This is a genomic window from Herminiimonas glaciei (genome assembly GCF_042664955.1).
Lineage (GTDB): Bacteria > Pseudomonadota > Gammaproteobacteria > Burkholderiales > Burkholderiaceae_D > Oxalicibacterium > Oxalicibacterium glaciei.
Window position 1 is genome coordinate 1,742,710 of sequence record NZ_JBHTBU010000001.1, and the last position, 115,343, is coordinate 1,858,052.

A 115,343-nucleotide genomic window follows, 5' to 3' on the forward strand; every position below is an offset into this window, starting at 1 on the left:
TTCACACTCGTTTATAGCGCGTAGCTTCATACACGGCTTGCACGCTCCCAAGCAAAAGCAAGCCGCCACGACTCCCTCACCCACCGGCAGACACCAGCCACTACCTGGCAATAACATCCCAAGTATCGCCTCGCTTGACAGCTTACCTACTAGTATGTAGAGTGCTTGAAATGAAAACAAACAACACATCCGAAGAAATCATTAGTTGCGCCCGGTCGCTGATCGTTGCCGGGGGCTATAACGGCTTTAGCTATGCCGATATTTCCAAGGTAGTTGGGGTACGCAACGCGACCATACATCACCACTTCTCGACCAAATCCAATCTGGTGCGGACACTCATCGTTAATTACCGATGGGAAGTTCAGCTGGGCATGGCGGAATTGGAGCGTAACGTACCGGAGCCGGTTGAACAGTTGCGCGCCTACATTCAGTATTGGGAATCCTGTATCACCGACGGCACGGCCCCATTTTGCATATGCGCATTGCTCGCGACCCAATTGCCGGCCCTCCCCGAAGAAGTAGCGCTTGAAGTAAGTGCCCATTTCCGCACCCTCTCGGATTGGTTGACCCTGGTACTGGAACGTGGCGTGGCAAATGGCAGCATACGGCTGGCAGAACCAGCCAAGGACGAAGCGGAAGGCTTCATGGCCGCCGTACACGGCGCCATGCTCTCGGCGCGTGCTTACAAGGATGCGAAGGTCTTCGGAGTAATCACCCAAGCTTTGTTGCAGCGCTTACTGGAAGTCTGAAGCCCGGCAGTAGTTTGCCGGGTTAAATTTTAACCCCTTACCCTACCTACTAGTAGAGAGTTTATTTAAGTGAGTTAGTTTTTTAAACAGTTGCATCATTTGCTCAACATACGAAAGGAATCATCATGTTTGGAATATCACCGCTAGGCTGGTTACACACATTAGGCAGCCTGCCTGCCATACCGTTAGCCCTGTATATGTTTGTACGCTATGGCCGGATTACACCGCGTAATGGTGCGGGCATCGCCTACTTTATTTCGATGTTCATAGGCGCGACCACTGTCTTCCTCGTTGCACACCAGCCCGTGAGCTATGGCATTGCGCTTGCGACGCTCCTGTTTTTGCTGACCGGTTATGGCATAGCACGCGTCACTTCTATCGGCAAAGCCGCCATTTACATCGAAACGATTTGCCTTAGCCTTACTGCTTTCTTGCTGATGGTTCCTACCGTAAGCGAAACCTTGCGCCGCGTACCGGACGGACATCCATTCGTAACCGATCCACAGTCACCGATTCTGCTCGGCGCCCTCGGCGGCATCTTCGTCATTCTGATAGTCGGTGTGACTGCGCAAATAATATCGCTACGCAAAAAGGACAAGGCGGCTACAGCTGGATGATTCCTTTGGGTTTAAAAAGTACCGTGACCGCTGACGGCAAAAATCGATCACTTCATTGCGTGGCCCTGTTTTCGGTTCGCCAGTCGGAAGGCGTACGTGTTTCCCATAGCCGGAAGGCGCGGAAAAATGAGTTTTGATCTTCGTAACCCAACATATAGGCCACCTCGATGATAGAAAGATTCGTATCGGACAGGTATTCCAATGCCAACTGGTGCCGGGTACGACTGAGCAAGCCCTGGAAACTGACTCCCTCACTCGTCAAGCGTCGCTGCAAGGAACGCTCGCTCATCGCCAATTCACTGGCGACGGAACGAATGTCAGGACGGCCGGCGGTCAGTCGCCGGCGCAAAATCCATTGGATTTGCTCGCTCAGCGAGGCTTTGCTGGCGTGTTGTTCCAGCCTGGATGTGAGGGCCTGGTCCAGGATCTGCAGCAATTCAGTGTTGTAGTTGAGGAAGGGCATTTCAAGGTCGGACTTGCGTATCGTCATGCCATTGTGCGCAGCGTTGAATCGTACGTCGCATTCAAAATAGCGCTCGTACACCCGTTCGTCCTGCGGCTCGCGTGAGAACGAAACAGCCAGTGGCCTTATGTGCCCTCCGGTCCCATGCCTGCCCAGTTCCAGCAAGGAAGCCAGCGAAGCATCAACCAAGGAGTGTGGTAATTCCGTACTCTTGGCATGGTTCCAATGCAGCTGAATCTCACCACTATCCTTGCCCTCTTGAAAGAGGATTTCTTCCGGCGCGCACAAACGCTTGAAGCGGGCAACTCGCTGCAAAGCATCGCGATAGTCCCGCGCATGATAGGCAACCATAAAGGAAGGTGGCATCTGCCCCACCCTCAGCTCTGTCGCTATCCATAAACCGACGGTGGGGTCCGGACTGAGTTCCTCCATCGCATGCCACAAGGCAAAGAACTGTTTGGTCGATACCGGCGTATCTTCTTGCAACGTACGTAGTGGCAACTGCGCACGAGCGATCACCTCGTTGCGTGCGAGACCAACACGTTTCATACCGTCCCAAAGGGTTGGGGAAATTTTGAGGTGATCCATACCAGTCTCTTCTTTCTGCAATTTACTTGGCTTGGAAGCCGCCGTCGACATTCAGGATGTGACCGGTTACATAGCTGGACTCGGGTGATAACAGCCAGTAAATCGCATCTGCAATCTCTTCCGGCTTACCCAGACGATTCATCGGATGCATGGCGGCGATACTCTCCTCATTATAGTTTTCGTCGCTACCGTCCAGATGCCCGGCAATAATGTCGGTTCTTGTACCGCCGGGCGCTACGCCGTTGATGCGTATGCCTTGCGTCGCATGGTCGAGTGCGGACGACTTGGTCAGTCCCACCACTGCATGTTTGGTCGCTGCGTAAGTTCCAGTCCATGGCATGCCATTGAGCCCAGCGATGGAAGTGATATTCACAATCGCACCGTTACCTTGGGCGAGCATCTGCGTGACCTCGTATTTCATGCACAAATATACGCCCAAAACATTGGTATCCAGCACCGCACGGAAATTCCTGGTATCGGACTGGTCTATGGTGCAACTCTCATTGAAAATACCTGCATTGTTGACCGCCATATCCAGTCGGCCGAACTCGGCGACGATTTGCAGAATCATGGCTTTAACGGCTGTTTCATCCGCTACATCGTTTTGAATAAAACGGACTTTGGCACCGGCCTTTGCGCCAGCGGCGATTTCTTTGACGGCTGCCTGGCCGACGTCGAGGCGACGTCCGCTAATGACGACATGGATACCATGTGCGGCAAGTTTCAATGCAGTGGCTTTGCCGATGCCGGTGGCACCGCCGGTAATAAGGGCTACTTGTTGGGACATTTCAAACTCCTGGTAGATATTGGGTTCACTCCATGCAAAGACAGAAGAGCTATGCATGGAGGAACTTTAGGAGTTTTGAATTAGCCGTGATATGCGCATTCCGCCTACTTGTATGCGGAATACGCCAAGCGGTAAGCTTGAGCTGGAAAACCAGACCGGTGTTTCCTTATTTCCAGAACCCCTCATGCGCCTTGGCAGCCTCGTCCTCCAGCAAGGGTCCCACTACTTCGACCTGACGCTGGCCGCGTATGAATATTTCACGACACGGCAGTGAAAAAGTCGGGTTTTCCGGATGATCGCCGGTCAGGCCCAGCAAAGCATGTTCAGACAAGGCGTAAACCACGCGACCGATACCGGTCCAGTAGATCGCACCGGAACACATGCAGCACGGCTCGGCACTGGTGTAAAGCGTGCTTTTGGCAAGCTGCTCCGGACTTAGCTTCTGCGCGGCGCGTGCCGCAGCAACCAGCTCGGCATGCTGGGTCGGATCACCTTCCGGTGGCATCGAGTTATTGCCGGCGGTAACAATGACATTGCCATGTTCATCTGCCACCAGCGCCGCAAACGGATGACGGCCGCGTTGCTTCGACTCCTCAGATAAAGCAATCGATTGCCGCAATAGTTCCAGATCGCGGGTAGACAGATTGAAGGTTTCGGTTCTGCTGCCACTATTCATTATGTAGCCCTGATTAAAAATAGTTGATCCAGGTAGTGTTGTGTGGAGATTTTTCGACCTCAAACGCGGCTGACCCGATCAAGCTCATTGACGGAAACCCCGGCCTGCTCCAGCCAGCTCTTGCGGCGGGCAAACAAATCGGGCGCAGCATCGTTGACTTCGGTGATAAACGCGCCCAGGTCCGCATGTTTAAGCTTCCCGTTTTCGACCAGAATGCGACCTGCCACCATGGTCATGTCCACATCACCACCTTGTACTGCGTGCACCAGGTTGTGATGAAGATTGGCCAGCGAGCCACGCGTAATGAGAGGTGTCATCCGCGGCGTGTTGGTGCGTACAGCGATCATGTCGGCGGCCTTGCCGACTTCCAGCGAGCCGATCTGCCGCTCCATGCCCAGTGCACGCGCGCCGTCTATCGTCGCCATGCGGCATATCGACCAGGCATCCAGTGCGGCTGCATTCAGGTTGGCGAATTTGGCCAGCAGAGAGGAGACCTTCATCTCCTCGAACATATCCAGGTTGTTATTCTCTTTTTCACCATCGGTACCCAGGCCAACTGCGACGCCTGCTGCTAATAATTTTTCGACCGGAGCGGCACCGGATGCCAGTTTCATATTGCTGATCGGATTGTGTGCCACACCAATATTGCGTCTTGCCATCAGCGCGATCTCGTCATCGTCAACCCACACGCAATGGGCCAGAAGAACCTTGCTGACATCGAGCAAACCGAATTTTTCCAACGCCTGTACCGGGCGCATTCCATAACGCCGGAGGGTTTCTTCCACGTCAAAGCGACTTTCGTTACTGTGCGTATGGAAGCCGACTTGATTAGCTTTGCAGATATCCACAATACGTTTGTAGGCCTGCGGCACGGCATAGAACATATGCTCCAGCCCCACCCACACACTGATGCGGCCATGCGCCCCGCCATGCCAGCGCTCGATCAGGGCTTCGTTGCTGTCCAGCGTCTCGAAGTAATCATGGTCAGGGTGTTCGGCGACGTAGGGCACCAACACTGCGCGTATGCCCAGCTCATCGGCGGCCTCTGCACTACCGTGCATGTAGCGCCACATATCCACTACCGTAGTGGTGCCGGACAGCAGTGCTTCGCTGTAGCAAAGCATCGAAGACAAGCGTGCCTCGGCGGGTAGCAGTACCCGATGCATGGGGTCTATGTACTGCTGCAACCAATCCCATACCGGCAAGCCCTCTGCCGTGCCCCGGAGTATCCCGGAGTGGCAGTGGGTATTGACCAGTCCCGGCATCAACAAGCGCTCGGCAAAGTGGCGCACCGCAATCTGGGGATGGCGCGCCAGCAATTCCGACGCAGGGCCGACATCGGCAATCACACCGTCCTTTACCAATACTGCGCCATCTTCGATCACGGTGTTATGGGCGTCCATGGTGAGGACGAGATCGGCCCTGATGAGTTCACTAGTCATTTTATTCAATCCTTTTGTTGGTTATTTTTTCTTGTTCACTTATTCAGCTATCGCTCAGGGCCGCTGTGCGGGCGGCTACCACTTCGGCCTCGTCGGCCTTGCCGAGCCCGTTGAACAGAATGTTGAGTATGAGTGCGCTGCAAACACTCAGGACGATCCCGCTTTCGGTAAAGACCCGGCTCCAGTCAGGCAAATGATGAAAGTAACGCGGCGCAACCATGGGGATCATCCCTATGCCCACACTGGTGGCGACAATCAAAAGGTTGTAGCGTGAACGTTCGAAATCGACGGTAGACAGGATGCGTACGCCCATCAACATGACCATGCCGAACATGACCATGCCGGCGGCACCAAGTACATACTGCGGGGTGGAAGCGACGATGTAGGCCATCTTGGGGAAAAGTCCCAGGCCGATCAGGATCAACGCCCCGACCATGCACACATAGCGACTCTTGACACCGGTCATGGTCACCAGGCCGATGTTTTGCGAGAAAGATGTATAGGGAAAAGCATTGAAGACGCCGCCGAGCACCGCACCCAGGCCATCCGAACGCAGCCCGCGCACCAAACTTTCACGCGTGGTCGGACGATCTACCATCTTGCCCAATGCGAGGAACATCCCGGTCGATTCGACCATGGTGACCAGCATCACCAGGCACATGGAAACTATCGCGACGACATCGAATTTCGGCATGCCAAACGCGAACGGCGTAATCATCGAAAACCACGGCGTCTCGTGTATGCCATCAAGTACGATATCGCCACGAAAGTAGGCAATGAAAAAGCCAACCAGCACTCCCAGCAGCACCGCAATATTGGCAATGAATCCTTTTGCGTAGCGATTGATGCCCAGGATCAGGATCAGCTGTAAAAGGGAAATCACCAGGTAAACCGGATTGCCATAATCCGGATTGGGACTGCCATCGGCAAGCATCGGCTGGCCTCCGGCTGACCAGTCGATGCCGACACGCATCAGGCTGATACCGATAACCAAAAGCACGGTACCGGTCACCAGCGGCGGAAAAAAACGCAGCAAGCGCCCCATCACCGGGGCGAACAGAATACCGAACAGGCCGGAGACGATGATGGCACCGTACACGCCCTGCAAGCCCAGGTTCGGATTCACGCCTATGGCGATCATCGGCGTAACCGAAGCGAAGGTCACGCCCATCATGATAGGCAGTCGTATACCAAAGAAGCGATTCCCTACGCACTGCACGAGTGTCGCCAAACCTGCGGCGAACAGGTCGGCATTGATGATCAGGGTTAACTGGTCTTTGGGTAGCTGCAGTGCAGCACCTAGTATCAACGGTACGATGATGCAGGCTGAATACATCACCAGTACATGTTGCAAACCATAGGTGCCCAGCTGACCGAACGGCAGTACCTCATCCACAACATGAACGTCCTTGTCTTTGTTCATTTGCATCTCCTTTTTTCTTATAGATACGGCGCCCGGGCGGCAGCGATTGCCGATTCCGGTAGCGCCTGGCTATTTGCTCCTTCTGGCGGGAACAATTAGCAGCTCGGCCCCGGTGATCTGTTGTCAATATCCGGGGGCACGCCATCATCTATCGAAATGAATCGATAATAAAATCAGTTACTATCGCTTTGATCGATGAGTAAATCAGGGGAGACCATGCGATTTTCTTTAGAACAGCTTGAGACGTTTTTACTCGTAGCAGAAACCGGTTCCTTCTCCGCTACCGCGAGGAAACTGGGCAAAACACAGTCGACCGTGAGTGCGGCCATTGCGAATATCGAAATAGATATGAACCTGTCCCTGTTCGATCGCACCACGCGCAAACCCACGCTCACGGCCGCCGGACAAAAATTGCTGATTGAAGCGGAAGCGGTCATGGAGCGCTGTATCGCACTGGAGGCGCATGCAGACAGCCTGAGTGACAGCAATCCGGCTGAACTCACATTGGCAATCGAAATTCCGTACAACACGGTCATGCCGGTGCTCAGTGCGTTTGAATCCAGGTTCCCATTTATCGACCTGACTATCCGCAACCCGGTGTATGGCGACGTCAGTGAACTGGTAATCAAGGGAGAGGCGGAACTCGGCATTGCTTTTGCCCAACCGGGCTACCCTAGCGAACTGAACTTCACACAGTTGGGCAGGCTCGTCATGGTGCACATCACGCATCCGGACCACCCTCTGGCAAAAATGGAAAAGGTCAGCTTCAGCGACCTGCACACACACCGTCATCTCGCCTTCAGCGCGCATGCCAACAAACTCCCGACCACCGAATACCTGAGGGCCACGAAAGTGTGGCAAGCGGAAAGCTATCTGGCGCTGATCGAAATGGTACGTGCCTGCCTGGGCTGGGCGACACTACCGCGACAATTGATCCACCGGGAGCTGGAACAAGGTGAGCTGGTGGAGTTGCAACTGGAAGCCTATCCATTTACGGACTGGCTGGTCGGTGTAGATCTGCTCTGGCAAAAACGCCGGAACCCGTCCGAAGCAGAAAGATGGTTGCGAGGACAATTCCAGCAAAACAAGGTATTTGAATTCGACAACTTCGGACAAACCACCGCACGCTAGATGGCGGCACTACATCAATTTACTATCCGGTTTGATACAGCCAAAAACTTCCAAGAGCATTCCTTCCATCAATATAAAAAGCAAAGGCAAGCTTCATGAAAACTCATAAGATCGCAGTCATCGCCGGTGACGGCATCGGCAACGAAGTAATGCCGGAAGGTTTGCGCGTGCTGGAGGCCGCTGCGCGCAAATTCAATCTCGCCCTCGAATTCACGACCATGGAATGGGCCAACTGCGAGTACTACCTCAAGCATGGACAAATGATGCCGGATGACTGGCGTCAACGGCTGGAAGGTTTCGAGGCTATTTACTTCGGTGCGGCCGGTATGCCTGCTCTGGTTCCCGATCACATTTCGCTGTGGGGCTCCCTCATCAAGTTCCGGCGCGACTTCGACCAGTACGTCAACCTGCGCCCGGTGCGCCTGATGCCGGGCGTATCCTGTCCGCTCGCCAACCGCAAACCCGGCGATATTGATTTTTACGTGGTGCGCGAAAACACCGAAGGCGAATACTCGGCAGTGGGCGGCAAGAGTTTTGAAGGAACGGAATATGAATTCGTTTCACAAAATGCGATTTTTTCGCGGCATGGTACTGACCGTATCCTGAAGTATGCATTCGAACTGGCACAAAGCCGGCCAAAGAAACACCTGACATCCGCCACCAAATCAAATGGCATTTCAATCAGCATGCCGTACTGGGACAGTCGTGTCGAAGCGATGGCACCATCGTATGCGGATGTGCATTGGGACAAATATCACATCGATATCCTGTGCGCCCGTTTCGTACTGTCGCCGGAGCGCTTCGATGTGGTGGTCGCATCCAATCTGTTCGGCGACATCCTGTCCGACCTCGGCCCGGCCTGTACCGGCACCATCGGCATTGCGCCATCGGCCAACCTGAATCCGGAACGGAAATTTCCATCGCTGTTCGAACCGGTACACGGTTCGGCTCCCGATATCTTCGGTAAAAACATTGCCAACCCTATCGGCATGATCTGGTCAGGCGCGATGATGCTCGACTTCCTTGGTAATGGCGATGCAAATTACAAGGCGGCGCATGATGCCGTCATGCAGGCGATTGAAACAGTGCTGGTGCAAGGACCAAACACACCTGACCTCGGTGGCAATGGCAATACGACGGATGTCGGCAAGGCGATCACCGCAGCGATCTGATTGGCAATAACGGATTTAAAACGGACAGGCGCTGACGCCATGGAAGCGTGCACCGCTGAGCGGATGGTCGAATTCCAATGTAGTCGCATGCAAAAGCAAGCGCTCCGCCCCCTGCTCGCTCTCGGCTGTGCCATAGAGGTCGCAACCAAGGATGGGATGCCCGATGCCGGCACTGTGGATACGCAATTGATGCGTACGTCCTGTGTGCGGCGTGAACAGCACACGCGTGGTATCTGCATCCGCCTGCCTGTCCAGTACTTCGTAATGACTGCTGGCAGCCTTGCCGCTGGCAAGGCAGATCTTTAACTTCGGAAAACTGAGCGGGTCTTTGGCAATCGGCAATGTAATCTCGCCATGATCGGCAGCCAGCTGTCCGGCCAATACCGCCTGATACGTTTTAGCTACGGTACGCAACTGGAACTGCCGATTGATATTCGCTGCCACTGCCTTGTTCAAGGCCACCACCAGCAAACCCGAAGTGCCAAGATCCAGCCTGTGTATCATCAATGCCTGCGGGAATTGCCGTACCAACCGGTGATGCACCGAATCCAGGTTGAGTGGATTCTTGCCTGACAGCGTCAACAAGCCGCTGGGCTTATTGACCAGCAATATAGCTTCATCCTGGTAGATGATTTCTATTTCATCTACACAGGGTGGTGCCACAAAGGTATCGATACGGGTGCTCATGATTACCAGGCGTTCCTTGATCCGACAAAAGGCCGGCACCAGCCGACCAGAGTCACATCTTACAGAAAAGATCCGCCACCACTGCGATCCGCGCAGAAAAGTATCCATCCATACTGCAAATTTCCCGCAACAATCAGAAATCTACCGAAGCTGACAGCAATAAGGTACGTGGTGCACCGAGGGTAATGAAGCCGCGCGAAACCGAGTTCCAATAATTTTTATCAGTCACATTGATCACATTGCCACGAAAGGTAACTGCCTTGCCTGCCAGCTGCGTGACGTAGCGTGCACCTAGATCCAGCGTCTGCCAGCCGGGAATGCTTTGCGTATTGGCTGCATTCGCCTGTGCCCCGCTGAATGCATTGATGCGACCGGTGAGCGTGAAACCCTGTAGCGCTTCAATATCGTATTCACCATTCAACACCACGTTTACTTTGGGCACACCAATCGCGTCTTTGCCGTTATTGGTGCCATTTGCCGTTTTGGTTTGCACCGCATCGATCAACGTAATACCGCCGAGCAAACGAACGCCACGCAAGGGCTGGCCGAAAGTCGAAAGTTCCAGGCCACGGTTGCGTTGCTCGCCATCTGCGACGAAGAAACCGCTCGAGTTAGTGAAGGTATTCGGTTGCGATATCTGGAACACTGCTGCGGTAACACCAAATGTTCCGGCGTTGTACTTGACACCGCCTTCCACCTGCTTGGTGACAGCCGGCGGCAACAGCGCATTGGGGTTGCCGGTGACAGTTGCAGGTGCAGTTGCGCCTTGCGCCAGGCCTTCGCTGTAATTGGTATACAGCGAATAGTTACCGAGCTTCACCAGCAATGCAGCTGCAGGTGTGACTTTGCTTTCGTCATACGCCCTGGTTTTGACGCCAGAGGTAAAAATACCGCTGTACAAGTCTTGCTTGCGCAAGCCCAGGGTCAACAATACATTGTCGTTCATGAAGCCGAAGGTATTGACCAGGCCGATGCTGCTTAACTGCAAATCGCCATTCTGTGGAATAACCCCATAGTTCACGACTGGTGGCAAGCGATTGGGAACGTTATAAACATTGCCGGTATATTGGGCAGTCGCATTTACGGTAGCCCCATACGCCCTGCGGCTAAAGTCACTATAAGAAAGCGCATAGCTATTGGATACCTCGCCCAGCATAAATTTTCCGCGCAAACCGACGTCATAGGTATCCACTTCGTATGAACCACGATAGCCACCTGCACGCGCAGTGAAGTCACCGGCACTATTGATGAACTTGCGGCCTTGCGAGCCGGCATAGTAATACTCTTCATTGCCTTCGGATTTGCCGTAGTTGGCATACGCCGTGACAGCTGGACTGAATTCATATTCAGCATGCGCCATCCAGTACTTGGCCTTGGTTTTAATGTATTCCCAATTGTCTACATAGTTTTTATCAACCTGCGGTGGTTTGGGCAAAGCAAAACCAGAATCGTAAGTGATGTTCGCGGAGTAGCCATTCGTCAGGCGATCCTGATTTGCCACATCCAGGCTGGCTTTCAGCTTTTCGCCACGATAGTCCAGCGCCAGCGCGCCGTTTTTCATATGGTCATCCTGCCGATCGATAGGCGTATCACCATCCCGCTTCAGCACGTTCACCCGCACGCCCCAGGCATTGTCTTCCCCGAAGCGACGCCCCAGGTCCAGGTGCAAGCCAAACTGGCTGTCCGAGATATAGCTGCCGGTGACACGTGTCAAAGGTTTGTCGTCTGCACGTTTGCTGGTCAGGTTGATATTGCCACCGACCACACCAAACGGGCTGATGCCGTTCAGCATCGCAGCAGGTCCTTTCAGTACATCAATGCGCTCATAAAACTCCGGCGTAATGCGTCGGCTCTCGGTCATCCCATACAAGCCATTCACACCAACCTGGTTCACGAATACCGGAAAGCCGCGAATGAGATAAGTTTCGCTATCACCATACTCGGCCATCGCACTGCGTACTGAAGGATCAACTGAAATAATGTCGGCAACGCGGCGTGATTGCTGGTCCTGCACAAATTCCTCGGTATAACTTTGCGTGCTGAATGGCGTATCGAAGATATCCACATTCCCCAAGATGCCGACGCGGCTCCCCTTCGCCACTTGTCCACCGGCGAATGGTTTCGGCAACTCACCGGGCAGGACCACATCGCTGGTGACTGTCACCGCCGGCAGCGTCGAATCGGCAATCGGTGCCACGCGTAGTACATAGCTGCCGTTCGTTTGCATCAAGGCTTCCAGTCCGCTGCCGGCCAGCAGCCGCGTAATTGCTTCGGGTACCGATAAATTACCCTGCACACCCTGGCTATTCTTGCCATCGGTCAGCGCGCCATTGACAGAGACATAAGTCCCCGACTGTGCGGAGAAACGTGCAATCGCACTGCTCAACGGACCGGCCGGGACATTGAAGTTATACGTCGCGACTTTGGCTGCAGGCGGCTCGGCCGCAAATGAACTGGTCGGCAACACACTCAGGATCATTACGCCTGCAAACAAGGCATGCATAGCCAGCGCCACCGGCGTCATTTTAAATTCGGTGCGGGACGCGGCAATGCGGCGAGGGACATCATGTTTCATTATCTGATCTTTCGGAAAAAGTAAGGACAGGCAGCAGGCCTACACTCTGCTTTCCGTACGAGATCAGAAAAGGGGAACTGATTTTTTGAAATTATTTAAATATGGCTTATTCGCCGGCACGCACCGTGACCCACCACGGCAAGGTTTGATGCACCTTGACCGGCAAAGACGCTTCCAGCATCGCGAGTGCCTGATCCGGCTGATTGAGCGGGAAACCACCGACCACGCGCAAATCGGCGACTGCCGGATCGCAGGCAAGATAACCGGAGCGGTAACGCGCCAGCTCTTCAATGAAATTGCCCAAGGGCATATTGTCCGCCACCAGCAAACCCTGGCTCCACGCTTGCTGTGCCGGATCAGCAACGACCACTGCCATCACTGCGCTGCGATTGAAATCAACTTGCTGGCCGCTCTCTATAATTTTGCGTGTTTCAGGTGCATCCACCGGCGCGACTTCTACCCGGCCCTCAAATACGCTGAGCCGGGTTTTACCATCCAGCTGACGCACATTGAAGCGCGTCCCCAATGCACGCAAACTTCCTTCGGCGCTATAGACGATGAAGGGCCGCGCCGGTGACTGGCTATCAGGATGGGTGGCAATCAAAACCTCACCCTTGCGCAGGGTTACACGACGAATCCGCGCGTCATAATCCTGGTCCAGCGAACTATTGGTATTGAGCCAGATCTCGCTGCCATCGGCTAAAGTCAGAGTGCGTATTTCTCCCACCGCACTGCGGTAATCCGCATTCAAATCGGCCACGGCGGTCTGCACGGCTTTGTTGCTGCTGATGCCCCACCCGACCAGGCCGGTTACGGCAAACAGGGACAGCATCTTCAAGCTACGGCGACGCTGCAATATGGCCGCGCTCAATGCCGCAGTGGCGGCTTCCGGTGCCGCTTTGGGCAGTGCCAATCCATTGCTGATCGCTTCTACCCTTTGCCAGGCCAGGCGGTGCTCTGCCCGCAGGTCCAGCCAGGCATGCCACTGTTCCCGCTCTGCGTCACTGACCGCACCGGAACGCAGTACCGCAAACCACTCGGCGGCTTGTTCCAGTGTGGCAAATTCAAATTCTTGCGTAATGGATGACGGGGATACCGGCATCGCTGCGGTGCTCATGGCCATACTTAAACCATCGCTTCTTTAAATGCTGCGCCATTGAGCAGGCAATGCAGCATTGCTTGCGCCATATATTTTTTGACCATGCGTTCCGATACGTCCAAAGCCTTGGCGATTTCGGCATACGTCATGTCGTGCAAGTGTGCCAGCAATAATGCGCGCCGCGGCTTTTCCGGCAATTGCGCGAGCAGGCGATCGACTTCAACCAGGGTTTCGATAATGATGGCTTGATGTTCGGCCGACGGCACGACGGATTCAGGATGCGCTGCCAGTGTTGCCAGCCACGCGCGTTCGATTTCCTGGTGACGCCATAAATCGACGACCAAACCTTGCGCGATCCTGGTCAGGTAAGCGCGCGGATCGTAAGCACTATCGAGTTGCCGCGGTCTTACAATCAGGCGCAAGAAAGTGTCATGCGCCAAATCTTCTGCCTGGAATGCGCAACCGAGCTTCTTGCGTAACCAGCCATGCAACCAACCATGGTGGTTGCTATAAAGCGTATGCATTTGCTGCTGCAAAGCCGGTTCGAGGGAAGACATGGGGAAATTGAGTACGGACTGATGTTAATGAGAACTATTCTCATATTAACCCAAGCTCCTCGCCCTCTGCAATTCCTATTGCTGCGCTGTTGTTTTACAAGCCGGCTTCGTACTTCGTGCTACTTGATCTCCAGCGCCTGCTTCAGCTTCAATGCAATGCGCCTGGCATCTTTCTCGTCAACCACGTTGGCAAAACCCAGCAACAAACCCTGCTGTGGCTTCGCATTGACGTACCAGCGCGATAAGGGATGCAACGCCAAACCGGCTTCACGCGCCCGGTCCGCCAGCAAGACATCGTTCTCATGCTCGCCCAGCTTGGCTAACATGTGCAAACCGCCTGGACGCAGATCTATGCGCAGGCGCTCGCCCAATACGTCCTGGAAAACCTGCTGCGTCACCAAGCGACGCTCGGCGTATAAGGAACGCATTTTTTTCAAATGACGGGAGAAATGACCTTCTGCAATGAAATCGGCGACACTCGCCTGGAACAGGTAGGGGCAACCGGCATTGAGGTTATAAGAAACCGACTGGAAACGTGGCACGACGCTGACGGGTGCAACCACATAAGCCAGTCGCAGCCCGGGGAACATCACCTTACTGAAAGTACCGCTATAAATAACACGATCATTGCGGTCCAGGCTCTTCAATGCGGGCAGCGGCCGTCCCTGATAGCGGAATTCGCTATCGTAATCATCTTCGATAATCCAGCTCCCTGCCTCACTCGCCCACTCGAGCAAAGCCATGCGGCGCTCCAATGAAAGCGTCACGCCCAGCGGACTCTGGTGTGACGGCGTCACCATCGCAAACTTCGCATACGGACTGAGGCGCTTGCCTTCTTCGACGATCAGGCCATTGCCATCGACCGGTACCGGCACTACCTTCACTGCGGCATTCTGCAGGAAGGGACGCGCGAGGATGTAACCCGGATCTTCAAACCAGAATTCATCACCCGCGGTAGAAAGGCTGCTTAAGGTCAACTCCAGCGTATTGCGCAAACCAGTCGTAATAAAAACCTGTTCCGGCAAGCATGCGACGCCGCGCGATACGCCCAAATAGGTCGCAATCCGTTCACGTAAACGAGCGTAACCAGCCGGATCGGGATACCCCAGTCGCGCCGGCTCACTGCCGCGCAATCTGTGACCGACCAGGCGATTCCACACTTTGCGCGGAAAGGCGTCCAGCGCCGGCAAACCGAGTTGCAATGGCTTCGGCGCCTTGCCGTCATGATCAAGGAAGGCGGACACGGTCTGCCCGGGGATAGGCGCCAAAGGCTTGCTCGCTGCAGGTTGCGGCAAGGCAGGCGAAACAATCGTGCCGGCCGCGCCCCGCACCTGCAAATAGCCTTCATCAGTCAGGATGCGATAGGCCATTTCCACCGTGCCGCGCGCCAGGTTCATCTCTGTCGCCAGCGCCCGTACCGCCGGGACGCGATCACCGGCGTGCAAGTGTCCCTGCTCTATTGCGATCTTGAAACGCTGGCAAATCTGCAGGTACATGGGTAGTTCCAGCGTGCGGTCAACGCTGAGGTCCAGCACGGGTTTCGGTTTTTTCATGGACTAGTCCTTTTTGCATTTCTTGGCCCTTCTAACACGGCCATGATATTCGCATACTACACATCAAGGAAACGCCATTTTTTAACCGACTTACCCAAACAAGGAGCTGCACATGCAAACCCGCCTCGACTTCCTCGCTACCGATAAAGATGCCCTCCGCGCCATGATGGGTGTGGAAAACCACATCGCCAAAGGCACACTGGACATCCTGCTCAAGGAACTGGTACGCCTGCGTGCCTCACAAATCAACGGCTGTGCATTCTGCCTCGACATGCACTCGACCGACGCCCGTAAAGCCGGTGAAACCGAGCGCCGCCTGGCAACCGTGGCGGCATGGCGCGAAGCCCCTTTCTTTAGTGAAAAGGAGCGTGCCGCCCTCGAATGGACTGAATCGCTGACCCTGGTTGCCCAAACACATGTACCGGATGCAGTATGGGGAATCGTCCGCCCACACTTTACTGATGCGGAATTGGTGGAACTGACACTGTTGATTACATCCATCAATAGCTGGAATCGCTTCTCCATCGCTTTTCGCAAAATGCCAAGCTAATCGTCAGAACAACTGGCTAACAACTGAATACAAAGGTTTATATGAAAATCCTGGTAATCGGCGGCAGCGGCCTGATCGGCTCCAAAGTCGTCGCCAATTTGCGCCAGCTCGGCTATGAAGTCCTGGTCGGCTCGCCCAGCAATGGCATCAACACCATCACCGGTGCAGGCTTGAGCGAAGCGGTCAAAGGGGCGCAAGTTGTAATCGACCTGAGCAACTCCCCGTCCTTCGAAGACCAGGCCGTGCTCGACTTCTTTGAAACTTCCGGTCGCAATCTGTTGGCGGCGGAAGCGGCGGCAGGCGTCAAGCACCATATCGCCTTGTCGGTCGTCGGCACCGACCGCATGCTGGAAAGTGGCTACTTCCGCGCCAAGATGGCACAGGAGCAGCTGATCAAGCAATCCGGTGTGCCTTACACCATCGTGCGCGCCACCCAGTTCTTTGAATTCCTCGCCGGCATCGCGCAATTCGGCACAGTCGGCAACGAGATCCGCCTGTCGCCGGCCCATGTGCAACCTATCTCATCCGATGACATTGCAGCCATCGTGACGGATACGGCGCTGGAACAGCCGATCAATGGCAGCTTCGATGCCGCCGGCCCGGAAAAGCTTGGCCTCGCGGAATTGATGAAACGCTACCTGGATGCGCTCGGAGACCAACGTGTTGTCGTCGCCGATCCGCAAGCCTCCTATTACGGCGCACAAATCAACGATCAATCGCTGACACCGACAGGTGAAGCACGCATCGCCACCACCGGCTTTGCCGCATGGTTGAGCAAGTCGCAGGCGGTACAATAATTCTGGAGAAGTATATGCAAGCCGAGACAGAGATCAGGCATATTGAAACGGATGTCGAGCTGGCCGCATCGTTTCCGGTCATGCAGGAACTGCGGCCACATTTGACGGATAGCACCGCCTATGTAGAACAAATCAAACGCCAGCATGCGCAAGGCTATCGCTTGCTGGCGGCATGGCGTGATGACAGCATCGTCGGGCTCGCCGGTTACCGCGAAGTGGAAAGCACGATATACGGCCGTTTCGTATACGTTGATGATCTGGTGGTGACCGGTCAATTGCAACGCTCGGGCATAGGTGAATTGTTATTGCAATCAGCACGCCAACAAGCTGCACGACTGGACTGCAAAAATTTTGTGCTGGATACCGGCTTGCATATGCCGCTGGCACAACGCTTTTATTTTCGCCAGGGACTATTGGCTCGCGGCATGCACTTTGTCGAAACGCTTTAACAGGGATGACATGAATCGTATTTTGTTATTGAACTGCGGCCCGCACAGCGATGCCAGCCACGGCTATCGTCTCGCCAGGGAAACGCTGGCCGCGGCCGGCATCACGGATGCACACATAACCGAACGTGACCTGGTGCAGGCTCCGCTGCCACCGATAGGCCGCGACTACGCGTTGGCGATCACATCGAATACCGCACACGATGCCGACGGACTACAACAGTCGGAACAATTGATCGTCGAACTGGAACAGCACGATGTACTCTTCATCGTCACACCCATGCACAACTTTACGATTCCAGCCGCGCTGAAGCTCTGGCTCGATCATGTGATCCGCATCCATCGCAGCTTCGCCGCCACACCCCAAGGCAAGGTCGGCTTGATGAAAGATCGTCCTACCTTTGTGCTGGTCAGCTCGGGGGGCTTCTTTGCCGGCGAACGTGCGAAACAGCAGGACTTCCTGACGCCTTACCTGCGCTATGCACTCGCGTCGATAGGCATCAGCGACATCCACTTCTTCCCGCTGCAAGGTTTGGTGTTTGGTCCGGAAGCAGTGGCACAGGCAATTTCTGAAGTACGTTTGCCGATGTCTGAAAAATTATCGCGAGCACTTGCAATAAGCTAAGATAAGTAAGCATTTACGGCAATATCAATGATTCAGATAGCCAGGCAAGAGAACCTCGGCATCAATTAGCAGCCGTAAATCGAAGAAAAAGATGTCCTACATTATTTAAACTAATGTGAAAGGCACCAATGGCACTCGATGCAATTGCGGAAGTCGTTGTACGCGCCGTCGGCTGGCTGATAGTCGACGTTATATTGACGAATATATTTTATTGGCCGGGATGGCTGTTCTTAAAGGTTTTGACTTTGGGACGTTACCCACCATCCAGTTCCACCCCACATAAGCGTGAGTTCGTTGCCATATTCGGTTTTGCGGTGATCTTGGTCACAGTGTTAGTGCGGGTCCAGTGGTATTGAAGAACATCGTACACTGAGCTAACTCAGCGGGTGGCAGCAGCCTTCTCAGTTGCTTGCGTGTCTGCTTTCTGGGCACGCTCTGTACGCAGCCGTTCTTCGCGTCTGAACTGTGCAATCTCAAAATCCTGCTTTGACTGTATCGCTCTTTGTTCCTGCAACTTTTGCTGTTCCAGTCGCGCCTGTTCGGCCAATGCCAGTTGTTCAGCGCGCTCGGCTTCCGCCTCGGCTTTTTTTGCTTCCAATGCAGCGAGCTCTGCTTCTGCTTTATCCGCCTGCACTTGGTAGACGTAAAGGCACCCGACCACCAGCAACAGTGCCGCGACTATCTTCATCCATGGAAATGGCGAACTTTCGACGATAAGCTCCGCCACCCTGGTCTTATTTCTTAATTTCTCATCGTAAGCAGAACGGCGATTCGGGGACGAGAGGATGGCGTAGGCCTCGCGGACTACTTTCTCCCGGATATCCCGCTCTTCAGGGTTGAGCGTCGTAGCTCCGTTAGCCAGCGCTGCAAGGCCGGTTTTATATGCTTGCTCGATTTCAGGCGAACTCGCCTGTCCGCTTACTCCCAGCACCTGATACAGCGTTTTCATCCGTCAAATTTCTCGTGATTTTTGGTTCGTCACTTATAAGAGATTTGTTGCGATAAAACCATCCCATATATATGGCGTACCATCTGGGTCCCAGATATCACAAGAAAAAAGGTCTACGTATAACGCAAACCTTTTTCATTGAGTGGCAGCCGGTTCAATACCAGCCACTCCCATGCTTTAGAAGCGATAACCCACACCTACGCCCACCAGCCAGGGATCAACCTTCACAGCACTCAATTGACCAGCCGCAGTATTCACATCACTACGAATCTGTACTTTCTTCACGTCTAGGTTAATCGACCAGTTTTTATCGATTTTGAAATCAACACCAGCTTGCAAGGCCAGACCGAAGCTGCTTTTTTCCAAGGTCGCTGCGCCATTGAGCAAATCAACGCTGGAAATGCGAGTGTAGTTGATACCGGCACCGACATAAGGGCTGATGGTTTTTTCCGGTGTGAAGTGGTATTGCAGCGTCAAGGTAGGCGGCAAATGTTTGAAGGTACCGATCTGGGTACCGTCCAGCGATACTTTTTGTTTTTGCGGATAGGTCAGCACCAGCTCTGTCGCCCAGTTAGGCGTGAAGAAGTAGCTGATGTCGAGTTCCGGGATGACTTTGGAATTGATGGTGAGGCGATCTGATGCGCCAACGCCGCCTATCGGGTCGGACTTGTTCGCCGGGTCGAGGTTGACTGCGCGGACGCGAACCAGCCATGAACCTTCTTGTGTTTGCTGCGCAAATGCTTGCGAACTGAGGGCTGCCAAAGAGCACAGGGCGATAGCCAATACCGATTTTTTCATGATTACCTTCTTGGTTTAATGGGAACGTGTCTACGTTACCGCTACGCCATTTCGGGCATTTGATATCGATCAAGTATTGTGCGGATTATCGAAAAATGGCCGTCCCCCTTACCCTTTTTGCAAGGGGGCGGCCTGATGATGACTATCTGCTGCGCGCTTCCGCCGGTATGCCACTGGTCTTTTCCGCCTTGATGTCTTCCCAGGTTTGCCTGAACCATTCGGCAATCGCGACATTATGTTCCAGCAGCGAATACTTGCAGCCACCGCCATAGTCCGGCATGTCTATCATGTCGGTAGTGATCCAGCGCAGCGGACTATTGGGCTGGTCGCGGTGCTGCCGCAAAACACGGCGCACCACTTCCTTGCATGGCTCGACCCGATAGGCATGCCATGGCGAATGCCATTCACCCGGCCTGGGTTTAAAGAATGGATACTGGCAGGCGCGACCATAGGTGTCGCTGGGGTTCAGCTGCCATTGATTCCGCGGCCCATTCGGAGAGACCGGGCGGATTTGCAGCCATACGGTCATGTTTTGCGCAATCCAGTCGTCCAGCACATTACCCGGCTCATACGGATCGATGATGCAAAGGCCTTTTTCCACGTCTGCACGAATCCCGCTGACGTCCTGCTCTTCCAGGTTATCGACTTTCAACAGCACGTGACTGTGGTCGAGCACGAAGTTGAAAGGCACGCCGTGTGAGCGCACCATGTCGGCAACGCGTGTTACGCGGCGGAAATCTTCGGTCCACATATAGATGTGCACTTCGAAGCCAATCACGATGCCGATTTTTTCACCCAGGGCATAAGCATGCAGATAGAAATCGACCACTTCCTGATCTGTCACCACATGCCCTTGCGCATGCCGGGTGTAGAGCATGATGTTGTGGCACTCTGCGCCGGCCTCTTTACACAGGCGCAAATTCTTTTCGAGTACCGCTTCATCGCGGCCAGCGGTATATGACCATAAACCGGTGCGGATAGGCAGATCGTATTTATTCGCCGCATCTATGTATTCCCGTTCCAGCCCCGGTTGCGGCATGCGATCGAAGTGATCGAAAACACCGGTGCTTTTTATCAATCTGAATTGTTCATCCACGCTGACGACCTTGCCCGGGATGTGTTGTGCGCCGCGACCATTGCAGCCGATAGAAAATTCCATATCCTTGCCTCCGTTTTAATAATGTTGTTGGACGTGCTGACTACAACCTATCCTGCGACTTGCAGCTCTGCTCGCGTGATGGGTACATTGCTTTCTGCTGCAAGCTGTTCGGCAGCGATGCGCTTATCCACCATCTTGCGTATGCGTGCCGGCGCATTGTCAATTCCCAGACGTACGTACTCCCGCACGCCGGTTTCTTCCTGTGCCTGCTGCACGGCGGCGAGTATCGCCATGTCTTCTTCAAAGGTCAGCGTCATGAGTTTTGTAACGTCGGCATCGATATCCGGCTTACCGGTCTGGTAGTTACGCACATGCAGCCAGAAGTAATGGGTGGTGTTTTCTGTTTCGGGTGTCAGGAAGTTATAGGAGAAGGAACGCAGGCCACGATTTTTATTCTCTTCGTTGCGTTCGACCCCGGCATCCACCGTGCCGAAATCCACATATGAAATCGATGGCATGAGCAGGTAGTAGTACTGCCAGCGATCAGTCAGGCCTTTGAAGTCGCCCATTTTTTTTGCCAGCGGTATCGGCTCGGCATTTTCTATCCAGCGATATGCGAGCACATGCTGCTCGCCCTGCTCCACCTTGACTGTGACATTTTCGCCGGCGGCATTGCCTATGGTGTTTTTATGCACATAAGTGGTGTGTGCGGGATCGACAAGATTGTCTGTGATGTTCAGATAATTACTCTTGAAGTGCAGGTACTGACCGTCGATCAAGTCCCAGCCCGGCATCCGGTAACGCTCAACCTCGACTATATCGTCCGGGTTCGCCAACGCCTCTTCCCCCATCCAGATCCAGACTGCGTTGTAACGCTCTACCAGAGGGAAACTTTTGACCTGCGCTGCCGGTGGGATCTGCGGCTGGCCGGGTACGCGCACACAGGTGCCGCTGCAATCAAACTGCAAGCCGTGATAACCGCATTCAACGATATCGCCTTTGAGTTCGCCCAGTGACAGCGGTGCCAGCTTGTGCGGGCAGCGATCCAGCAGCGCGACCGGCGAGCCATCTTCCTTCCGATACATCAGTACCGGTTCGCCCAGGATGCGGCGCGTCAAATACTGACGCCCGACCTCCTTGCTCCACGCTGCCACATACCAGGCATTACGTATGAAAGTACCCATGCTTATGTCTCCTTGCTGGTTATAGGGAATATGGTGATTTGTCGACAGGCCGCTACTCAGAGGTCCAGTACCAGCCGTGGGGATTTGGCGCGCGATACGCAGATGCACATGACCTTGCCGCCAGCGCGTTCGTCGTCCGGCAGGTTGTAGTCGCGGTGCTCCGGAATACCTTCCAGTACCGCAGTGGCACACATCCCGCATTCGCCGCGCTTGCAGTCGTACATCAAGTCACAACCAGCTGCCAGGATGACGTCCAGGATCGACTTGTCGGCGGGTACCTGCAGTGTCTTGCCGGAAGCCCGCAATTCCACTTCGAATGCCGTATCGCCGCCCTGCACCGCAGGAGAATTGAATAATTCGAAATGCACATGATCATCAGCCCAGCCATGGTGTTTAGCCGTCGCGATCACCGCATCGATCAAGCCACGAGGACCACAGACATACACATGTTTGCCATCGGCAGGATGCGCCAACAAGCTTTCCAGTTGCAGGCCGCGCCGCGGATCGCCGCCGTCGAAGTACAGTACGACATTGCGGAATGTTTCCACCGCGTCGCGGAATGCCATCAAGTCGGGACTGCGCGTGCCGTAGTGAAATTCAAAAGAACGACCGCTCGCCTGCAACGCATAAGCCATAGCCAGGATGGGCGTAATGCCGATGCCACCAGCGATAAGTACACTGTGCGTGGCAGTTTCATCCAAAGGGAAATCATTTTGGGGGGGGCGTATGTTTAACTGTGAACCGACCTTCAAGCCATGCATAAAGGGCGAGCCACCTTTGCCATTGGCCTCCAGTTGCACCGCGATCCGGTAATGGCTCCTGCATTCACTGCCTACACTGTCGTCAATCAATGAGTAAGAACGCTCATCTGCATCTCCGCCCGGCAGAATGACTTGCACGCGTATGTGCGCACCGGCGGTATAAGCAGGTAGTGCTGCACCATCCGTGCTGTGCAGCACAAAGGCCTTGATCGTCGGCGTCAAAGTGCGGATCTCGCTGACCACGACATTAATCGGGATGCGCTGTTTTGCTGGGGGTGAATCCACCTGGCTACTCCTTCAGTTGAAGCTGACAGGCGCACATGCGCCTTTGCCTGGGAGTAGCTTCTCAGCCAGCCATTTATATGTAAATATAGATATACATATAAATTGATGAGGTAATCTCATGAATATAACGCTGCGGCAACTACGTGCTTTCGTCACCGTTGCTGAAACCGGCAAGTTCACGCTGGCTGCTGAATTGCTCGGCGTATCGCAGTCTTCACTCAGCCTGTTGGTACGCGACCTCGAAACCTTGCTGGGCCTGCGTTTGTTTGATCGTCACACGCGCCGCCTGGAACTCACCGATGCGGGGCATGACTTGCTGCCGGTCGCGCAAAAAACATTGATGGATTTGCTGTCGGTGGTGGAAAACTCGCGCGACCTGCTGGCGCTGAAGAAAGGACGCGTCACTATCGCTGCGGGTTCCCTGCATGCGGCGACTGTCATCCCGGATCTTTTGAAAAGCTTTAATCGTCGCTATCCGGGTATACGCGTGATCGTCGAGGACGTGGCCGAACGCCAGGTGCGCGAACTCATCGTCGCCGGTACCGTGGATATCGGCATCGGCATGACGCTGGAAGGAGATAGCAGCATGCTGGCGCAGGTCATCGGGCACGATAAGTATGCAGTGCTGATGCACAAGGAACATCCGCTGATGCGCAAGAAAACCATCACCTGGCAAGACATCGCAGCAACCCAGCCGATATTGCTGAAACCACCGAGCCTGATCCGTACCTATCTGGACCGGCACCTGGCACGTGTGGGCATCACATTGACACCGGCGTATGAAGTGGCCCTGCCCTGGACCATGACCGGCATGGTGCGCGCTGGTGTCGGCGTAGCCATCGTTACAACCGGCGTGTTGCCGGTAGCGGAACGTATGGGCCTGGAATTACGGACAGTCAGCGCGCCGGTGATAGAGCGTGAACTTGCGGTACTTACCCGCGCCGGATATCCGTTGTCACCGGCAGCGCAAAGCCTGCGTATGCATTTGATTGAGGAACTGCCCAAGGCGGTAGCCAGCTACCGCTAATCGTCAGAGCAAAGAAAAGCCGCATCCCGTAACAGGATGCGGCTTTTGTCGTTCAGGCCTGGCCCTAGGAAGCGGCGTAGATATCGCCGCGCGTCAATGGCACTGCAGGTTCCGCACCACCCGGCTTGGACGCCAGGATTTGATAGATGCCGGTGCCGCCGTACTCGAATTCAAGCGCGCATGCCGCCATATACAAACGCCAAACGCGATAGGCTGATTCACCGACGTATTGCAATGCCTCTTCGCGGTGATCCTCGAGCCGGCTGACCCATTGCCTGAGCGTCAGTGCGTAATGCGGACGCAAGGCTTCGACGTCGTGGATTTCAAAACCGGTCTGCTCCATGCGGCGCTGGATATTGCTGACAGTATCCAGCTCACCATCCGGGAACACATAACGGTTGATGAACTCGGTATCTATCGTGCGTTGCCAGCCTTCTTCATCATGTGTAATGCCGTGATTGAGGAAGAGCCCGCCCGGGCGCAGCACGCGTTTGATGGTGGCATTGTAGACCGGCAAATTCGCCAGCCCTACGTGTTCAAACATGCCTATGCTGGAAATCTTGTCGTAGACCGATTCACCTTCGAGGTCACGGTAATCGCGCAACTCGACTGTTACCAGATGGCTTAATCCTTCGGCCTGGATACGTGCCTGCGCATACTCATATTGTTTCTCGCTCAGCGTAATGCCATGTGCTTTCACGCCATAGTGACTTGCGGCCCAACACACCATCGCGCCCCAGCCGCAACCCACGTCAAGAAAACGTTCCCCCGGTTTGAGGCGCAATTTGCGGCAGATATGATCGAGCTTGTTTTTCTGCGCCTGTTCCAGCGTGTCTTCGAGGGAGTGGAAGTAAGCACAGGAATACACCATTTCCTTATCCAGCCATAATTTATAGAAGGAATTGGAGACATCGTAATGGAAGGAAATCGCCGCCTGGTCGCTGGTCTTCGAGTGCTTGTGTGCAAACTCGCCGGAACCGAAAGGTGTAGTCGGCAGGTTCTTGGGTTTCGACGGCAGACGCCAGGCATCACGCAATAATGCCCACCGCGTCGCCAGCGAGAAATCGAAGGATGCGAAATACTGTTTGAGGCCCAAAGCCGCATACAGGTCACCATCGATATCGATCAAGCCATTGATATAGGCGTCGGCCAGCGGCAAGGGGCTGCGCCCGAATACGAGTTTGCGCAACACGGCCGGATCACGCAGCAGCAGCGTGAACTTGGGTGTGGCAATTTCGATCTGGTCGAGCTTGTCGCCCAGGACGCGGAATGCGGTCGCACCGGGGAAGTTATGCAAGAGATGCTTCAGGATGCGCAGTGCCGCTTCTATCTGCGTACTACTGAAAGATTCAGCCATTAAAGTAGCTGGCGTGGTGAGATGGTTGTTTCGATCGTTCATCGCTTAAGCCCTATCTGAAAAATTCCTGACGGGACCGCACACGCTCGTGCGGCGGCAATAAGTATGGTGTAGACAAGAAACGTGGCCCGATGTTCATTGAGCCGGTGCAGAATAGCTGCGGGTATTTCGCAGGCTATGGTCGCCCTCCCGTCTGCGCAGGCAGAACGAGGCGGACTTAATCCAGGTAAGTGAACAGATTCCATGTAACGCTCCCCCTTAAGAACGCATTTCACGTATTTCTGTGAGACGCATTCGAATAAAAAGAAAAAACGATTACTTCGACCTAGTGCGGCACTCGGATGCGGTGCCTTTACATACAGATTAAATTGGAAACCTCACCACCATGCCGTGGAGATGGCAAGGTGGTAACCAGAGGCGATTATACGATCATGTTTGCAAGTGTGCATTGCGCAGCACTATGCCCACGATGCGGGTGTGGATATCAGGCGGAAAGGGACCGACTATTTACTACGGGCATCAATATCAGCCAGGCACTCCCGGCCTTTTTCCGTGATTTCGTACCCACCGTCTTTCGCTGCGATGTGGCCTTTTTTGCCGAGGAAAGTCTGCACATCGGATTTCAATACTGTTGCAGGATCGTTCGCAATGGCACGCAAGCCATTGATGCAACCCTTGATAAACAAGGTTTGCTTGCCTTTCTCGCTTAGGGCGAGCTGGCCGTTTTTCGCATATTCGATATATTTGAGGCCGAGCAGGCGCTTGGTATTTCTTGCTACGCAGGCGGATGGTCGTTCTCCGGCTTTGATACCGGCCACTATCTGCGCCAGCGCGTCGAACTCATCCGTCGTTAAATCACCACCCATTACTGCTTCCAATCTCAAATATATAAATCACCGGCGCCGGTTGGCGACAGTTCAAAATCGCGGCAAATCTGCCAATGTACGGCCCGGGACATCGTGGTCTATCGTATCGATGTCTTCGATACCGTGTTGATGTATCACGATGTGGACGCGCGGGCCCAGCACCATTTCATTACCTACCCGGAAGGCCGTCGCCACTTCGTCACCGAAGTGCAGTGCATCAACCACCAGACTGACGTCATGCTCTGTCGTCACTGCTTCCCAACCTGGAGAACCGTCACCTTTGCGGTGGCCGCGCCCCCATCTCACCATTTCCACCCTGTCGCCTGCATCGTTAAAACGTACTGCTTCAATCAAGTGAACTGACATTGATGTCTCCGTAAAAAATGTCATTGTTGTATGGCTTCATGGTACGCGTCCCATAGCCTGACAGCAAGACACAGATGCATGCAAATCATTGCGCACAAGATAAATATCCGCCCACATCGCACTACAACTTACAACTTGATGACCAACATAAGCGATCCCTCTTCAAAGCAGGCTTTTTCATTTCCTGCATGCTGTTCAACAGCGCAAAATCAATCCGGCTGCGGTTCAGCGGCCCGCAGCAGGCCTCATTTTCAGTAGTCTAAATGTCAATTGCGATACTAATTTATCAAGACTCATCGCGATTTCCCCCATGAAATTGTTAAATTTAAAATTAAAAGTATGTTTGATACCACAGGCCAAAAAGCCGCATTTTTCAGTTTTCCCTATGGGCAACATCCTGCCGAAAAGAAGAATGGTTTGCATTTGTTAATTAAGGTGTCAGGGCCACTTTTTCTCCCATATCTATGGGATAACAGCAATATTTCCGAATGACTACACTAGGTCGCTTTCCGGCACGATCCACTGAAAGCCGGCGTCGGAAAAGAATAAAAAAAGCAGAGATAAACCGCCACGGCACACATCAATGCCGGTACCAACCTTATGCAAAGAAGCTGACAGATATTTGAATATTTTTAGACCAGACCGTTAACCAGAAACGCAAGAAACGTTCTTCGACCTCCCGGACTGCCATTCGTCAGTCCCAAGAGCAAGCGTAGATCCGCATTCTTTCGCTATCGCTCGCTTACCTCGTCTCGTTTCCATCACAGAACATAACCTATGCTCGGTTGATTATTCTTATGCATGCGAAAAACCAAGGTGATTACCCGCGCGATAGTTCACCGAAAATCAGCTTTATCCAAAGGCATCTGCGCCTGGTGATTCTGTGGCCGCTCTCGGCCCTGCTGCTGATCGCCCTGTTGTGGGGTGTGGTTTATTCCAAGCTCGAAAACGATAAGAAAATCCTGCAGGAAAATGCAGCCAAACAAGCGGTCTCCATCTCCAAGGCCTATGCGCAATACCTGACCAGGAGCATAGAACAGCTCGACCAGTTGGCACAGCAAATCAAATACGGTTGGGAGCAATCGAAAGGTTATCTCGGCTTTGAAGAGATGATAGGTAAAGGCTTGTTGAACGTGCCGCAGTTTTCCTCGGTTGCGATTTACGATGTCGACGGACGCCCGCTCACTACCAGCGTGCCGGTGACGCAAATGTTCACCGTATCTGATCGCGAATATTTCAAATTCCATGCACACAATATGTCGACGGAATTACGCATCAGCACGCCAACCATAGGCCGTCTCAGCAAGGAACGCATTGTCCAGGTGACACGCCGCCTCGAGAATGAAGACGGCACTTTTGCCGGCGTACTGGTATTGGGCCTGGCGCCGGAATTTTTCACGCTGTTTGCCGACGATCCTATCCTCGGGCATGACGGCGTGCTGGCCTTCATCGGCAATGATGGTGTCGAACGCGTCGCGCAAATGCGGGGCCGTAAAAATGATGCACTCTCGCTGGTATCATTTCCACTCCGGCCCGAGCATAGCGCGAGCAATATCGTAAGCAATACCCGCCAATATGCGGATACCGATACCCACTTCATCGCGACCCAAAAACTGAAGGGCTATCCCTTCTTTGTCATGGTCGGCCTGAGCAAGGAAGACATCCTGCTGCCGTATGAAAACAATCTGGCCCTGTATCGCAAGATTGCCCTGTTCGGCAGCGCGCTCCTGCTATTGTTTGCCACTGCCGCGATGTGGATGTCGGTACGCTTGGCATGGCGCAAGCAGCAAGCAGATGCGATCCGCGAAACCTACCGCATCGCGACCGAAGGCGGCAATGAAGGCTTCTATATCCTGCTGCCGATGCGGGATCGCAATGAATTCATCACCGATTTCCAGGTCGTCGACTGCAATGAAAAAGGCGCATCCTTCTATAACATGAGCAAGGACAAGTTCACCGGCGTCAAGGTATCCGACTTTTATTCCGGCGAATACTTTGACAAGGTGATGCAAGCCTATCGCATCGCGATGGAAACCGGTTTCTTCGAAGATGACTATCAGGTGCCGGCCGACAGCCCTATCGATGCGGAATGGCTGAAGCGGAAATTCGTCCGCTCTGACAACGGCCTCGCCATCACCTTGCGCGATATCAGCGAACCCAAACGCCACGAACGTGAAATGTCACGCCTGGCGACTGAAGATGGCTTGACGGCGCTGCCGAACCGCCACTGGTTCATGAGCTATTTGCCCAAGGCTTTGGAAAACGCCAAGGCGAATGCAACGATGCTGGCGATACTCTTCATCGACCTTGATGACTTCAAGAACGTCAACGATACGCTTGGGCACTCCGCCGGTGACCAGTTGCTGTGCACGGTCGCCAAACGCCTGCGTTCGGTACTGCGACCGAGCGACAAAGTCATACGCATAGGCGGTGATGAATTCACAGTAATCCTGGAAGCAATCCATAGCGAAGAAGAAGCGGCGCATATTGCACATGCGATCAACCAGGTCTTGCGCGAACCTTTCGAAATCCCGCGCGACACGACATCGCAAAAGAACCGCATCGGCTGTTCTATCGGTATCAGCATCTTCCCGCGCGACGGGCAGGACGTGGAAACCCTCATCAAAAACGCCGACATCGCGATGTATGCGGCAAAAACCGGCAGCAAGGGGCAGTTCCGCTTCTACGACCATACGCTGTATGAAGACATCAAGATGCGGCTCAATACCGAGCAGGAATTGCAACAGGCGATCAAGGAAGACCAGTTCCTCATTTATTACCAGCCGCGCGTGCAAACCCAGACCGGTAAACTACTCGGTATAGAAGCATTGATACGCTGGCAGCATCCGACACGTGGCCTGGTCTTGCCGAATGACTTCATCAGCCTGGCCGAAGAAAGCGGCCTGATCAACCCGATTGGTGAACTGGTGGTCGACAAGGTCTGCGCACAGCTGGCGAGCTGGCGCAAACAAGGTGTGGAAGTGGTGCCGGTATCGGTCAATGTGTCGCCGCATCAATTCAATGAAGGCAAGGTCAAGAAATCAATCGCGGCCAGTCTTGCCAAGCATGGCATCCCCGCGTCTCTGCTGGAAATCGAACTGACGGAATCCGCCATGATGCGCAATATCGGCGACATCTTTGATGAACTGACCGCGATCAATGAAATGGGTATCAAGGTCCATGTCGATGATTTCGGTACCGGCTATTCATCATTGTCGCTGCTGCAAAGGCTGGACATGGACATCCTCAAGATCGACCAGGCCTTCACCTCACAACTCGGGCGCGGCAAGGATGGCGAAATCTTCTTTACCGCCATTGTCTCGATGGCCAAGGCCCTCGGCATGCGCGTCGTGGCCGAGGGCGTCGAGACGCTGGAACAGTTGCATATCCTGCAAACCCTGTCCTGCGACGAAGTCCAGGGCTATTACGTCGCGTGGCCGCTGCCGGCGGACAATATTGCAGACATCATCCGCAAGCAAAACCTTTTTCCCTGAGCCCCCCCACCCAGACCCGGAAACCAAGCCCGGATCAAGGTTCCAACTCCCGGTCACGGCTATAATGGCGGACGCAACGCGTCGTCTGGCGAGCTAGTTCCGTTCAATACTTGCGCCAACCATTTTTTCTCAGGCCGACTTCCAAAGAAGCCGCCATGTTTAAAGAGTCAATCAGCACAATGAATACTTCCAGTTCCCGCCCTGTCGTCCTCTGTCTTTCCGGCCACGATCCCAGCGGTGGTGCCGGCCTGCAAGCCGATATCGAAGCACTGATGGCACAGGGCTGCCACGCTGCTCCTACCGTCACCGCACTGACTGTACAAAACTCGGTTGATGTCTCCGATTTCCGCGTACTGGATTCGGCCTGGGTCCTCGCACAGGCCGAAGCCGTGATCACCGACTTGCCTATCGCCGGCGTCAAGCTCGGCATGCTGGGCTCGGTTGAAATGGTGGATACCGTGGCCAGCATCCTGCAGCGCCTGCCGAACGTGCCGGTAGTGTGCGATCCGGTCTTGCGTGCCGGCGGCGGTGGCGCACTGGGTAAAGATGAAGTCGGTTACGCGATGCGGGAACGCCTGTTGCCATTGGCAACCGTGGTCACCCCCAACTTGCCGGAAGCACGCATCCTGGCGGAATTGCCAAATGGCACCGCAGATGAATGCGCAGCCAAGTTACTGCCCTTCTGCCAACACTTGTTGATCACCGGCGGGCACGGTGACGAGCAGGAAGTACACAACCGCTTGTATTCACGTGATGGCAGCTCGCATACCTTTACCTGCGATCGTCTGCCGGGCAGCTATCATGGCTCCGGCTGCACATTGGCCAGTACGCTCGCCGGTCGCCTCGCTTTGGGTGAGGCCACGGTAGAAGCGGTAGAGAATGCCTTGGCATACACCTGGCGCACACTGCGTGACGCAGATCGATCCGGTAAAGGACAACATTTCCCGCGTCGCTTGCCGCTGGATTTTTGTGATTAAGTAGAAACTGCTCGCCCCAAACAAAAAAGCCTGACGAGAAATCATCAGGCTTTTTTATTACCCACAAACTTCACGCAAAAGCGCTTACCAGCGATAGGTCGCAGTGCTGATCACCTTACGCGGCTCTCCATAGAAACAACCAGTGGTACAGCTGCCGATATAAGTTTTATCGGTCAGGTTATTGATATTCAACGCGAACCTCCATGGCCCCGCGGTGTAGCTGACCATCGCATCAAATAGCGTAAAGGATGGCACCTCAAAAGTGCCAACGTTAGGCTTGGTCTCATCCTGATAACGCATACCACCGCCTACTTTCAGTGTCGGCAATCCGAAGTTGCCAAAGCTGTAGTCAGCCCAGATAGAGAACTGGTTATACGGAATACCCGGTGAGCGCTGCCCCACCTGCGACGGTTGCAAGGGGCTGGCTTTGGTAGTGCGTGCATCGGTGTATCCGTATGCGGCAATAAGATTGGTGTTACGGCCTATACGCGTACGCGCCTCCAATTCAAAGCCGCGCGAACGTATTTCACCGATCTGCGCCTCATAGGTCGGATTAACCGGATCAGCGACCGAAACATTTTGTTTGGTCAATTCGTATATCGCAGCCGAGATCAGGGTATCGCTATCCTTCGGTTGATACCTCAAGCCTATTTCGTATTGTTTACCGGTGCTTGGATCGAAACGCTTACCCAAACGATCGCGGCCGGTAGTCGGTTCAAACGATTCACTGAAACTGATGAATGGAGCCAGCCCATTGTCGGCAAGGTAAACCAAACCCGCACGACCGGTGAATGCGTGATTCTTTTCCTTATCTATATCCTTGGCTCCAGTGAACAGATTGCTCTGGTCATAACTGACCTGATCGTAACGACCGCCCAACAAAACTACCCACTTGTCCACTATCTTGATTTGATCTTGCGCATACACGCCGAGCTGCCTGCTGTCCGAGTTATATGACCACCAGTTGTCCGGCGTCGGTGTACCGAGTGCGCCGCCATAGACAGGATTGTAGTAATCAAGGCTGCCGGCCGTCCTGTCATAGCGCTTGGATTGATTTTTTTGCCGCGTATAGTCCATACCAAGCAACAAGGTCTGCTTCACATTGCCATGATTCAGCTGATACTCCAAAGACGTATCAGAAACAACGGACGATGAACGTTCCCAACGCAAGGTACCGCCACGGAATGCCGTCGTACGCTGATCTGCAGCCAGGCCGGATACCCACACTTGCGGGAAGTCACTCGTCGAGTGGAAATAACGCAAGCTGTTCCTGAGCTTGAGTTGATCATTGAAAGCATGCTCGAACAGGTATCCGATCGAATAGCGGCTAGCGTCGAATTTGCTATAACCGGGTTCGCCGGTAAAACGATTGCGTGGAATCGGGCCAAAGACATTGGGTAGTACCGTGCCTTGCGCAGGCAACCAGTAAACATAATTGGTCTTGTCCTTCTGATAGTCGGTCAGCAAGGTCAAGGACGTGGCGGCATTCGGTTGCCACTTGATCGCAGGCGCGATGAAGGTACGATCATCGGCGACGTAATCAATAAAGGTATCGCTCCTGCGCTCCAGGAAGGTCAGTCGGTACGACCATACACCGTCATCATCCAACGCACCGCCAAAATCACCTGAAATCTGTTTGCGATTGAAACTTCCCAGCTCCACATTCAATTCTCGCAAAGGCGTAGTCGTCGGCCGCTTACTCACCATATTAATGATGCCACCCGGCCCGGCTGAACCATACAGGACCGAAGCCGCACCTTTCAACAACTCGATACGCTCCATGCCATAGATTTCCTGTTTGCCGTTGAAGGCATTGACGGTGTACTTGCTACCGTCGCGATAAATGCTGCCGGTACTGGCTTGCGCCTGGAAACCGCGCAGGTATATCGTATCCTGCACGCGCGACAAAGCCTCGAAGCGACTCACGCCCGCCGCGTAACCGAGCGCATCTTGTATGCTCTGCGACTTCAATGTTTCTATCTCTTCCGCACCGATCACCGTGATCGATTGCGGTGTCTCTATGATAGGCGTGTCGGTCTTGGTGCCGGATGCCGTGCGCTTGGCGACATATCCTTTTACCGGCCCCCAGGCATCTTCCTTGTCCGCCGAACCGGACACATGCACCAGCGGCAAGGTCACTTCACCGGATGACGGCAATTTACGCAAGACGTAACTACCGTTAGATTGCACCACCGCTTCCAGTCCGGTGCCGGCCAATATCTTGTTAAGAGCCTGTTGTACGGTAAGCGTGCCCTGTACGCCGGCACTGCGTTCACCACTTGTGAGGCTGCCATCGGCCGATAGAAAAATCCCCGACTCGCCGGCAAATCGATTCAACACCCCGGCCAGCGGACCGGCCGGAATGCTGTAGCTTCTGGTCACGCTGCTGGCCGCGGGTTCTGCTGCTTGCGCATACGGTGTCACGACAACCGGGGCAAGCAACAAGACTGCACTGGCAACCGCAATCACCAGCGGCCGTAATGTACCGACAGGGCTGCTGAGCTTGGCGGACGGAAATGAAGTGGATGCCAACATGTTTTTACCTTCTTGAAATGTGGATGACAGAGAGTGATGTCCTGTCTGCCGAACCAGATTCAAAAAGGGGAACTGAAACCTGAAAATATTTTTATACGCGCGCTTGTATGCTGACCCACCACAGGAAAGTGGTCTTGACCGTTACAGGCAATGCGGTCTCCAGCATCGCGAAGGTTTTATTCATATCGTGTAGCGGATAAGCCCCGACCACTCGCAAATCGGCGACCTCAGGCGCACATGCCAGATAGCCTTTGTGATAACGGGATAGCTCGGCGACAAAGTCAGCCAGCGTCAGTTGATCGGCGAATAGCACACCTTTAGCCCATGCCTGATTGGCCGGATCGACCACAGCAGGCGTCTCTATCTGCTCCGCGCTAAACAGGGCTTGTTGACCCGCAGCGATAATCTGCGGCGGCGCCGATGAATTGACAGGCGTGATCTCTACCGCGCCGGCATAGACACTCAGCCTGGTCATACCATCCAGCTGACGCACGGTGAACCGTGTACCCAAAGCACGCATGCGTCCTTGTGCACTGTCAACCACAAACGGTCGCGCTGGCCGTTCCGGGTCTTGTGCAGTCTCTATCAATATCTCGCCACCCAGCAAAACCAGACGACGCAAGTCTGGCTGGAAGCGGGCATTCAATGCAGACGCCGTGTTCAGCCACACTTGTGTACCGTCAGCCAGCAGCACGTCCTTGGTCTCTCCCACTGCAGTGGAGTAGTCGGAAGAAAACGCCAGCCAGGTCCGTTGTACCGGATCCAGCCGGGCTGCCATCCAGCCGACACCACCTGCGGAACACAACAAGGTAAGCATCTTCAATGCGCGGCGACGTTGTTTGCGCAAACGACTCGAAGCATCCAGAGCATTAACCGCAGCGCTCTGTTCCGGTTCCGGTGTAAACGTTTCAAATTGCTGGCTGACCGCTTCCACCCTGGCCCAGGCACGGCGATGTTCAGCATTCGCGCCCAGCCATTTTTGCCAGCCGATGCGATCACTGTCGCTGATGCTGTCCGAACGCAACAGGGCAAACCATTCGGCCGCCTGTTGCAGCGTACCGAAAGCAATCGCATCCGCGTCCAGCCGATTAGTCATGCGCGATATCCAGGGCAATGCAGGCCAGCATGGCTTGCGCCATATATTTTTTTACCATGCGCTCGGATACCTGGAGTTCGGTCGCAATTTGCTGATAGGTATAGCCATGGATTTGCGCCAACAGGAAAGCACGCCTGGTTTTATCCGACAGGTTTTCCAGCATGCGATCAACCTGCAATAGCGCTTCCAGTATCAGCGCACGATATTCAGCTGATGGCGTGATCGGTTCAGGCTGGCTCGCCAGCGCTTCCAGCCACGCGCGCTCAAGTTCCTGGCGGCGCCAGTGATCGATTAGCAAACCATTTGCAATCGTCGTCAGGTAGGCCCGGGGTTCGCGCAATGCCTGGTGATCGCAACGAATCAGCATGCGCACGAAGGTGTCTTGCGCCAGGTCGGCCGCATGATGGGTACAGCCGAGCTTTTTGCGCAGCCAGCCATGCAGCCAGCCGTGGTGGCTGTTATACAGGAGGGCGACGGAGTCTGAATGCGGGTTCACGATGCGCAGGACACTTCCAGATGACGTGGTTGGACACAGCTGGCTGGCATCTATCGGAAGAGGCACTGGCTAGGCTTTATTTGAGAATCGTTCTCATTCTTGCATTGGCGCTTAGTCGCGTCAATATCTGCCGCGCCCTTCGTTGCGCCAAGCAGACGCAAGCACCCGAGCCTCGAGGCAAGGAAGATCTGGGAGTAAAAGGGGGAAATTAAACAGCCGCCGAAGAGCGGCCTTGCAGGAAAACTTTGGTGGGAAGTACAAGTTTCGAACTTGTGACCTATCGCGTGTGAGGCGATCGCTCTACCCCTGAGCTAACCTCCCGAGGTGGCGCAAATTATCTCATAAAAGCATATGCCCTTCAATTTGCCTCGAGCTTGCGCCAGACCGACTGCCCCTTCACTTGCTTGTCCAGGCTTTCCACCATCGCAGCATGTGCAGCCAGCTCTTCTTCGGTCGCTGCCAGCAACTGTACCGGTGCAATCGCCACTACCTCCAGCACTTGTCCGTCACTACCGACATCCGATGCACCGAGATCCATGCTGAGGCTGTTCTGGCCACGCGTCATCGCCAGGTAGACTTCGGCCAGCAACTCCGCATCCAGCAACGCACCGTGCAAGGCACGATGTGCATTCGAGATACCGTAGCGATCGCATAAGGCGTCCAGCGAATTGCGTTTGCCCGGATGCATTTCCTTGGCCTGCACCAGGGTATCGATCACTTCACCGACATGTTCCTTGAAGCTCGGTGTATTGACGCGTTTCAACTCGGCATCGAGGAAGCCGATATCGAAAGGTGCGTTGTGGATGATGACATCGGCACCGCTGATGTAGTCGCGGAACTCGGCGGCGATTTCTGCAAACTTTGGTTTGTCGCTGAGGAATTCAGTAGTCAATCCGTGCACTGCCAGCGCGCCCTCTTCCGAGTCACGTTCAGGATTGATGTAGTGATGGAAGTTGTTACCGGTCAGGCGTCGGTTAACCAGCTCGACGCAACCTATTTCAATGATGCGATCACCGGAGCGCGGATTCAGGCCGGTCGTTTCGGTATCGAGAACAATTTGTCGCATGCTTACTCAGTATTCAAAAGGGTGAAGAAAAGACGGCAAGTATCGAAACCAGCATTAAGCTGCAACTTCGACACCGCGATTGGCCAGCGCATCGGCGCGCTCATTGCCGGCATGGCCGTTATGACCACGTACCCAGCGCCATTCTATTTTGTGGCGCGCCTGCGCCGCATCCAGCGCTTGCCACAAGTCTACATTCTTGACCGGTGCCTTGGCAGCGGTTTTCCAGCCGCGCGCTTTCCAGCCGTGTATCCATTCACTGATGCCCTTTTGTACGTATTGGCTATCGGTATGTACAACGACTTCGCAGGGACGCGTCAACAGGTTGAGCGCTTCAATCACTGCTTTCAATTCCATACGGTTATTGGTGGTGTCCAGCTCGCCACCGAATATTTCTTTTTCACGTTCGCCCATCACCAGCAACGCACCCCAGCCACCACGGCCGGGATTGCCCTTGCATGCGCCATCGCTATATATATCTATCTTGTCCATGCTGCTTTCTTTTCTCTCTGCTACTTGTGTGACTTATGTATTTTATTGGTCGCCGGTACACCTTGTGGCGCAGTGGCTTTTTGTGTTTTCCAGGCCGGGCCTATCAGGTGCATGCCGCGCACGCGCTTGACCGCCTGCACCACATATACCGCGCCGAGATAAGGCCACCAGCGCTCGCCGACATTTTCCAGGAAATTAAAGCGATCCAGCCACTTCTGCGTTTCACACGGCGGCGCATAACAACCGAAGTAACCGCCGCTGACTTCCATATTCAATAGCTTCAACCAATCCTTCACACGCGGCAGGCTGATGAATTCGCCTTGCTGCGGCAGGAAATACGATTCACTGAGACGCCCGATAATTTGTCGCGCCCCCCAGAAACTGTAAGGGTTGAAACCGCAAATGATGACCTGCCCTTCCGGTATCAGCACCCGTTCAACTTCGCGCAGGACCTGATGCGGCTCTTTCGCAAACTCCAGCGCATGCGGCAGGATCACCAGGTCGATGCTGGCCGATGCATACGGCAATTCTTCAAAATCCTGCACCACCACCAGCGGATGCGCTTCATTGTCGTGCCCCTTGGGCGGGAAGCCGGTATCGGTCAGCCAGGTGTGCGGCATGCGATTGGCGCGCAAGGCATCGATTTGCGGCAAGCCGATCTGGGTTGCGTTGAAGCCAAAGATGTCTACAGTCAACTCATCCAGACGCGCGTGTTCCCAATCCCGCACGTAATTGCCGGTTGGTGTCTCAAGCCAGGGCCCGAGGGATATAATGGATTTTTCTGTAGAAGATGTTTCCATGCGTATGTTGAGTGTACTGACTGTTCCTGCTTTTAACGACAATTACCTGTGGATTATCCACGATGGCGTTCATGCCGCCGTGGTTGATCCGGGCGATGCCAAACCGATACTTGCCGCGCTGGAAGCGCATAAACTTTCCCTGGTCGCTATTCTACTGACTCATCACCATAGTGACCATGTCGGCGGTGTATCTACTTTGCTGCAACATTTCAAGGTGCCGGTATTTGCACCGCGCAAAGATCCTATCGCGAATGTCACGCAACCGCTGGATGAAGGCGATGTTGTCACGATTCCCGAGCTCGGCCTGAAATTATCGGTGCTGCATGTGCCCGGCCATACGCTGGGCCACATTGCCTACGTCGCCAAAGAACAAGGCTGGCTGTTCTGCGGCGATACTTTGTTTGCCGGCGGTTGCGGCCGCCTGTTCGAAGGCACACCGACGCAGATGCTGGCTTCGCTGGATAAGCTGGCGGCACTGCCGGATGACACAAAAGTCTATTGTGCGCATGAGTACACGATCTCCAACCTGCGCTTTGCACTGGCGGCAGAACCGGCGAATACCGCGCTGGCAAGCCGCTTTGAGGCGGAGCAGGCGAAGCGTAAACAGAATATTCCTACCGTACCGTCGAATATCGGCCTGGAAAAATCGACCAATCCTTTCCTGCGTGCCCGTGAACCTGCCATCGCCAGACAGATGGTCGCCGAGGGCCGTGCCAAGAACGCCGACCCGGTCACTGTTTTTGCCGCACTGCGTGAGTGGAAGAACAACTTTTGAGCCGGGATTGCCTCCCGCCTCTGATATAAAACCCTGCCCGCCCGTCGCCTGAAGTTTTGCGCACGGGCAATATCCACCCAAAGAGCGCCGATTTCCTGTTGAAAATATTGTCTTTTTTGCATCTACCTTTAGTGCAAAAACAGGCGATAAACACTAGCTGTTGTGTAAATTGTCTTGACTAGCAAAATGCGCATTACTTACACTCGGCCATTATCCTTTTCAACCGGCTGCTCATGGGTCGGTCATTTTTGCGAGATCCCATGCCTACATCCGATTTTAAAGTGCCATACAAAACCATTTCTGCCGCCGTCCTGCTAAGCTTCGCCGGCCTCTCCCACGCCAGCGATCTCTCGCTACCGCCCTACAACTGGGTACAAGACGCAGCCCTGCAAGACAATCCCAGCCTCGCCAATGATCCTTTAAGCGAATTCGTCGTCACCAGCGATGCCGATGTCTGGGCCCGCATACGCAAAGGTTTCGCGATCCCGGACCTGACTGACAACCAGTTGGTCATCAACCAGACCATCTGGTACAGCTCGCGCCCCGACTATATCGGCCGCACTACCAAACGCGCCTCGCTGTATCTGTACCACGTGGTTGAAGAACTGGAAAAACGCGGGATGCCGACCGAACTGGCCTTGCTGCCTTTCATCGAATCCGCGTTCAACCCGCAAGCCTATTCCACTGCCAAGGCAGCCGGCATGTGGCAATTCATTCCTTCCACCGGCCGCGACTTCAACCTGAAACAGAATATGTTCAAGGATGAGCGCCGCAGTGTACTGGCCTCGACCGATGCCGCCCTGACTTACCTGCAAAAACTATATGGCATGTTCGGCGACTGGCAATTGGCACTGGCTGCGTATAACTGGGGTGAAGGCTCGGTCCAGCGTGCCATCAAGAAAGCAGAAGCAGCAGGCGTAGGCACCGACTTCAACAGCCTGTCCGCCTACATGCCGGCAGAAACCCGCAACTATGTACCGAAGCTGCAGGCGGTCAAAAACATCATCGCTTCGCCGGATGCTTATGGCATCACGCTGCTGAAGGTCGATAATCAGCCTTACTTCGTCAGCATCGCCAAGACCCGTGACATCGACGTCAAGCTGGCGGCGCAACTGGCAGAATTGCCGATGGATGAATTCAAGGCCTTGAATCCGCAATTCAATCGCCCTGTCATTACCGGCAGCAGCAACACGCAAATCCTGCTACCGCAAAGCAATGCCGAGAAATTCAAGGCCAACCTGGCGAAATGGAGCCATGCGCTGTCGTCATGGACGGCACACAAGGTAACGAATGCGCGTGAACGCATAGAAACCATCGCCGCGAAATTCCACACCACGCCGCAAGTCATACGCGAAGTGAACAATATCCCGCCGAAGATGTTGTTGAAGGCCGGTTCGACGGTACTGGTGCCACGCACCGACGAAAGCGCACAGAAAGACATTACCCAGGAAGTCGCCGACAATGCGACGCTGGCGATGACGCCGGATGTACCGGATACCAAACGCATCAATGTGGTCGTCAAGAAGAAAGACACCATCAATACGCTGGCAAGCCGCTATAAAGTCAGCATCGCGCAAATCAAGTCCTGGAATAACCTGAGCCATGACAAACTGGCGAGCGGTCAGAAACTGGAACTGCACGTACCATACAAAGCAGCAGTCGCAAGCAACAACAAATCCAAAGCGACCACCACCAAGGCTGTAGCGAAATCCACCAAGCAGGCGAGCCGTGCGCCGGCCAAGAGCAACAAGGCAAAAACCACAGTCGCGTCCAAGTCTGGCAACAAGGCACCAGCCAAAATCAGCGTTGCATCCGCCAGCGGCAAAATTAATCTGAAGTAAGCAAGTTCAAGTAAGCGTCGTCATCGACGCTTACACCGCCACTCCATCAGGGCGTGCGTAAACTGAAGCAGCCAACAGGCGCTGCGTATATGCTTCAGTTGGTTTGGACAATACCGTTTGCGTCAGGCCCTGCTCCACCACCTTGCCATCCTTCATCACCATCACGCGGTGCGCCATCGCGCGTATGACGGCCAGGTCGTGGCTGATGAAGATATAAGCCATCCCGTATTTTTTCTGCAGGTCGGCCAGCAGCAATAGCACCTGGTGTTGCACCGATACGTCCAGCGACGAAGTCGGCTCATCCAGCAAAATCAAATCCGGTTTCAAGACCAGTGCCCGCGCAATCGCAATCCGCTGGCGCTGGCCGCCGGAGAATTCATGCGGATAACGCGTCATCATGTCCGCCGACAAACCCACTTCCTGCAAACCGTCTGCCACCGCCTTGCGTATGCCATGCGGCCCGAGCTGCGGCTGATGCAAGGCCAGGCCTTCACCGACGATCTGCTCTACCGTACGGCGTGGCGACAGTGAAGCAAACGGATCCTGGAACACGATCTGCATGCGCGCACGCAAAGGACGCAGGGCATCGCGGCTCTTATTAGTGATCGACTGCCCTTCGAAACTGATCTCACCCTTTACATGCGCACTCGACAGACGCAGCAATGCCAGGCCCAGCGTCGATTTACCGGAGCCGGACTCGCCGACTATGCCCAGCGTCTCGCCCGGCCTGACCTGCACGTCGACCTGATCGACAGCGACGAAAGGAAGTTTCTTGAACCAGCCTTTTTTGATATCAAAGGTACAGCTTATTTGCTCCGCTTTCAGCAACGGTGCCGCCGCTTCACTGACGACATTGACCAATTGATGCGGCTGGCTGGCCAGCAGTTTCTTCGTATAGGCTTCACGCGGCGCGGCAAATAATTGTTCGGTCGTCGCCACTTCCAGCAGGCGCCCTTTTTCCATCACGCCGACGCGATCCGCAAAATGACGCACCAGGTTCAGGTCATGCGTAATCATCAGCACGGCCATATTCTCTTCGCGCTGCAACTGATTCAGCAACTCGACGATTTGCACCTGTATCGTCACATCAAGTGCCGTGGTCGGTTCATCGGCAATCAGCAGCTTGGGCTTGCACGCCAGCGCCATCGCTATCATCGCGCGCTGGCGCTGTCCGCCTGACAATTCATGCGGATAAGACAAGGCCCGTCGTTGCGGCTCAGGAATACCAGTCTTGTCCAGCAACTCTACCGTGCGCAAGGCGGCGGCTTTCGCGCTGATGCCTTCATGCAGCATCAGCACTTCGGCGATCTGGTTACCTATCGTGAACAAGGGATTGAGTGCCGTCATCGGCTCCTGGAAAATCATCGCGATGTCATTGCCGCGCACCGAGCGCATCGCCGCTTCCGTCTTTTGCAGGATGTCCTGGCCTTCAAACAATATCTTGCCGCCGTATGTCGCATCCTGGTTCAGGCGCAGCAGGGACAACGCTGTCACCGTCTTGCCGGAACCGGACTCGCCGACCAGCGCAAACTTTTCACCGGCAGCAATGCTGAAGCTGACATCGTTGACGATCTTGCTGGTATCGAAGGACACCTGCAGGTTTTGTACATCGAGCAGGCTCATGCCTTCCTCCGCACATCCAGCGAGTTGCGCAAGGCATCGCCTATACTCGTCAGCAAGAGCAACATCATGGTCAGCACCACGAAGGTGGACAAGGCGATCCACCATGCATCCAGATTGTTTTTACCCTGCGCCAGCAACTCACCCAGGCTGGCGGTTGACGGCGGTACTCCCAGTCCGAGGAAGTCCAGGCTGGTCAACGCCAGGATCGCACCGCTCATGCGAAACGGTAAAAAAGTTACAACCGGTGTCAGGCTGTTGGGCAGGACGTGACGCCAGATGATTTGCCCATTCGACAAACCGAGCGCACGCGCGGCTTGTACATATTCCAGGTTGCGATTGCGCAGGAAGTCGGCACGCACATAATCGGACAAACTCATCCAGCCAAACAGCGACAGCAAGACCAGCAGCAACCCTATGCTGGGCTGGAAGATGGATGCAAAGATAATCAGCAGGTACAGCTCCGGCATCGCGCCCCAGATTTCCATGAAGCGCTGGAAAAACAAATCCGTCTTGCCTGCGAAGTAGCCCTGGATAGCACCTGTAATCAAACCCAGCAACACGCCGGTGAAAGTCAGCGCCAGGCCAAACAGCACAGAAACGCGGAAACCGTATAACAAGCGCGCCACCACATCACGTCCCCTATCATCGGTGCCCAGCCAGTTCTCGGCAGAAGGCGGTGCCGGATTTGGCGATGAAGCAAAGTAGTTCAGCGTGTCGTAGTGGTAGCGGTTCAATGGATAGATGGCCCAGTTACCATCCTTCTCGAACTGCTCACGGATAAAGGGATCGAGGTAATCGGCAGGAGATTCAAAATCACCGCCGAATTTCTTTTCCGAATAGGTCTTCAGGATAGGGAATACCAGTTCGCCGTTGTACTTCGCGACCAAAGGCTTGTCATTCGACAGTACTTCGGCCAGCAAACTGATGACCACCAGGATGCTGAAAACGATCAGGCTCCAGTAGCCACGGCGATTCTTTTTAAAACGCAGCCAGACCCGGCGTCCCGGCGAAACCGGCGCTGCAGTAGCAAGTTCGTTCATGAATTCAGGCTTTCAAACTGCAGGCGCGGATCAGCCCAGACGTAACACAAGTCACCCAGCAACTTGACCACCAGCCCTATCAATGTGAACAGATACAGCGTACCCATCACCACCGGATAATCGCGTCGTATCACCGATTCATACGACAGCAAACCGAGGCCGTCGAGTGAGAACAGGGTTTCGATCAGCAAGCTGCCGGTGAAGAAGGCACCGATGAAAGCAGCCGGGAAACCCGTCACCAAAGGAATCAGCGCATTGCGGAAGACATGTTTGTACAAGACCTTGCTTTCGCTCAGTCCTTTGGCACGCGCAGTCAGCACATACTGTTTACGGATTTCTTCGAGGAAGGTGTTCTTGGTCAGCATCGTCATCACTGCGAAGGAGCCGGCTACCGATGCAGTCACCGGCAAGGCGATGTGCCACAGGTAATCGAGCACTTTGCCGATCAGCGACAACTGCTCCCAGTTATCCGAGGTCAGGCCGCGCAAAGGAAACCATTGCACAAAACTGCCACCACCAAACATCACCAGCAGGAATACCCCGAGGATAAAGCCCGGGATCGAATATCCGACCAGTACCACCATCGTCGTGAGTGAGTCAAAGCGGCTACCTTCGCGTACTGCCTTGGCGATGCCCAGCGGCAGCGAGATGAAGTAGGTCAGGAAAAAAGTCCACATCCCTATCGTGATCGATACCGGCAATTTGGAGACCACCAGATCCCACACATCCTTGTGGTGATAAAAGCTTTGCCCGAGGTCGAAGGTGGCAAAGCCCTTCAGCATTTGCCAGAAGCGTTCTACCGGCGGTTTGTCGAAACCGTACAGCGCCTTGATTTCAGCCACACGCTCAGCATCTATGCCCTGCCGTCCGCGATATTGTGACCCTCCGCCACCACCGGCTTCACCGCCGGCACCAAACTGCCCCTTCAATTCGACCAGTGCCTGTTCAACCGGCCCGCCGGGGACAAACTGGATCACTGCAAAGGTAATGGCGATCACGCCCAGCAAGGTGGGCAACATCAGCAATACGCGCTTGATTATGTAAGACCACAGGTTCATCGCGGCATCCTCATTTTGCTTTTTCCTGCCACCAGGTCCCAATCACATATGGATCAGGCTGGTAGTACAGCGGTAGTCTGCCAGGCATGCCGAAGCGCTGCCAGTACGCGATCCTGTGGCTGGATGAATACCAGTGCGGAATGACTATATATTTATTGAGCAGCACGCGATCCAGTGCGCGCGCCGCACCCTGCAATTCCGTGCGGCTATCCGCCGCAACCAGTGCTTCGACCAGACGATCAACCGCAGGATCTTTCAAACCCCAGAAGTTGCTCGAACCTTTTTCATCGGCGGCCTTGGAACCGAACATATCGAACATTTCATTGCCTGGTGTGCTGACATCCGGGAAGCGGATACTGGTCATATCGTAATCAAAGTCTTCCATGCGCTTTTGCAGCAAGGCATAGTCGGCCGTACGCTGCGTCACCTGGATCCCGAGCTTTTGCAGATTGCGCACATAAACGCTGATCACACGCGACATCGCCGACTGGTCATCCATGATTTCAAATGCAAACACTTCACCTTTTGCATTGCGCAAGGCGCCATCGCGATACTCCCAACCGGCCTGGCGGAACAATTCGACGGCTTGCAGTAAATTGGTACGCAGGGAACCGGGCGGATTGGTATCCGGCGGGATAGGGGCCGGCCCGAATACGGCAGGGTCCAGTTTTTTGCGCAGCGGTTCCAGCAATACCAGCTCTTCCGCCGACGGCAAACCGGTGGCGGCCATCGGGCTGTTATTGAAGAAGGAGTAAATCCGCTTATAGGAACCAAAGAATAACTGACGGTTCATCCACTCATAGTCGAGTGCCAGGCCCAGCGCCTGCCGCACGCGCACATCCTGGAATTGCGGACGGCGCAGATTCATCAGGAAGCCCTGCATGCCGGCGCCGTTCGAATGCGCGAGCTCGCGCTTGATGATGGTGCCGTTATTGAACTTGGGGCCCTTGTAACTACGTGCCCAGTTCTTTGCGCTGTTCTCGACCACCAGGTCGAACTCACCGGCCTTGAAAGCTTCCAGGCGCGCCACATCATCCTTATAGAAGCGGTAATTGATGCGCCCGAAGTTGTACATGCCTTTGCGCGCAGGAATGTCCCTGCCCCAGTAATCCGGATTCAGCTTGTAGCTGATCGAGCGTCCGGTATCGAAGCGGTCAATCAGGTAAGGGCCGGTGGTGATCGGCGGTGTCAGTTGTATCTTGTCGAAATCGGTGCCGGCCGCCCATTTGCGTGAAAACACCGGTACGCTGCCGACTATCAATGGCATTTCGCGATTCAACGTCTTGAAGTCAAAACGGACCGTGCGTTCGTTCAACACTACGCATTGCTTCACATTCGCAAGCAGGGATTTGATTTGCGGTGCGCTTTTAGCGACCAGCGTATCGAAGGAATATTTAACGTCGGCCGCCAGCACCGGATCGCCGTTATTGAAGCGCGCCTTGGCATTGAGGCGAAAAGTCATGGACATACGATCCGCCGACAATTCCATGTCCTCGGCCAGCAAACCGTACATGGTTGCCACTTCATCGGTAATGGCTTCACTACCACTGGAACTGGTGGCCAGGCTTTCAAACATCAGGTTGGTCAGCCCTGCCGCCGATACGCCTTTCATCGAGAAAGGATTGAATTTATCGAAACTGGTGCGACGGTCCGGATTGGCGAGGAATAACTCACCTCCCTTGGGCGCATCCGGATTCACGAAATCGAAATGCGTAAAACCGGGCGGATACTTGGGTGTGTCGTAAAGGGAAAATGCATGCGCGGCAAAGGCAGCGGCACTCTGGAAGGAAAGAAAACTGATCAGCAGGAAAGAAGGAAGTAATTTAGCCATGCGCCTGTCATTGGTCTGATCGCCATGCCGGACCTGCCCGTGGCATATATTGACGTTCTGGCTATTCTACAGAAACAGACCGCCACTGGCACAGCTGTTAGCGCGTCCCGGCCAAACTGTTAAAAACCGGAGAATCAAGACAAAAGTTGCCGTTGCGCCTGCTAGCCCCTACAATCTTGCCCATTCCGCACTTATTCGAGCACTGTCGAAAATCCACTGGAGTCGTTCATGGCATTCTTGCAAGGCAAAAAAATCCTCATCACCGGTTTATTATCGAACCGCTCCATCGCATACGGCATTGCCGCCGCTTGCAAGCGCGAAGGCGCTGAACTCGCATTTACCTATGTAGGCGAACGCTTCAAGGATCGCATCACCGAATTCGCCAAGGAATTCGACAGCTCGCTGGTATTCGATTGCGACGTCGGCAGCGATGAACAAATCACCGCCCTGTTTGCCGACCTCGGCAAATCCTGGGACCACCTCGACGGCCTGGTCCACGCAATCGGCTTTGCACCACGCGAAGCCATTGCCGGCGATTTCCTCGACGGTATCTCGCGTGAAGGCTTCAAGATCGCCCACGATATCTCGGCCTACAGCTTCCCGGCGATGGCGAAAGCAGCCTTGCCTATGTTGCGTCCAAACGCGGCGCTGCTGACCCTGACCTACCTCGGTTCGATGCGCGCACTGCCGAACTACAACACCATGGGCCTGGCCAAGGCATCGCTGGAAGCCAGCGTGCGCTATATGGCTGAATCGCTGGGACCAAAAGGCGTACGCGTCAACGGTATCTCGGCTGGCCCGATCAAGACGCTGGCAGCCAGCGGCATCAAGGACTTCAGCAAAATCCTCAACTTCGTCAAAACACATGCGCCATTGCGTCGCAATGTCACGATTGAAGATGTCGGCAATACCGCAGCCTTCTTGTTGTCCGACCTGTCGGGTGGTATCACCGGTGAAATTACATACGTTGACGGCGGCTTCTCGCACGTGGTCGGCGGCATGGGCGGCCTCGAGTAAATCCGGCACCGGCCCGTAGCAGACAGTAGTAAATCAAAGACGCGGCAGAGTTTTTTGCCGCGTTTTTTATTGGCAGACGCACAAGTGCGAGTATGTGTGCACTTCTGGTGCATATCTGCCCATTCCAGTACATGACTCGACAGCAGGGGCATTCTGTACTATAATGCGCGCTGTGCTTTGTTACAGACATCGCACTTTGCAGCATCGCGAACCGTTCGCATTAACGATAAAGCCCTCCCGCCTTCAGGTGTTGAATTCTATACACCGTCCCGGCGCAAAGCTTTTGTGCCGAAATCTCTCAGAGCTTTCTTAGCTGTTTCGTTGGTTGGCGTTGCATTTTTTGCGCACTCGCAGACATTCATCGTGGACACAATCCATGATGCGCGCTGTCGCGCTGATATATACGAAAGAAAAATAATGACTTTTGAATCACTAGGCCTCCACGCGTCCATCATCAAAGCACTGACCGAATCCGGCTACACAGCCCCAACTGGTGTGCAAGCTCAGGCGATCCCTGCAGCAATTGAAGGCCGCGACATGATGGTTTCGTCGCAAACAGGTTCCGGCAAGACAGCGGCATTCATGCTGCCTGCCCTGCATAAATTCGCCTCCGAAGGCGACCAGCCGCAAACTGGCAAAACCCCTAATCAAGAAGCGCAATCGGCACGTTCACGTGGCGATCGCCCTCGTTTCAAACCTGCACAACCGAAAATGCTGGTGTTGACCCCAACCCGCGAACTCGCACTGCAAGTTACTACTTCGACCGACAAATACGGCGCGTTCATGAAACGCGTCAAGGCTGTATCCATCCTCGGTGGTATGCCTTACCCGAAACAAATGCAATTGCTGGCCAAGAATCCAGAGATTCTGGTGGCAACCCCAGGCCGTCTGATCGACCACATGGAATCCGGCAAGATCGATTTCTCGCAACTGCAAATCCTGGTATTGGATGAAGCGGATCGCATGCTGGACATGGGCTTTATCGACGACATCGAAAAAATCGTGGCAGCGACACCTGAAGGTCGTCAAACCATGTTGTTCTCGGCAACGCTGGACGGCATGGTCGGCAATATGGCCAAGCGCATCACCAAGGATGCATTGATCATCCAGATCGCCGGTTCCGCTACCAAGCATGAAAACATCAAGCAATGCGTACACTTCGTCGACGACCTGTCGCACAAAAATCGCATGCTGGATCACCTGCTGCGTGACGAAACCATGGATCAGGCTGTTGTCTTCACCGCCACCAAACGTGATGCGGACACCATCGCTGACCGTCTGAACATCGCCGGTTTCGCGGCTGCCGCCCTGCATGGCGACATGCACCAAGGCGCACGTAACCGTACCCTGGACGGCTTGCGTCGTGGCCAAATCCGCGTATTGGTAGCAACTGACGTTGCTGCACGTGGTATCGACGTTCCGGGCATCACCCACGTCGTCAACTACGATTTGCCTAAATTCCCTGAAGACTACGTGCACCGTATCGGTCGTACCGGTCGTGCCGGTCGTAACGGTATCGCGGTTTCGCTGGTGAATCATGCAGAAAGCATGAACGTCAAACGTATCGAACGTTTCATCAAGCAATTGATCCCGGTCGAAGTCATCGAAGGCTTCGAACCAAAGCGCAGCGCTTCGGCACCGCGTTCGAACCACAAACCAGGTGGCTGGAAACCAGGCGACAACCGTGGCAACACGGCCAAGCCAGGTCAACGTACCTTCAGCAAACCAAATGCACCGCGTAAAGACGGCAGCAGCTTCAACAAAGGTCCACGTACCGGCGATGCAGGTGCAACCCGTCGTCCTTTCGGCGAGCGTTAATATCACTGAAGTCTTGCTGACTTCAAACTGAAAAGGCCGGGTCCACAAGACCCGGCCTTTTTTATTGTTGGTCTAACTCAGTCAATCATTTTATTGATACTGAATTTTCTTCGATCAAACTTGGTTTGCCGGGGGTAGCCCGGCGGCTACTCACTTTTCTTGCTTCGCCAAGAAAAGTAAGCAAAAGAAGGCGACCGCAGGAGTCGTTGCCCGCTACGCGGGTCCCCAAGTCAAGCAATCGCCAGCCGGCGTCGCAAACCAACTCGCTACGCTCAGACATGTTTGCGCCGTTGACCCCGTCTGACAATCGCTTGCCTTGGCAACGCCAGATGCGGACAAGTCAAAAGCAACGGCAACAGCCTTGATAAATTCAGGTCGGTCAGGTGAATCAAAGAGGCTGTGGTTGTTATCCGCTTTGACGCTGCCGTTTGTGCGGGACAGAAAATGGAAAAAGAAGGGGATGTTGTCTGAGCGAAGCGAGTTTCGTCCCCTTCCCATTTTTTGTCTTGCACAGACGGGAACCCCGTAGGGGCTGCGGCTTTGCGGTCGCCTTTCTTTGCTTACTTTCTTTGGCGAGACAAAGAAAGTGAGCGGCTGCCGGGCCGCCCCCGGCAAACCAAGTCTGATCGAAGAGAGAACAGCATCAATCACTCAAGCAACCATTAATACCCGAAATCAAACCCGTAACAATTGTAAGCAGATGAATACTTTGCTGAAATAATTACGGCAAAAGCTATATTGAAGCCATCACCACTTTTCATACAAGAATCATGAAACGAATCCTCCTCGCCCTGGCTGCCGTCGCTATCACCAGCAGCGTAGTCCTGCCCTTACAGGCATCCGCACAAGTCAGCGTCAATGTGAATATCGGCACTGCGCCGCCACCGCTACGCTATGAACGCGTACCGCCGCCACGCAATGGTTATGTCTGGGCGCCGGGTTACTGGAACTGGAACGGATATCAACATGTGTGGGCGCAAGGCCATTGGGTACGTGCCCGTCCCGGCTATGTTTACCATCGCCCGGAATGGCGCCAGGATCATGGTCGCTGGCAGTTGCAGCATGAAAGATGGCAGCCCAGCAGGCATGACCGCCACCATTACAAAGACAAGCACTACAAGGATAAACACCATCGCAATGACCACGGCTATCACTGCCCACCGGGCCAGGCTAAAAAAGGTCACTGCTAAGCCACTACAGGAAACCGGCTCCGTAACCAACTTACAAAGCGCAGGTGCGGAAGCCGGCCAGTAAGTCGCTGCGTTCGGGCAAATGGAAGTTACGGAATTTCGTTGAACGCATGCGCTGGCGCGTCGCAAATGATGCGCCCCGCAGTGTCTGGTGCGTCATGAAATACGGTTGCGAGTACTCGCGATACGCATCGGCGCTAAAGCCGGGATAAGGCTCAAACGGCGATGCCGTCCATTCCCACAGGTCACCCCAACGCATGGCCGGGTGCGCGGCCAAAGCTGCATATTCCCATTCCGCCTCCGTCGGCAAACGTCGCTGTGCCCACATGCAATACGCCTGCGCCTCATACAGATTGATATGCCGTACCGGCTCATGCGCCGCCAATATCAACAGATGCCCGAAACGTTCCGCACACCAGCGCTGGCCATCGCGCTGCCAGCTGTTCGGCGCTGAACGTTCCTGCCTCATCAGCCACGCCCGCCCGGACTTGCTCCAGTAGTCGGCCTTGTCGTAGCCGCCATCGGCGACGAACTCGGCAAACTGCGCATTCGATACCAGCGTGGAATCCATCGTGAACGAAGGCACATACATCGGGTGCGCATATTTTTCATTGTCGAAGACAAACTCATCCGCTTTTTCAGAGCCCATTTGTATGGTGCCGCCGGGGAAGCGTATCTCGCCCTGCGACCAGTTCGGGATCGCCGGCGATGCGAGTCGCGTCATCGGCATCACGCGCAAGGCCTGCATGTGGTTGAGCATGACTTCACCGCACATATCTTCATAGGCCAAAGCCAGCCGATACGGATACAAGGCGGCTTCGTCGTCGGGGACGCGTGTGAGTTTATCCAGTGCGCGATCCAGCACTTCATGGCAATAGGTTTTAAGCGCGCCGGTACGCGGCAAATCCAAAGTCCAGCGTCCACGATGCGGCAGTGTATTCGGATCGAACCAGTCATCACCCTTGGTCAGCAAGGAGGTACGTTTGGCAGCTGTCGGCGCGCTGGACTCGGCTTCGCGCAAGATATACCACTCGGCAAACCAGGCGATATGCCCGAGCAGCCACAAGGGTGGCGAGACATTCGATGACACCGGAACCTTGCCCGGCACATCCAGTCCTTCCGCAGAAAAACATTCAAAAAGCTGCAGCGTATAATCACGTGCATCCTGCAACGCGTTGCTCAGCTCTTCGGATGTGGCATTGCGGAAAGATGAAATCATCGGATGGATCAACATCTGTTGGGATTTCACATGATGCCACGGCTTGCCCTCATCTGCAGCCCACGAGTAACACTGCAATCCAACCTATAAAGAGGCATGTATGAATGCAGCAATCAAACTCACATCGTTTTCACACGGCGGCGGTTGCGGCTGCAAGATTGCGCCCGGCGTACTGGCCGATATCCTGAAAAACTCCAGTGGCTTCCCGGTGCCCAAGGAACTGATGGTCGGCATCGAAACTTCGGATGATGCAGCCGTCTACAAGCTCAATGATGAGCAGGCACTGATTGCAACCACTGATTTCTTCATGCCCATCGTCGACGACCCGTTCGATTTTGGCCGCATCGCCGCCACCAATGCCATCTCCGATGTCTATGCGATGGGCGGCACGCCCATCATGGCACTGGCACTGGTCGGCATGCCGATCAACCAGCTACCGCTGGAAACCATAGGCCAGATCATCAAGGGCGGTGAATCGATCTGCGCTGAAGCCGGCATACCGATTGCCGGCGGCCACACGATAGATTCGGTGGAACCGATCTACGGCCTGGTCGTACTCGGCCTCGTGCATCCATCGAAGGTCAAACGTAATGCCGACGCCAGGGCCGGCGACAAGCTGATCCTCGGCAAGCCGCTGGGCGTCGGCATCCTGTCCGCCGCCCTCAAGAAAAATGTGCTCAACGACGACGGCTACGCGGCAATGATTGCCAACACCACCAAGCTGAACAAACCCGGCATGGCCTTATCGAAGCTGGATGGCGTGCATGCCTTGACGGACGTCACCGGTTTCGGCCTGCTCGGTCATTTGCTGGAGCTGGCACGCGGTGCAAAACTGACGGCGAGATTGCAAATGCCGGCCATCCCGATGCTGCCAAACGTGCTGCAGCTGGCCGAACAAGGCTGCGTCACCGGTGCCTCCGGGCGTAACTGGGATGCCTATGGCCACGATGTGACATTGGCAACAGGTGTCAGCGCGGTACAAAAGGCATTACTGAGCGATCCGCAAACCTCGGGCGGCCTGCTGGTGGCCTGCGATCCGGCGTCCGTCGATGAAGTGCTGGCGCTGTTCCGGCAAGAAGGCTTCGCCCACGCCGCCGTGATAGGCGAAATGTCGGCAGGTGCTGCCAAAATCGAAGTCAGCACCTGAAAACGGCATTTCCTACAGGCAAAAGCCCCGGCAAAGCCATGCCTGGTGCGACATAGGCGCATTATCAAATCCACAACGCCAGCCACACCGGACTTGACAGCCCGGCCCTGCTTCACCTAAAGTTAGCTCTATGTTTTCTGCACACCACATTCCTTCCGCATCCAAGCACATCGCTGGCATCTCGCTATCGACGCTGCTATCGCTACTACTAGCTTAGTAGCGTACCCCCGTGTTGCCCGCAACACAGCAGTCATACCCGTCACAGTAAATGTAAGTGCAGTACAACCGAGTTATTCGTAACCATCATGCCTATCAAGCCGATTTCAGCAGTGCGCATCAATGGCGATTTGTTCGCCGGGATGAGCTTCGCTCGTTCATTGGCTTTGCTATTGCTACCGATCGGTTACCTGACCTAGCGCACGTGGCAGTCAGGTAGCCCTATCGCCACCCCTGACGCTTTCCCCGATTGAACGAATTTAAGGATTTATCATGATGTTGACTAACCCGGCTGCGAAATACCGCGCCTTCCCGCCCGTGCAACTCAAGGACCGTACCTGGCCGAACCGCGTCATCAGCACCCCGCCGATCTGGATGAGTACCGATTTGCGCGATGGCAACCAGGCTTTGATCGAACCGATGAACCATGAAAAGAAGCTGCGCTTCTTTGACATGCTGCTGAAAATCGGCCTCAAGGAAATTGAAGTCGCCTTCCCTTCCGCTTCGCAAACCGATTTCGATTTCGTCCGCAAGCTGATCGATGAAAAACGTATCCCCGACGATGTGACGATTGAAGTATTGACGCAGGCGCGCGAAGACCTGATCCGCCGTACCGTCGATTCCGTCATCGGTTCACGTCGCGCCATCGTGCATATGTATAACGCGACTGCACCTGCATTCCGTCGCATCGTCTTCAATATGTCGAAAGAGGAAGTGAAGGCACTTGCGGTGGCAGGTACCAAGCTGATCCGCGAATTGACCGATGCGCATCCGGAAACCGAATGGGTATTCCAGTATTCGCCGGAAACCTTCAGCATGACCGAACTCGACTTCGCGAAGGAAGTCTGCGACGCCGTCTCCGAAGCATGGCAACCGACGCCGGAACGCAAGATGATCATCAACCTGCCGGGCACGGTAGAAGCCAGCACGCCGAACGTCTATGCCGACCAGGTCGAATGGATGCATCGCAACCTGGCCCGCCGTGACTCCATCATCCTTAGCGTGCATCCGCACAACGACCGCGGTTGCGCCGTTGCGGCTGCGGAATTGGCGGTGATGGCCGGTGCCGACCGTATCGAAGGCTGTTTGTTCGGTAATGGCGAACGCACCGGTAACGTCGACCTCGTGACACTCGCCCTGAATCTTTACTCGCAAGGCATCCATCCCGGCCTCGACTTTTCCGACATCGATGAAATCCGCCAATGCGTGGAAGAATGCAACCAGATCCCGGTGCATCCGCGTCATCCCTATGTCGGCGACCTGGTCTATACCGCCTTCTCCGGTTCGCATCAGGACGCGATCAAGAAAGGCTTCGCCAAACAAAAACCGGATGAAATCTGGGAAGTACCGTATATGCCGGTCGACCCGGCCGACCTCGGTCGCAGCTACGACGCCGTGATCCGCGTCAACAGCCAGTCCGGTAAAGGCGGCATGACTTACTTGCTGGAACAGGAATACGGCCTGGTCTTGCCACGTCGGCTGCAAATCGAATTCAGCCGTGCCGTGCAACGCATCACCGATGAAACCGGTGGCGAAGTTGCAGCCAACGATATCCACACCATCTTCAACAGCGAATACCTGAATGCGGTCACGCCTTACCACTACCGCAACCACCACATCGACGACTCGAAAGACGGCGAAGTGCAAATCAAGGTTGAACTGGAAAAAGATGGCAAACCAGTCTCCATGCAAGGTAGCGGCAACGGTCCTATCGATGCCTTCATCAATGCGCTCGGCCTGAATATCAAGCTGATGGATTTCCATGAACACGCGATCGGTGCCGGTGCCAGCGCGAATGCAGCCAGCTACGTGGAACTGCGCGTCAACAACGGTGTGACCCGCTTCGGTGTCGGTATCGACGGCAACATCGTCACCGCATCCTTCCGTGCCGTATTGAGCGCCGTCAACCGCGACATCGCACTGGCCGGCTAAGCCTCTGCCCTGTCATAAAAAGCCGCTGCCCGTCAGCGGCTTTTTTACGCCCGTAAATTGACACCCCAGGCAAAATGCGGCAAGGTCACATACACCTTCCATTTCCAGGGTATGTCGCATGCGCCGACTTCTGCTCTTACCCGTCGTCATACTGATAGCCGCCTGCGGTACGCTGCTCAGCTCGCAACTGGATAGCCTGTATGGCCCGGCGGACCCGACGCGCTTTGATGTACCCATGGCACCGTCGGCCGACCTGTCCTACCTGCAAACTATCCAGCCTATATTGAATCAACGCTGCGTGGTGTGCCACGCCTGCTATGACGCGCCCTGCCAGCTCAAGACTACCAGCTGGGATGGCCTGGCACGCGGCGCGAATAAAACCACGGTTTATGATGCGTCGCGCCTGCTGGCAGCTGATCCCTCGCGCCTGTATATCGACGCACAAAAACCTTCAGAGTGGCGCCAGCGTGCTTTCTTCCCGGTACTGAACGAACACATGTCGACGCCGGAAGCGAATCGCGCGGTCGGCCTGATCCATCGCATGCTGGTCTTGAAGCAGCAGCATCCGTGGCCGTCCGAAGAAAGCAAAAACAACACCCTCGATATCTCCGCAGATCGCGTCAATATGTGCCCGGCCGATTTTGAAATGGCTGCTTACGAACGCAAACAACCGCTGGCAGGTATGCCCTTCGGCCTGCCCGGCCTGTCAGCGGAAGAACATCGCAAGATGACAGCGTGGCTGGAACAGGGTGCACCATACGAAGGCCAGCCGGCCTTGCCGACATCTGTCATCACCAGGGTCAAGTTGTGGGAAAACTTCCTGAACGGCGACTCGCTGAAAGAACAGCTGTTCGCACGTTATGCCTACGAGCACCTGTTCCTCGCGCATTTGTATTTCGGCGAGGACAAGCAACGCCACTACTTCAAACTGGTACGTTCGGCGACACCGCCCGGACAGCCGATCAAAATCATTTCCACAGCGCGTCCGGTCGACGACCCGAAAATCAGCCGCGTCTACTATCGCCTGACGGAAGAACGCGAAACCATAGTCGCAAAAACGCATATGCCGTATCGCCTTGATGCGAAACGCATGGCACGCTGGCGCAGCCTGTTTTTTGAAGTACCTTACCAGGTCGACAAGCTGCCGGGCTACAGCGAAGAAACCGCAGCCAATCCATTCGCCACCTTCGCGCAATTGCCGGTCGGTGCACGCTATCGCTTCATGCTGGATGAAGCCGAGTTCACGATCATGGGATTCATCAAAGGTCCGGTATGTCGCGGCCAGGTCGCCTTGAATGTGATCCAGGACCAATTCTGGGTTACCTTCCTCGCTCCTTCCGACAGCTATGACAAGGATGTCGACGCGCTGTTGCAACAAAGCGCGGAATTGGCCCGCCTGCCCACCGGTAGCCGCACTACCGGCTTGCTGGCACCATGGCTGGCCTACGGCAAACTGGAAAACGAATACCTTAAAGCACGTTCCGCCTTATTGGCCAAGTCCATCAAGAAACCGGCTGACGTCAGCCTCAATCTGATTTGGGACGGTGACGGCAACAACGATAACGCGGCATTAACCGTATTCCGTCATTTCGACAATGCGAGCGTGGTTAAAGGCTTTGTCGGCGACACGCCAAAAACCGCCTGGGTCATAGGCTACCCTTTGCTGGAACGCATCCACTACCTGCTGGTCGCCAACTACGATGTGTACGGCAATGTCGGCCACCAGCTCGCATCGCGCTTGTATATGGATTACTTGCGCGCTGAAGGCGAATCCACCTTCCTGATGCTGCTGCCCAAGGCGCAGCGCATCACGACACGCGACGACTGGTATCGCGGTGACAGCCAGTCAGTACGTGAGCAAGTATATGGCGGGCCAGCCAGCACGCTGGATGTCGATAGCGGCATACGCTATGTGAGCGATAATCCGAAAAAGGAATTACTCGAGTTGATGAGGAAGCGACTGGCGCCGGTCATTTCCACCACGCTGGATTGGACGAAACAGACACCTGCCGCGCTGCAAGCGCCACTGAAATCGCTGGCGGCAAGCAAAGGTATCGCCTTGCAATGGCTGCCGGAAACCGCGCTACTGGTGGTCGAAACGCCGGATGGCAAAGCCAGGTCATACAGCCTGATGCGCAATACCGCACATGCCAGCGTCTCGCATCTGCTGGGCGAACGCAAGGAACTGGTCCCGGCCGAAGATACCCTGACCCTTACGCCGGGCATTAATTTCAGTTATCCGAATGCCTTCTATCGTGTCAGCGCAGCGGAATTGCCGGCCATGGTTTCCGCGCTGCAGGGATTACGCTCGGAAAATGACTATGCCGCCTTCAGCAAACGCTGGGCGGTACGACGTGACAATCAGGATTTCTGGACTTTCAGCGATACCCTGCACAAACGCTACTTCACTGAACAGGCATTGGAAGCAGGCATACTCGATTACAACCGCCTCGAGTTCCGCTAGGCATTTGCTGCTCTATGCCTGGCGTGCGAGGCGGATGCCGGTGAATTGCCAGCGGGCAGATGACGGAAAGAAATTGCGGTAGCTGATGCGCGCATGTCCGTCGGGTGTGACGCAGGATGAACCGCGCAATACATATTGGTTCGCCATGAATTTGCCGTTGTACTCACCGAGTGCCCCGGCCGCCGCTTCATAGCCGGGATAAGCGGCATAACTGCTGCTGGTCCACTGCCAGCAAGTACCGAATAACTGGCTCAACTCTGCCGTCGTTTGCGCCGCATGTTCCCACTCCGCTTCGGTCGGCAGGCGCGCACCACTCCAGCGCGCATAAGCATCCGCTTCAAAATAGGAAATATGGGTCAACGCCGCATTCAAATCCAGCGGCCGCATGCCTTGCAGCGAAAAGGTATGCCAACCCCTGTCATGCTGCCAATACAGCGGATGCTGGATTTGCTGTGCCTGCACCCAGTCCCAGCCTTCGGACAACCATAAGGCCGGATTTTCATAGCCACCCGCTTCGACGAAGGCCAGGTATTCGCGATTCGTCACCAGTCGTGATGCCAACTCATACGCTTCGACAAATTGTCGGTGACGCGGCAATTCATTATCAAAGCAAAAGCCTGTGCCTTCATATCCGACTTGCACCACGCCACTGGCAAATGGAATCCATTCCAACGCAGGCGGTGCTTCCGCCAGTGAGTACAGGATATCGGCATAGGCCGGCTTGAGCGGATTGCGTGAAAACAGATGCAAGACATCCGTCATCATCAATTCCTGATGTTGCTGTTCGTGCTGCAAGCCGAGTTCCAGCAAACCCCTGATTTCCGTCAACAACTGTGGCGGCAATGGTTGTGACAACAAGGCTATTACACGTGCATCCACATCGCGACGGTAAGCCAGCACTTCATCGAAAGGAGGACGCGTCAATAAACCGCGCTGTGCACGCGCATGCTTGTCACCGACCCCGTTGTAATAGGAATTGAAAAGGACGCGAAAGGCCGGATGATGCGGCTGGAAGTTGCTTTCGAAACGTTCGAGGATGAAGGTTTCGAAAAACCAGGTGGTATGTGCCAGATGCCATTTAATCGGACTCGCATCCGGCATCGATTGCGCCGCGCAATCTTCTTCCGATAGCGGTGCGGCGAGCGCGAGAGAACGGCCACGCACTGAGAGGTAAGGCACAAGCTCTTGCTGCGGTGCCAGCAGATGGATGGTTTCTGTCTGTACGTTCATTGCAATCCGTCTTAAAAAATTACGGGATGCCGCTTCATTGAAGCTATTGCAGCAGTCTACTGCAATCCGCTTACCATCAGTTTACATGCGCATGACACACCATGAACCACTGCTGCGGATCGGTCCAGAACGATAACTTGCGGAAACCCGCCTGCTCCAGCAAATCCGTAAAGCTGCGCTGCGTGTACTTGTAACTGTTTTCAGTATGTATGCGCTCACCGCGTTCAAAGCGCCGTTCGCCTTGCGGCCAGCGCACGATTTGCCCTGATGCCGCTTCCAGGTGCATTTCAATCCGGCTGGCCTTGTCATTGAAAAATCCGCGATGGCGCCAGCCCTGCACATCAAAGTCGGTACCCACCAAATGATTCAGGTGCCGCAACAGGTTCAGGTTGAAGGCCGCGGTAACGCCCAGCGCATCATCGTAAGCCGCATCGAGGATGGCTTTATCCTTGACCAGGTCAACACCTATCAACAGGCCACCGTCTTCATCGCAGGCGGCACGTATGCGCTGCAGGAACGCCAGCGACTCTTCCGGTGTGAAATTACCGATGGAAGAACCGGGATAAAAGAACAGGCGCTTTTTATCCCGCACGCTATCCGGTAACAATAGCTCGCTGGAAAAATCCATGCCGATACCGGTCATGACGATGGAAGGGAATTGCTGCTGCAAACGCTGCAGCGACTCGCGCAGGAAGCTGACGGAAATATCGACCGGCACATATTGCACCGGCTGCAAGCCGGGAAACAGGCGCGCCGCCTTTGCGCAATTGCCGGCACCGAGGTCGATCAGCGTACTGCCGCTGCCTATTGCCTGCGCAATCGCCCTGCCATGTGTTTTGAAGATGAGGGCCTCGGTGCGGGTCGGGTAATACTCCGGCAACTCGCAGATCGCCTCGAATAATTTGGAACCCAGCGCATCGTACAGATACTTGGGTGATGTAAAAGCCTGTGCTGCGCTCAAGCCCGCGAGCAGTTCGTCACGGACACTCTGGTCATTCTGTTCGTTACACTGGATGAATTGCAGCAATCTGCTCCCCCGTGATGCGTGAATCTGAATGACCCTATTTCGGCGTGACAGTTCATTTACCGGGCAAAGATAGCGCTTGCCCTCCACCGGCTCGTCCCCATATTGCCTGAGAACAAAGCGTTTTCGGTATTTTTTACAAAAGTTGCAGGAAAAATAGCCGGCCCGGACTGGTGTTAAGCTAGCCCGGCATGCCAGTTGCGCAGCAGTATATTAAATTAGCGTTAAATCCCGGTGACAAGCAGCCAGCTGTTGGCATCAACTTTTATCAGCACATCAAAATACGGCATCCATGACCATCCAGACCTCCCGGGAATTACAAAAAGGCAGTATCGCGACACTGCGCGGCTTGCTGAAATTTTTGCTGCCCTACAAGAAGCAGTTTGTGCTGGCCGGCATTGCGCTGATCGTCGCCGCTGCCGCCACACTCGCCATTCCCTACGCCTTCCGTCAAATGATAGACCTCGGTTTCGGTGCGAATGGCATGCACGACACGTCCAGCATCAATACCTATTTCATCGCACTGTTTGGCGTCGCCTGCGTACTGGCGATTGCCACTGCGGCGCGCTTCTATATGGTGTCCTGGCTCGGTGAGCGCGTGACTGCCGATGTCCGCAATGCAGTGTATTCACACGTTGTCACGCAAAGCCCGCAATTCTTTGAAACCACGCAAAGCGGTGAAGTGCTGTCACGCATCACGACCGACACCACGCTGATCCAGACCCTGATCGGCACCAGTATTTCGATGGCGCTGCGCAATGCCTTGCTGTTCGCGGGTGGACTGGTGATGCTGTTCTTCACCAGCATCAAGCTCTCATCCATCATCCTGGTCACGCTGGCCTTCGTCGTATTGCCGATAGTCTGGTTCGGTCGTCGTGTACGGACCTTGTCGCGTGATTCGCAAGACCGCGTGGCGGATGCTTCCGCGCTCGCCGGTGAAATCCTGAATGCGATGCCGACCGTGCAAGCCTATACGCATGAAAAGATAGAAGCCAAGCGCTTCGGCCAGACCGTGGAAAACGCATTCAAAACCGCAATGCGCCGCATACGCGCACGCTCGCTGCTGACCATGATTGCGATCCTGCTGGTATTCGGCGCGATTGTCTTTGTGCTGTGGCTGGGTGCCCATGCGGTGATAGACGGCAGCATGAGTGGCGGCCAGCTCGGCCAGTTTATTTTGTATTCGGCAATCGTCGCCGGCGCCATCGGTGCCTTGTCTGAAGTACTGGGTGATGCGCAACGCGCCGCCGGTGCCACTGAACGTTTGCTCGAATTGCTATCGGTGCAATCACCTATCTCGTCACCTGCAACGCCACGCAGCCTGCCACCACGCCGCGCAAATGGCGCAGCGCTGACGCTGGACCTGGTGACCTTCCACTATCCGTCACGCCCGTTGACACCGGCCCTGTCAAATCTGTCGGTTTCTATCCAGGCGGGAGAAACCGTCGCCATCGTCGGCCCGTCCGGTGCCGGCAAGACTTCCTTATTCCAGTTGCTGCTGCGCTTTTACGATCCGCAAGAAGGTGTGATCGAACTGGACGGCATCGATATCCGCGAACTCGACTTGCATGCGCTACGCAATACCATAGGCATCGTGCCACAAGACACCGTGATCTTTTCCGCCAACGCGATGGAAAACATCCGCTATGGCCGACCTGAAGCGAGCGATGAGGAAGTGATAGCCGCAGCACGCCTGGCGGCCGCGCATGAATTCATAGAGCGCCTGCCGGAAGGCTATCTTTCCTTCCTCGGCGAACGCGGCGTGCGCCTGTCCGGTGGCCAGCGCCAGCGCATTGCGATTGCACGTGCTTTGCTGAAAAATCCACCGCTGCTGTTGCTGGATGAAGCCACCAGCGCACTGGATGCCGAATCCGAGCGCCTGGTGCAAGGCGCGCTGGAAGCGGCGATGGTCGGTCGGACCACACTGGTGATTGCCCACCGGCTGGCGACGGTGCAACGCGCCGACCGCATCATCGTGATGGAACATGGCAAGATCGTCGAAACCGGTACCCATGCATCGCTGGTCGCGGCCGGCGGCCTGTACGCCAGCCTCGCCGCCCTGCAATTTGGCCAGCACTGAAGCCGATCTGCTTGCCCATCGCCGTAACCCGTTAAAATAGCGAATTATCGGGAAATATCGGAATACCTATATTTCTGACAACTAAACTAAAAAAAACGGACTACGCATGAAACAGTATCTTGACCTGGTGCGCACAGTACTTGATACCGGCACCTGGCAGGAAAATCGGACCGGCATCCGCACCATCAGCATCCCCGGTGCCATGTTGCGCTTCGATCTGCAAAAAGACGGCTTCCCTGCGATTACCACCAAACGGCTCGCCTTCAAGTCGGTCATAGGCGAATTGATCGGTTTCCTGCGCGCGACACGCAGCGCTGCAGAGTTCCGCGAACTGGGTTGCAAGGTGTGGGATCAGAATGCCAATGAAAACACCGAGTGGCTGAACAATCCTTACCGAACCGGCCCGGACGACCTGGGCCCGGTATATGGCGTGCAATGGCGCCAGTGGCCGGCCTACAAGCTGCTCGACGCGGACCAGCAGGCACAAATAGCCGATGCGCAAAAACGCGGTTTCCGCGTGGTGTCGGCTGTCAACGATGAAGGCAAGGATAAGGTCTTGCTGTACAAGGCGATAGACCAGTTGCGCGATTGCCTGGATACCATCATCAAGAACCCGGGCAGCCGCCGCATCCTGTTCCACGGCTGGAACTGCGCCGACCTCGATGCAATTGCATTGCCGGCCTGCCACTTGCTGTACCAATTCATCCCGAACGCCACGACCAAAGAGATTTCGCTCTGCCTCTACATCCGCAGCAACGATATCGGCCTCGGCACCCCGTTCAACCTGGCCGAAGCCGCCGCACTGCTGCATGTGGTCGGCCGCCTGACCGGTTACACGCCGAAGTGGTTCACCTACTTCATCGGCGATGCACATATTTATGAAAACCATCTGGATATGCTGAACGAACAAATGACGCGCGAACCGCATCCGGCACCGAAACTGGTGCTGTCGGATCGCATCCCGGATTACGCAGTGACCGGCAAATACGAGCCGGAATGGCTGGAAAAACTGGAACCGGGCGATTTCAGCCTGGAAGGCTACCAACACCATGCGCCGCTGACCGCGCCTATGGCGGTTTAATCACACAAGATCAAAGACATGTCCGCACACCTGACCATCGTCGTCGCCACCGATTCCAATAACGGTATCGGTATCAATAACACCCTGCCCTGGCATTTGCCGGAAGACCTCGCGCACTTCAAGCGTACCACCTCGGGCCATCCGATCATCATGGGTCGCAAGACTTTCGACTCGATCGGCCGTCCGCTGCCGAATCGCCGCAATATTGTTATTACTCGTAATGCAGGGTGGCAACACGCAGGCGTGGAAGCCGTCACCTCGCTGGACGCCGCCAAGGCACTGGTGGGCGACAATCAGGCCTTCATCATCGGTGGCGCACAAATCTATGCCGATACCGTGGCGCAGGTGGATCGCCTGATCGTGACCAAGATAGACAAGTCCTTCGATTGCGACGCTTTTTTCCCTGCCATAGATCCGAAAACCTGGCAGGAAACGGCACGCGAACAGCATCATTCGGATGCGAATGGCTACGATTACGCGTACATCACTTACGAGCGTATCGGCTAGTCTGAACGTTTTTGTAACACTGGCGTCACAGTAGTGCCGCACTATGCCGCCAATCGCTTATTTGGCGGCTTTTTTCTCCCCAAATCGCACACATATCTGCGAAAATTCGCATTCTTTATCTGACGTACCAGATTAGCTGGTGCGCCGCACTTTTCGTCTTGTTGGAGACCTCATGAAATTTCGCTTCCCCATCGTCATCATCGATGAAGATTTCCGTTCCGAGAACACGTCCGGGCTCGGTATCCGCGCGCTGGCCGAAGCGATCGAAAAAGAAGGCATGGAAGTGCTGGGGGCGACCAGCTACGGCGACCTGTCGCAATTCGCGCAACAGCAATCGCGCGCTTCCGCGTTCATCCTGTCCATCGACGATGAAGAGTTCGGTGCCGGCTCGTTTGAAGAAACCGATTACGCACTGAAATCGCTGCGTGCCTTCGTCGAAGAAATCCGCCACAAGAACGCCGACATCCCGATTTACCTGTATGGCGAAACCCGCACTTCGCGTGATATCCCTAACGATATCCTGCGCGAATTGCACGGCTTCATCCATATGTTTGAAGACACGCCGGAATTCGTCGCCCGCCATATCATCCGTGAAGCGAAGTCGTATATGGATGGCCTGTCGCCACCCTTCTTCCGCGCACTGGTGCATTACGCGCAGGACGGTTCCTATTCATGGCACTGTCCGGGTCACTCCGGCGGCGTGGCTTTCCTGAAATCACCTATCGGCCAAATGTTCCACCAATTCTTTGGTGAAAACATGTTGCGCGCCGACGTCTGCAACGCGGTGGAAGAACTCGGCCAGTTGCTCGACCATACCGGTCCGGTTGCCGCTTCCGAACGCAATGCGGCGCGTATCTTCAATGCCGATCACTGCTACTTCGTCACCAACGGTACTTCGACTTCGAACAAAATGGTGTGGCACTCGACCGTCGCCCCCGGCGATATCGTCGTGGTCGACCGCAACTGCCACAAATCCATCCTGCACTCGATCATCATGTGCGGTGCGATCCCGGTCTTCCTGATGCCGACCCGCAATCACCTCGGCATCATCGGCCCGATTCCGCTGTCCGAGTTCTCGATGGAAAACATCCGTAAGAAAATCGAAGCGAATCCGTTTGCACGCGAAGCCGTCAACAAGAAGCCACGCATCCTGACGATCACGCAATCGACTTACGACGGCGTGATCTACAACGTCGAAACACTGAAGGACATGCTGGACGGCGAGATCGACACCCTGCACTTTGATGAAGCATGGTTGCCACACGCGACCTTCCACGATTTCTACAAAGACATGCACGCGATCGGCAAGGATCGTCCACGCGCCAAGGAATCGATGATTTTCTCGACGCAGTCGACGCACAAATTGCTGGCCGGCCTGTCGCAGGCCTCGCAAATCCTGGTGCGCGAATCACAAAGCGTGAAGCTGGACCAGGATGCCTTCAATGAAGCCTACCTGATGCACACTTCGACTTCGCCGCAATACTCGATCATCGCTTCCTGCGACGTCGCAGCGGCGATGATGGAAGCGCCGGGCGGTACCGCGCTGGTCGAAGAAAGCATCCTCGAAGCGCTGGACTTCCGTCGCGCCATGAAAAAGATCGACCAGGAATGGGGCCAGGATTGGTGGTTCCAGGTGTGGGGACCGGACAACTTCTCGGCCGACGGTATCGGCTCGCGCGAAGATTGGATGATACGCGCGGAAGACGACTGGCACGGCTTCGGCAACCTGGCTCCGGGCTTCAATATGCTGGACCCGATCAAGGCCACCATCGTCACCCCGGGCCTGTCGCTGGAAGGCAAGTTCGGCGAGTCCGGCATCCCGGCTTCCATCGTTACCAAATACCTGGCTGAGCACGGCGTCATCATTGAAAAATGCGGCCTCTACTCCTTCTTCATCATGTTCACCATCGGCATTACCAAGGGCCGCTGGAATACCTTGCTGACTGCGCTGCAGCAGTTCAAGGATGACTACGACAAGAACCAGCCTATGTGGCGCATCCTGCCGGAATTCGCCGCGGCGAATCCACGCTATGAACGCATCGGCCTGCGCGACCTGTGCCAGCAGATCCATGACTTCTACAAAGCCTATGACGTGGCACGCCTGACGACAGAGATGTACCTGTCCGACATGCAACCGGCGATGAAACCATCCGACGCATTTGCAAAAATGGCGCATCGCGAAATCGACCGCGTGCCTATCGATGAGCTGGAAGGTCGCGTGACATCCATCCTGTTGACGCCGTATCCACCGGGCATCCCTTTGCTGATCCCGGGCGAACGCTTCAACAAGACTATCGTCGATTACCTGCGCTTTGCACGTGACTTCAACGAGAAATTCCCAGGCTTCGAAACCGATGTCCACGGCCTGGTGACACGTGAAGTCGACGGTAAACGCGGTTACTTCGTCGATTGCGTACGTCAGTAACACTGCCTTGATTGAGGGAACATGAAATGAAGCCTCGTATCAGCGTCATCACCCTCGGCGTCGATGACCTGGAACGAGCGCTGCATTTCTATCGCGACGGGTTGGGATTGCAGACCGAAGGCATCATCGGCAAGGAATTCGAACACGGTGCAGTCGCTTTCTTCGATTTACAGGCGGGACTGAAGCTGGCCTTGTGGCCGCGTGCCAGCCTGGTACACGATAGCGGCGTCCCGCTCGCGCCGGCCAGCTCCAGCGAATTCAGCCTCGGGCACAACGTGTCATCGAAAACCGAAGTCGATGCCGTCATGCTGCAGGCCGAACAAGCCGGTGCACAAATCATCAAGGCCGCGCACGAGACCTTCTGGGGCGGCTATGCCGGCTACTTCAAGGATCCCGACCAACACCTGTGGGAAGTCGTCTGGAATCCGGCGTGGAATGCACCGGACTAATACTGGCCCTCACCGAGTCGTTTACGGCTGTCAAAGATACAAACCTCATGAATAAACTCGCCCTCTTCTGCATCACGCTCGCCTTCTCCGCCGCTGCCACGGCTGCCGACAATAACGGCCGCGTGATCAAATCCGCCCTGCACCCGCAAAGCAAAGGCATGGTAGTGGTAGCCGAAGGCGACTACGAACCACGCAGCATAGGCAGTTACACACTACGCATCTATGCAAAGAATGACCCGGCCTATCCTTACGATGAATTCGTCACCGGCGCCGTACGCCAGCGTAATGGCACGATAGAAAGCCTGAAGTTTGCCGACCTTGATCGCGATGGCGCACAAGAGATTATCGTCACGACACGCTATGTCGGCAGTGGGAACTACGTAACGGTGGATGCCTATCGTTTGCGCAAGAAAAACTTGCAACTGCTTACCTCGATTGCAGGCATGGATGCGAGCAAAGATGCGATACAGGCACTAAAACAAAAACTCGCCAAAACCCGCTAAGCGGTCAAACCAGGCCATTCCCGAGCAAAGCCACCAGGCTGCCTACCAGCAGCAGCCATAGCGGATGTATCCGCGTTTTCCATGCGAGCAGCGCGCTAAAAACGGTGATCGCTGTCAGCAGCCAGTTGGTATCCGACGCATGTGCAATTACCGCGGCGCTGGCGGCAACGATACCGGCCGTCACCGGCACCATGCCTGACTGTATATAGGCACGCCACGGTTTATCCTTGAAGCGTTCCCATGCATGCAGCGACATGATGGTCAGCAGCGATGAAGGACCGAACTTCGCAATCGCAGTCACCAGCATGCCAGCCCAGCCCGCCACTTGCCAGCCAACCAGGTTCACTATCATCATGTTTGGCCCCGGTGCCGCCTGGCTCAAGGCAAACAAGGCGCTGAATTCCTTCGCAGTCATCCATTGATGCACTTCGACCACCTGGCGCTGCATCTCCGGCAGGATGGCATTGCCGCCGCCAAAGGCCAGCAACGACAGCTGTGAAAAAATCAGGAATAAGGCGATCAGGGTCTGCGTCATTTTTTACTCCTTGCAGTTACCCAAATGCTCAGCGGCGTCATCACCAGCATCACCCATAGCAAAGGCCAGCGCAGCAAGGCAATTGCGATAAAACAAATCAGCGCTACCAGCGCCATCAAATACTTCTTGCGCAAGGGCAGCGCGATCTTGATCGCCATCGACACCAGCAAACCGGCTGCAGCCGCAGCCAGTCCGGCAAATACATGCGCGACCTGCGCATCGTTCTGGAAGCGTTCATACAACATGCCCAACATGATCAGCACCACCGATGGCATCGCGACCAAACCCATGATGGAAACGAAGGCGCCCTTCACGCCGCGAAAACGCATGCCGACTGCGACCGACAAATTAATCATATTGCCGCCGGGCAGGAACTGGCACAGTCCCAGCAATTCCGTGAACTCGGTTTCATCCAGCCAGCGTTTGTCTTCAACCAGCATCCGGTGCGCCAGCGGCAAGGCGCCGCCGAAGGCCATCATGCCCAGCCCCAGGAAACCAAAGAACAGTTGGCGCAAGCCGGGAGCCTGTACTGCCACCGCACCCTCCGGCGTTTCTGCTATTTGTGTACTGCTGTCCATCTTCTTGCTTCCGTCATAGCTATCGATATGCGAAAGCTTACGCGTGTAGCGTCATTCAGTCTAATATATGGAATCGTCACTAAGCATACTTAAAATATATGTCATCCATAGACCTGCGCCTGCTGCGCTACTTCGTCATCGTCGCGGAAGAAGGCCACCTGACCAAGGCCGCGCAACGCATAGGCATACAGCAACCGCCGCTGAGCCAGCAAATCCGCGCACTGGAAAAAGAACTGGGCGTAACCCTGTTCCGTCGTATGCCGCGCGGTATGGAATTGACCGAGAGCGGACAGGCATTGTTGATAGATGCACGCCTGATACTGGAGCAGGTCAATACGACCATAGAAGGCGTGCGCCGTATTTCGCTGGGCGAAAGCGGCCGCCTCGCAGTCGGCTTCACCGAGTCCGCCGCACTGCACCCTTTCATACCGGCGGTGATACGCGCATTCCGGCAAAAGTCGCCGGGCGTCATCATGGCAGTCGAAGAAAGCAATACCAACGAACTGGTCGAAGACTTGCGTCACAACCGGCTCGACGTAGCTTTCATACGTTCACCGATAGGCAGTGCTGCCGGTTTGAAGATGGAAACCATGCTGGTGGAAGAAATGATAGTCGCACTGCCGATCACGCACCGGCTGGCGCAGCGTCGCAAAAGCCTGCCACTGACGGCCCTGGCCGAAGACGACTTCATCCTGAACCGCCGTCCCAGCGGTCCCGGTCTCTATGACAGCGTGATCGCAGCCTGTCGTGCCGCCGGTTTCAGCCCGCAGGTAGTACAGGAAGCAAGGAAGAATTTATCGACGCTGAGCCTGGTCGCCGCCGGACTCGGCGTGTCCATCGTCCCGGCCTCGATGCGGCATGTACAACTGAAGGAAGTGGTTTACCTGAAGCTGGAGCAGGCACCCGACCTGCGGGCGCCGCTGCATCTGGCGTATCGTGATGAGCCGCAATCGGGTGCGGCGGAGAGAATGATTATCGAAGCGAGGAAACTGGCGCAGCGTTAAAGAAAGCTACTCTTCAAAGCTGCGATCATACAAAGCGCTCAACTCCTGTTCTGAGAGTTTGTTGTCGGCGCAAATGCAATAACCACTTCTCGAAACTATTTTGTATGGGATCAAACCCATGAAAGCCGGGACGAAATCATAATCATAGGAGTCGATCATGGTTTCGCTATGTCCCACGCCCTTGCACACCAGGGCAGCCTGTTCATTCCACATGGATTGTGCAGAAGCATAGTTTGGCAGCGGCCCCGCATTTGTCTGCACTTTGACGTAGTACAAACCGGGCTTGACCATACGAGTAGCCACACCACCTCCCCACGGGGCGCGCTCTCCCGCAGCAAGGTTGTAACTGGACGCGCAGCCTGTGAGCGCAAGGGACAAGCTCACGATAAGGAAATATCTATAGGACATCATGGCGAGAGTTATACCTTCTCTGAAGTACTTAAAACCTGCTCATGGAGATAGGCGCAGCGTTGATACTGCTAGCCGCGCACTTCTGTGTCTACTTCTTCCGGTTGCGTAGCGGGCTGACTTTCAGCTGGCGCTTGCCGCTTTACCTCTGGTTGCGCTTCCGTCTGCACAACAGGCTTGGCTGTATGCTTAGCTACTTGTACACCCGCAATAAATGTTTCCGCATCCTTGGCGAGGTCCTCTGCCACTGCGTCACCGCGATGCGACATGCTGATCATGAAGCCGACGCCGGGTACCGTAGGATGCTGGCAATACAGGGAATTAAATTGCAGCACCAGTTGCACGGTTTCAGTTGCTGAAGTGCTGCTCTTCGCCTTCAGGTCTTCGGTGACGCCAACATACCTGATGCACGGATAACCACGCTGTTCGGTATATTCATAATCGGCGGAGACCGGCTTGTAGCGCTCGGTCGGTGTATCCGCCAGCACGCCCTGTTTCACCAGCGCTTCAAATTCCGCGCGGTCTTTTAAATCAGGCAAGGCAAACAGGTTGACCTGGGCGACAAAGCTTTCATTCACCGCAGCACCGCTGCGGGCAAAGGCGAGCTCCGCCTGCGACGACTTGACTATCATCCAGTCACCGCTAAGCGGCGCGCGTACATCAAGGAAAGCATTGGAAAACATTTTACCGGCCGGCACCAGCGCTTGCGCATGCAGCAGCGCAGGAGCAAAGCACAGCAAAGCCGGCGCGAGCAGACACGCAAACTTTTTCATGGCAAATCCGGAAAGACGCATCAGGTTTTAGGCAGGGTCACACCGTGTTGACCTTGATATTTGCCGCCGCGATCCTTGTATGATGTTTCGCATACTTCATCGCTTTCAAAGAACAGCACCTGGGCACAACCTTCACCCGCATAAATCTTGGCCGGCAATGGTGTGGTGTTGGAAAACTCCAGCGTCACGTAACCTTCCCATTCAGGCTCGAACGGCGTTACGTTGACGATAATGCCGCAACGCGCATATGTCGATTTGCCGAGGCAGATCGTCAATACATTACGCGGGATGCGGAAGTATTCAATGGTGCGTGCCAGCGCGAACGAATTCGGCGGGATGATGCAGACATCGCTCTTGATATCGACGAAAGAATTTTCATCGAAATTCTTGGGATCGACGATGGTGCTGTTGATATTCGTGAAAATCTTGAATTCGTCAGCGCAGCGTATATCGTAACCGTAGGATGAAGTGCCGTAAGAGACGATCTTCTGGCCGTTGGACTGACGCACCTGACCCGGCTCGAACGGTTCGATCATGCCGGTTTGCTCTGCCATGCGGCGTATCCATTTATCGGATTTGATGGTCATATTCTTCGATTTAAGTGAGTGTTGTAAGGAATTTCCGCAATTTTACGCGAAATCAGCCGGCATTCGGCTTCAGGCCACGCGCTTAGGGCAGCTTAAACCTGAGAAATATCGCGATTGCGGCTGGAACACCGAATATCAACAGGAAAATCGGCAATTCTTCGCCGAAGGAATAACCAGCCTGGCTGATGCCGACCCACATATTGAAGGCCGATATGGCCAGCCATAGCGCAACAAACAAGCCTACCGCCCCACTGGTAGCGGCCGGATAATGCGCCGAGAACAGCCGCGCCAGCAAGAGCATGGCGGCCAGGATCAGGAAACCCGCAATCAAGAAACTGAGTGTACGCATATTGCCTCCCTAAGGTTTGCTGCTGCCTGCCTCTATCTGCTCTTCATAATCATTGAGCTTGCCGATGACAGCCGGGCGTCCGGCATATTTCTTTTTCAACTGTAACAGCCTGGCATCCGTGCCTCTGCATAGCTTATTCATATTCTTGAGCAGGAATTGCCGCCGCTCTTCGTCATACGCTTCCTCGCCGCGGAAATGATCGCAACCATCGCGTTTTTCGACAAAGCGCGCAACATCAGCCGGCAACTTTGCCTGTGCCCATAAAGGCACAAAGGTACTCGTAACGAGCAACAGGCAAAGGAATGTCATGCGCATGACAGATATGGCTGACCGCGCCTATGAGGAAGCCGGTACGCGCAAGGCGCGCATATACGCATCCTTGGTTGCTTTATTAAAGAATGATGGCTGATACAGCACGACCGCCGGGCTGTCTTTCGCCTTGATCGTGAACTTGAACAGGAAAGTTGAATTGCCACTGCTATACAACCATGGCGACGCTTCCCTGGTCGCTGCGACCGGGTTGGTCTTGCCTATCCAGCTCTGGCTTTTCAGGACAGGCGCGTCGTCCTGCAACACCAGTTGCAAACGACCGTCGGCAGGATCTACTTGTTCTATGCGTACGGATTCCAGTGTCGGACTCTTTTTAACGAAGAAAGAAAAACTCTGCCGTATTTCGGACTGCCCGGCATCACCCGGTTTCAGGCTGGCGATATAGCCGGCAACCTCTATCTTGTAATCTTCATTTTCCGCCGGCAAGGCACCGCCGCGCACCATAGGCAAACTGATGGTCTTGCCACCATCTACCTTAAACTGCGCTTGCTGCACAATTTGTCCATGATGCGTGGCGCAACCAGCCAATAGCGCAGCGCCCAAGGCTGCAGACAACAAATATTTCATTTCCATTCTTCCTTTACTGATATCCATTCGACACAAGCATCCTAGCGCTGCATCGACTCCCACACTTTTTGCAAACGTTTGACTGACACCGGCATCGGTGTACGCAATTCCTGCGCAAACAGGGACACCCGCAACTCTTCCAGCAACCAGCGGAACTCGGTCATCTTCGGATCGCCATGGCGTTCCTTCAACGCCCGTTGCCACGGCGCGGCCGCCTGCTGCCATTCGGCCATCGCCCGTGCATCCCGCGCCGGATCGGCACGCAATTTATCGATACGTACATTGATGGCTTTCAGGTAGCGCGGGAAATGCGTGAGGTTGGTGTAATCGTTGTCCGCGATAAAACGTTTACCCACCAGGCCCTGCAACTGCGCCTGCATATCGTTCACAGCCTGCGTATGTGCTTTCACCGTTTGCAGCTTCTTCGGCAAGGCATGGTACTCGGTCAGCACCAGGCCCACCAGGCGGGCAATCTCATTCACCAGCAAGCCCAGCCTTGATTTGCCTTCATCCTTGCGCGCATTGAACTGCTCTGCGGTTTTCGGCAAAGGCTCTTGCAGGCAGGCGCGTTCCAGTCCGGCATGGATGATCTGCTCACGCAATTCTTCCTGCGAACCCAGCGCCATGAATTGCATGCCCATTTGCTGCAAACCGGGAATATTCTTTTCCAGGTACTTCAGCTGTTCTTTCAACTGCAAGGCCAGCAAGCGGCGCAACCCGATCCGGTGCACACGCGCCGCTTCATTCGGATCGTCAAACACTTCCAGGTCGCAATACGCACCCTTGTCGACCAGGGCCGGGAAGCCGATCAACGTTTGCTTGCCCTGCTGGATTTCCAGCAACTCCGGCAATTCGCCAAAGGTCCAGCTCGTCAGGTTTTGATGTATGCCGGTTGCCGCCGCCGTTGATGATGTGGCCTTGTTGTTCGTTGCAGGTGTAGCCGCTTTACCAGGCACTTGCACTTGTGCCGCCTGCGCCATCGGTGCAGCCGTTTTTTCCGCAATGCGCTGGAAGCTCTCGCGCGCCTGCCCGCCAAACTCGTTGCGCAAGGAAGCGAGGTTGCGTCCCATTTCCAGCTGGCGACCATGCTCATCAATCACTTTGAAATTCATGAATTGATGCGCGGACAAGGTTTCCAGTTTGTAGTCGGTGGTCTTGGTGGCGATACCGGTTTTCTCGCGCACATCAGCGATGACCGCATCCAGCAAACTGCCTTTGCCAAAGGCGTGCGCATCCTGCACGCGATCACAGAAGCCTGCGGCATAATCCGGCAAGGGCACGCAATGGCGACGCAGCTTTTGCGGCAAGGACTTCAGCAGCAAATGTACCTTTTCCTTCAACATGCCGGGCACCAGCCATTCGCACCTGTCCGCCGAGACCTGGTTCAAGGCATACAAGGGCACGGCCAAAGTGACGCCGTCGCGCGGGGTACCGGGTTCAAAGTGATAGGACAAAGCCATATCGACGCCGGCCACATTCATCACCTTCGGGAATAACTCGGTCGTCACACCCGCCGCTTCATGCCGCATCAAATCATCGCGGTTCAGGTAAAGCAGCTTGGGTTCTTTCGCCGTCGCATCCTTATGCCATTTCTCGAAGCTGATGCCGTTGTGGATATCGGCAGGAATCAGCTTGTCGTAGAAAGCGGCAATCAAATCATCATCGACCAATACATCGAGGCGACGCGATTTGTGTTCGAGGTTTTCGATTTCGCGCACCAGCTTGTGGTTATGCGCAAAGAAAGGTGCGCGCGTTTCAAAGTCACCACCGACCAATGCATCGCGTATGAATATCTCACGTGCATCGGCCGGATTGATCAAGCCATACTGGATACGACGCTGGCTATACACCACCAGGCCATACAGGGTTGCGCGCTCATAAGCGGACACCTGTGCCGTGCGTTTTTCCCAGCGTGGTTCGCCATAGGATTTCTTCAACAAATGACCGGCCACACGTTCCAGCCATTCCGGCTGTATCTGTGCGATGCAACGTGCATACAGGCGCGTGGTATCGACCAGCTCGGCCGCCATCACCCATTTGCCGGCTTTCTTGATCAGGCTGGAACCCGGCCAGATATGGAATTTGATACCTCGGGCACCAAGGTAATGCGGCTCATCTTCTGCCTTGAAGCCGATATTGCCGAGCAAACCGGTCAGCAAGGCCGTATGCAATTGTTCGTAAGTCGCCGGCGCCTCGTTCAGGCGCCAGCCCTGCTCACGCACAATGGTCAGCAACTGCGAATGTACATCGCGCCATTCGCGCAAACGTAGTTGCGACAGGAAATTGGCACGACATTCTTCCTGCAGCAAGCGATTCGACTTCTTGTGCGCGATCGCGTCTTCAAACCATTTCCAGATTTTCAGATAGCTGGTGAATTCCGATTTTTCATCGGCGAATTTTTTGTGCGCATTGTCGGCTGCGCCCTGCGCTTCCATCGGGCGATCCCGCGGATCCTGCACCGACAAAGCCGCAGCGATGATGAGCACTTCAGTCAGGCAGACATTGTCCTTGGCCGCCAGGATCATGCGCCCTACGCGCGGATCCAGCGGCAGCTTGGCGAGTTCACGGCCAAGTTTGGTCAGCCTGTTTTCATCATCGACCGCACCCAGTTCCTGCAGCAACTGATAACCGTCGGCAATCGCACGGCCCAGCGGTGGCTCGATGAAAGGGAAAGTTTCGACATCGGTCAGGTGCAAGGACTTCATGCGCAGGATGACAGACGCCAGCGAAGAACGCAGGATTTCCGGTTCGGTAAATTTCGGCCGCAACAAATAATCCTGTTCGTCGTACAGGCGGATACAGACACCGGCCGCGACACGGCCGCAACGACCGGCGCGCTGGTTCGCCGCCGATTGTGCGATCGGTTCTATCTGCAGTTGTTCGACTTTATTGCGGTAGCTGTAGCGCTTCACGCGCGCCAGCCCGGCATCGACCACATAGCGGATGCCCGGTACGGTCAGCGAAGTTTCCGCGACGTTGGTCGCCAGCACGATACGGCGCGCATTCGAAATCTTGAATACCCGCTCCTGCTCCTGCACCGAGAGGCGCGCAAACAGCGGCAGGATTTCAACATGCGGCGGATGATGCTTGCGCAAGGCTTCCGCCGCGTCGCGAATTTCGCGCTCGCCTGGCAGGAATACCAGCACGTCACCAGAACCGATGCGCGCCAATTCATCGACTGCATCGACCACCGCATCCATCAAGTCACGCTGGCCGCGTTCCTTGGCCGCCAGTGCGGAACGACGGGCGGCGGCCGCATCCGAAGTGGCGTTCGGATTACTGTCGGCATTCTTGTCGAAAGCTTCAACCGGGCGATACCGCACTTCAACCGGATACAAACGGCCGGATACTTCTATCACCGGTGCCAGTTTGCCGTTGCTGCCGAAGTGCCGCGCGAAACGATCCGCATCGATGGTGGCCGACGTAATGATGACTTTCAGGTCCGGACGCTTGGGCAGTAACTGCTTCAGGTAGCCGAGCAGGAAGTCGATATTCAGGCTGCGTTCATGCGCCTCATCGATGATGATAGTGTCGTACTGGCGCAGCAGTGGATCAGTTTGCGTCTCGGCCAGCAGGATACCGTCGGTCATCAGCTTGATCCACGCGCCCTTGGTCAGGGTGTCGTTGAAGCGTACCTTGAAGCCGACGTGTTCACCCAGCGGCGAACCGATCTCCTGCGCAATGCGTTTGGCGGTCGATGATGCGGCGATACGGCGCGGTTGCGTATGACCGATCAGGCCGTTCAGGCCGCGCCCTAGTTCGAGGCAAATCTTCGGCAATTGCGTGGTTTTACCGGAGCCGGTTTCACCACTGACGATAATCACCTGGTTCGCCTGGATCGCGCGCGCGATATCGTCGCGCTTGCCGGAAACCGGCAGCTCTTCTGGGAAGCTGATCGCCGGTAAAGGATTGCGTACCGGCGGAGCGGATGGGGCCTGCGCGTTACGCGCCGGGCGCCGGGATGCATTACCCGGCCTTTGATTGGATTCTGGAGCTGACATGTAGGGCAGAATTATACAGAGCAGTGTCGCATTTCGTCGTCAGATCACACAATCGATCCGGGTTGCCGTGGTTATAATGCGTCTCATGGAAAACCAAGAACAATTCGTCCAGTGGCTGCGTTCGGTCGCGCCGTACATCCACGCCTTTCGCGGCAAGACCTTTGTAGTCGCTTTTCCGGGCGAACTGGTCAAGGCCGGCGCGCTGCCGGTGCTGGCACAGGATCTGTCGCTGCTGCATGCACTCGGCATCCGCGTCGTCATCGTGCACGGCTCGCGCCCGCAAGTCGAAGAACAACTGGCCCTGCGCCATGTGGAAGCCCGTTTCCATGACGGCGTACGCATTACCGATACCGCTGCGCTGGAATGCGCGAAGGAAGCCGCCGGCGAATTGCGCCTCGATATCGAAGCCGCTTTCAGCCAGGGCCTGCCGAATACGCCTATGGCGCATGCCGCCATCCGCATTATTTCCGGCAATTTCGTCACCGCACGTCCGGTCGGCATCATAGACGGCGTAGACCTCGAATTGACAGGCGTTACGCGCAAGATCGCGTATGAAGCGATCCATCCGATCCTGAATGCAGGCGGACTGGTACTGCTGTCGCCGCTCGGCTTCTCGCCTACCGGTGAAATCTTCAACCTGACGATGGAAGACGTCGCGGTCAATGCAGCCGTCGCCCTGCGCGCCGACAAGCTGATTTTCATTACCGAAACGCCAATGATCAAGGATATGGCAGGTGCCGATATCCATGAATTGTCATCGCACCAGGTGGACGCCGTGCTGCAGCACGATTGCGTGCCGGCCGATGCTGCCTTCTACCTGCAGCATGCGATGCAAGCCTGTAACGGCGGCGTACCGCGTGCACACATCGTGCCGTTTGCCACCGACGGCTCGGCCTTGCTGGAATTGTTTACACATGATGGCGTCGGCACCATGGTTTCCTTCGAGAACCTGGAAAGCCTGCGCGACGCCACTATTGAAGATGTCGGCGGCATCCTCAAATTAATAGAACCGTATGAAGCGGACGGCACGCTGGTCAAGCGCGGTCGCGAACTGATAGAACGCGAAATCGATTACTTCTCCGTCATCGAGCATGACGGTGTAATTTTCGCCTGTGCTGCGCTCTACCCTTTCCCGGCGGAAAAAATGGCCGAAATGGCTTGCCTGATCGTCAATCCGGAAGTGCAGACGCAAGGCGACGGCGAACGTTTGCTCAAGCATATGGAAAACCGTGCGCGTGCCGCCGGTTTGAAAAAACTGTTCGTGCTGACGACGCGTACCGCGCACTGGTTCCTCAAGCGCGGCTTTGTCCCGGCCACGGTCGACAGCCTGCCGAAGAACCGGCAACAAATGTATAACTGGCAGCGGAAATCACTGGTTTTCACGAAAAACCTATAATGACGCCTCTTTCCCTGATTTTCACCGGCGCTTAACCCGCGACGGTGCCTGAATTCAACACTCGTCAACACCAGCTTCACCCGCGTGACCTACCCGGCAACGCGACGTGGCAATAGAAAAGGACAGCACCATGACACGCATGATTCACTGCATCAAACTCGACAAGGAAGCGGAAGGCCTGGACTTCCCGCCATATCCGGGCGAGTTGGGCAAACGCATTTACGAAACCGTATCGAAGGAAGCATGGGCTGCCTGGCTCAAGCACCAGACCATGCTGGTCAATGAAAACCGCCTGAACCTGGCCGATGTGCGCGCACGCAAATACCTGGCGACACAAATGGAAAAACACTTCTTCGGCGATGGCGCCGATGCCGCACAAGGTTATGTGCCACCAACCTATTGATGCAATCCAGACATAAAAAAAGCCCGCACATCGCGGGCTTTTTTATTATGCAGTTACGAAGTCATGGCCGTGCGATCGGCTCTATCCTTCGCTCATACAGTGAATTGGTCGCGGACAGGATTTCCCGCAAGAGCATCACAAAGCTGGAAACCAGGCACAGCATCGCCATGATGAAAAACACCGCGATGAACTTGGATAACTCTACGCTCAATGCATCACCCAGGAACAGTGAAATAATGACCAGGCTCACCATCAGCGCACATGCGGTACTCAACACAATCGCTCGATTGATCAGATGCGCACGCGGATACAGCGTCACCAGTTCGGCATTCAGATCCGCATGATGTATCGGATCGATCGTGCGTAATTTGTCTTCCAATACACGCGACCTGTCGGTAATCCGGCCCAGACGGTTAGTCAAAACCATGAGATTGGTGCCAACACCGGTGAGCAGGAACACCGGTGCTACCGATAACTGGATAATGTGACCAATATCCCCGACTTGAATTTCCATGGCAGTAATCTAGAAAAATTAAACGGTGTAAATACCAAAGAAGGATAGTCCCGGTCAGACGAGCTTGCAAGCTGACCGGGGTAATACGACGATATCATGCCTTAAGGCGCTGGTGACAGGCAATGCGCCTGCCCCAGGGCATCATTTTTTCTCGACTTCGCCACCCAGCGCAGCCACCAGGTCCGCCAGCATGCGGCTCAGTTCGCCCGTCATCAGCATGATGTCGGAATCGAAACGCTCTTCGTCGTTTTGCGCGGTGGAATCCGCGTTTTCCTTGATCACGTCCAGCGGTGTTACCCGCTTGATGGTCAGCGACTCGGTCAACACGAAGGAAATCTTGTCGGCCCAGGTCATGGCGAGACGGGTGCATTGCTTGCCGGACGCGATATGACGGCGGACATCGTCCACTTCCAGCGTGTGGCGCACATAACGTACGGTCGCCTTGCCTTCACCGGTAGCGCGCAATTCGGTATCCTGGTCCACGGTAAAACCGTGCGGCGCAGTATCGGCAACCAGCCATTCGGTCATCGCGGTGACCGGCGATTGCGCGACGTGCAGGGTTTCTAGCGGCAATTTGTCGACCGATTTGACCAGCAATTTGATCACTTCATCGGCTTTGGCCGGGCTGCCGGCATCCACCACCATCCAGCCATTGACCGGATCGATCCAGACCCAGGTCTGGCGCCAGACGCTGAAGGCACGCGGCAACAGGTCATCGGTGACCTCTTCCTTGATTTCCTTCATTTGCTTGCGGCCCGGCTTGAAGCCTTGCTGCTCTTCGATCTCGGCGGCCTTGATTTTGGTGACCTGGTTGATCACGGTAGTAGGCAGCAACTTCTTCTCGGTCCCGAGCAAGAGCAGCATTTGTTTGTTCAACGAATAAACCAGTTCGCCGTTTTCACGCGGCGAGACCCAACCCTGGCTTTGCATTTCCAGGCTGGAGCATGGCTGGAAAGCATGCGGCGCGAGGTCTGCCGCCAATTGTTCAGCTGAAACGGCCCACGGCGCAGGAAGACGATATATCTGAAGATTCTTGAACCACATGGCTTGCCCCGGCAAAAAAAGGGGCTATTCTACACGCGACCCCATGCTCTGCCGTACACAAAATTGTATAAAAATGCCGCCCGAACCGGCCCGGCAAAAACGATAAGCGCACGGCGCGGCCGTATCCGGCGAATGCTTGCGGGAAAGCGCTTAAAAATGGTGTCTTATCCAGCCAAACACCGCGGAAACACTCGCGGTAGCGGTTATAATAGCGCTCACTTATCGCCTGGCCGGTGAGACTGCATGCGGAACTGATTCTGCAAGCATTACCTGCCAGAAATTGATTACGAAATTTTTTAGCACACAGCATCAACATTTATCGTCTCCATGTCCAAAAGCCCATCCCGCAAGCCGATCGAAATTAAAATTTCCACCGTCGTCGCCGTCTCTGCCATCCTGCGTGATGCCAACCTGGCCGTGCTCGACGCCGCCATGCAGGAAATGACCGGCGGCAACGCTGATTTTTTCGACGATGAATTCGCTGTTATCGATGTCGGTTCGCTGGAACCGGCCGGACAAGTCATAGACTGGGCCGCGATCACCACCCTGCTCAAATCCTATCGCCTGAATGCAGTGGCAGTGCGGAATGCAACGCCGGAAATGGCCGCCGAAGTATTGGCGCACGGCCTGAGCCTGGACGGCTCGATCAAGGAACGCGCTCCCAGCACGGCAAATACGCCACAACAGGCGGAGATCGAACTGGCACCGGTCGCAGTTGAACCAACTCCGGAACCGGTAGCCGTGCAGGTAGCAGCCCCGGTCGCCACCCAGTTCGCAGCAAATACCATGATCATCGATACCCCGGTACGTGCCGGCCAGCGCATTTATGCGCGTGGTGCCGACCTGATCATTACCGCCGCAGTCAACAATGGCGCCGAAGTCATTGCCGACGGCAGCATCCACATTTACGCGCCACTGCGCGGCCGCGCACTGGCCGGTGCCAGCGGCAATACCGAAGCACGCATTTTCACCTTAAGCATGGAAGCCGAACTGGTTTCCATCGCCGGCATGTATCGCACTTTTGAAAACGGCTTTCCACAGGATCGCGCACAACAGGCAACGCAAGTCCGCCTGGTTGGCGATCGTATCGACATGCTGCCCATCAAGGCAGCGGCATAACTTTAGAAGTTCTAATAAATAACGAAAGGGGTTTCCTTTGGCAAAAATCATCGTTGTAACGTCAGGTAAAGGCGGCGTCGGCAAAACGACCTCGAGCGCAAGCTTTGCATCTGGTTTGGCCATGCGCGGACATAAAACAGTCGTCATCGATTTTGACGTCGGCCTGCGTAACCTCGATTTGATCATGGGCTGTGAACGCCGCGTGGTGTACGACCTGATCAATGTCGTCAACAAAGAAGCAACGCTGAACCAGGCACTGATCAAGGACAAGCACTGCGACAACCTGTTCGTGCTGCCTGCGTCGCAAACCCGCGACAAGGATGCATTGAGCGAAGACGGCGTCGAACGCGTGCTGCAAGACCTGGCTGCGATGGACTTTGAGTTCATCATCTGCGACTCGCCGGCCGGTATCGAACACGGTGCCGTGATGGCGCTGACCTTTGCTGATGAAGCCATCATCGTCACCAATCCGGAAGTGTCGTCAGTCCGCGATTCGGATCGTATCCTCGGCATCATCCAGGCCAAATCGCGTCGCGCACTGAATGGTGGCGAACCGGTCAAGGAACACCTGCTGATCACCCGCTATGTACCCAAGCGTGTGGAAGCCGGCGAAATGCTGTCCTACACCGACGTGCAGGAAATCCTGCGCATTCCACTGGTAGGCATCATCCCTGAGTCGGAATCCGTCCTGCACGCATCGAATGCAGGCAATCCGGCGATACATATTGAAGGCAGTGAAGTTTCGGAAGCATATAAAGATGTCGTCTCGCGTTTCCTCGGAGAAGACGTTCCGCTGCGATTTACCGACTACGAAAAACCTGGCTTTCTGCAGAGAATTTTTGGAGGTAAGTAATCATGGCGCTTTTGTCTTTTCTCTTCAATAGCAAGCCGAAAACTGCGAGTGCAGCCAAGGAACGCTTGCAGATCATCATCGCGCGTGAACGCAATGGTCGTGCCGGTCCCGACTTCCTGCCAGCCCTTCATCAGGAACTGATCGCGGTGATCTCGAAATACGTCAAGGTCAATCCTGACGATATCAAGATTTCGCTCAACAGCCAGGGCAACCTGGAAGTGCTGGACGTCAACGTCGTGTTGCCGGACGACGCCATTGAAGCGGTCAAGTAAGCCAGGCCTCATCGTCTGAAACCGGATTCCAGCGCCGCTGGATCCGGTGTTTTTCCCCGCAGTTGCATGAAAAATTGCCCCTGCCGTCAGCCTGTCCGCAGATGACGTATCATTTCACCTCCATTATTGAGTGAGACCCCACCATGAAAACCAAAGCTGCCGTCGCCTGGAAAGCAGGCCAAGCACTGACTATCGAAGAAGTGGAACTGGGTGGTCCACGTGAAGGCGAAGTGCTGGTTGAGATCAAAGCCACCGGCATTTGCCATACCGATTACTACACACTGTCCGGTGCCGATCCGGAAGGTATCTTCCCGGCCATCCTCGGCCATGAAGGTGCCGGCGTCGTGGTCGAAGTCGGCCCGGGCGTGAAGAGCCTGAAAAAGGACGACCACGTCATCCCGCTGTACACGCCGGAATGCCGCGAATGCAAATTCTGCCTGTCGCGCAAAACCAATCTGTGCCAGAAAATCCGCTCGACACAAGGCCGCGGCCTGATGCCGGATGCGACCAGCCGTTTCTCGATCGATGGCAAGCCGCTGTTCCATTACATGGGTACGTCGACCTTTTCCAATTACATCGTGGTACCGGAAATCGCACTGGCGAAGATCCGCGAAGATGCGCCTTTCGACAAGGTTTGCTACATCGGTTGCGGTGTCACCACCGGCGTCGGTGCAGTACTGTTCACGGCCAAAGTCGAAGCCGGCGCGAATGTCGTCGTATTCGGCCTCGGCGGTATCGGCCTGAATGTGATCCAGGCGGCGAAGATGGTTGGTGCCGATAAAATCATCGGGGTCGACCTGAATCCTGCACGCGAAGCAATGGCGCGCAAATTCGGCATGACGCATTTCATCAATCCGAGCAAAGTCGAAAACGTGGTCGACGCCATCGTGCAACTGACCGATGGCGGTGCCGACTACAGCTTCGAATGCATAGGCAATGTACACACCATGCGCCAGGCACTGGAATGCTGCCACAAGGGTTGGGGCCAATCGATCGTCATCGGTGTGGCTGAAGCCGGTGCGGAAATCAGCACACGTCCGTTCCAGCTGGTGACCGGCCGCGAATGGAAAGGCTCTGCCTTCGGCGGCGCACGCGGCCGTACCGATGTACCGAAAATTGTCGACTGGTATATGGAAGGCAAACTGAATATCGATGATCTGATCACGCACACCTTGCCGCTGGAACGGATCAACGAAGGTTTTGACTTGATGAAGAGCGGTGAATCGATCCGCTCGGTTGTTATTTACTAATACGGGGAAGATGGTGGAACTGATTAGCCAACACGTATGCTTTGACGGCGTACAGGGATTTTATAAACAGCAATCGAAAGAAACCGGCTTGCCGATGACTTTTTCGGTGTACCAGCCGCCACAGGCCAAGCATAAGAAAGTACCGGTCCTGTTTTACCTGGCCGGCCTGACCTGTACCGAAGAAACCTTCATGATCAAGGGTGGCGCGCAGCGTTATGCCGCCGAGCACGGCATCATGCTGGTGTCGCCGGATACCAGCCCGCGCCGCACCGGCATCAAGGGTGCCAGCGACAGCTGGGATTTCGGTCATGGCGCAGGTTTTTATATCGATGCGACACAAGCCCCGTGGTCCGACCATTTCCGCATGTACTCCTACGTCGTGCATGAATTGCGTAACACCATCATCAATAACTTCCCTGCCCTCGCCGACCGCATCGGTGTATTCGGCCATTCGATGGGTGGACATGGTGCATTGACGCTGGCGCTGAAAAATCCGGATATCTATAAATCAGTTTCCGCCTTCGCGCCGATTACCGCGCCTAGCCAATGTCCATGGGGTGAAAAAGCGTTCTCGAACTATCTGGGTTCGGACCAGAACAGCTGGCTGGACCACGATGCGAGTGCGTTGATGCGCGCACGCAAGACACCGTTCCCGCAAGGCATCCTGATAGACCAGGGCCTGGACGATCAGTATCTGGATACCGAGTTGTTGCCACATCATTTTGAGTCTGCATGCTGGGCGGCGGAACAACCGCTGACCTTGCGTCGTCACCGCGGTTACGACCACAACTACTATTTCATCTCGACCTTCATGCAAGACCACATCGCCTTCCACAGCGAGATCCTGCACAAGTAAGGAACGCAACGATAAAACTCCTTATCGTGCAAGCAAGCGATACAGGTAATAAAAAAGGCGGGACAGATTTTCTGTCCCGCCTTTTTCTTATCTTCTTATTCCCTGAGCATTAATTAAAACTCTTCCCAGTCATCGTTATTGCCCTGCACTGTGGCTTTGCTTGGTGTGGCTTTTTTGATCTCCGGTGCTGGTGCCCGGCTGGCCGCAACCATAGGTGCCGGCGCACGTACCGCCGTCGATTGCACCGTACGCGGAGCTGCCGGCTGGCTGGATGCATAGCCGCTGCCAATCTGGAATACGCTGACCGCCTGCGCCAGGTTCTTCGCCTGGTCCTGCAGGGACTCAGCCGCTGCTGCAGCTTGTTCCACCAGCGCCGCATTTTGCTGCGTGACCTGATCCATCTGGCCGATCGCCTGGTTGACCTGCTCGATACCGTCGCTCTGCTCCTGGCTGGCCGCTGTGATTTCAGCCATGATGTCGGCCACGCGTTTCACGCCGTCGACAATTTCATCCATCGTGGTACCGGCTTCAGCCACCAGTTTGCTGCCGGCATCGACTTTTTCTACCGAGTCACCGATCAGTGCCTTAATTTCCTTCGCCGCCGCCGCCGAACGTTGTGCCAGGTTGCGCACCTCGGTTGCCACTACCGCAAAGCCACGTCCCTGCTCACCGGCACGTGCTGCTTCCACCGCGGCATTCAAGGCAAGGATATTGGTCTGGAAGGCGATGCCATCGATCACACCAATGATATCGACGATTTTCTTCGCCGAATCATTGATCGAACCCATGGTATTCACTACTTCCGACACCACGGTGCCGCCCTTGACTGCCACTGCCGATGCAGCCACTGCCAATTGATTGGCCTGGCGCGAATTGTCGGCATTTTGCTTCACGGTCGAGGTCAACTCTTCCATCGATGACGCGGTTTCTTCCAGCGAACTGGCTTGTTGTTCGGTACGCGACGACAAATCCAGGTTGCCGCTGGCGATTTCACTGGAAGCAGTCGCTATCGTATCGGTGCCCATGCGGATTTGCGTGACGGTTTTCGCCAGGCTGTCCTGCATGCGACGCAAGGCTTTCAGCAAGAGACCTGCTTCATCATCGCCTACCACCATGGTGCTGCGTGCCGTCAGGTCGCCTTCAGCAACCGACTCAGCCATGGACAGCGCTTCCTGCAATGGATGGGTAATACCGACCGTCAGGCGCCACGCGATCAATGCACCGAGGATCAACGCAATGACGGCACCGATGATCAGTGTCATGCGACCCGACGCGTAATCAGCGGTGATCGACTGATCGGCCTGTTTCACTTCGTTCTGGTAATGCGCCAGCACGTCACGCACGCTGTCTACATAAGCATCCAGCGCCGGGATCATTTTGCTGTCGATCATTTGCTTGGCTTCTGCTTCGTTGCCTTTGTCCTTGACGGCAAAGATCGCTTTACGCAAGTCGACATAGACTGCACGCTTCTTGCCTACTTCGGCAAATAGCTGCTTTTCTTCAGGAGTAACCAGCGAAGCTTCGACGCCATTCTGGATATCGGTAATTTGTTTGCTTTGCGCGGTGATCGCTTTTTGGAAGAACTGCTGGGTTTCAGGATCAGAGCTCTTGACCAAAGCGAGGGTACGCACGCCATTGACGCTGGTGGCCAGCAACCAGTCTTCTGCAGCCTTTTGTTTTTTCAGCGAGTGATCAACCAGATTGCGGCTGGCGTCATTGATATTTTCCAGGCGCATGATGCCGGTTGCGCCCATGGCAGCCACCAGCAACAAAATCAATCCAAAACCCAGACCCAGCCGTACACCTATTTTCATATTAGCGAAACGCATCGTATCTCCTTCAATATTCTATTTTTTGTTTTGCATAAAAACATTGTGTCTATTTCGTCCTCCGGACCAAAAATCGATGCACGCTATACATCGGCAAAACCAACAAGTTCATATAGCCATTCCTGACTGACAGCAATCTGACTACACAAGGATATCGGGGATACCTACAACATGACATTCTGAAAACAAGTACATGTATCCAGATAAATTCTATGTCACACGTATGTCATTAACGGCAGTGAATGTGCAATATTAATGGCCAAGCACAAAAATAGTGCATGCTTATGCGAAAAACATATATGTACAAATATACAAAGAATATTTAATGCCCCGGATTCGGGGCAGGCAGGAAGAAAACTAAAGAAGTGCGGCCGGAAAGAACGGCGTCCCAGGCCCGGCTATGCCATGCGCCCGCAGCTCAAAACCGTTCATAGCCCTTCAGGTAGCGCCATTGCCCGACCGGCAAAGCCGCCATCGGCATACGCGCCATGCGTATGCGTTTGAGGCCGACCAATGTCAGGCCAACTTGCTCACACATATACGGGATCTGGCCACGTTGTATGCCTTTACCGGCGAAGCGCAGGCGCGTTTCATTTTGCCAGCTGACCTTGACCGGCGCCAAAGGCTTGCGGTTCATGCTCAAGCCATGGTTGAGCAAAGCCAGGCCATCGGCAATCAGCGTACCGCTGACTTCGGCGATGTACTCCTGTTCTATGCCGGCGACATCGTCGACCAGCTTGCGTGCCACATGCCAATCCTGCGTGAATACCAGCAAACCGCTGGCCAGGCTTTCCAGGCTATCGGTAGGCTTCAGGTCGACTGTGTGTTTTTTCAGGAAACGGATGCCGGAACGATCTTCCGCATACAGGTTTTCCGGTGTAATGCATTGCAGCGCAGCAGCCGCATCCATGCCGGCCGGCTTGTGCAACAGGATAGTGACAGGATCCACCGCGAGCAGCGTGGCATCCGGCGACAGGACGATGGCCTGTTGCGGATCAACCCGGTGACCGGGTTCTTCGATGACCTTGCCATCCACACTGACCCAGCCGCCTTCGATGTATTGCTCGGCTACGCTGCGCGAACAGGCAAGCGCTTCGGCAACGCGTTTGGAAAGGCGGATAGAGTCGACCATGGCGGGGCAATCTGAAAAAGATGTGTATTGTCAGCTTGCCGCACAGTCGCTGCAAGCCTTTTAGCTCGCAAGCTCCGGGAATGATGCAGAAAACACCGGCTCCCGCAGGAAACCGGTGCCGGATCCGTCAAGCCGCTTTGGCCGGAGGATTGCTTTCACTGGTAGCGATGCTGACGGTGTCGGGTATGCCCTCACTTTGCCAGCGATCAAATTCGGCCATGATGGCCTTGTGCGTTTTTTGGCTGATTTCCGGCAAGGTGCCACCCAGCATTTCAGTCGCTTCCTTGAAACCTTTTTCAACCGCCGCACGTATCGCTTCCAGCTTGGAAGGATCGCCACCGATCACCGTCTTCGCGAAATTGAGTATGCGTTCCGCCACTTGCTTGATGCCGAACTCGCCGTCTTCCGCGATCGCCGCCTGCGCTTCTTCTATGGTCGCGGCATCAGTGGTCAGCTTTTGCTCGCCACTGACCACCTTGGCCAGGTTCAAACCTTGCTGCTCAAGCAAAGGCAGGATCAGGTTGATGATTTCCTTTACCTTGCGATTTGACTCTTCCAGCATTGCGGCGACATCTGCCGGGCGTGAGGAGGTCGCGCTTGCGGCATTGCGCAAATCACCGTAAGTGCCGTCTTCCGCCGCTTGCGCGCCGAGGGTTACCTTGTCGGTACCGACAGCATCATTCTTCTCCGCCGGGCGCTGCACCGCATCGCGGCTACTGGTCACAGGGACAGCCGATGGCCTCTGCGTGCTATTTAAAATACTAATGCTCATGTGAACTCCTTCATTCATCACATCATTCGTAAAAAATGATCGCATTGACAACATCGTGCCGAAATCCGACGCAATCGTATAAGTTGTAACGGCTGAAAACAGAAAAAGCTGAGCGCAGATGCAAATGGCCGGATTCCTTTATTGTCGTAAAAGCAACGTGAAATAAAATATCCATGCAAATCAAGGCGCTAGCCTGCTTTAAGCCTCGTCGGCCGCAGCCAAAGCTGTCATACTGTCGCCTTCCTCGCCTGCCGTGAAATGGCGCCAGCAGCGTTTGTACAGTTTGTATAAAAGCGCGCCGCCGTTTCCACCCTTGCAATTCATGAGCGCACAGCCAAAAAACCTGTTTTCCTATTCCAGCCAGCGTCGCCGCGAGCTCAAACCCGCGCCTTTCCTGCCCATGTCGCGTGCGGAAATGGACAAACTGGGCTGGGATAGCTGCGATGTGATTTTGGTGACGGGCGATGCATACATCGACCACCCGAGTTTCGGTATGGCATTGGTCGGCCGTCTATTGGAATCACAGGGTTTCCGCGTCGGCATCATCAGCCAGCCGGACTGGCTGTCGGCAGAACCCTTCCGTGCACTCGGCAAACCCAATCTGTACTTCGGTATCACCGCCGGCAATATGGATTCGATGGTCAATCGCTATACCTCGGACCGTAAAATCCGTTCGGACGATGCCTATACGCCGCACGGCGAACCGAACAAGCGCCCGGATCGCGCCGTCACCGTCTATGCGCAGCGCGCACGTGAAGCCTATCCCGGTATCAATATCGTCATCGGCAGCATCGAAGCCAGCCTGCGCCGTATCGCACATTACGATTACTGGTCGGACAAAGTCCGCCGTTCGGTACTGCCCGATTCCAAAGCGGACATCCTGATCTTCGGCAATGCCGAACGTGCGCTGGTCGACCTCACACACCGCGTCGCCGCCGGCGAACCGATTTCATCAATCCGCGATTTGCGCGGCACCGCCTTCATGGTGCCACCGGGCTGGAAGCCGACGCCGGAATGGGCGGAGGCCAATTCAACCCGCGTCGACACACCGGGCAAGGTCGAGCCGCATCCCGATCCATATGAAATGAAGATGAAGGATCCGGAAGGCTGCAAGACCGAAAATGCCGCGCCGCCGGAACCTGCGGTCAAGGTCATCAAAATCATGAGTCGCGAAGAGCGCCGTGAAGCGGAACGTGAAGTACGCAATAAAACCGTAGTGCGCCTGCCTGCGTATGAAGTGGTCAAGGATGACCCGGTGCTGTATGCGCATGCATCACGTGTCTTCCATCTGGAATCCAATCCCGGCAATGCACGTGCGATGGTGCAGGCACATGGCGAACGCGATGTCTGGCTGAATCCGCCACCGCTGCCATTGGCGATGGATGAAATGGATGGCGTGTACGACATGAACTATGCGCGCGCACCACATCCGAGCTACGGCAAGGCACGCATCCCGGCATGGGAAATGATCCGTTTCTCGGTCAACATCATGCGCGGCTGCTTCGGTGGCTGCACCTTCTGCTCGATCACCGAACATGAAGGCCGCATCATCCAGAGCCGCTCCGAACCGTCCATCCTGCGCGAAATCGAATTGATACGCGACAAGGTCAAAGGTTTTACCGGTACCATTTCCGACCTTGGCGGACCGACTGCGAATATGTATCGCCTCGCCTGCAAGGACAAACGCATCGAAGAATCCTGCCGTCGCCTGTCTTGCGTCTATCCGAGCATCTGTTCCAACCTTGGTACCGACCACAGCAAGCTGATCCAGCTGTATCGCAAGGCGCGCGCGATTCCCGGCATCAAAAAAATCCTCGTCAGCTCCGGCCTGCGTTACGACCTCGCGGTGCGCTCACCGGAATACGTCAAGGAACTGGTATCGCATCATGTCGGCGGCTTGCTGAAAATCGCGCCTGAGCATTCGGAAGAAGGCCCATTGTCGAAGATGATGAAGCCGGGCATGGGTGCTTACGACAAGTTCAAGGAATTGTTTGAAAAGTATTCGAAGGAAGCCGGCAAGGAACAATACCTGATCCCTTACTTCATCGCAGCTCATCCGGGCACCACCGATGAAGACATGCTGAACCTGGCGCTGTGGCTGAAGAAAAACAATTTCCGCCTCGACCAGGTACAAACCTTCATGCCTACGCCGATGGCTTTGGCGACCACCATGTACCACACACGCAAGAATCCTTTGCGCAAGGTCAGCGAAGATTCCGAAGCGGTCGAGACGGTACGCACCGGCAAGATCCGCAAGCTGCACAAGGCCTTCCTGCGTTATCACGATCCGGAAAACTGGAAAATCCTGCGCGAAGGCTTGCAACGTATGGGACGCAGCGACCTGATAGGCAGTGGCGAACATCATCTGGTCCCGCGCCATGCGGCACCGTCACGTGCCATCATCGCCGCCGAACACCGGCGCGAAACACCGGGGCCGAATCAATTGGCCAAGAAATTCGGCCAAAACAAACCCCGTCCAGGTGCAGCTGTAGTCCGTACCCCGGTCGCACGCAATAACAGCAATACCGGCGCCGCCAGGCCGGCGCGCAAGGCAACAACAGTCAGCAACCGTGGCGGCCGCAAGTAAGCTTTTCCGGTTACTGGTGCCGCCCTGTTGTTCACTGCTGGTTTGGCTATGACGGGTGCGATAAAACAGCTGATTTACGCGCGCACAAAAATCCCGGCGTCCTACCTCGTTTCCAATTTTCGGTTATTCTTCCGCCAAAGTTACCGCGCTTGAAATGACGGAAGTATCGACAGGGGATCACCAATTGAGCAATTTATTCACGCGCCGACTCGCGCTACTCGCAGACGACGCGCATCGCGACCTGCTGAACCAGGGACGCCGCGGCATAGAGCGGGAGACACTGCGCGTAGACCTGCAAGGCAAGCTGGCGCTGGGACCGCACCCGGTCGCGCTCGGCTCGGCACTGACCAATCCGCAAATTACCACCGACTATTCCGAATCGCTGCTGGAATTCATTACCCCGGCCGAACATGATGTCGCCACGGCGCTGGAAGAGCTGGATCGCATCCACCGCTTTGCCAATGCCAAACTGGACCACGAGTTGCTATGGAGCCAGTCCATGCCCTGCACGCTGCCGGAAGAAGCCGATATCCCTATCGCCTGGTACGGCACTTCGCATATCGGCATGATCAAACATGTGTACCGCCGCGGCCTAGCACTGCGTTACGGTAAGGCGATGCAATGCATCGCAGGCCTGCACTACAATTATTCGCTGTCGGAAGATTTGTGGCGGGTGATCAAGCAGAGCGAACACAGTACGCTGGATGACAAATCCTACCAATCCGAAAGCTATATTGCGCTGATCCGCAACTTCCAGCGCTATAGCTGGTTGCTGATGTATCTGTTCGGTGCTTCGCCGGCGCTGTCGACACATTTCCTGCGTGGTCGCGAGCATGAGTTGCAAACCCTGTCCGACGATACGCTCTACCTGCCTTACGCCACCAGTTTGCGCATGAGCGACCTCGGCTACCAGAATAATGCGCAAGCCGGCCTGATGCCGCCGTATAACGACCTTGAAAGTTATATGCGCAGCCTGTCGCGCGCGGTACGACTCCCCTACCCTGCGTATGAAGCCATCGGTACCCGTCGCAATGGTGAATGGATACAGCTCAATACCAATCTGCTGCAAATCGAAAACGAGTATTACGCGACGATACGTCCGAAACGCGTAATCAATAGCGGTGAACGTCCGGTCGAAGCACTGTGCGCACGCGGCGTGCAGTACATAGAAGTGCGTTGCATGGATATCGATCCCTTCGAACCATTGGGCATCAGCCTGTCGACTTCGCGCTTCCTCGATGCCTTCCTGCTGTTCTGTGCGCTGGATGAGAGCCCGCTGACCGATGAGGCAAACAATCGTGAAAGAACTGAAAACTTTGCGCGCACCGTAAAAGAAGGTCGTCGCCCCGGCCTGCTGCTGCAACGCGACGGCGTGCCGGTCAAGCTGCAGGACTGGGGCCTGGAATTGCTGGAACGCATACAGGCCACTGCCGACCTGCTGGATGCGCAACGCACCGATACCCAACATGTGCAGGCACTGGCGGCGCAAAAAGAAAAACTGCTGGATGCGAACCTGACACCATCAGCGCGTGTGCTGGCCGAACTGCAGGCGACAGACAAATCATTCGAACAATTCGGCCTGCGCCAAAGCATTGCGCACGCACAATATTTCCGTACCCGCCCTTTGAATGCCGAAGAAAACTTTTACTTCGATACCCTGGCAAAAACCTCTATTGCAGAACAGGAAGAGATGGAACGTACGCAAAGCGGTGATTTCGATGCTTTCGTCGAGGCGTACAACCAAAGGACGCCGCAACAACTGTGTGACTGATCTGCACGCATCATCGACTATTTGCAACAAGCCCCGGCATTTCACAGTGTCGGGGCTTTTTTAATGCCTGCGAGCATGTAATGGACGCCGCACAGCAAGCACATTAGTTAGCAGGCGCAATCAATTGCTATTTTGCTTCTGTGTTCGCTAACGTACAGACCCCCGCATTGCAAATCAGTAATCTCCTTCCATCGACGGCAATAGCATAGCGTCGAAGCTGGATATCAAACCATTTGCATCGGACCCCTGTCCGGCGCGTACAAATAATTAACCGGAGAGTAAATCATGATCCTGAATAAATCTAAATCGAAATGGATGACCGCATTGTTTACCGCCGTAATGCTGACAGCTGTCGTCGGCTGCGCATCGACCTCGAAGACCGAAGGCACAGGCGAATACGTGGATGATTCGTGGATCACCACCAAAGTAAAAGCTGCAATCGTGAATGAACCAACGTTGAAATCGACCGAAATCAATGTCGAAACATTCAAAGGTACAGTTCAGCTGAGCGGCTTCGTCAAACAGGCACAAGACATTCCGAAAGCAACCAGCGTTGCACGTAGTGTCAAAGGCGTACAGGCTGTTAAAAACAACCTGATCGTCAAGTAAGAAAAATGAAAAAGGGACCACGCCAGTGGTCTCTTTTTTTTTCGTCCAAATATCCGGGATTCATTTCACCAATATGCGTGAAATGCGCTCCAACACGACATTCCAACTCTGGAATAGTTCCCCTTGAATTTTCAGGCGACGTGTCAACGTACCGTAATGAACACCCGTTAATGGCGCTGTATAGGCATCAATTGAATGAACGATGTCGCCCCCAGATACAACATGCAGAACTGCACTGTCATTTGCCTGAAACTGCATTATGATGAATGTCCAGCAATGCTTTGCGTGTACCTGCCAGACGAATACTCATTACGCGTTGTTAAACCATATCTTTTATAAGGGAATTCATCATGCGCACACTAATGATCGGCAGCCTTGCCGCAGTATTGGCCCTCTCCGGCTGTGCAAACATGTCTGAAACAGAACGCGGTACCGCACAAGGTGCCGGTATCGGTGCCGGTGTCGGTGCACTACTCGGTGGTATCACCGGCGGTTCACGCAATATCGCAGGCGGTGCTGCCATCGGCGGTGTGATCGGCGCAGTAGCCGGCAACGTCTGGTCCAGCAAAATGGAAAACCAGAAACGTGCGATGGAACAGGCAACCCAGGGTACCGGCGTACAAGTCAGCCAGACTTCGGACAATCGCCTGAAACTTGAAATCCCCAGCGATATCTCGTTTGCCACCGGCCGTTCCGATATCAACCCTAGCCTGCAACCTATCCTTGATCGCTTTGCCACCGGCCTGGTAGACAATCCGACCGCTACCGTCACCATCATCGGTCATACCGATAGCACAGGTAGCGATGCAATCAATAATCCATTGTCCTTCGACCGCGCTTCACGTACCCGTGATTACCTGGCAGGCCGTGGCGTCGCACCACAACGCATTTATGTTGATGGCCGCGGCAGCCGCGAACCGATTGCCAGCAATGCAGATGCCGCCGGTCGTGCGCGCAATCGTCGTGTCGAAATCTTCGTTGCCGAGCCACAGCAACAGCAACCACAACAACCAACACATCAACCACAGCCACTGCGCTAATCGTGCCTGTTGATCGGTAAGAAAAAAGCCCCGCTAGTGCGGGGCTTTTTATATATAGCGTTGAAGTTACGTGATTCAGTTTTTCAGCAAACCTTCATACACCTTCTTGATCCCTGCGTAGCATTCGCAGATATGCGCTTCCAGGCCGGCGCGATCCAGTACCGTAATCTGGCCACGACTATATTGGATCAAACCTTCATCCTGCAATTTACGCGCAGCTTCGGTCACGCTCTCGCGACGTACACCCAGCATATTGGCAATCAGGTCCTGCGTCATGCTGATCTTGTTACCCGGCAAACGATCCAGGCTCAAGACCAGCCAGCGGCAGAGCTGCTGCACGATGGTGTGGTGACGGTTGCAAGCAACCGTATGTGCCATTTGCGTAAACAGGGCCTGCGTAAAACGCAGTAACAACTGTTGCAGCGCACCGCCGCGGGCGAATTCTTCATTCAATGTCGCAGCCTTGATACGGAAACCGTAACCGGCACTTTTGACAAAGGCGCGATGCAGGGATGCACCACCACCCATAAAGACGTCGGCACCGACTACCCCTTCGTAACCGATGACTGCGGTTTCCGACGATGCACCGTCGGCGGTTTCATACAATAAGGACACGATGCTGCCGGTAAGGAAGTAGACATACTGCATCTGCTCACCCGCCTCGCATATCGTTGTGCCGAAAGGCATTTCCACGAATTCCAGATGTTGCGACAGGCGTGCATAGTCTGCTTCCGGCAAAGCGGCCAGCAAACCATTATGCTTGGGGTGATGACCATGCAAGCCGGCCAAGGCGCGCGGTGCAACCGGCCGGTGCTGGAGCGCGCCGTAGGCTGCGCCCTCTTTCATTCGTAACGCAGCAATCGCGTTGGAGTTTACGACCTGATGGCTTGCAACTGTATTTCGTAAGTTAGCGGTCTGTGCCATGTGTTCCTCCCTGGATAATCAATATTTCCAAGGTTTCATCATTACACCTGTCGCGCCACATCAAAATCAGTGCTTATCCCATTCTTGTGTGAGATCACACTGACAAAAAGATAATAAAACCAATATATTTCTTGCCTGTGGGCAAAAAAATAGCCCGCGTCCTTGTGGGAGCGGGCTGAATCCAATTCTTGAGGAGTTGGAGGAGACAGGACCACTATACTGCACCGCAACATATTCCTCAAGGATCAAATAATTATTTGCATAGTTGCAAATTCATATAACAGGGTCTTACTACCCGGCAATCTTGTCCCCGACAAACCCGGGCTTAATTAAACTGCGACAACATCGGAAACGCCTCCAGCAAGAAGCCGAGCAAGGGTTTCGCAACGAATGCACCGGCGATACCCACCACCGAAATCGACAGCATCGCAACCGACAATCTTAAAGTCAGGCCACGGTTATGGGCGCGCAAGACCAAAGGCAGGTTGATCAGGACACTCGCCAGCGAAGCGATCACCGCTCCGGTTGACGCCACATGTTCCGGCACCGAACCACTGGTCACCAGGCTGGCCGCTGCCGCCACTGCACTCGCGCTGGATACCACACCACCGATCAGACTAACCGCATAGAAACCTGCTTCGCCAAAACCCTGCTGCGCAATCACGCCGGCGATATGCAGGATCAGGAACAGCAAACCGTATTTCAGGGCGGCGCTTAGCGAGAAAGGCAAAGGCAGTTCGACGGTTTGGGTCTGCGTTTCCACTGTCTTTTTCACGGTATCGGTATCGATGAAGAACCAAACCGCATTGATGACCAGCATCAGCACAAAAGGAATCAGGGCCGAGAATGCGGCCGCCGGTGCCAGTATCAGGAGCAAGCCGCCATTGCGGATCAACATCGCTGCTGTCGCCAGCAAAATGCCACGATATGCGGCGCTGACGGTATCGCGTTGATTGTCCCGTGCGCGCGAAGCCAGTTCGCTGACCGTAATACTGCTATTGACCAGGCCACCGAGGAAGCCGGTCATGACGATGCCGCGTGTGCCGTACAGCTTCCACAACACATAGTTGACGAAGCCGATACCGGCGATCAGGATCACCGTGACCCAGGCAGCGCGTGGTTCGATCAGTTTCCATGGGCCGATGGCACCTACCGGCAAGGCCGGATAAATCACAATCGCCAAAATCGCCAGCAGCAAGGCCGAGCGCATTTCATTTTCCGTCAGGCCGAGGCTAAAACCGGTCAATCGATCTTTCCACGCCAGCAGTGCGGTGACGATCACGATGATCGAAGCCGGCGTCGCGGTATGCCCTTTGCCGCACAGGATACCGGCGACACAGGTGATCAACATGGCAGCGGAGGTCGTCAGTTCACTACTGTCATCAGTACGCAGGCGCTGCACATTGAGGAAGACCGTCAGGATGCCGACCAGGAACAGGATCAGGTAAGCATAGTTATCACCCAGCGTGCCGCCCATTGCGCCCAACAAGGCGATCAGCGAAAAAGTCCGCAGCCCTGCTTCCTTGCCGCGTCGTTCACGCTCCAGGCCTATCAACAGACCGAGCGCCAACGCCAGGCTCAAACGCGTCAGGCTGACCAGGTAAGGCCATTTGATTTCAGGCAGCGACATGCCAACCTGTATCAAAGGTTCGACAATTGCGTTGGCTGTGTGTGGATCGGTCATAGACGTAAGCAGGAAAATCAGTGCAACGGGCGACTATAAACTACTGGCGGATAATTGTCCGCTCAAAGTCCGCATGTGCTTATGCGGACGCCTGATGTGTCCTTGCGCTTCAATGAAAAATTCAGACTGGTCTCGCCAGCAGATCATCGATCTTGTGCTTGGTGTCTGCAATCACCAGGGCTTTGGCGGCCTCCATGCTCTCTGCTTCGAACGGACCGGCGAAGCCTTGCGAAATTTCCTCACCTTCGGCACCCTTGATTTCAATTTCGCTGGTAGCCGACCACAAGCCTGCACTGGTCGGTACCACAATGGTGAAAATTTCATATCCTTTATAAACACTGTCAGGGACTCGGCTCATGGATGGCTCCTTTATCGAAATACGCCTTGGTGCGCAAAATATGTTTAATGCAAAGCAAACAGCAAGAACAATGTTTTACTCGCTGACACCATCGCGGTGACAGCATTTATATGATTAATGCTCGCGCACGCCACCGCGGCTGGATTCCAGCATGCTCAGCGCAACACGATGCGCCTCGGCTTCCGCTTCTTCTTTGTTAGGGAAAATTGCATCCAGCGATACACGCTGTTCAGGGAACACATTGTTCCTGTGCATGGGATTATTTGAATGCCCGTAAATCGCCAGATGTGCGACCCAGCCCTGTTCACCAGCCAATTCAACGGCAGAACACTCGACTTCATACTCACCAATTTTTTCAGATGGCATATCCGTCTCCTTGTCAGACAGACCATCCTAACATGGACCGCATTGACCGGTCAGGTACGTGGGCTGACGCGCGGCTGCAAGCGATACGGCACTCGGCGTTTATGCAAGCAAGAAAAATTAAAACGCGATATCCCATACACATGGGATCGCTATTGCCCGCAAGACACCTGATAATCACAACAAATTACAACTCCATTGATGTCTCTTCGGGCTACCTTGGCACCAAGGTAGCCCATGTTTTTTTAGGGCTCGCTTTTTATCTGCAATGCCCGAACCAATCGACACCCGTATTCATGTGTCAGCACAAATAAATTATCCACACACTAAAACTTATCCCCGGATTCTGTGGACAGTCCTGTGGATAAGCATGGGGCTAACAAGCTAAGCGCTTGATATGAAACAAATAATCCATCCTGCTCAAATGGGAGATTTGTTGCGATGACAAGCGCAAACAACTTCATTTAAAGTAAAAATAAATGAAAAAATCCCATGTACATGGGATCGCCAAGCAAAAAAGATTCGGTAATACTCGACCTGCATCTTTTCCTTCGATACTCTTTGGGGCGACTTCCTTACCGGAGCCGCCCTATTTTTTATCTGCGCGGCAGCAGGCATTTCTTCCTGCATTCAACCCGCCGCACCATTCCCTCCCTGATTTCCAGCCCGCTCCCGCATACCGGATGCTCCGGCCACGGCTACTTGTACACCTCGCGCAACAAGTGCACTCATACAAATTGACGTAGCAGTCGCATCTTGCAATAATGAGAATCATTCTCAACAAAGCCCAGCCAGCTCCCCACCCGGATTGCAAGCCAGCTTGAAGATGCCACCCAGGCATCGCAATCCCGGAGCAAACCGTGCAAGTCGCAAGTCATTCCGATGCAGTCGCCAACTTATACAGCCATCATCATGGTTGGCTGGTTGGCCTGTTACGCCGGAAACTGGGGAATGTCGATAACGCCGATGACCTGGCACAGGATACTTTTACACGACTGTTAACAGCGCGCAGCGAAGAGCTGATACGCGAACCACGCGCCTACCTCACGACCATCGCGTCGCGCCTGACTGCACAGTATTTCCGTCGACTCGCTTTGGAACGCGCATATCTGGATGCCCTGGCCGGCATGCCGGAAGAGACCGTGCCGTCACCGGAAGCACGCATGCTGGTAGTCGAAGCACTGACGGCGATCAGCCGCGTACTGGATGGTTTGACGCCGCGCGTGCGTGAGATTTTTTTGCTGGCGCAACTGGATGGCCTGACTTATGCGGAAATCGCCGCGCAGTTCGACATGTCCGTCAATGCGGTACAGAAATCGATGATCCGCGCATTTCAACATTGCTACACAGCGGTCTACTCAACGGAATAGGCAGGAATAGATGGCCATGCAAAGTCCAGGTTTATTCACGTCGCCAGACCAAGCCGGTGAAGACATCGATGCCTCTATCGTCAGGCAGGCGATCGTATGGCTGGTCACACTGCAATCGGGCAGTGCGAGCCCGGCTGACAAACGCGCATGCGCCGCCTGGCGTGCCGCCGACAGCAAACATGAGCAAGCGTGGCAACGACTGTATGGACTGGGTCAGGATTTTCGTGTTGGCAGCAATGGCCTTGCACCGCCCTTATTGCGCTCCGTGTTGCGTAACAGCGAACGCAACAATCGACGCATCGTTTTGAAATCCCTTCTGGGCCTTGCCCTCATAGGCGGCACTGCCACCGTCATCCGCAAACAACCGGCCTGGCAAAGCGCCATGGCCGAGCATCAAACCGCGACGGGCGAACAACGCCGGATCGTACTGGCGGACGGCACCCGCATCATGCTCAATACAGCGACTGCAATCGATGTGCATTTCGATGAGCAATTGCGTCAGGTCATCCTGCATCGTGGCGAAATCATGGTCGAAACTGCACATGATGAAACCGGCCGGCCTTTTGAACTGGATACCAGCAATGGCAGTATCCGCCCGATAGGTACCCGCTTTACCGTCAGGCATAGTGAACAGCCATCCACTACCGCGGTCGCGGTACTCGAAGGTGCAGTCCAAGTAACACCCGGCCACGGTAGCAGCGTACGTATCAATGCCGGTGAACAAACCCATTTCACCGAACTCGCTGCACTGGCACCATTCGCGCTGGACGACAGCAATGCCGCATGGACCGATGGTGTGCTGGTTGTCGAGCGCATGCGCCTGGCGGATTTCATCACCGAGCTTGATCGTTATCGACCAGGCTTGCTGCGCTGCGACCCGGCCGTTGCCGACCTGCTCGTCAGTGGCTCCTTCCCCTTGCGCGATCCGGACGCCGTCCTGGCACTGCTGGCCGAAACCCTGCCGCTGCAAGTCCGCACCATTACACGTTATTGGGCCACGGTCACGGCTGCCCCTCAAACTTAGAGTAAGTCCACTTTCCCTCCACCCGGATAAAAATATTTTCAGTTGCGAAGGCAGGTTTACAGATTTCGAGCATCAACAGGGATAGAGGTGCTGCAAATACCGGCAGCGCCGCACCTTCAGCTCGATACGAAAAGGAAACACCATGCCCCAGCACTTCCAGCCCGATGCCAGTCCGCATCGATCCTTGCCGCTTGTCATGACGCCAATCGCACAAGCGGTATGCATCGCATTGTGCGGTCTGTTATTAGTCGGCGGTGTCGCTTCGGCACAGGCACAAAGTACGGCGGACGGCACAACGCAGGCGGAAGGGGTACGGCAATACAATATCCCTGCAGGATCATTGGATCAGGTCCTGGGTAGCTTCGGCCGTGCAGCGGGTGTAATGATCGCAATCGATCCGGCACTCACCGGCGGTTTACGCAGCGAAGGCCTGCACGGCAAACAAAGCATCGCCAGTGCCTTGCACAATCTGCTGGCGCCACATCAACTGGAAGCGATTCCAGGGGCCAACGGTGGATACAAGCTGCGCCGCCAGACCATCAGCGACACCACGCTCCCGACTGTATCGGTAAGCGCAGCAGCACTCGACGCCAATTCGGAAGGTAGTCGCTCCTATGCGGCGCGCGCCACCACAGTAGGCAAATCGACCCAGACCCTACGCGAAACCCCGCAACCTGTCACAGTACTGACCCGCCAGTTAATCGAAGATCGCGGCTTGCTGGACCTCACCGACGTGCTGCAAAACACACCCGGCGTTACCGTGGACTACACCGATAGCGAACGTGTCACCTATTTCTCGCGCGGCTTCCAGATTGATGCCTTACAAATCGATGGCCTCACCATGAACCAGAGTGGCTCCATCTTTGTGCAGCCCGACACAGCGGTACTGGACCGGGTAGAAGTCTTGCGCGGTGCATCCGGCATGATCCGTGGTTCAGGCAATCCGTCGGCCACCGTCAACATGGTGCGCAAACGTCCGACCCACGAATTCCAGGGTTCGGCCGCATTGACACTAGGCTCATGGGATCGTCGTCGCCTCGAAGCAGACATCTCCGGACCATTGAATGAAGCAGGTACGCTGCGCGGACGCGTAGTCGCGGTCGATGACTCGAAAGATTTCTTCCAGAAAGCGCGTCATGAAGATCGCAAGGTGTTCTATGGTGTGCTCGAAGCCGACCTCGGCCCACGCACGACGTTGACCGCCAGTCTGCAGCACACCGACCTGGATGCCACCGGCGCGTGGGGCAACCTGCCCGGCAACTTCGACGGCACGCCATTGAATCTGCCGCGCAACATGTATCTGGGCGCAGCATGGAATACCTGGAACCGCTATAACCAGCAAGCACTGGCCGAGCTGGTGCATCGCTTTGACAATGACTGGACATTCAAGGCAAGTGCAGCCTACACACGACTGCGCATGAAGGAAAACGGTTTCAAGCAAAGCTACTTCACGCGTGCAAGTACCACCAATCCTTATCTCTTTGATGTCACCACTTCGATGTACACCGGCGATGCCAGTGACCAGCTCGTGCTGGCTACCAGTGCCAACGGACCATTCACGCTGTTCGGCCGCAAACACGAATTGATCGTCGGCGCTGAATCACTACGCAACAAAGCGGTCGCCACCAATGGTGTGGGTAATCAGAACAAACTTGCAGGCGTCGACATTCGCAACTGGGATCCTTACACCAGTTATCCTGAAACCTATCCGACCATCACCGGCACCGGTGCCCCCTCCACTACCAGCCAGCAAGGGGTGTATGGCACAGCACGCCTCTCCCTCACCGATCCGCTCACGCTGATCATCGGTGCACGCGTAAGCTGGTGGGATTACAAGGCACCACGTACTCCGGCCAGCAACTATGAAGTGAACAAGGAAATCACACCTTTCGCAGGCGTGACCTATGAATTGTCGAAACAGCTCAGCGCCTATGCGAGCTACACCGAAATCTTCACACCGCAAGATGCGAAGGATGCCAATGGCAATATCCTGCCACCGGTAACCGGCCAGGATTATGAAGCCGGCATCAAAGGCGAATTCTTTGGTGGCCGCCTGAATGCAGCTATGGGTATCTTCCGCATCAACAACAACGGCAAAGCAGTAGAAGACACAAGTTCATACAGCCCTTGCCTGCCTTACTACACCACCGGTTACTGCCGTGTTGCCGGCGGCAAGCAACGCAGCGATGGCTGGGAAATGGAATTGTCGGGTGAATTGGCACCAGGCTGGCAAATGATGGCGGGCTACACGAACACACGCACCAAATACCTGAAGGACACGGCTGCAAACACCGGGCAACCATTGCGCAGCATAGATCCGCGGCACCAGTTACGCGTATTCACCAGCTATCGTATGGGCGGTGAGACGCAGGGCTGGACCATCGGTGGTGGCGCACAGATGCAAAGCGATTCCTACGTCCGTTCCGGCGTCCTCACCTCACGCCAGGGTGGCTACGCAGTCTACAACGCCATGGTCGGCTATCGCTTCGACAAGACTTACTCGATACAAATGAACGTGAACAATGTATTTGATAAGGTCTACTACAAGAAATATGCACCTACCGGCATCGCGTATTACTACGGTGATCCGCGGAATGTGATGGTTACGCTGCGGGCTAATTTCTGATTGTTGGTTAGCAGACTCAATAATGGAAAAGCCCGCATAAGCGGGCTTTTAAATTGAAAGTGGGATTCGCCTACATTCTGCAGGCCGCGCTTGCGCTTACAAGCGCAACCCTTCGAATCCCACGCGCAGGACTAACTGTTGGCCTGCTCCTCTCCAGAAAATAAAAAAGCCCGCTTGCGCGGGCTTTTTTATTGAATACTGGCGGAGAGGGTGGGATTCGAACCCACGGTACGGGAAAACCGTACGCCTGATTTCGAGTCAGGTACATTCGACCACTCTGCCACCTCTCCTGGATACTGCCTTCGCGATGGTCGAATACCGCGAAGCAAAAAATTATATCAGAGTCTTGCGCGACGGGAAACCTTCTCTTCACTTTGTTGAAGCACTACGCAAAAAATATCTCATCCATACACCACAACTTCATTCCCGAACAATCCAATTAATTAATAAATAAACAATATTTCCTATCATCATCTTGTCATAATTGGCCAGTAACATTCGGCAGAGATAAATCCGCTCAGCATATGCAGCTACTAAGCCAAGAGTCATTTTGATGTTCTTTTCCCCTGTACAGCCAAGCAACACCAGAAGGTATCCGCTAGCCGAAAAAGCCTGGGCCTTATCAGCCATTGCCCAGCCCTTACGGTTCAGAACCAAGGAGGCTCACTTGTCATCGGTCGCCAAACATACTGCGCAGGATGAAGACACGGATCACGCTGCGGATCATCTCGTGCAACGCTTGAAGGAAGTCATCGAGCATAGGCAGCTGACGCCCCTGTTCCAACCTATCATCCGCATGCAAAGCGGCGAGATCATCGGTTATGAAGGCTTGATACGCGGACCATCGGACAGCCCGCTGCACTCCCCTTTGAATTTGTTCAAGGTCGCCCGTTCCTGCAATCTGAGTGTCGAAGTCGAGCACCTGTGCCGTCGCATCACACTGGAAAAATTTGCGGAGCTGCGCCTGCCGGGAAAGTTATTCCTCAATGTAAGTCCTGAATGCCTGATCCAGCCTGACGTCAGACATGGCGAAACCCTCGGTTACATCCATGAAGTCGGCATCAATCCGGATCGCGTGATTATCGAGCTGACCGAGAGCCAGCCGACTTACGACTACGACTTGCTGCGCGAAGCGGTGACGCATTACCGTGCAATGGGTTTCCGCATCGCGATAGACGACCTGGGTGAAGGTTTTTCCAGTTTGCGCCTGTGGTCAGAGCTGCGTCCCGAATATGTCAAGATCGATATGCACTTCGTACAAGGTATCAACCTTGATCCGATCAAGTTGCAGTTCGTCCGCTCTATCCAGGAAATCGCCGAAAAATCCGGCACCATCGTGATCGCCGAAGGCATAGAAACCGATGCCGAATTATTGATGATCCGCGACCTTGGCGTCGTCTATGGCCAGGGCTATAAGATCGCCCGCCCGCACGCGAATCCTGCCACGACGCTCTCTACCGATTTACGCAATCTCTTGCGCCACAACGGTGTCGCCGTATATCCGCATGAAAACGGTCGCGGTCACAAGATGTTGACGGCGATGAAATTGCTGCGCAGTGTGAAAGCGGTCGCACCCGAGGTGCATAACAACCGCATCTATGAGATGTTCAATAACGATCCGACACTGGAAGTCATACCGGTCGTATCGAACGGCATACCGGTCGGCCTGATTACACGTGCAAACCTGATTGATCGCTTCGCCCGTCCTTATTTGCGTGAACTGCATGGCAAGAAATCCTGCACCCTGTTCATGGATGCCAATCCACTGATCACCGACAAGAACACCGCATTGCATGCTTTGAGCCAAATCATCGTCGATGCTGATCGCCACCATCTGTTCAATGGCTTCATCATTACCGACAACGGCCAGTATATGGGCATGGGTAATGCGCACGATCTGATGCGCGAGATTACGCAGATGCAAATCAATGCGGCACGTTATGCGAATCCGCTGACACTGTTGCCGGGTAATGTACCTATTGATGAACACATAGACCGGTTACTGGAAAACGGCACGCGCTTTTGCGCCTGCTATGTCGACCTGGATCACTTCAAACCCTATAACGATGTCTACGGTTATCGCAAGGGCGACGACATGTTGCGCCTGACCGGCAAAATCCTCAGCGGCCATTGCGACCCGCAAAAAGATTTCGTCGGCCATATCGGTGGCGACGACTTCATTATCCTGTTCCAGAGTGAAGATTGGGAGCAGCGCTGCCGCGCCATCATCGATGCCTTCGTCGCGGCGGTACCCGATTTTTACTGCGTCGAAGACCGCAAGAAAGGTGGTTACATCAGTGAAGACCGACGCGGCAAGCAAGTCTTCCACACGCTCGCCACCATCTCATTGGGCCTGGTAAAAGTAGAGCCGGGCCACTATGGTTCGCACCACCAGATTGCGGCTGCCACCGCCGATGCGAAAAAGCAGGCGAAAAAAATCCCCGGAAACAGCCTGTTTATAGACCGTCGCCAGGGACCTTATGCAATGGAAAAGCAGAACGACGACGATGCAGCGCAGGAGCTCGTCGCCTGATCTAGCTTCAGGCTTGTGGCGTCAGACGCTGCAAGCCGCCCATGTATGGATGCAGTACTTCAGGGATGATGACGCTGCCATCCGCTTGCTGATAGTTTTCCAGCAAGGCTACCAGCGTACGGCCAACTGCCAGGCCTGAACCATTCAATGTATGCACCGATTCCGGTTTGCCCTGCGCATTGCGGAAACGCGCTTGCATGCGACGTGCCTGGAACGCTTCGCAATTTGATACCGAAGAAATCTCGCGGTAAGTATTTTGTGCCGGCAACCACACTTCCAGATCATAAGTCTTGGTCGCGCCAAAACCCATATCGCCGGTACACAAGGTAATCACGCGATACGGCAAGCCCAGCTTCTTCAGGATGTTTTCGGCATGGCCGCACATTTCATCCAGCGCTTCGTAGGATTTCTCAGGATGTACTACCTGCACCATCTCGACTTTGTCGAACTGATGCTGGCGTATCATGCCGCGCGTATCGCGACCATAGCTGCCGGCTTCCGAACGGAAGCATGGCGAGTGTGCAGTCATGCGGATAGGCAAAGCATCGCCGGCGACGATTTCATCGCGCACGATATTCGTCAGCGGTACTTCAGCTGTAGGGATCAGGTAGAGCGCTTCGCCCTCACCTTCCTGGCCGCCTTTTTTCACTGCGAACAGATCCGCTTCAAACTTAGGCAACTGACCAGTACCCTGCAGTGAATCTGCATTGACGATGTACGGGGTGTAGCACTCGGTGTAACCGTGCTCTGCAGTATGCGTGTCCAGCATGAATTGCGCCAGTGCGCGGTGCAGGCGTGCGATGCCGCCTTTCATGACCGAGAAACGCGAACCGGTGATCTTGGCTGCCACATCGAAATCCAGGCCGAGCGCAGCGCCGACATCAACGTGGTCGCGGATTTCAAAATCGAAAGTACGCGGCGTACCGACTTTGCGCAATTCGACATTGCCGGCTTCATCCGTACCGACCGGTACCGATTCATGCGGCAAGTTGGGGATGGCCAGCATGAATTCGCTGATCTTCGCCTGTACGATATCGAGGCGTGCCGCCGATGCTTTCAACTCATCGCCGATACCGGCCACTTCCGCCATCACTGCCGAGGTGTCTTCGCCCTTGCCTTTCAAGGCGCCGATTTGCTTGGACAGCGTATTGCGCTTGTTTTGCAAATCTTCGGTACTGGACTGGATCTGCTTGCGCTCCGCTTCCAGTGCATTGAAGGCGGCGACGTCGAGCTTGAACTTGCGACCGGCCAGGCGGGCTGCAACGCTATCGATGTCTTTACGAAGAAGTTGAATGTCTATCATGGAAAAAAGCTAAAAGATGAGTTAAGTGGAGATTGTACCAAGCCGCAAGCCGATTCCAACGTGGCCGCAAAAATTCATCCGGGATAGCCCCGCCACCCTGCCTGCGTTACCATTGCCTTACTTTACGAACTCAGCAAGCAGAATCATGGAAGATCCAAACACACCCCGCCCTGTTTCCCTCACCGTCCTGATCATCGGACTGGTCATTGCCCTCGGCCTGGCTATCTGGGGTGGCCTACAGTTCCTGAATTCCGGCCACAGCCTCGGCTATGGCGTGGTGGCGGGTGTCAGCATCGGTGCTGCGTATGCCTTCCTGAAGCAAATCCGGATACGGCGTAACGAAGGCTGACAGCTGAAAATCGGCGTTAGCCGCTATTTATTCCCCGGCCTCTTCATCCCACTTTTTCAGCAAGGCCAGCTTTTCAGCTATCTTGATCTCCAGGCCCCTGGGCACTGGTTGATACCAACCCGGTTCTCCCAGGTCATCAGGCAGGTAAGTTTCGCCGGCAGCGTAAGCATTCGGCTCGTCATGCGCATACCTGTACTCATGACCATAGCCCAGTTCTTTCATGAGCTTGGTCGGAGCATTGCGCAGATGCACAGGAACCTCACGGCTTTTATCCTGCTTCACAAAGGCACGGGCGGCATTGTAGGCGTTGTAGCCCGCATTGCTTTTGGCGGCGACAGCGAGATAGATGACCGCCTGCCCCAGGGCCAACTCCCCTTCCGGGCTGCCCAGTCGCTCATAGGTCAGTGCAGCATCATTGGCTATCTGCATGGCCCTTGGATCAGCCAAACCGATATCCTCCCACGCCATACGCACTATGCGGCGTGACAAATACCGCGGATCAGCACCGCCGTCCAGCATACGCGTCAACCAGTAAAGTGCAGCGTCCGGATGGGAACCACGGACGGACTTGTGCAAGGCTGAAATCTGGTCATAGAAGTTGTCCCCGCCCTTATCGAAACGCCTTGAATTCAGGGTTAAGGCATTTTGCAGGAAATCAGCGGTGACTTTCTTGGTACCGGTCGTATTGGCCGCAGTATTCGTCTGCTCCAGCAGGTTCAGAAACCTGCGGGCATCACCATCGGCATAACCGATAATGGTGTCGGTAGCCTGCTCGTCAAACTGCAGGTCACCCAGTGCTTTCTCCTGCGCCCGTTGCAGCAATTGCTTCAATTCTTCGTCGCTCAGCGACTTCAGTACATAGACCTGGGCCCGTGACAGGAGCGCCGAATTCACTTCAAAAGAAGGATTTTCAGTCGTTGCACCGATGAAAGTAACCAGGCCGCTTTCTGCGTATGGCAAAAGAGCGTCTTGTTGCGATTTATTGAATCTGTGGATTTCATCCACGAACAAGATGGTGTGCTTGCCCATGGCAAGATTCTGTTCGGCCTGCTCCATCGCAGCGCGTATGTCTTTCACGCCAGAAAACACCGCAGACAGCGCGATGAATTCACATTCAAAGGCACTTGCGGTGAGCCGCGCCAGCGTCGTCTTGCCGACACCAGGAGGCCCCCAGAAAATCATGGAATGCGGCTTGCCCGACTGGAAAGCCAGTCTTAAAGGCTTGCCCTCGCCCAGCAAATGCGACTGTCCGACGACCTCGTCCAGGGTCTTCGGGCGCAGTGCTTCCGCCAGTGGCGCAGCAGGCTCGCGTGCAAACAAATCAGACATGTTGAACATCTCCACAAATCAACGCATGTGGTTCGGCAAGAGGGATGGAACTCATGTAGCCTGATTTCAAAAATTAGTCGTAAGAATGAAATCGACGCCAGTCGAATATTTCAACTGGCGTCGCGATTATTTTACAGGGCTGCCGTCAACGGCAGCATTGAGCAATTACTGAAAAACGTCTGCGCCTTTAGGCACCACGAATTTGAACTGATTCGCCGGCATAGGCGGATTCTTTTCAAACTTGGTAAAGGTCAGCAAGGATACCTGGCCAAAGGAATCGCGCAGTTCCATTGCTTCCGGCACGCCATTACGCAAACCGATACCGATGTGGTCGAAGGTAGTGTCCTTGGCTTTAGGCGTCGCTTCCAGCCATTCCAGTCCATTCTTGGTACCCGCTTCCTTCAGCGTGAAATTCTTTTCCAGGTCATTGCTGCCGAACAGGATGGCGGCAGGTGAAGAACCGAGCGCATCGCCCAGCTTCTTGATCGTGACCTGGTTCAAATCCTTGTCGTAAATGTAGAGTTTGTCGCCATCAGCCTGCAGCAATTGCTCATACGGCTTTTGGTAAACCCAGATGAATTTACCGGGACGCGCAAACGTAAATGTACCAGTCGATTTATTCGACACCTTGCTGGTGCCGCTTTCTATCTTCACCAGTTGCTGCGTGAATTCACCGCGTGCCGATTGCGTCGATGCGACGAAGGATTTGAATTGTTCCAGCGCCGCAGCGTGCGCAAAACGTGGCACGGCCAAAGCTGCGCCGACCAGCAAGGCACTTACGAGCAAAGTGCGTGGTGCAAAGATTTTTGTAACTAAAGATTGCGATTGCTTCATACCATCCTTTTATTCAGCTGTATTTCCAGCCGGCACCAGGATTTCCCGGTTGCCGTTGGATTGCATGGTGGAGACCAGCCCGCTTTGCTCCATCTGCTCCAGCAGACGCGCAGCGCGGTTATAGCCTATGCGCAAATGGCGCTGCACCAGCGAGATGGATGCACGGCGGTTCTTCAATACGATCGCCACCGCCTGGTCATACAAGGCATCCGCTTCGCCACCGGCACCACCTTCGGCGCCGAGTGACAAGTCGCCGTCTTCGGCAACACCTCCTTCTAGGATGCCTTCAATGTAGTTTGGTTCACCCTGAGCCTTCAGGTGGTCGACCACGCGATGCACTTCTTCATCCGAAACAAAGGCGCCGTGCACACGTACCGGCAAGCCGGTACCCGGCGGCATGTACAACATATCACCCATACCCAGCAGCGCTTCGGCCCCCATCTGGTCGAGAATGGTGCGGGAGTCGATTTTGCTGCTGACCTGGAAGGCGATACGGGTCGGGATATTCGCCTTGATCAAACCGGTAATGACATCCACCGACGGACGTTGTGTCGCCAGGATCAGATGGATACCGGCGGCACGCGCTTTTTGCGCGATACGTGCAATCAGTTCTTCAACCTTCTTGCCGACCACCATCATCAGGTCCGCCAATTCGTCGATGATGATGACGATGGTAGGTAATTTTTCCAACGGTTCCGGCGCATCCGGCGTCAGGCTGAATGGGTTCGGGATCTTTTGTTCATTCTTTTCCGCTTCGGCGATCTTGGTGTTGTAACCGGCGAGGTTACGCACACCCAGCTTGCTCATCAGCTTGTAGCGGCGTTCCATCTCGTTGACACCCCAGTTCAGCGCATGGCCGGCCTGGCGCATGTCGGTGACCACAGGTGCCAACAGATGCGGGATACCTTCATAAATCGAGAGTTCCAGCATCTTTGGATCAATCAGGATCAGGCGTACCTGGTTCGGATCGGATTTGTACAGCAGTGACAGGATGGTCGCATTGATGCCGACCGATTTACCGGAACCGGTGGTACCTGCCACCAGCAAGTGCGGCATCTTGGCGAGATCGGCCACCACCGGGTTACCGGCAATATCCTTGCCGAGCGCCACGGTCAGGCTGGAAGAGCTATCGTTGTAGACCTTGGAACTGACGATCTCGGTCAGGCGCACGATCTGGCGCTTCGGATTCGGCAGCTCAAGCGCCATATAGTTTTTACCCGGGATGGTTTCCACCACGCGGATAGAAGTCAGCGACAAGGAGCGCGCCAGGTCACGCGCGAGGCCGACGATCTGGCTACCCTTGACGCCGGTCGCCGGTTCGATTTCGTAACGCGTGACAACCGGGCCAGGATAAGCCGCCACCACTTTGACGACGATACCAAAGTCGGAGAGTTTTTTCTCGATCAGGCGGCTGGTGAATTCCAGCGTTTCTATGCTGACGGTTTCCTGTGACTGCGGCGCTTCATCCAGCAAGGACAAGGGCGGCAGATTGGTATCCGGCAAATCGTTGAACAGCGACACCTGGCGTTCTTTTTCCACGCGTTCCGATTTCGGTACCGCGATGATTTGCGGTTCGATGCGGATAGGCGGCGCGTCGACGATTTTTGCGCGTTCATTGACCACGACTTCTTCGCGTTTGACCGCAGCCACCACACCGACCTTGCGGTCTTCACGTGCGCCGTACAGATTGCGCACGGCCTGGAAAGCCAGCTCTATGGTTTCGCCTATGCGCTCGGCGACGCCCAGCCATGAAACATGGAAGAACAGGCTGAAACCGAGGCCGAACACCAGCAAGAGCAACAAGGTCGCACCCATGAAGCCAAAGGTGTTTTGCGCCGCGCTACCGATCAATTCACCCAGCACACCGCCCGGCGAGCGCGGCAATGCCGCCTTCAGCGAGTGCATGCGCAGGTATTCCAGCGCCACACTGCCTGTCATCAGCAGGAAAAAGCCGATGCCACGGATCAGGCCTTCCTGATGGTGTTCCGGCTCGGGCTCCGTTTTCAGCAGGAAGCGTTGTGACAGGCGGCGATAACCGACCCAGACGTGGCGCAGCAGGAAGATGCAAATCCACCACGCCGACAGGCCGAAGATGAAGAGCAGCAAATCGGCCATCCACGCACCGACGCGGCCGCCGACGTTATTCAATTTTGCGACGACATTCGCGTGCGACCAGCCCGGGTCAACCGGCGAGTAGGTCAGGAAAATCAGGATCAGGTACAGGGTCAGGGCGGCAAGTATCAACCAGCGTGCTTCGGACAGAAGCCGCACGAGTCTGCCCGGTAATGGAGGGGCTTTTGTGGCGTCGGTCTTGCGAGTGTAGGCTTGGCTTGTTTTAGTCATAAATCCAGACGCGGTAGCGTCAATAATCAATATGCACGAATGCCGTGCTTGTAACACGGGAAACGGCGTAAATATTGCAAAAAGCACAGAGTAAAAGCTGCGGTAAGCACCGTTTCTGGCTGCCACCCCTGCTGGGACGGCTGGTTCGTCTATAATCTTAACCAGTTTTTCCCGGTTACACCGAATAATTCAGGAACAGCTTGAAATTTGATGCCGGAGCGACATATATAAGCTCCCGGCAGCAGGTTTTACTGTTCAAAACAGCATTCCGACTCACTTTTTACGATTAATTATCCACATGTCCAGCGCAAAACACGCCCACGTTTTAATTCTCGGCTCCGGCCCCGCCGGTTACAGTGCTGCAGTCTATGCCGCACGTGCCAACCTCAAACCGGTGCTGATCACCGGCGTCGAGCAAGGCGGTCAATTGATGACCACTACCGATGTTGAAAACTGGCCGGGCGATCCGCTGGGCGTGCAAGGTCCTGAATTGATGCAGCGTTTGCTGCAGCATGCAGAGCGCTTCAACACGGAAATCATTTTCGATCACATCCACACCACCAAGCTGGATGAAAAACCGATACGCCTGATCGGCGACGCCGGCGAATATACCTGCGACTCGCTCATCATTGCAACAGGTGCTTCAGCGCAATACCTGGGCCTGCCATCGGAACAAGCCTTCATGGGCAAAGGCGTGTCCGCCTGTGCCACCTGCGACGGTTTCTTCTATCGCAACCAGGAAGTCGCAGTCATCGGCGGCGGCAATACCGCAGTCGAAGAAGCGCTCTACCTGTCGAACATCGCCAACAAGGTCACGGTCGTACATCGTCGCGACAAATTCCGTGCGGAAGCGATCCTGATCGACCGCCTGATGGCCAAAGTTGCCGAGGGCAAGATCGAGGTCAAATGGAATTCGACGCTGGAAGAAGTTACCGGCGACGACAGCGGCGTAACCGGTATGACGATCAAGTCGACCGCCGACGGCAGCATCACGCCTATTAAATTGCACGGTGTCTTCGTCGCCATCGGCCACAAACCGAACACCAGCATTTTTGAAGGCCAGCTGGAGATGAACAACGGTTACATCAAGACCAAGACCGGCCTGGAAGGCATGGCAACCTCGACCAGTGTACCCGGCGTGTTTGCCGCCGGCGACGTACAGGACCATGTCTATCGCCAGGCTATCACCAGTGCCGGTACCGGTTGCATGGCCGCACTGGATGCACAACGCTATCTGGAAAGCCAGGAGTAAGGCCGCGCTGCGCCGCATGCCCGGATGAAATCCTGCATGCGGCGCATCATTGTTTTACCCATCCTCCCTTAGTCTTTTGGAAGTACTGTCATGCCTGCTTCGATCAAGGATTTTGCCGCACTCAAATCTTTGCACAAGGATTTGAAGAAGCAGGAAGAAGCGCGCAAGATTGCCGACGCTGAACGCCTGCAGGCAGAAAAAACCGCAGCCCTCGAAGCCGACCTGTTCCGCCGCAGCATAGGCGACGTCGCACCACTGAATCCTCCCGACAAACTCCACGCCAGCAGCCCGCGTCCGTTGCCGATCGCGCGCCAGCGCCTGGCAGACGAACAGGCCGCACTGCGCGAATCACTGTCCGACGACTTTACCGTTGAAACCCTGCTCGATACCGATGATGCACTCAGCTATGCGCGCAATGGCATAGGCCCGGACGTGATCCGCAAGTTGCGGCGCGGCCATTGGGTGATACAGAGTCAACTGGATTTGCACGGCTTGCGTACCGACGAGGCGCGCGAAGCATTGGGCGAATACCTGCGGGGCGCGATCAAACGCGGCTTGCGCTGCGTACGCGTGATCCATGGCAAGGGACTGGGCTCAGTCAATAAGGAGCCGGTTCTGAAGAACAAAGTGAGGAATTGGCTGACGCAAAAAGACGAAGTCATCGCCTTTTGCCAGGCCAAGGCAGCCGACGGTGGCGCCGGTGCCCTGATCGTGCTGCTCAGGGCGAGCTGAAGCAGCATCTCATCGCTTGCGGCCACCTCATGCACAGGCCGCGACAAGCTGACCCACGATATGGCAGGTCAGCTACAAACTAACAGTCTTATACCGCGTCAGCGCCGGTTTCGCCGGTGCGGATACGGATGACCTGTTCCACTGCCTGTACGAAAATCTTGCCGTCACCGATCTTGCCGGTACGCGCCGCCTTGATGATGGCGTCCACGGCTTGCTCTACGCCGGCGTCGTCCACTACCGCTTCCACTTTTACCTTCGGCAGGAAGTCGACCACGTATTCCGCACCGCGATACAGCTCGGTATGGCCTTTTTGACGGCCAAAACCCTTGACTTCAGTCACGGTCAAGCCGGTAACGCCTACTTCGGCCAGCGCTTCACGCACTTCGTCCAGTTTGAATGGCTTGATAATTGCGGTTACTTGTTTCATCAGTACTCCCTCAGTTAATTAGTGCACTTGCATAAGTCTACGCCGGGCAGATGGGTCCGGCGGAAAACTTTCGTTTATTTTGCCATCATTCACGGAATTTGGATGTAATCGGATAACGCCAGTCACGCCCGAAAGCCCGGTGCGTGACACGGATACCGACCGGCGACTGGCGCCGTTTATATTCATTAATCTTGATCAGGTGCGTGATGCGCGCCACGTCTTCCGGGCGATAACCGGCGGCGATGATCTCGGCACCACTCTGGTTTTCTTCCATATACATCTGCATGATCGCGTCCAGCACTTCATATGGCGGCAGCGAATCCTGGTCGGTCTGGTCGGGCCGCAACTCGGCCGACGGCGCGCGCGTCAGGATACGGTCCGGAATCACGTCGGACACGGTGTTACGATAAGCGCACAGGCGATACACCAGTGTCTTTGCAATATCCTTGAGCACCGCAAAACCACCGGCCATATCGCCATACAGTGTGCAGTAACCCACCGCCATTTCACTCTTGTTGCCGGTCGTCAGCACGATCGCGCCATGCTTGTTCGACAGCGCCATCAGGATGGTGCCGCGGATGCGCGCCTGGATGTTTTCTTCCGTCGTATCCTGCTTCAAGCCTTTGAATTCATTGGCTAAAGTACGGTTGAATGCTTCGAAACAATCGTTGATGCCGATTTCGTCGTAACGTACGCCGACCCGCTTAACCATATCGCGCGAATCGACCCATGAGATTTCGGCCGTGTACGGCGACGGCATCATGATTGCGCGTACCTTGTCCGCGCCCAGCGCATCTACCGCCACTGCCAGCGTCAGGGCCGAATCGACACCACCTGACATACCGATCAGCGCACCCGGGAAACCGTTCTTGCCGATGTAATCGCGTACACCGAGTACCAGCGCCTTATAAACCTGCGCTTCAACCGACAACTCTTCGACGATGGTGCCATCTACCGGTTGTCCACCCTGGAATTCAATGATTTGCAAATCTTCGACGCAGTGCTGCAATTGCGCACGCATCTCACCCGCCTGGTCCAGCACAAAGGAATTGCCGTCGAAAATTAATTCATCCTGGCCACCGACCAGGTTCGCATATACCAGGCTCATGCCGTGTACCGTCACATTTGCATGCATCACATCGACGCGCAAATGCTGCTTATTCATGTGGAATGGTGAGCCATTAGGTACCAGCAAGACTTGCGCTCCGGCTTCCGCTGCACGCGCAGGCGCATGCGGGAACCAGGTATCTTCGCAAATATTGATACCGAAGCGCACACCCTTCACTTCAAACACCAGTGGTTCATCGACCGAAGTGAAATAACGTTTTTCATCAAACACCGTGGCATTCGGCAAATCGTGTTTGCAGTAAGTACCTGCAACCTTGCCGTTGAGCAGTACCGACGCCGCGTTATAGCGCTGGCCGTCCTGTTCGAACGGATGGCCGACCACCACGTGCAAGCCATGCAGCGGAGCCAGGTCGGCTGCGAGTGCGAGCAACGCTTCCGTGGTTTTTGCGTAGAATGACTGGCGCAACAATAAATCTTCCGGCGGATAACCGACCAGCGAAAGTTCTGGCGTCAATACGATGTCTGCACCCTGTTCAGCGGCGCGACGGGAGAATTCGGCAATCCTGGCACGATTACCGGCGAGATCGCCGACGGTGCTATTGATCTGCGCGATGGCGACTTTGACTGTCATGGCTTGAGCAATAAGAAACTGAAATACTGGCTAATGAAAAAAGCTGAAGCAACTAAACGCTAGAATAAAGTTGAATCAAATTGAGTGAACCTGTTAACGCATTTGGCAATTATCGCACGCGTATCGTTTCTTCTTTATCAGAAATCGGCCAAAACGCATGGGATGCACTGGTACAACTACAGGATGAAGCCAATCCCTTCCTCTCTTTTGCCTTCCTCGACGCACTCCATGAAAGCGGCTCGGCCTCGGCCAAAACCGGCTGGCAGCCGCAGTTCCTGACGATTTGGCGCGGCGAGGAACTGGCGGCCGCCCTGCCGCTGTATGCCAAAGGCCATTCCTACGGAGAATATGTCTTCGACTGGGCCTGGGCCGACGCCTATGAGCGCAACGGCCTGCAATATTATCCAAAGCTGCTATCGGCCATACCATTTACACCCGTCACCGGCAGCCGCCTGCTGGCACGTGACGCCGAAGCGCGAACCGCCCTGATTGCAGCCATCATCAATGTGCAGGAAAGCAATTCCTTTTCATCCACCCATATCCTCTACCCTCCGGCCGAACAGGCGGAGCAGCTACGCGAAGCCGGTTTCATGCTGCGTAGCGGGGTGCAATTCCACTGGCTCAATGCCGGTTATCACAATTTCGAAGAATTCCTGGCGACGCTGGAGCGCAAGAAACGCAAGAACATCCGTGCCGAGCGCCGCAAGGTGCAGGAAGCGGGTGTCAGCTTCCGCCATATTTCCGGCCACGATGCGAGTCCGGAAGACTGGGTATTTTTCAAGCGTTGCTATGACCACACCTATGCGATGCATCATTCAACCCCCTATCTGAACCTGGATTTCTTCCAGCGCATAGGCACCAGCATGCCGCACAACATCCTGCTGATCGTGGCGGAAAGGGATGGCATCCCTATCGCTTCATCGCTGCTGATCCACGATGCACAAACCGTGTACGGGCGCTACTGGGGCGCGCTCCAGCATATCGATTGCCTGCATTTTGAAACGGCTTACTACCAGCCGCTGGAATTCTGTATCGCCGCGAAAATGGCCTGCTTTGAAGGCGGCGCACAGGGGGAACACAAAATGGCACGCGGCTTCCTGCCGCAAAAAACCTGGTCCGCGCACTGGCTTGCGCACCCGGCGTTTTCAGATGCAATCGAAGAATTCCTGAAACGGGAAAGCGGCGGCATCGATTCCTATATCGACGAGTTGAACGAAAGAAATCCATTTAAACGTTAAATATTGTTGATTTTTAGAAACTTTCCCACAGTCAACACTTGTCAGCAAAGGCGGCGCAGGGCATGCTAGCTGCACGATGACCTTCAGCTCTTCCCTACCCAATGGCAGTACCCAAACCCGACTGATACGCATAGGTCGCTTTGCGATCAAACACGAACTCGGACGTGGCTCCATCGGCGTGGTTTACCTGGCGCACGATCCCATCATAGACCGCGACGTCGCGATCAAAACCTTCCGCAGCCGCCTGTCCCTGGTAGAGAAAAAACAGCACGAACAACACTTCATCAATGAAGCGCGCGCCGCCGGACGCCTGGCGCATTCCAA

Annotated in this window: 103 protein-coding genes and 2 tRNA genes (1 of these 105 running past the window's edge); 46 read left to right on the plus strand and 59 right to left on the minus strand. The window is 55.0% G+C overall.

Annotated elements, in window-relative coordinates; translation table 11 throughout:
• Window positions 1-170 precede the first annotated feature (170 nt).
• Both ACFQPC_RS07850 and ACFQPC_RS07855 read left to right on the plus strand, forming a co-directional pair.
• Window positions 171-749, plus strand: a complete 579-nt coding sequence (locus ACFQPC_RS07850; protein WP_382271310.1) for a TetR/AcrR family transcriptional regulator — start codon at window positions 171-173, stop codon at window positions 747-749.
• A 125-nt stretch (window positions 750-874) separates the two neighbouring features.
• A complete protein-coding gene (locus ACFQPC_RS07855) occupies window positions 875-1,366 on the plus strand; it encodes a hypothetical protein (RefSeq protein ID WP_382271312.1) in 492 nt (163 codons plus the stop codon).
• 52 nt (window positions 1,367-1,418) lie between these two features.
• Here ACFQPC_RS07855 and ACFQPC_RS07860 read toward each other — a convergent pair whose 3' ends face one another.
• The 5 genes from ACFQPC_RS07860 to ACFQPC_RS07880 all read right to left on the minus strand — a co-directional run bounded on the left by ACFQPC_RS07860 (window position 1,419) and on the right by ACFQPC_RS07880 (window position 6,745).
• Entirely contained in the window at window positions 1,419-2,378 is a 960-nt protein-coding gene (locus tag ACFQPC_RS07860; protein WP_382271314.1) for an AraC family transcriptional regulator, read from the minus strand.
• A 61-nt stretch (window positions 2,379-2,439) separates the two neighbouring features.
• A complete protein-coding gene (locus ACFQPC_RS07865) occupies window positions 2,440-3,204 on the minus strand; it encodes an SDR family NAD(P)-dependent oxidoreductase (protein ID WP_382271316.1) in 765 nt (254 codons plus the stop codon).
• A gap of 166 nt (window positions 3,205-3,370) precedes the next feature.
• Complete coding sequence (locus ACFQPC_RS07870; protein WP_382271318.1) at window positions 3,371-3,880, minus strand: nucleoside deaminase; 510 nt, start codon at window positions 3,878-3,880, stop codon at window positions 3,371-3,373.
• Between the two features lie 59 nt (window positions 3,881-3,939).
• Window positions 3,940-5,322, minus strand: coding sequence for an amidohydrolase family protein (locus tag ACFQPC_RS07875; RefSeq protein ID WP_382271320.1), 1,383 nt, complete (start codon window positions 5,320-5,322; stop codon window positions 3,940-3,942).
• 43 nt (window positions 5,323-5,365) lie between these two features.
• Entirely contained in the window at window positions 5,366-6,745 is a 1,380-nt protein-coding gene (locus tag ACFQPC_RS07880) for a nucleobase:cation symporter-2 family protein (RefSeq protein WP_382271322.1), read from the minus strand.
• A gap of 216 nt (window positions 6,746-6,961) precedes the next feature.
• Between ACFQPC_RS07880 and ACFQPC_RS07885 the strand changes: the two genes are divergently transcribed.
• Together ACFQPC_RS07885 and ACFQPC_RS07890 are read left to right on the plus strand one after the other, a co-directional pair.
• The gene (locus ACFQPC_RS07885; protein ID WP_382271324.1) at window positions 6,962-7,876 is read left to right on the plus strand and encodes a LysR family transcriptional regulator; all 915 of its coding nucleotides are present in this window, start codon (window positions 6,962-6,964) and stop codon (window positions 7,874-7,876) included.
• 95 nt (window positions 7,877-7,971) lie between these two features.
• Window positions 7,972-9,048: a tartrate dehydrogenase gene (locus ACFQPC_RS07890; protein ID WP_382271326.1), complete on the plus strand. Its 1,077-nt coding sequence runs from the start codon at window positions 7,972-7,974 to the stop codon at window positions 9,046-9,048.
• 15 nt (window positions 9,049-9,063) lie between these two features.
• On the opposite strand, the gene ACFQPC_RS07895 is transcribed toward ACFQPC_RS07890, so the two are convergent.
• The 5 genes from ACFQPC_RS07895 to pdxR form a co-directional block, all read right to left on the minus strand.
• On the minus strand, window positions 9,064-9,735 hold the full coding sequence (locus ACFQPC_RS07895) for an RluA family pseudouridine synthase (protein WP_382271328.1): 672 nt from the start codon (window positions 9,733-9,735) through the stop codon (window positions 9,064-9,066).
• 133 nt (window positions 9,736-9,868) lie between these two features.
• Window positions 9,869-12,310, minus strand: a complete 2,442-nt coding sequence (locus ACFQPC_RS07900) for a TonB-dependent siderophore receptor (protein ID WP_382271330.1) — start codon at window positions 12,308-12,310, stop codon at window positions 9,869-9,871.
• Between the two features lie 106 nt (window positions 12,311-12,416).
• A complete protein-coding gene (locus tag ACFQPC_RS07905) occupies window positions 12,417-13,433 on the minus strand; it encodes a FecR domain-containing protein (RefSeq protein WP_382271332.1) in 1,017 nt (338 codons plus the stop codon).
• 2 nt (window positions 13,434-13,435) lie between these two features.
• Window positions 13,436-13,966 (minus strand): sigma-70 family RNA polymerase sigma factor, encoded by a 531-nt coding sequence (locus ACFQPC_RS07910; RefSeq protein ID WP_382271334.1) that lies wholly within the window; start codon window positions 13,964-13,966, stop codon window positions 13,436-13,438.
• Window positions 13,967-14,085: 119 nt separating this feature from the next.
• Window positions 14,086-15,519 (minus strand): MocR-like pyridoxine biosynthesis transcription factor PdxR, encoded by a 1,434-nt coding sequence (gene pdxR, locus ACFQPC_RS07915; RefSeq protein WP_382271336.1) that lies wholly within the window; start codon window positions 15,517-15,519, stop codon window positions 14,086-14,088.
• 112 nt (window positions 15,520-15,631) lie between these two features.
• Between pdxR and ACFQPC_RS07920 the strand changes: the two genes are divergently transcribed.
• Genes ACFQPC_RS07920 through ACFQPC_RS07935 form a run of 4 tightly spaced genes read left to right on the plus strand, consistent with a single transcriptional unit; the run spans window position 15,632 to window position 17,937 of the window.
• Window positions 15,632-16,069 carry a carboxymuconolactone decarboxylase family protein gene (locus tag ACFQPC_RS07920; protein WP_382271338.1) on the plus strand — a complete coding sequence of 146 codons (438 nt, stop codon included), beginning with the start codon at window positions 15,632-15,634 and terminating at the stop codon, window positions 16,067-16,069.
• A 41-nt stretch (window positions 16,070-16,110) separates the two neighbouring features.
• Window positions 16,111-16,866 (plus strand): SDR family oxidoreductase, encoded by a 756-nt coding sequence (locus ACFQPC_RS07925; RefSeq protein ID WP_382271340.1) that lies wholly within the window; start codon window positions 16,111-16,113, stop codon window positions 16,864-16,866.
• Between the two features lie 14 nt (window positions 16,867-16,880).
• Window positions 16,881-17,315: a GNAT family N-acetyltransferase gene (locus ACFQPC_RS07930; protein WP_382271342.1), complete on the plus strand. Its 435-nt coding sequence runs from the start codon at window positions 16,881-16,883 to the stop codon at window positions 17,313-17,315.
• 10 nt (window positions 17,316-17,325) lie between these two features.
• Window positions 17,326-17,937 (plus strand): FMN-dependent NADH-azoreductase, encoded by a 612-nt coding sequence (locus ACFQPC_RS07935; protein WP_382271344.1) that lies wholly within the window; start codon window positions 17,326-17,328, stop codon window positions 17,935-17,937.
• A gap of 379 nt (window positions 17,938-18,316) precedes the next feature.
• Here the strand turns inward: ACFQPC_RS07935 and ACFQPC_RS07940 are convergent, their stop codons facing one another.
• From ACFQPC_RS07940 to ACFQPC_RS07960, 5 genes are all read right to left on the minus strand, one after another.
• Window positions 18,317-18,886, minus strand: a complete 570-nt coding sequence (locus tag ACFQPC_RS07940; protein ID WP_382271346.1) for a DnaJ domain-containing protein — start codon at window positions 18,884-18,886, stop codon at window positions 18,317-18,319.
• 177 nt (window positions 18,887-19,063) lie between these two features.
• Entirely contained in the window at window positions 19,064-19,684 is a 621-nt protein-coding gene (locus ACFQPC_RS07945; protein WP_382271348.1) for an OmpW/AlkL family protein, read from the minus strand.
• A gap of 142 nt (window positions 19,685-19,826) precedes the next feature.
• On the minus strand, window positions 19,827-20,843 hold the full coding sequence (locus ACFQPC_RS07950; protein WP_382271350.1) for a xylose isomerase: 1,017 nt from the start codon (window positions 20,841-20,843) through the stop codon (window positions 19,827-19,829).
• A 47-nt stretch (window positions 20,844-20,890) separates the two neighbouring features.
• Window positions 20,891-21,967: an aromatic ring-hydroxylating dioxygenase subunit alpha gene (locus tag ACFQPC_RS07955; RefSeq protein WP_382271352.1), complete on the minus strand. Its 1,077-nt coding sequence runs from the start codon at window positions 21,965-21,967 to the stop codon at window positions 20,891-20,893.
• A gap of 56 nt (window positions 21,968-22,023) precedes the next feature.
• The gene (locus ACFQPC_RS07960; protein ID WP_382271354.1) at window positions 22,024-23,013 is read right to left on the minus strand and encodes a PDR/VanB family oxidoreductase; all 990 of its coding nucleotides are present in this window, start codon (window positions 23,011-23,013) and stop codon (window positions 22,024-22,026) included.
• Window positions 23,014-23,131: 118 nt separating this feature from the next.
• On the opposite strand from ACFQPC_RS07960, the gene ACFQPC_RS07965 reads away from it, so the two are divergent.
• Entirely contained in the window at window positions 23,132-24,040 is a 909-nt protein-coding gene (locus ACFQPC_RS07965; RefSeq protein WP_382271356.1) for a LysR family transcriptional regulator, read from the plus strand.
• 64 nt (window positions 24,041-24,104) lie between these two features.
• Here the strand turns inward: ACFQPC_RS07965 and ACFQPC_RS07970 are convergent, their stop codons facing one another.
• From ACFQPC_RS07970 to ACFQPC_RS07980, 3 genes are all read right to left on the minus strand, one after another.
• Entirely contained in the window at window positions 24,105-25,439 is a 1,335-nt protein-coding gene (locus ACFQPC_RS07970) for a class I SAM-dependent methyltransferase (RefSeq protein WP_382271358.1), read from the minus strand.
• Between the two features lie 461 nt (window positions 25,440-25,900).
• Complete coding sequence (locus tag ACFQPC_RS07975) at window positions 25,901-26,263, minus strand: hypothetical protein (RefSeq protein WP_012079076.1); 363 nt, start codon at window positions 26,261-26,263, stop codon at window positions 25,901-25,903.
• A 51-nt stretch (window positions 26,264-26,314) separates the two neighbouring features.
• Window positions 26,315-26,629, minus strand: a complete 315-nt coding sequence (locus tag ACFQPC_RS07980) for a hypothetical protein (protein ID WP_382271360.1) — start codon at window positions 26,627-26,629, stop codon at window positions 26,315-26,317.
• 797 nt (window positions 26,630-27,426) lie between these two features.
• Between ACFQPC_RS07980 and ACFQPC_RS07985 the strand changes: the two genes are divergently transcribed.
• Together ACFQPC_RS07985 and ACFQPC_RS07990 are read left to right on the plus strand one after the other, a co-directional pair.
• The gene (locus tag ACFQPC_RS07985; RefSeq protein ID WP_382271362.1) at window positions 27,427-30,123 is read left to right on the plus strand and encodes a bifunctional diguanylate cyclase/phosphodiesterase; all 2,697 of its coding nucleotides are present in this window, start codon (window positions 27,427-27,429) and stop codon (window positions 30,121-30,123) included.
• A 179-nt stretch (window positions 30,124-30,302) separates the two neighbouring features.
• Window positions 30,303-31,100, plus strand: coding sequence for a hydroxymethylpyrimidine/phosphomethylpyrimidine kinase (locus ACFQPC_RS07990; protein ID WP_382271364.1), 798 nt, complete (start codon window positions 30,303-30,305; stop codon window positions 31,098-31,100).
• Between the two features lie 84 nt (window positions 31,101-31,184).
• Here ACFQPC_RS07990 and ACFQPC_RS07995 read toward each other — a convergent pair whose 3' ends face one another.
• From ACFQPC_RS07995 to ACFQPC_RS08025, 7 genes are all read right to left on the minus strand, one after another.
• Window positions 31,185-33,635 (minus strand): TonB-dependent siderophore receptor, encoded by a 2,451-nt coding sequence (locus tag ACFQPC_RS07995; RefSeq protein ID WP_382271365.1) that lies wholly within the window; start codon window positions 33,633-33,635, stop codon window positions 31,185-31,187.
• Window positions 33,636-33,726: 91 nt separating this feature from the next.
• On the minus strand, window positions 33,727-34,731 hold the full coding sequence (locus ACFQPC_RS08000; protein WP_382271366.1) for a FecR domain-containing protein: 1,005 nt from the start codon (window positions 34,729-34,731) through the stop codon (window positions 33,727-33,729).
• Window positions 34,724-35,227 carry a sigma-70 family RNA polymerase sigma factor gene (locus tag ACFQPC_RS08005; RefSeq protein ID WP_382271367.1) on the minus strand — a complete coding sequence of 168 codons (504 nt, stop codon included), beginning with the start codon at window positions 35,225-35,227 and terminating at the stop codon, window positions 34,724-34,726. The genes ACFQPC_RS08000 and ACFQPC_RS08005 overlap by 8 nt, the downstream gene beginning before the upstream one ends.
• Before the next feature lie 246 nt (window positions 35,228-35,473).
• Window positions 35,474-35,548, minus strand: a tRNA-Val gene (locus ACFQPC_RS08010).
• 37 nt (window positions 35,549-35,585) lie between these two features.
• Window positions 35,586-36,293: a DNA polymerase III subunit epsilon gene (gene dnaQ, locus ACFQPC_RS08015; RefSeq protein ID WP_382271368.1), complete on the minus strand. Its 708-nt coding sequence runs from the start codon at window positions 36,291-36,293 to the stop codon at window positions 35,586-35,588.
• A 54-nt stretch (window positions 36,294-36,347) separates the two neighbouring features.
• Window positions 36,348-36,782, minus strand: coding sequence for a ribonuclease HI (rnhA, locus tag ACFQPC_RS08020; RefSeq protein ID WP_012079068.1), 435 nt, complete (start codon window positions 36,780-36,782; stop codon window positions 36,348-36,350).
• A 20-nt stretch (window positions 36,783-36,802) separates the two neighbouring features.
• Entirely contained in the window at window positions 36,803-37,582 is a 780-nt protein-coding gene (locus tag ACFQPC_RS08025; protein WP_382271369.1) for a class I SAM-dependent methyltransferase, read from the minus strand.
• 4 nt (window positions 37,583-37,586) lie between these two features.
• Here ACFQPC_RS08025 and gloB point away from each other — a divergent pair, with 4 nt between their 5' ends.
• A complete protein-coding gene (gloB, locus tag ACFQPC_RS08030; RefSeq protein WP_382271886.1) occupies window positions 37,587-38,357 on the plus strand; it encodes a hydroxyacylglutathione hydrolase in 771 nt (256 codons plus the stop codon).
• A gap of 260 nt (window positions 38,358-38,617) precedes the next feature.
• A complete protein-coding gene (locus ACFQPC_RS08035) occupies window positions 38,618-40,198 on the plus strand; it encodes a transglycosylase SLT domain-containing protein (protein ID WP_382271370.1) in 1,581 nt (526 codons plus the stop codon).
• 30 nt (window positions 40,199-40,228) lie between these two features.
• Here the strand turns inward: ACFQPC_RS08035 and ACFQPC_RS08040 are convergent, their stop codons facing one another.
• Genes ACFQPC_RS08040 through ACFQPC_RS08055 form a run of 4 tightly spaced genes read right to left on the minus strand, consistent with a single transcriptional unit; the run spans window position 40,229 to window position 45,750 of the window.
• Window positions 40,229-41,821: an ABC transporter ATP-binding protein gene (locus tag ACFQPC_RS08040; RefSeq protein WP_382271371.1), complete on the minus strand. Its 1,593-nt coding sequence runs from the start codon at window positions 41,819-41,821 to the stop codon at window positions 40,229-40,231.
• Window positions 41,818-42,861: an ABC transporter permease gene (locus ACFQPC_RS08045; protein ID WP_382271372.1), complete on the minus strand. Its 1,044-nt coding sequence runs from the start codon at window positions 42,859-42,861 to the stop codon at window positions 41,818-41,820. Before ACFQPC_RS08045 ends, ACFQPC_RS08040 begins: the two co-directional genes overlap by 4 nt.
• Window positions 42,858-43,919 (minus strand): microcin C ABC transporter permease YejB, encoded by a 1,062-nt coding sequence (locus tag ACFQPC_RS08050; protein WP_382271373.1) that lies wholly within the window; start codon window positions 43,917-43,919, stop codon window positions 42,858-42,860. The genes ACFQPC_RS08045 and ACFQPC_RS08050 overlap by 4 nt, the downstream gene beginning before the upstream one ends.
• Before the next feature lie 10 nt (window positions 43,920-43,929).
• Window positions 43,930-45,750 (minus strand): extracellular solute-binding protein, encoded by a 1,821-nt coding sequence (locus ACFQPC_RS08055; RefSeq protein ID WP_382271374.1) that lies wholly within the window; start codon window positions 45,748-45,750, stop codon window positions 43,930-43,932.
• A 228-nt stretch (window positions 45,751-45,978) separates the two neighbouring features.
• Here ACFQPC_RS08055 and fabI point away from each other — a divergent pair, with 228 nt between their 5' ends.
• The 3 genes from fabI (at window position 45,979) to ACFQPC_RS08070 (ending at window position 49,775) form a co-directional block, all read left to right on the plus strand.
• Window positions 45,979-46,767 (plus strand): enoyl-ACP reductase FabI, encoded by a 789-nt coding sequence (gene fabI, locus ACFQPC_RS08060; protein WP_012079060.1) that lies wholly within the window; start codon window positions 45,979-45,981, stop codon window positions 46,765-46,767.
• A gap of 417 nt (window positions 46,768-47,184) precedes the next feature.
• Entirely contained in the window at window positions 47,185-48,585 is a 1,401-nt protein-coding gene (locus ACFQPC_RS08065; protein WP_012079059.1) for a DEAD/DEAH box helicase, read from the plus strand.
• Window positions 48,586-49,355: 770 nt separating this feature from the next.
• Window positions 49,356-49,775: a YXWGXW repeat-containing protein gene (locus ACFQPC_RS08070; RefSeq protein WP_382271375.1), complete on the plus strand. Its 420-nt coding sequence runs from the start codon at window positions 49,356-49,358 to the stop codon at window positions 49,773-49,775.
• Between the two features lie 31 nt (window positions 49,776-49,806).
• Here ACFQPC_RS08070 and senA read toward each other — a convergent pair whose 3' ends face one another.
• A complete protein-coding gene (senA, locus tag ACFQPC_RS08075) occupies window positions 49,807-50,994 on the minus strand; it encodes a selenoneine synthase SenA (RefSeq protein ID WP_382271887.1) in 1,188 nt (395 codons plus the stop codon).
• A gap of 100 nt (window positions 50,995-51,094) precedes the next feature.
• Here senA and selD point away from each other — a divergent pair, with 100 nt between their 5' ends.
• The 3 genes from selD to ACFQPC_RS08090 all read left to right on the plus strand — a co-directional run bounded on the left by selD (window position 51,095) and on the right by ACFQPC_RS08090 (window position 56,753).
• Window positions 51,095-52,141 (plus strand): selenide, water dikinase SelD, encoded by a 1,047-nt coding sequence (gene selD / locus ACFQPC_RS08080; protein ID WP_382271376.1) that lies wholly within the window; start codon window positions 51,095-51,097, stop codon window positions 52,139-52,141.
• Between the two features lie 489 nt (window positions 52,142-52,630).
• On the plus strand, window positions 52,631-54,289 hold the full coding sequence (gene leuA / locus ACFQPC_RS08085) for a 2-isopropylmalate synthase (protein ID WP_382271377.1): 1,659 nt from the start codon (window positions 52,631-52,633) through the stop codon (window positions 54,287-54,289).
• A 118-nt stretch (window positions 54,290-54,407) separates the two neighbouring features.
• Window positions 54,408-56,753, plus strand: coding sequence for a fatty acid cis/trans isomerase (locus ACFQPC_RS08090; protein ID WP_382271378.1), 2,346 nt, complete (start codon window positions 54,408-54,410; stop codon window positions 56,751-56,753).
• A 12-nt stretch (window positions 56,754-56,765) separates the two neighbouring features.
• Here ACFQPC_RS08090 and egtB read toward each other — a convergent pair whose 3' ends face one another.
• A complete protein-coding gene (gene egtB / locus ACFQPC_RS08095) occupies window positions 56,766-57,983 on the minus strand; it encodes an ergothioneine biosynthesis protein EgtB (protein ID WP_382271379.1) in 1,218 nt (405 codons plus the stop codon).
• Between the two features lie 76 nt (window positions 57,984-58,059).
• A complete protein-coding gene (gene egtD, locus ACFQPC_RS08100) occupies window positions 58,060-59,010 on the minus strand; it encodes an L-histidine N(alpha)-methyltransferase (protein ID WP_382271380.1) in 951 nt (316 codons plus the stop codon).
• 289 nt (window positions 59,011-59,299) lie between these two features.
• Here egtD and ACFQPC_RS08105 point away from each other — a divergent pair, with 289 nt between their 5' ends.
• The 6 genes from ACFQPC_RS08105 to ACFQPC_RS08130 all read left to right on the plus strand — a co-directional run bounded on the left by ACFQPC_RS08105 (window position 59,300) and on the right by ACFQPC_RS08130 (window position 66,052).
• Window positions 59,300-61,087 carry an ABC transporter transmembrane domain-containing protein gene (locus ACFQPC_RS08105; protein ID WP_382271381.1) on the plus strand — a complete coding sequence of 596 codons (1,788 nt, stop codon included), beginning with the start codon at window positions 59,300-59,302 and terminating at the stop codon, window positions 61,085-61,087.
• A 106-nt stretch (window positions 61,088-61,193) separates the two neighbouring features.
• The gene (locus tag ACFQPC_RS08110) at window positions 61,194-62,168 is read left to right on the plus strand and encodes a thymidylate synthase (RefSeq protein ID WP_382271382.1); all 975 of its coding nucleotides are present in this window, start codon (window positions 61,194-61,196) and stop codon (window positions 62,166-62,168) included.
• Window positions 62,169-62,186: 18 nt separating this feature from the next.
• Window positions 62,187-62,675, plus strand: a complete 489-nt coding sequence (locus ACFQPC_RS08115) for a dihydrofolate reductase (RefSeq protein ID WP_382271383.1) — start codon at window positions 62,187-62,189, stop codon at window positions 62,673-62,675.
• A 172-nt stretch (window positions 62,676-62,847) separates the two neighbouring features.
• Window positions 62,848-65,100, plus strand: coding sequence for an arginine/lysine/ornithine decarboxylase (locus ACFQPC_RS08120; RefSeq protein ID WP_012079048.1), 2,253 nt, complete (start codon window positions 62,848-62,850; stop codon window positions 65,098-65,100).
• A 26-nt stretch (window positions 65,101-65,126) separates the two neighbouring features.
• Window positions 65,127-65,549 carry a VOC family protein gene (locus tag ACFQPC_RS08125; RefSeq protein ID WP_382271384.1) on the plus strand — a complete coding sequence of 141 codons (423 nt, stop codon included), beginning with the start codon at window positions 65,127-65,129 and terminating at the stop codon, window positions 65,547-65,549.
• A 47-nt stretch (window positions 65,550-65,596) separates the two neighbouring features.
• Complete coding sequence (locus ACFQPC_RS08130; RefSeq protein WP_382271385.1) at window positions 65,597-66,052, plus strand: PliI family lysozyme inhibitor of I-type lysozyme; 456 nt, start codon at window positions 65,597-65,599, stop codon at window positions 66,050-66,052.
• 4 nt (window positions 66,053-66,056) lie between these two features.
• On the opposite strand, the gene ACFQPC_RS08135 is transcribed toward ACFQPC_RS08130, so the two are convergent.
• On the minus strand, window positions 66,057-66,587 hold the full coding sequence (locus ACFQPC_RS08135; RefSeq protein WP_382271386.1) for a chromate transporter: 531 nt from the start codon (window positions 66,585-66,587) through the stop codon (window positions 66,057-66,059).
• Complete coding sequence (locus ACFQPC_RS08140; RefSeq protein ID WP_382271387.1) at window positions 66,584-67,165, minus strand: chromate transporter; 582 nt, start codon at window positions 67,163-67,165, stop codon at window positions 66,584-66,586. Before ACFQPC_RS08140 ends, ACFQPC_RS08135 begins: the two co-directional genes overlap by 4 nt.
• Window positions 67,166-67,263: 98 nt before the next feature.
• Here ACFQPC_RS08140 and ACFQPC_RS08145 point away from each other — a divergent pair, with 98 nt between their 5' ends.
• Window positions 67,264-68,169, plus strand: a complete 906-nt coding sequence (locus tag ACFQPC_RS08145) for a LysR family transcriptional regulator (protein WP_382271388.1) — start codon at window positions 67,264-67,266, stop codon at window positions 68,167-68,169.
• 6 nt (window positions 68,170-68,175) lie between these two features.
• Here ACFQPC_RS08145 and ACFQPC_RS08150 read toward each other — a convergent pair whose 3' ends face one another.
• The 7 genes from ACFQPC_RS08150 to hrpA all read right to left on the minus strand — a co-directional run bounded on the left by ACFQPC_RS08150 (window position 68,176) and on the right by hrpA (window position 75,184).
• Window positions 68,176-68,472 carry a hypothetical protein gene (locus ACFQPC_RS08150; protein WP_382271389.1) on the minus strand — a complete coding sequence of 99 codons (297 nt, stop codon included), beginning with the start codon at window positions 68,470-68,472 and terminating at the stop codon, window positions 68,176-68,178.
• Between the two features lie 176 nt (window positions 68,473-68,648).
• Entirely contained in the window at window positions 68,649-69,350 is a 702-nt protein-coding gene (locus tag ACFQPC_RS08155; RefSeq protein ID WP_382271390.1) for a hypothetical protein, read from the minus strand.
• A 20-nt stretch (window positions 69,351-69,370) separates the two neighbouring features.
• Entirely contained in the window at window positions 69,371-69,937 is a 567-nt protein-coding gene (gene dcd / locus ACFQPC_RS08160) for a dCTP deaminase (RefSeq protein WP_012079041.1), read from the minus strand.
• A gap of 82 nt (window positions 69,938-70,019) precedes the next feature.
• Window positions 70,020-70,286 (minus strand): hypothetical protein, encoded by a 267-nt coding sequence (locus ACFQPC_RS08165; RefSeq protein ID WP_012079040.1) that lies wholly within the window; start codon window positions 70,284-70,286, stop codon window positions 70,020-70,022.
• Window positions 70,287-70,295: 9 nt separating this feature from the next.
• Window positions 70,296-70,601, minus strand: a complete 306-nt coding sequence (locus tag ACFQPC_RS08170) for a hypothetical protein (RefSeq protein WP_382271391.1) — start codon at window positions 70,599-70,601, stop codon at window positions 70,296-70,298.
• A 21-nt stretch (window positions 70,602-70,622) separates the two neighbouring features.
• Window positions 70,623-71,183 (minus strand): hypothetical protein, encoded by a 561-nt coding sequence (locus ACFQPC_RS08175; protein ID WP_382271392.1) that lies wholly within the window; start codon window positions 71,181-71,183, stop codon window positions 70,623-70,625.
• A gap of 41 nt (window positions 71,184-71,224) precedes the next feature.
• Window positions 71,225-75,184 carry an ATP-dependent RNA helicase HrpA gene (gene hrpA, locus ACFQPC_RS08180; protein ID WP_382271393.1) on the minus strand — a complete coding sequence of 1,320 codons (3,960 nt, stop codon included), beginning with the start codon at window positions 75,182-75,184 and terminating at the stop codon, window positions 71,225-71,227.
• An 85-nt stretch (window positions 75,185-75,269) separates the two neighbouring features.
• Between hrpA and argA the strand changes: the two genes are divergently transcribed.
• Both argA and ACFQPC_RS08190 read left to right on the plus strand, forming a co-directional pair.
• Window positions 75,270-76,580, plus strand: coding sequence for an amino-acid N-acetyltransferase (gene argA, locus ACFQPC_RS08185; protein WP_012079036.1), 1,311 nt, complete (start codon window positions 75,270-75,272; stop codon window positions 76,578-76,580).
• Window positions 76,581-76,710: 130 nt separating this feature from the next.
• Window positions 76,711-76,983, plus strand: a complete 273-nt coding sequence (locus ACFQPC_RS08190) for an oxidative damage protection protein (protein ID WP_012079035.1) — start codon at window positions 76,711-76,713, stop codon at window positions 76,981-76,983.
• Window positions 76,984-77,044: 61 nt separating this feature from the next.
• Here ACFQPC_RS08190 and ACFQPC_RS08195 read toward each other — a convergent pair whose 3' ends face one another.
• Together ACFQPC_RS08195 and ACFQPC_RS08200 are read right to left on the minus strand one after the other, a co-directional pair.
• Window positions 77,045-77,497, minus strand: a complete 453-nt coding sequence (locus ACFQPC_RS08195) for a DUF2721 domain-containing protein (protein WP_382271394.1) — start codon at window positions 77,495-77,497, stop codon at window positions 77,045-77,047.
• A 141-nt stretch (window positions 77,498-77,638) separates the two neighbouring features.
• Window positions 77,639-78,541 carry a recombination-associated protein RdgC gene (locus tag ACFQPC_RS08200; protein ID WP_382271395.1) on the minus strand — a complete coding sequence of 301 codons (903 nt, stop codon included), beginning with the start codon at window positions 78,539-78,541 and terminating at the stop codon, window positions 77,639-77,641.
• A gap of 327 nt (window positions 78,542-78,868) precedes the next feature.
• On the opposite strand from ACFQPC_RS08200, the gene minC reads away from it, so the two are divergent.
• From minC to fghA, 5 genes are all read left to right on the plus strand, one after another.
• Window positions 78,869-79,660 carry a septum site-determining protein MinC gene (gene minC, locus ACFQPC_RS08205; protein ID WP_382271396.1) on the plus strand — a complete coding sequence of 264 codons (792 nt, stop codon included), beginning with the start codon at window positions 78,869-78,871 and terminating at the stop codon, window positions 79,658-79,660.
• A 37-nt stretch (window positions 79,661-79,697) separates the two neighbouring features.
• Window positions 79,698-80,513 carry a septum site-determining protein MinD gene (gene minD, locus ACFQPC_RS08210; RefSeq protein ID WP_012079031.1) on the plus strand — a complete coding sequence of 272 codons (816 nt, stop codon included), beginning with the start codon at window positions 79,698-79,700 and terminating at the stop codon, window positions 80,511-80,513.
• Window positions 80,514-80,515: 2 nt separating this feature from the next.
• The gene (gene minE, locus ACFQPC_RS08215; protein WP_012079030.1) at window positions 80,516-80,785 is read left to right on the plus strand and encodes a cell division topological specificity factor MinE; all 270 of its coding nucleotides are present in this window, start codon (window positions 80,516-80,518) and stop codon (window positions 80,783-80,785) included.
• Between the two features lie 143 nt (window positions 80,786-80,928).
• On the plus strand, window positions 80,929-82,035 hold the full coding sequence (locus tag ACFQPC_RS08220) for an S-(hydroxymethyl)glutathione dehydrogenase/class III alcohol dehydrogenase (protein ID WP_012079029.1): 1,107 nt from the start codon (window positions 80,929-80,931) through the stop codon (window positions 82,033-82,035).
• Between the two features lie 10 nt (window positions 82,036-82,045).
• Window positions 82,046-82,891, plus strand: coding sequence for an S-formylglutathione hydrolase (fghA, locus tag ACFQPC_RS08225; protein WP_382271397.1), 846 nt, complete (start codon window positions 82,046-82,048; stop codon window positions 82,889-82,891).
• A 113-nt stretch (window positions 82,892-83,004) separates the two neighbouring features.
• Here fghA and ACFQPC_RS08230 read toward each other — a convergent pair whose 3' ends face one another.
• From ACFQPC_RS08230 to ACFQPC_RS08240, 3 genes are all read right to left on the minus strand, one after another.
• A complete protein-coding gene (locus ACFQPC_RS08230) occupies window positions 83,005-84,720 on the minus strand; it encodes a methyl-accepting chemotaxis protein (RefSeq protein WP_382271398.1) in 1,716 nt (571 codons plus the stop codon).
• A gap of 418 nt (window positions 84,721-85,138) precedes the next feature.
• Window positions 85,139-85,852, minus strand: coding sequence for an rRNA pseudouridine synthase (locus tag ACFQPC_RS08235; RefSeq protein ID WP_382271399.1), 714 nt, complete (start codon window positions 85,850-85,852; stop codon window positions 85,139-85,141).
• A gap of 127 nt (window positions 85,853-85,979) precedes the next feature.
• Window positions 85,980-86,624: a hypothetical protein gene (locus ACFQPC_RS08240; protein WP_382271400.1), complete on the minus strand. Its 645-nt coding sequence runs from the start codon at window positions 86,622-86,624 to the stop codon at window positions 85,980-85,982.
• A 400-nt stretch (window positions 86,625-87,024) separates the two neighbouring features.
• On the opposite strand from ACFQPC_RS08240, the gene ACFQPC_RS08245 reads away from it, so the two are divergent.
• The 4 genes from ACFQPC_RS08245 to ACFQPC_RS08260 all read left to right on the plus strand — a co-directional run bounded on the left by ACFQPC_RS08245 (window position 87,025) and on the right by ACFQPC_RS08260 (window position 92,631).
• A complete protein-coding gene (locus tag ACFQPC_RS08245; RefSeq protein WP_382271888.1) occupies window positions 87,025-89,211 on the plus strand; it encodes a YgiQ family radical SAM protein in 2,187 nt (728 codons plus the stop codon).
• Window positions 89,212-89,395: 184 nt separating this feature from the next.
• Window positions 89,396-90,982 (plus strand): glutamate--cysteine ligase, encoded by a 1,587-nt coding sequence (gshA, locus tag ACFQPC_RS08250; protein WP_382271401.1) that lies wholly within the window; start codon window positions 89,396-89,398, stop codon window positions 90,980-90,982.
• Window positions 90,983-91,267: 285 nt separating this feature from the next.
• Window positions 91,268-91,591, plus strand: coding sequence for a BON domain-containing protein (locus ACFQPC_RS08255; RefSeq protein WP_012079022.1), 324 nt, complete (start codon window positions 91,268-91,270; stop codon window positions 91,589-91,591).
• 350 nt (window positions 91,592-91,941) lie between these two features.
• Window positions 91,942-92,631, plus strand: coding sequence for a YiaD family glycine zipper/OmpA-like lipoprotein (locus ACFQPC_RS08260; protein WP_382271402.1), 690 nt, complete (start codon window positions 91,942-91,944; stop codon window positions 92,629-92,631).
• Between the two features lie 75 nt (window positions 92,632-92,706).
• On the opposite strand, the gene ACFQPC_RS08265 is transcribed toward ACFQPC_RS08260, so the two are convergent.
• From ACFQPC_RS08265 to ACFQPC_RS08280, 4 genes are all read right to left on the minus strand, one after another.
• Entirely contained in the window at window positions 92,707-93,555 is an 849-nt protein-coding gene (locus ACFQPC_RS08265) for a Crp/Fnr family transcriptional regulator (protein ID WP_382271403.1), read from the minus strand.
• A 325-nt stretch (window positions 93,556-93,880) separates the two neighbouring features.
• Window positions 93,881-95,239, minus strand: coding sequence for an MgtC/SapB family protein (locus ACFQPC_RS08270; RefSeq protein WP_382271404.1), 1,359 nt, complete (start codon window positions 95,237-95,239; stop codon window positions 93,881-93,883).
• A 121-nt stretch (window positions 95,240-95,360) separates the two neighbouring features.
• On the minus strand, window positions 95,361-95,597 hold the full coding sequence (locus ACFQPC_RS08275) for a hypothetical protein (protein ID WP_382271405.1): 237 nt from the start codon (window positions 95,595-95,597) through the stop codon (window positions 95,361-95,363).
• A gap of 114 nt (window positions 95,598-95,711) precedes the next feature.
• Window positions 95,712-95,963, minus strand: a complete 252-nt coding sequence (locus ACFQPC_RS08280) for a hypothetical protein (protein WP_382271406.1) — start codon at window positions 95,961-95,963, stop codon at window positions 95,712-95,714.
• A gap of 857 nt (window positions 95,964-96,820) precedes the next feature.
• Here ACFQPC_RS08280 and ACFQPC_RS08285 point away from each other — a divergent pair.
• Together ACFQPC_RS08285 and ACFQPC_RS08290 are read left to right on the plus strand one after the other, a co-directional pair.
• Window positions 96,821-97,330, plus strand: a complete 510-nt coding sequence (locus tag ACFQPC_RS08285) for a sigma-70 family RNA polymerase sigma factor (protein ID WP_382271407.1) — start codon at window positions 96,821-96,823, stop codon at window positions 97,328-97,330.
• A gap of 16 nt (window positions 97,331-97,346) precedes the next feature.
• Entirely contained in the window at window positions 97,347-98,354 is a 1,008-nt protein-coding gene (locus ACFQPC_RS08290) for a FecR domain-containing protein (RefSeq protein ID WP_382271408.1), read from the plus strand.
• On the opposite strand, the gene ACFQPC_RS08295 is transcribed toward ACFQPC_RS08290, so the two are convergent.
• Window positions 98,332-98,532, minus strand: a complete 201-nt coding sequence (locus tag ACFQPC_RS08295; RefSeq protein ID WP_382271409.1) for a hypothetical protein — start codon at window positions 98,530-98,532, stop codon at window positions 98,332-98,334. The two genes, ACFQPC_RS08290 and ACFQPC_RS08295, sit on opposite strands and share 23 nt — an antisense overlap.
• An 18-nt stretch (window positions 98,533-98,550) precedes the next feature.
• On the opposite strand from ACFQPC_RS08295, the gene ACFQPC_RS08300 reads away from it, so the two are divergent.
• Window positions 98,551-100,980, plus strand: a complete 2,430-nt coding sequence (locus ACFQPC_RS08300) for a TonB-dependent siderophore receptor (RefSeq protein WP_382271410.1) — start codon at window positions 98,551-98,553, stop codon at window positions 100,978-100,980.
• Window positions 100,981-101,179: 199 nt separating this feature from the next.
• On the opposite strand, the gene ACFQPC_RS08305 is transcribed toward ACFQPC_RS08300, so the two are convergent.
• Window positions 101,180-101,270 (minus strand) — tRNA-Ser (locus ACFQPC_RS08305).
• A 130-nt stretch (window positions 101,271-101,400) separates the two neighbouring features.
• Window positions 101,401-101,610 (minus strand): hypothetical protein, encoded by a 210-nt coding sequence (locus tag ACFQPC_RS08310; RefSeq protein WP_382271907.1) that lies wholly within the window; start codon window positions 101,608-101,610, stop codon window positions 101,401-101,403.
• Between ACFQPC_RS08310 and ACFQPC_RS08315 the strand changes: the two genes are divergently transcribed.
• Entirely contained in the window at window positions 101,534-103,513 is a 1,980-nt protein-coding gene (locus ACFQPC_RS08315; RefSeq protein ID WP_382271411.1) for a GGDEF domain-containing protein, read from the plus strand. The two genes, ACFQPC_RS08310 and ACFQPC_RS08315, sit on opposite strands and share 77 nt — an antisense overlap.
• Window positions 103,514-103,520: 7 nt before the next feature.
• Here the strand turns inward: ACFQPC_RS08315 and serS are convergent, their stop codons facing one another.
• Window positions 103,521-104,816 carry a serine--tRNA ligase gene (serS, locus tag ACFQPC_RS08320; RefSeq protein WP_382271412.1) on the minus strand — a complete coding sequence of 432 codons (1,296 nt, stop codon included), beginning with the start codon at window positions 104,814-104,816 and terminating at the stop codon, window positions 103,521-103,523.
• A gap of 145 nt (window positions 104,817-104,961) precedes the next feature.
• Here serS and ACFQPC_RS08325 point away from each other — a divergent pair, with 145 nt between their 5' ends.
• A complete protein-coding gene (locus ACFQPC_RS08325; RefSeq protein ID WP_382271413.1) occupies window positions 104,962-105,165 on the plus strand; it encodes a hypothetical protein in 204 nt (67 codons plus the stop codon).
• Window positions 105,166-105,192: 27 nt separating this feature from the next.
• Here ACFQPC_RS08325 and ACFQPC_RS08330 read toward each other — a convergent pair whose 3' ends face one another.
• From ACFQPC_RS08330 to ACFQPC_RS08340, 3 genes are all read right to left on the minus strand, one after another.
• Window positions 105,193-106,494 carry a replication-associated recombination protein A gene (locus tag ACFQPC_RS08330; protein WP_382271414.1) on the minus strand — a complete coding sequence of 434 codons (1,302 nt, stop codon included), beginning with the start codon at window positions 106,492-106,494 and terminating at the stop codon, window positions 105,193-105,195.
• 165 nt (window positions 106,495-106,659) lie between these two features.
• Window positions 106,660-107,328 carry an outer membrane lipoprotein chaperone LolA gene (lolA, locus tag ACFQPC_RS08335; RefSeq protein WP_012079012.1) on the minus strand — a complete coding sequence of 223 codons (669 nt, stop codon included), beginning with the start codon at window positions 107,326-107,328 and terminating at the stop codon, window positions 106,660-106,662.
• Window positions 107,329-107,337: 9 nt separating this feature from the next.
• Window positions 107,338-109,671: a DNA translocase FtsK gene (locus ACFQPC_RS08340; RefSeq protein ID WP_382271415.1), complete on the minus strand. Its 2,334-nt coding sequence runs from the start codon at window positions 109,669-109,671 to the stop codon at window positions 107,338-107,340.
• Window positions 109,672-109,969: 298 nt separating this feature from the next.
• Here ACFQPC_RS08340 and trxB point away from each other — a divergent pair, with 298 nt between their 5' ends.
• Window positions 109,970-110,923 carry a thioredoxin-disulfide reductase gene (trxB, locus tag ACFQPC_RS08345; RefSeq protein ID WP_012079010.1) on the plus strand — a complete coding sequence of 318 codons (954 nt, stop codon included), beginning with the start codon at window positions 109,970-109,972 and terminating at the stop codon, window positions 110,921-110,923.
• 90 nt (window positions 110,924-111,013) lie between these two features.
• Entirely contained in the window at window positions 111,014-111,655 is a 642-nt protein-coding gene (locus ACFQPC_RS08350; protein ID WP_382271416.1) for a Smr/MutS family protein, read from the plus strand.
• A gap of 88 nt (window positions 111,656-111,743) precedes the next feature.
• On the opposite strand, the gene ACFQPC_RS08355 is transcribed toward ACFQPC_RS08350, so the two are convergent.
• Both ACFQPC_RS08355 and ACFQPC_RS08360 read right to left on the minus strand, forming a co-directional pair.
• Window positions 111,744-112,082 carry a P-II family nitrogen regulator gene (locus ACFQPC_RS08355; RefSeq protein ID WP_382271417.1) on the minus strand — a complete coding sequence of 113 codons (339 nt, stop codon included), beginning with the start codon at window positions 112,080-112,082 and terminating at the stop codon, window positions 111,744-111,746.
• An 85-nt stretch (window positions 112,083-112,167) separates the two neighbouring features.
• Complete coding sequence (locus ACFQPC_RS08360; RefSeq protein WP_382271418.1) at window positions 112,168-113,781, minus strand: NAD+ synthase; 1,614 nt, start codon at window positions 113,779-113,781, stop codon at window positions 112,168-112,170.
• Between the two features lie 80 nt (window positions 113,782-113,861).
• Between ACFQPC_RS08360 and ACFQPC_RS08365 the strand changes: the two genes are divergently transcribed.
• Together ACFQPC_RS08365 and ACFQPC_RS08370 are read left to right on the plus strand one after the other, a co-directional pair.
• A complete protein-coding gene (locus ACFQPC_RS08365) occupies window positions 113,862-115,019 on the plus strand; it encodes a GNAT family N-acetyltransferase (RefSeq protein WP_382271419.1) in 1,158 nt (385 codons plus the stop codon).
• Window positions 115,020-115,095: 76 nt separating this feature from the next.
• A protein-coding gene (locus ACFQPC_RS08370; protein WP_382271420.1) for a serine/threonine protein kinase crosses the window boundary here: on the plus strand, window positions 115,096-115,343 show its start. The gene runs 790 nt beyond the window's last position; the window shows 248 of its 1,038 coding nt (coding positions 1-248); its start codon is at window positions 115,096-115,098; the stop codon falls past the right edge of the window.

Bases quoted from the DNA above. Each gene is read 5' to 3' on its own strand.
- ACFQPC_RS07850 (WP_382271310.1), top strand. From the start codon at position 171: ATGAAAACAAACAACACATCCGAAGAAATCATTAGTTGCGCCCGGTCG.
- ACFQPC_RS07855 (WP_382271312.1), top strand. From the start codon at position 875: ATGTTTGGAATATCACCGCTAGGCTGGTTACACACATTAGGCAGCCTG.
- ACFQPC_RS07860 (WP_382271314.1), bottom strand. From the start codon at position 2,378: ATGAAACGTGTTGGTCTCGCACGCAACGAGGTGATCGCTCGTGCGCAG.
- ACFQPC_RS07865 (WP_382271316.1), bottom strand. From the start codon at position 3,204: ATGTCCCAACAAGTAGCCCTTATTACCGGCGGTGCCACCGGCATCGGC.
- ACFQPC_RS07870 (WP_382271318.1), bottom strand. From the start codon at position 3,880: ATGAATAGTGGCAGCAGAACCGAAACCTTCAATCTGTCTACCCGCGAT.
- ACFQPC_RS07875 (WP_382271320.1), bottom strand. From the start codon at position 5,322: ATGACTAGTGAACTCATCAGGGCCGATCTCGTCCTCACCATGGACGCC.
- ACFQPC_RS07880 (WP_382271322.1), bottom strand. From the start codon at position 6,745: ATGAACAAAGACAAGGACGTTCATGTTGTGGATGAGGTACTGCCGTTC.
- ACFQPC_RS07885 (WP_382271324.1), top strand. From the start codon at position 6,962: ATGCGATTTTCTTTAGAACAGCTTGAGACGTTTTTACTCGTAGCAGAA.
- ACFQPC_RS07890 (WP_382271326.1), top strand. From the start codon at position 7,972: ATGAAAACTCATAAGATCGCAGTCATCGCCGGTGACGGCATCGGCAAC.
- ACFQPC_RS07895 (WP_382271328.1), bottom strand. From the start codon at position 9,735: ATGAGCACCCGTATCGATACCTTTGTGGCACCACCCTGTGTAGATGAA.
- ACFQPC_RS07900 (WP_382271330.1), bottom strand. From the start codon at position 12,310: ATGAAACATGATGTCCCTCGCCGCATTGCCGCGTCCCGCACCGAATTT.
- ACFQPC_RS07905 (WP_382271332.1), bottom strand. From the start codon at position 13,433: ATGGCCATGAGCACCGCAGCGATGCCGGTATCCCCGTCATCCATTACG.
- ACFQPC_RS07910 (WP_382271334.1), bottom strand. From the start codon at position 13,966: ATGTCTTCCCTCGAACCGGCTTTGCAGCAGCAAATGCATACGCTTTAT.
- pdxR (WP_382271336.1), bottom strand. From the start codon at position 15,519: ATGAAAAAACCGAAACCCGTGCTGGACCTCAGCGTTGACCGCACGCTG.
- ACFQPC_RS07920 (WP_382271338.1), top strand. From the start codon at position 15,632: ATGCAAACCCGCCTCGACTTCCTCGCTACCGATAAAGATGCCCTCCGC.
- ACFQPC_RS07925 (WP_382271340.1), top strand. From the start codon at position 16,111: ATGAAAATCCTGGTAATCGGCGGCAGCGGCCTGATCGGCTCCAAAGTC.
- ACFQPC_RS07930 (WP_382271342.1), top strand. From the start codon at position 16,881: ATGCAAGCCGAGACAGAGATCAGGCATATTGAAACGGATGTCGAGCTG.
- ACFQPC_RS07935 (WP_382271344.1), top strand. From the start codon at position 17,326: ATGAATCGTATTTTGTTATTGAACTGCGGCCCGCACAGCGATGCCAGC.
- ACFQPC_RS07940 (WP_382271346.1), bottom strand. From the start codon at position 18,886: ATGAAAACGCTGTATCAGGTGCTGGGAGTAAGCGGACAGGCGAGTTCG.
- ACFQPC_RS07945 (WP_382271348.1), bottom strand. From the start codon at position 19,684: ATGAAAAAATCGGTATTGGCTATCGCCCTGTGCTCTTTGGCAGCCCTC.
- ACFQPC_RS07950 (WP_382271350.1), bottom strand. From the start codon at position 20,843: ATGGAATTTTCTATCGGCTGCAATGGTCGCGGCGCACAACACATCCCG.
- ACFQPC_RS07955 (WP_382271352.1), bottom strand. From the start codon at position 21,967: ATGGGTACTTTCATACGTAATGCCTGGTATGTGGCAGCGTGGAGCAAG.
- ACFQPC_RS07965 (WP_382271356.1), top strand. From the start codon at position 23,132: ATGAATATAACGCTGCGGCAACTACGTGCTTTCGTCACCGTTGCTGAA.
- ACFQPC_RS07970 (WP_382271358.1), bottom strand. From the start codon at position 25,439: ATGAACGATCGAAACAACCATCTCACCACGCCAGCTACTTTAATGGCT.
- ACFQPC_RS07975 (WP_012079076.1), bottom strand. From the start codon at position 26,263: ATGGGTGGTGATTTAACGACGGATGAGTTCGACGCGCTGGCGCAGATA.
- ACFQPC_RS07980 (WP_382271360.1), bottom strand. From the start codon at position 26,629: ATGTCAGTTCACTTGATTGAAGCAGTACGTTTTAACGATGCAGGCGAC.
- ACFQPC_RS07985 (WP_382271362.1), top strand. From the start codon at position 27,427: ATGCATGCGAAAAACCAAGGTGATTACCCGCGCGATAGTTCACCGAAA.
- ACFQPC_RS07990 (WP_382271364.1), top strand. From the start codon at position 30,303: ATGAATACTTCCAGTTCCCGCCCTGTCGTCCTCTGTCTTTCCGGCCAC.
- ACFQPC_RS07995 (WP_382271365.1), bottom strand. From the start codon at position 33,635: ATGTTGGCATCCACTTCATTTCCGTCCGCCAAGCTCAGCAGCCCTGTC.
- ACFQPC_RS08000 (WP_382271366.1), bottom strand. From the start codon at position 34,731: ATGACTAATCGGCTGGACGCGGATGCGATTGCTTTCGGTACGCTGCAA.
- dnaQ (WP_382271368.1), bottom strand. From the start codon at position 36,293: ATGCGACAAATTGTTCTCGATACCGAAACGACCGGCCTGAATCCGCGC.
- rnhA (WP_012079068.1), bottom strand. From the start codon at position 36,782: ATGGACAAGATAGATATATATAGCGATGGCGCATGCAAGGGCAATCCC.
- ACFQPC_RS08025 (WP_382271369.1), bottom strand. From the start codon at position 37,582: ATGGAAACATCTTCTACAGAAAAATCCATTATATCCCTCGGGCCCTGG.
- gloB (WP_382271886.1), top strand. From the start codon at position 37,587: ATGTTGAGTGTACTGACTGTTCCTGCTTTTAACGACAATTACCTGTGG.
- ACFQPC_RS08035 (WP_382271370.1), top strand. From the start codon at position 38,618: ATGCCTACATCCGATTTTAAAGTGCCATACAAAACCATTTCTGCCGCC.
- ACFQPC_RS08040 (WP_382271371.1), bottom strand. From the start codon at position 41,821: ATGAGCCTGCTCGATGTACAAAACCTGCAGGTGTCCTTCGATACCAGC.
- ACFQPC_RS08045 (WP_382271372.1), bottom strand. From the start codon at position 42,861: ATGAACGAACTTGCTACTGCAGCGCCGGTTTCGCCGGGACGCCGGGTC.
- ACFQPC_RS08050 (WP_382271373.1), bottom strand. From the start codon at position 43,919: ATGAACCTGTGGTCTTACATAATCAAGCGCGTATTGCTGATGTTGCCC.
- ACFQPC_RS08055 (WP_382271374.1), bottom strand. From the start codon at position 45,750: ATGGCTAAATTACTTCCTTCTTTCCTGCTGATCAGTTTTCTTTCCTTC.
- fabI (WP_012079060.1), top strand. From the start codon at position 45,979: ATGGCATTCTTGCAAGGCAAAAAAATCCTCATCACCGGTTTATTATCG.
- ACFQPC_RS08065 (WP_012079059.1), top strand. From the start codon at position 47,185: ATGACTTTTGAATCACTAGGCCTCCACGCGTCCATCATCAAAGCACTG.
- ACFQPC_RS08070 (WP_382271375.1), top strand. From the start codon at position 49,356: ATGAAACGAATCCTCCTCGCCCTGGCTGCCGTCGCTATCACCAGCAGC.
- senA (WP_382271887.1), bottom strand. From the start codon at position 50,994: ATGATTTCATCTTTCCGCAATGCCACATCCGAAGAGCTGAGCAACGCG.
- selD (WP_382271376.1), top strand. From the start codon at position 51,095: ATGAATGCAGCAATCAAACTCACATCGTTTTCACACGGCGGCGGTTGC.
- leuA (WP_382271377.1), top strand. From the start codon at position 52,631: ATGATGTTGACTAACCCGGCTGCGAAATACCGCGCCTTCCCGCCCGTG.
- ACFQPC_RS08090 (WP_382271378.1), top strand. From the start codon at position 54,408: ATGCGCCGACTTCTGCTCTTACCCGTCGTCATACTGATAGCCGCCTGC.
- egtB (WP_382271379.1), bottom strand. From the start codon at position 57,983: ATGAACGTACAGACAGAAACCATCCATCTGCTGGCACCGCAGCAAGAG.
- ACFQPC_RS08105 (WP_382271381.1), top strand. From the start codon at position 59,300: ATGACCATCCAGACCTCCCGGGAATTACAAAAAGGCAGTATCGCGACA.
- ACFQPC_RS08110 (WP_382271382.1), top strand. From the start codon at position 61,194: ATGAAACAGTATCTTGACCTGGTGCGCACAGTACTTGATACCGGCACC.
- ACFQPC_RS08115 (WP_382271383.1), top strand. From the start codon at position 62,187: ATGTCCGCACACCTGACCATCGTCGTCGCCACCGATTCCAATAACGGT.
- ACFQPC_RS08120 (WP_012079048.1), top strand. From the start codon at position 62,848: ATGAAATTTCGCTTCCCCATCGTCATCATCGATGAAGATTTCCGTTCC.
- ACFQPC_RS08125 (WP_382271384.1), top strand. From the start codon at position 65,127: ATGAAGCCTCGTATCAGCGTCATCACCCTCGGCGTCGATGACCTGGAA.
- ACFQPC_RS08130 (WP_382271385.1), top strand. From the start codon at position 65,597: ATGAATAAACTCGCCCTCTTCTGCATCACGCTCGCCTTCTCCGCCGCT.
- ACFQPC_RS08135 (WP_382271386.1), bottom strand. From the start codon at position 66,587: ATGACGCAGACCCTGATCGCCTTATTCCTGATTTTTTCACAGCTGTCG.
- ACFQPC_RS08140 (WP_382271387.1), bottom strand. From the start codon at position 67,165: ATGGACAGCAGTACACAAATAGCAGAAACGCCGGAGGGTGCGGTGGCA.
- ACFQPC_RS08145 (WP_382271388.1), top strand. From the start codon at position 67,264: ATGTCATCCATAGACCTGCGCCTGCTGCGCTACTTCGTCATCGTCGCG.
- ACFQPC_RS08155 (WP_382271390.1), bottom strand. From the start codon at position 69,350: ATGAAAAAGTTTGCGTGTCTGCTCGCGCCGGCTTTGCTGTGCTTTGCT.
- dcd (WP_012079041.1), bottom strand. From the start codon at position 69,937: ATGACCATCAAATCCGATAAATGGATACGCCGCATGGCAGAGCAAACC.
- ACFQPC_RS08165 (WP_012079040.1), bottom strand. From the start codon at position 70,286: ATGCGTACACTCAGTTTCTTGATTGCGGGTTTCCTGATCCTGGCCGCC.
- ACFQPC_RS08170 (WP_382271391.1), bottom strand. From the start codon at position 70,601: ATGCGCATGACATTCCTTTGCCTGTTGCTCGTTACGAGTACCTTTGTG.
- ACFQPC_RS08175 (WP_382271392.1), bottom strand. From the start codon at position 71,183: ATGAAATATTTGTTGTCTGCAGCCTTGGGCGCTGCGCTATTGGCTGGT.
- hrpA (WP_382271393.1), bottom strand. From the start codon at position 75,184: ATGTCAGCTCCAGAATCCAATCAAAGGCCGGGTAATGCATCCCGGCGC.
- argA (WP_012079036.1), top strand. From the start codon at position 75,270: ATGGAAAACCAAGAACAATTCGTCCAGTGGCTGCGTTCGGTCGCGCCG.
- ACFQPC_RS08190 (WP_012079035.1), top strand. From the start codon at position 76,711: ATGACACGCATGATTCACTGCATCAAACTCGACAAGGAAGCGGAAGGC.
- ACFQPC_RS08195 (WP_382271394.1), bottom strand. From the start codon at position 77,497: ATGGAAATTCAAGTCGGGGATATTGGTCACATTATCCAGTTATCGGTA.
- ACFQPC_RS08200 (WP_382271395.1), bottom strand. From the start codon at position 78,541: ATGTGGTTCAAGAATCTTCAGATATATCGTCTTCCTGCGCCGTGGGCC.
- minC (WP_382271396.1), top strand. From the start codon at position 78,869: ATGTCCAAAAGCCCATCCCGCAAGCCGATCGAAATTAAAATTTCCACC.
- minE (WP_012079030.1), top strand. From the start codon at position 80,516: ATGGCGCTTTTGTCTTTTCTCTTCAATAGCAAGCCGAAAACTGCGAGT.
- ACFQPC_RS08220 (WP_012079029.1), top strand. From the start codon at position 80,929: ATGAAAACCAAAGCTGCCGTCGCCTGGAAAGCAGGCCAAGCACTGACT.
- fghA (WP_382271397.1), top strand. From the start codon at position 82,046: ATGGTGGAACTGATTAGCCAACACGTATGCTTTGACGGCGTACAGGGA.
- ACFQPC_RS08230 (WP_382271398.1), bottom strand. From the start codon at position 84,720: ATGCGTTTCGCTAATATGAAAATAGGTGTACGGCTGGGTCTGGGTTTT.
- ACFQPC_RS08235 (WP_382271399.1), bottom strand. From the start codon at position 85,852: ATGGTCGACTCTATCCGCCTTTCCAAACGCGTTGCCGAAGCGCTTGCC.
- ACFQPC_RS08240 (WP_382271400.1), bottom strand. From the start codon at position 86,624: ATGAGCATTAGTATTTTAAATAGCACGCAGAGGCCATCGGCTGTCCCT.
- ACFQPC_RS08245 (WP_382271888.1), top strand. From the start codon at position 87,025: ATGTCGCGTGCGGAAATGGACAAACTGGGCTGGGATAGCTGCGATGTG.
- ACFQPC_RS08255 (WP_012079022.1), top strand. From the start codon at position 91,268: ATGATCCTGAATAAATCTAAATCGAAATGGATGACCGCATTGTTTACC.
- ACFQPC_RS08260 (WP_382271402.1), top strand. From the start codon at position 91,942: ATGCGCACACTAATGATCGGCAGCCTTGCCGCAGTATTGGCCCTCTCC.
- ACFQPC_RS08265 (WP_382271403.1), bottom strand. From the start codon at position 93,555: ATGGCACAGACCGCTAACTTACGAAATACAGTTGCAAGCCATCAGGTC.
- ACFQPC_RS08270 (WP_382271404.1), bottom strand. From the start codon at position 95,239: ATGACCGATCCACACACAGCCAACGCAATTGTCGAACCTTTGATACAG.
- ACFQPC_RS08275 (WP_382271405.1), bottom strand. From the start codon at position 95,597: ATGAGCCGAGTCCCTGACAGTGTTTATAAAGGATATGAAATTTTCACC.
- ACFQPC_RS08280 (WP_382271406.1), bottom strand. From the start codon at position 95,963: ATGCCATCTGAAAAAATTGGTGAGTATGAAGTCGAGTGTTCTGCCGTT.
- ACFQPC_RS08290 (WP_382271408.1), top strand. From the start codon at position 97,347: ATGCAAAGTCCAGGTTTATTCACGTCGCCAGACCAAGCCGGTGAAGAC.
- ACFQPC_RS08295 (WP_382271409.1), bottom strand. From the start codon at position 98,532: ATGCGGACTGGCATCGGGCTGGAAGTGCTGGGGCATGGTGTTTCCTTT.
- ACFQPC_RS08300 (WP_382271410.1), top strand. From the start codon at position 98,551: ATGACGCCAATCGCACAAGCGGTATGCATCGCATTGTGCGGTCTGTTA.
- ACFQPC_RS08315 (WP_382271411.1), top strand. From the start codon at position 101,534: ATGTTCTTTTCCCCTGTACAGCCAAGCAACACCAGAAGGTATCCGCTA.
- ACFQPC_RS08310 (WP_382271907.1), bottom strand. From the start codon at position 101,610: ATGGCTGATAAGGCCCAGGCTTTTTCGGCTAGCGGATACCTTCTGGTG.
- serS (WP_382271412.1), bottom strand. From the start codon at position 104,816: ATGATAGACATTCAACTTCTTCGTAAAGACATCGATAGCGTTGCAGCC.
- ACFQPC_RS08325 (WP_382271413.1), top strand. From the start codon at position 104,962: ATGGAAGATCCAAACACACCCCGCCCTGTTTCCCTCACCGTCCTGATC.
- ACFQPC_RS08330 (WP_382271414.1), bottom strand. From the start codon at position 106,494: ATGTCTGATTTGTTTGCACGCGAGCCTGCTGCGCCACTGGCGGAAGCA.
- lolA (WP_012079012.1), bottom strand. From the start codon at position 107,328: ATGAAGCAATCGCAATCTTTAGTTACAAAAATCTTTGCACCACGCACT.
- ACFQPC_RS08340 (WP_382271415.1), bottom strand. From the start codon at position 109,671: ATGACTAAAACAAGCCAAGCCTACACTCGCAAGACCGACGCCACAAAA.
- trxB (WP_012079010.1), top strand. From the start codon at position 109,970: ATGTCCAGCGCAAAACACGCCCACGTTTTAATTCTCGGCTCCGGCCCC.
- ACFQPC_RS08350 (WP_382271416.1), top strand. From the start codon at position 111,014: ATGCCTGCTTCGATCAAGGATTTTGCCGCACTCAAATCTTTGCACAAG.
- ACFQPC_RS08355 (WP_382271417.1), bottom strand. From the start codon at position 112,082: ATGAAACAAGTAACCGCAATTATCAAGCCATTCAAACTGGACGAAGTG.
- ACFQPC_RS08360 (WP_382271418.1), bottom strand. From the start codon at position 113,781: ATGACAGTCAAAGTCGCCATCGCGCAGATCAATAGCACCGTCGGCGAT.